Raw genomic sequence first — 115,343 nt, 5'->3', positions numbered from 1 at the left:
GCGTGCTCCGTGATGACAATAGGCAAGAAGAGGGAAAGAGGCGGTTTTTAAAATTGTTTGCATAGCTTCAACAGCTGACTGTTCTATAGTTGGAGGAGAAATGGGAATGTGATAGGCTTTTATGCCATATTCATTTGCGACCGTTTTAATACTAGAAAAGTCAGGTTGATGAAGCTCCTCGTGATCGGGGCGGTTACAGATAATTGTTTTAAAACCAGCTTGTGCCAATGTTTTGATATTTTCTATACTAATTTGGGCGCTGATAAAAATATCAGGTTCAATTTGTTGTAAATTCATTTTTATTTATTCTCAATTGCACGATCTTTACGATATCCTTTGGTCTGGTATATAAAAGAACATAATGAAGGTAAGTTTTTCAACGGCATCTTAACAAAAATATTCTTTTTGTCGAGAAGATCTATTTGCGAAAAATGAGCTGTAAGATGCAAAATATCTCACTCCACAACATGTTCGTCATTCGACCTTATGAAAGACGGTTGTTTTGTCATTATGGATAATCTATTGTGTTTACCAAACATAGATACTCCATTGTGTTGCTTGTTCACATGCTTGCTAGAGGTATTCTTATTTCTCTTAAGCATATTTGCCCTGTCGAGCGTATAAGAGTATAAAATTCATTGATCACTACCCTCTTTACGCTTATGAAGAAGGAAGTCGGCACCATTGTTATATTTGACAGCCCCCAATGTTACTATAGTTCTCGGTTCTTGAGACGGTTCATAAGAAGCATTTTTCCTTTCTTGTACAGTTTTTACCCACACGCCAGCCCCGCTTGTAGCGTACACAGAGACATGATTTTGATTGATTTAATATCAGAGGGCATGAAATGAGAGAATCTTCCTGATTTTGGCTCTCTCATTCAACGTGCAAAACAATGAATGCTTCTTATAGTTTGTTGTATATTCAGAGTGGAGTTTGTTTGTAGAGTTGCATTAAGTGGATTGCATGAAGGGAGAAGCTCAAAAGGTAGGCGCGAGATAAGAAACTGGATCATTTACAGAGCATTGTTTATAGATCGACATGGATTTAAGAATCTTCGTTGTAGGGTGTGGGAAGAAGAGCGTGTCTCTTGTTTAAATTTATTTTGTTATTCTCAAGAACATCATCTTTATAATGTTTTTGCTCATACTAAAAGAATATTGTAAAGACAAAATTGCGGGTTGTCGTTTTTATCCTAAAAAGTAAGAGAAATGGTTATTTTGCACGTATTGGATGCTTGCTTCTTTTGTTACTTTCTGTATAATCGTAAAAACGGTAATGCTTAAAGGCGTAATAAATGATCATTGGACTTTTGAATCAAAAGGGAGGCGTAGGAAAAACTACGTTGAGTGTTAATCTTGCGGCTAGTTTTGCGCGTACCGGTGCACGGGTATTGCTTATTGATGTTGATCCACAGGGGAGTGCATTGGATTGGGCTGCTGCACGTGAAGATGCACCTTTGTTCTCGGTTATTGGTTTACCGCGTGCAACGGTTCACAAAGAGATTACACAGATTGGTCATGGTTATGATCATATTATTATCGATGGTCCTCCGCGTGTGACTGATCTTGCTCGTAGTGCTCTTATGGCTTCGGATTTGGTGCTTATACCTGTTTTGCCTAGTCCCTATGATATTTGGGCAGCGGATGGAATTGTAAAGTTGATTGACGAAGCACGTGTTTATAAAGAAAATCTTAAATCTGCTTTTGTTATTAATCGTAAAATAGTCAATACAGCGATAGGGCGTGATGTGAACGAAGCTCTTGGTATATACCCTGTGCATGTTCTTTCTTCTAGCGTTGCGCAGCGCGTGATTTTTGCAGAAGCAGCAGCACAGGGGAAGGCGGTTTATGAAGTTGATAAGCAAGGACCAGCAACAGCAGAGATTGAAGCTGTTGCAGCGGAAATCAAGGAGTTAGCGCGATGAATAAAAAAATTAAAATCGGCAGGAAACCAACTAATAAATCAATTCCTTTAACAGCAGATGCATGGGTAGAAAGCCCCAAAGGGAACATGAGTGGAGGTATGAAGCGCCTCACGATTGATATACCAGAAAGTTTGCATCGATTGATTAAGGTAAGTTGTGCAAGTCGTGGGACTAAAATAGCCGATGAGGTGCGTAAATTGCTTGCACAAAAATACGGAAAAGTGTGAAAAATGATATACGATAATAGGTTTTTGTTGGTTTGAATGCTTTTTCTAGAGATGAGATCAGTTATTTTTATACGGAGTTAATAATGACAAAAGCGCCCTTCCTTTTTCATGAGGGCTGCTTCATTTAAGTTGTTTTTCATAAGGTTCTATATCATCTCATGAAAGAGCCATGAGTTTGAGAAAAATTCTTTGTTTCAAACGTTTCTCTATAAATGTGATAATCATCATGCTACTTGTGATCTTATATCGCTAGATGAATAGATAAGTTTATTCTTCCATAAAAATTTTCTTGCTAATGATTTTAAACGTCAGGTTATTGTTTTGTTTATTTTACTTAATACATGCGTAAATAATGTAATTAAGGCATTGATTATTTTTTTCTGTTATGCAGCGATTTATTTTATTAAATTATATTCATGTTTATAAAGGGGGATGAAAATAAATAAAATTTACTGATATTGATGCGCTATAAGTTATTCCTAATAAACAAAAGAAGTCATTAAACAATAAAAAGTATTTCTTACATTTATATGATTTTATATTCTTAAATGGTTAATAACAGTCGTAAGGGTATGCAAGGAAATAGGCTTTTTCTGCTTTAATTGGAGTGTATAAGATTGCTTTTTTAGCATTTCTATAGGCATTTAACAAAGTGCAGGGAGACTTAAAGTTTTCTTTCGTTTGCAGGGAGTTTACAATGAATATAGGCATGATGAGTTTTCGATAAGATTTTGTGTGACTTCTCATGATGAAGTAGTTTTTGAAAAAAATGATTAAAAGCTGTTTGAAAAATGCCAAGATATCAAAATTATTGCTGAAGTTTAAATACTTCAAATAAAAAGAGCAGCTGTGCAGATAATGTTACAAATGCAAGTCTGATAAATGAAATCAGTTTTCATGATTTAACATGTTTGCGTTGGAAGTGTGCGTATTTGCAAAGGAAAGTTAGATGCAAGGTCACAATATGGGAGGGGATGTGAACTCAAAGATATTGTTAATAAAAATAAAACAAAGAGAGGGGTTAAATCATGAACAAGGTCATTATAACAGCGCTATTGCTTTGCACGGGGCTTGTTACTGTTGGTTGTGAAAAAAACTACAGTGTTGAGGAATTTAAGAAAGATAAAAAATTGATGCAAGAATGGGGAAAGAAATGCGATAAAATGGGTCCCTCTGCTTTTGCAGACAAGAATTGTCAAAATGTCATGCAAGCCGATATGGAACTTTTTCAAGAGCATTATAGAAATCTTGCAAAGGAACTTCGTAAAAATAGCAAAAAGGGAAATGAAACTGAACAAAAGCAGGACAACAATTAAATCATAAAAATATATTGGTAGCAGTATTTTTCTTTGTACACGATTTATCATCATAGGTTGGGAGAAATCGCGTACAGAAGTGGATTTTAAAATTTTTGAAAATACACAATGAACCGAATGTACAATTTTAATGAGACCCTAAATTGTGTCCTAAACTTTTTAAATTTGAAAAAAGGGGAATTTATTCATGAATAAAGTCATTATCACAGCATTGCTGATTGGTACTGGATTTGTCGTTGCTAGTTGTGAAAAAACTTATAGCGTAGAAGAATTTAAAACAAATGAAAAATTATACGAGGAATGGGCAAAGAAATGTGAGAAAGATGATTCACCGCTCAAATCCTCTCAAAATTGTAAAAATCTTCGACAAGCATACATAGAACTTTTTTTGAGGCCCTAAATTGTGTCCAAATTTTATTAATCTAAAAAAGGGGAATTTTATTAATGAATAAAGTCATGATTACAGCATTGCTGCTTTGTGCTGGACTTGTCGTTGCTGGTTGCGAAAAAACTTATAGCGTAGAAGAATTTAAGAAAGATCCCAAATTACTCAATCAGTGGTTAGAGAAATGTTTTATTGCAGGGAGTTTTGATTCAAAAAATTGTAAAAACGCAGAACAAGCTGAATTAGAAACTCGTAAAAAATGGGGAATTTTCGGCTCTGAAAAGGACGATAAGGAAAAAACTGAAGAGAAAAAGGAAGGGAATTAAATCATGAACAAAGTCATGATCACAGTATTGCTACTTTGTACCGGACTTGGCGTTGCTGGTTGCGAAAAAACCTACAGCGCAGCGGAATTTAAGAAAGATAAAAAATTACTCGAAGAGTGGGTAAAAAAATGTGAAAAGATGGAGCCATCTTCTATAGAGAAATCTAAAAATTGTCAACATGCCAGACAAGCGTATATGGAACTTATATTTGGCATTAATTAAAAACATAAAATTCAATAAATTGATTCTATCAATAAGGAATTGGGTAATTATTGACTCTATTACGTTTTTTAGGCTCTCTCTAACTTTTAGAGAGTTTTTTGATGGCTTCAAGAATTAGCCGTTTACGATCTGTACTCTTTGGGTAAACGGATGCTACACTGTCATTTGTCCAGCCAAAAAGTGCTTTTAATTGTGATAGTATTGCATCCGAATGAGCCGCTACGTGTTACTACTAGGTTTTCAAACTATGCTGGTTGTTTAATGTTTTGGTTGCATGTATTTAAAACATGAGATTAAATCTATCTTTGGGGTATTTTTCTGTGTTTATCACAAATAAATGTTTCATCACACAATGTTTCATCATACTAAGACCGGCTTTAAGCGTTGTGGCTAATTTCGGAAAAGTTGGGAGGAAACATCTGTTTGAAATTTACTTTTCTCTGTTTTAAAAAGAGAAAAGCATTTCGAATGGAGTTATTATCGTTTTATACTTAAACTATTTTTTAAAAATTGCTTTTGATTTGAGAATATTATAACATTCGTTAGGATGTAAGGCGGTTTTGCTAGGATGGTTTTGCTGGATGTGTGAGGAGCAGAGCGCCTTCCTCACCTTTTCATTTTTCCCCTCTCTTTTCTGAGTTTGCATGGTTTTTCCTTGTTATTCTTTATCTTAATTGTGTCGTAATATTATTGTGTTGAGCGGTGGAGCTCATGTAAAACTTTACGTATGAGGTGTTTTTTTGTTCTCGAGTGTGTGATGAATGTTTTTTGAATAACACATTGATTTATAAAAATAATTAATTGTTATTATGTTGAATAAGGATCTCGAATATAGTAAGCTTCTCTTATTCCAAATCTGTTCTAGGTTGAATCAATTAAAACCATCTGCTTGCACGTTACAAGCATGGAGAGCCGTGTGGATAAAAACTGTTGAAGAAAGAAGTAAAAATGCCTTTTATGAACTGTCTCAAGTGCTAAAGGTTGTTGCAACATTTGGGGCTGGAAAAGTGTGTGATGGTGCAGGTTTATTCCCTCGTAAGTGTATGATGATGGTGTTTAATGGATTTATCATAAGCTTCATGACATATTATTCTTTAAAATTGTGATATGCACTGAAGGGGGAAGCAAGGGAAATTTACTCAATAAGGAGACAAATTACTTATAGATTGGATCTGGTAGAAAATTTAGTTCTTTAAGGCGGGAATGAAGTTGAGATTTAAGGTAGCGTGAAAAGACGGAACCTAATGATTAAAAATGCATACAAAAAGTAGAGTTAACACTCAAATAGTTGCAAGCGATGTTTGAAATTGGGGGTATGATTTATCTGTAGAGTTAAAATTTGCTTTGATCTTATGTGAAATTAAGATTCTCATTTACGCAGATTACAAAAAGCCAAGAGAGTATGCTTAATATATTTCTATTACGAGAACTAAAATAACAACGAAAGCATTGATGGTGATAATCAAGGTTGAATAAAGCATAGCGGTTTTTACGAGATCAACCATAAGAACCTCTTTCTGTTCTTTTTGAGGTGATTTTATGAATAACAATATGTTACAGTCTGTAATATATGCTGATACACCATATTCGGCAAGCTTAAAATCGTTCCTTTTTTTATAAAGGCTTGAGGAATTGAAGCACTGTGAATCCTAAAAAAGAAAGCTTTAAAGGGAATATTGATTGATTTTGTAGGTTTTGTGTTGCAGAAAACACTTTTTATCCTGTTATGCTATAAAACACTGTTATTTATAGCGGTAAAAGGCATGTAAACCGTCTTGAAACGTTTAAGTATCTTTTAGTGTGCAATGAATATTCATAGGCTTATTTATTGAGCCTTTCGTTTAAGTGAATCACATGAGTGGGAAGTCAGGAGAAGATCTCTTGACAAAAATTCGGACTGCGTACAGAGCAGATTGAGTTAAGATCTTGGTTCTTTAAGGTACGCGGAGGAAGATAAAAATGTTTTCTGATTGTTTATCTCATAGCAAGATCGGTTAATGCTTCTCTAATGAGGCATGTTTTTGCACAAAAGAAAAGAACGTTCCAAACGAAATATACTTACGTTGTATATTAGTATATTTGTATTGCATATTTATGTACTTGTTAAAAAACATCTCTCAACGCACACAACAGCTATTTTACGATGACACTCGTAAATGGTATAACAGTAAAGCTTTCGTGAAATAATATAAAATTTGAATAATATAAAAATCTATAGAGTGTTACCATCTTTATACTTATGAAGGAGCAAGTCGCTATCACCGTACGCTTGCCTCTAATGTTTACTACAGCCCTTGGTGTTTGAGAATGTCCATAAGAGGCATTTTTCTTTCAGTGTATTTTATCGACACATCAGGTCGTTGTTTGTGATGTGCAAGCAAGTGATTTTAATTTATGCAACATATAATAGACTTGAAATGTGATAATTCTACGATCTTTAAGATTTTCATTGAGCATACAAAATAATGAATTTTATGAATAAATATTTCAGTATGATTATGAAAGAGAAGAGCTACATTTAGAAGGTTATAAATGAGAGAAAGTTCGTAACAAAAATTGTACCTTGATTATAAAATGATTGTTTTTATGTTTTTGTACCAGTAGCGCATGTAAAGCCGCGATATTTAAGAGCAAACTGTGTTATGGAATGGAATAATCTATAGGAAGATGCTGTGGAAATTCTGAAAATATCAATGTGGGGGAGCGTTAAGCATTATGCATTGGATAATATTTTGATAGATAATGATAATCTAGCGTTATTCAACTTGAATTAGAGCCCTGAATACCGCAAAATTTTTTCATTCCAAATCTGTTCTAGGTTGGATCAACCAAAACCATGTCTTTTGCAGTTACAAGTGGGGAGAGCCCATACGGAGAGAAACTTTACAAGAAAGGCATGCTCTTGTGAACCATTTCAAGTGCCAAGGGTATCGCAACATTAGGGGTTAGCAAAATATGTGATGGTGCTGGCTGCTTCTTTTATTAAGCGTAAAGATAGAAAGTGCTCAATGGATTTTATACATGTCAGGGGGATTGATCATTATACCATTCATGGACGTTGGCGCGAAATAGGCTTGGGGGAAACAAGGGATGTTTCTTTAAAAAAGCGCGTGAATATGCGATTAAAGGCATATCGAACTGATTGGCTAAGAAACTCTTGAAAAGCTTCAAAAAATCTTATATAGTTGCTCATTGCAAAGAAAAGCGAATGATAATTAAAAAAGGGAGATTGATGGCTGTTTAGCTATTTTAAGATGTCTTTTTTAATAGTGCTATATGGCTGATCTGTTCAAAAGAGCATTCTTTTTGTGTTTTATGCGAGATATTGCGTGTAGGCAGAAAGGGCAAGGGGGAAAGGTTTGTCTTGGGGAAAGGTTTGTCTTTTTGAATAGGTGCAACTAATCTTATAGGGCGCCATATGGGCTGCCAGAAGGTATGCGGATTTAGGTACAGGGAAAGCCATAAGGTTATGGAGGGTAAAATGCTGCTATCGCTAAAATGCTGAATTTTTAATGGGCTTAAGTCTTTATATGCCGCAAGATATGCTGTGGGCTTTTGTCGGCGGATAGTTTTTATGGCCAAGGTTCTCGCGAGAATACTGTTGTTTGAGAATACTGTTGTTTTCTGTTGAAGATGTGCTGGCGATAAAATAGGCAAAGATAAAATCAGCAAGGCGAAATAGACAGAGCAAGCAAATGTAGAAGTTTCGGTATTGCTGCGTAAGGTTTAAGTCTATTGCGTTTTGATGAATTAGTATAGCAGCAATGATGGTTTTGGAGCAAAGCAAGAAAAATATTTGAGAGAATGCGTTGAAAGTTGAAGTGGTATACGCTTTGAAAGGTTGTCGTGCTGTTGATTTGAGAAATGTTCGCACTACGAGCTTGATTGGGTGTATCAGCATTGAAGAGAACCTAGTTTAATCTCCCTCATTTGAAGGTAAGATTAAACAATATGTTGAAGGGGAAGTAAAAATGTCTGTATTGCAATATGGTGATGATAGTTTTGCATCAAAAGCAAAAGTTCTTGATAATAATCTTATTGATCGTGACTGGGCGATGACAAAATTTGTTGCTGCTGTTAAAGGATTAGCTCAAGTTGTTGATTATGAAAGCAATATGCTAGAGAGCAGTGGTGTTCCAGATTATGAAGAAATAAATTTATGTAAAATACGTGGTTTGCGTGATCTTAATAAATCCATGAACGATGTGAAACGCTACATGAATCAAGATATTGAGCATGAGGTTGAAAGTTTGTTGTCTGATTTACAAGAAAAATTACAGCGTAATAGTGAATTACTTCAAACGCATTTAAATGCAGTTAATGATCTTTCTAGAACTATGCAACTATCTGGACGCGTAAAAGAAACAGAGGGATGATTCAAATCTGATGAATATTGGCTGTTCTAAGTGATGACAATGATTAGGTAGAGCAGTTTATTTGGATAAATATTGCGTTTAGTAAGTGGGCTTGTTTTAAGTGCATTTGGGTATTTAAATTATTATCCTGTTGTACTGTAAAACGTTGTTCTTAAAACAGTGTCTTTTTTAAAACAGTGTCTTTTAAGGTGTAGTGATATGAACCGCATGCTGTGGGAAGCTAGCTGGAAGAGGGTTAAGAGAAGGCTGGTTGTTTACAGAGCATTGTTTGCAGACTGAGTTAATAGGGAGCTTCATTTTTTAGTTTAGGGAGGAGATCAAGAGAATATCTAGCTCGTGATGCCTTAAAAACAGCTTCCTGAGGGCTGTGGTAATGTAAGGTTTTATACGTTGAGTCTTTTGAGAGTTATGGGATGAATATTGTGAGAGTTATGGGATGAATATTGCCTAGAAGCCTCGTAGGGTACTTTCCTTTGAAGTGTGTGGTATGAAGCGGTTAGTTGTAAATCTATATGTTTAAGACGAAAATTAAAGCGGTTTAATATTTTCTTCTGCCGTTTCAGTTTTTGTATGTCAGATTGGAGAAAGCATCCAGATTTGAGTGAATATATTGCGTATATCTTTGTTGGCGTAATATGTGAAATGGGGAGGCGATCTCATTGGGAGGGAATAAAGGGGTAAAAATCAGTTTCCTTCTGTATCACCGTCCTTTAATTTAACTTTATGTCTTTCAAAAGCATTTAAAGCACTATCTGTGAGATAATGAAGATTACGCATTTTTTCACGCTTTTTTATTGTGTTTTTTACTGGGGGAATGCCTTTCATGTACGACAAAAATACTCAAAATAGAATGGATTTGTTATTCCTAATTCACGCGCTTGTAGAAATATTTCTCAATGCTAGAACCCATTATCACCATAGTTGCTTCGTGAATGGGTATAGAGCAGCTTCGTGAATAAAGCCTCTATAAATGCTACAAAAAACACTACAAAAGTTGCCATTTTTATGCATATGAAGGGAGCAAATTGGTATCATCATTTACTTTGCCAGTTTTCAATATTGAGATACCTCTGGCGTTATGGTTCATAAAAGGCGTTTAAATAATTTTTATCTATACCCAACACTTCTGTTTGTGATGTGCAAGCAAATAATTTTGGTTGATTTAAGATGAACAGGTTGGAAATGAGAGAATGCTATAGTATACAGTTTTTTATTCAATATGCAAAAAACATTATAAGTCAAAATCTTCTTTGATGTGATAATAATTTTTGAGAATTTTAAAAATATAAGTTTAAAAAAAGCAGCATTTTATGCTGCCCTTTTATTTAAGTTAAAATTAGCTTCTGCTTTAGAAACGATAACGTATCCCACCAGATACATTGGTGCCTGATACACCGGCTTTTTGCAGTTTTTGCCGATAGCTAATATCAGCGTTTAGTACGATCTTTTGAGAAAGATATGCATTTACCCCCATGCCTCCCTCAACTGAAGAGCCGGTAGGATCAACATGAAAGGTATCAGCAATTTTTATTGTTTTACCATCACCAAAAGCTCTGATAACATTTACCTTACCATAGAAAGAAACAGCCTTACTTTCTTCAGCAGCCATTATGGTTTTTGTTAAACGTCCACCAATACGCACCAACCATTGACGCGGATTACCCATGTCTACTTTTAAGCCATCGGCATCTGAGAAGATATCAAACATGAGATTTTGATAAACGAATTGTGCTTGTGGTTCAAATACCAATCCTTTTGTGTTGGTTGCTAATTTCTGACCAATGGTTGCAGATATATTAAGCATATCAGTACCATCCAGTTTTGCGGCATTTCCAACAAGAGCTGTGGTAATATTTCCTTTTAACTTTCCGTAAGAAAAAAGAGTGTTTACGTACATACCATTGCTACGTTGAATGCTGCTGTAAGCAGCAAGAGACCATTTATCAAGAGTCGTCTTTTCAGAATCTTGCATCTCTTTTGGCGTAAAGGCAAGTTTTCCGTATGTTCCTAAAACACCAAAATGTGCGCTCATGTCTTTGCCTTCTAAGGTGGCTAATATGACTCCTAGTTGTAAAGCAGTATAGTTTACATCAGCACCATAACCATAATGCAGTGGGTCGCGGTTGGAAGATAAGGTGACTTTCTCACCATAGGAAGAGAAAAAGATACCATTCTTTTTATTGTCTTCTGACCCAAATACTGTTGTTCGCATATTGTCTAACAACGTGTTTTGATTGTTTACATCAGAAAATCCAGCAGAAAATAAAGTATTAGATATGGTTAAATAGTTCGCTACCTGTGGTAAAAGGGCTCGAACTTTTTTATCCTTATCAATGTAGGCATTCTGTAAGCGGAAATCCCAAAAATCACTGTTCTTGCCAAAAAGATTTTGGCTCTCATGAGATGTTCCAGGCGTATAGCCTGTGAGCACATACTTATAAGGTTGTTTTCCTATTGTCATATAGTTTCCTGCTAACGTGAAGGAATTTTCGTTTGCTTGTCCGGAAACTTGAATGATTGAAATCCCATGTGTTCCTAAAGGAAGTGATGCCATGTGTTCTCCCCAAACAGCAGAGCCATCGGTTATTTCTTTATCTGTTTCTTGGAGATTGATGTGAACAACAGTACTCCCTGATACGTCACCATTAATCATAATACGATCGGTCTGTTGTTCCGTGATAGGAGAATGTTTATCCCATTGAGTATTTACATAAATCTCTGCAATACCTTTGGCACTGTAAACCGCTGGAGCTGTTTCGTCTCCTTTCGGAAGATTCGGTCCTATAAACAGAGTTTGGTAATGTCCCTCTACTGGCTTGTCAAACATAATGACACTGTCTGTAAGGCGTAATCCAGAAAGGTTAGAGTATGATTTTTCATCAACACTAAACTGTCTATAGTCATCTGAAACATTATCATTATTTACGGCGTTTTTATTCGCCTTTAAAAGCCATTTCGTTCCCTCTTTTAGATCAAAAACAGTTCTATTATCTTTAGAAGTTCTTACCCGACCTTCTAAAGAAGAGTGGTTCGCAACCAGTGTAAGGGTGTTTGTGAAAGCATTTTCGTTTTTTATATTTTTTAATAAAATATCGGCATGAATTTTTGAATTTTTAAGGCTGACTTCACCATTTATGCCTGTTCCATAAAGGTTGATACCCCTCCCATTTTCAACGAAAAGCTTTGTATTCTCTAGAGTTACTTTATCGGCAATATTGGCAACACCTTGTTTTGGAACGGCCTCGGCATTTCTTTCAGCATTGCGTGTATATTGTTTTCTAGGGGCATGATACGGATTATTGCGGAAAATAATACCATCTGCTTCATGATCCCCCGTGACATGTACACTTGAATCTTTAAGTTTGATTGTTCCCTCTATATTTACCAAACCAGCTGTTTCTGCTGTTGCCGTAATACCTGTGGCATCAATTTCTCCTCCATCTGATACACTCAGCGCAACAAAACGCGCATCAACTGTTCCTCCTATCATGTTGACTTTTGAATTATTTCCCTCTGCATGTACAGCAAAACCATAGTCTTGAATTTTTTTGTTATGTAGCGTTATGGTCTTACCGTTTTTAGCCTCAACTCCAGAGCTTATATCCTCAATTTGTATAGACTTTTCAGGTTGTTTTATTAGTGATATTGGTTTTTCAAGCTCTGATTTTTCAAATACTTTTTGTGCAGAGATAGATTGCACGGGCGCTGGTTTTTCAGATTTTGGCGGTACTGGTAATGCTGGTTTTCCAGCTTCTGGTCTTAAAGATATTGGCTGTGTGGGTTCTGGTTCTTTAGATGTTGCTCTTTGCTCTGTTGTTAGTTTTGTAGGTTCCGCTCTTGTAGGTTCAGAGTTTGTAAGTGTTGGTCGTAAATTGGATGAAGGTTGTGTAGGTTCTAATTGTGAGGATACAGCAGAATTTTCGGGCGTTTTTTTTCTGGAAGAGTCTGTAGAAGAAGCGGAAACACCTGAACGTCTTCTAGATTTTGCTGTCATTCTTTCTGTTGGAGCTATTTCTGTCGTTGGGGATTGTGTAAGAGTGTCTTGTATGGCTGTAGGGTTAGATTGTACACTTTCTGTCACTTTAGCCTTTGATGTTTGTGTACTTCCTTGACTAAGATCAGAGTTTTGTTTTGAAGAAGAAGTTATATTTCCAACTAAGTTCCCCTCAAGTTGTGTTTTTGGAGGTAGAGTGCTCGTAGAAGTAGGTGTTGTAGATTCACTCCTTGTAGGAGGAGGATTTACGATCGTTCTTGTAGAGCTAGATGTTGAAGGTGGATAGGAAGATGATACATGTGAATATGGATTAGACGTTCTGGATGTACCTATTTGATTTTCAGCATGAGCGGGTTGTGGAGAAGGGAGAGCTATTGTAGGTCGTGCATTCGTATCATGAAGAGCATAAGACAAGCTAGTGGAAGAACAAAGCAGCACCCCGGAAACTGTGTGTAGTAAAAAACTTTTTTTCATATGGATGTATTCCTAAATATTGCCCCTCTCTCATAAAAGATAAAACTTCGACCTCATTATGTTTATTTTGTAAGAGACAAAACGAAACATAATGAGAGCGCTTTATATTTCAAGATAGGAATACAAGTATTTTTAAAAGTGATAGCGCATTCCAGCGGTAATATTTATTGCAGATATACCAGCTTTTTTGAATTTATGTTGATAGCTGAGATCACTATGAAGCTCGATATTTTGCGATAAGTGCGTCTGAATACCAAAGCCACCTTCGATTAAAGCTTCCATAGCAGCAAGTGGAAAGTTTTTACTAAAAGTTTTGATCATGTTCAGTTTGCCGTAGAAGGAAAGGGCATGGCCTTTGTTTTGCGTTAAACGTCCGCCAATACGGAACAACCATTGATGAGGTTTGCTTCTGTCTATTTTAGAGTTATCTTCATCTGAGAAAGAGCAAAGCATGAGACGTTGATAAACAAGTTGTGCTTGCGGTTCTAGGATTACACCGTCCAAACCGGTTGACAGTTTTTGACCAACAGTTGCAGCGGCTCCTAATGTTTTACTATTATTTACTTTTGAGGTATGTTTGATGAGAGCTGTGGTGTTATTTTCTTTGAAAATTCCATAAGAGAGAAACGCACTTGCATAGATGCCACTGTCATGCTGAATATTTCCATATGCGGTGAGTGACCATTTATCAAGCATATTCCTACGAGAGCTTTCTTTGTTTTTAGGACTAAAAGACAATTTCCCATATGTTCCAAAAAGGCCAAAATTGCTGCTGATATTTTGATCGTTTAGCGCTATTAATGTTGTCCCTGCTTGCAATGCAGCATAGCGAATATCTGCTTGAATGCTGGAAGAAAAGGTGCTCTTATTGCCATAAGTGGATAAGAAAATACCTCTCTCTGGATGATCTTTGGGTTCAAACATTGTTATTTGCATATTGTCTAACGAGATATTTTGATTGTTGACATCAAAAAACCCCACAGAAAACATCGCGATAGGCATAGCTAAAGAGCTTTCTTTTTGTGGCGTAAGCGTTTTGGTGTTTGTTGCCAAATCAAGAGAAGCAGAAGTTGCGGTTTCTTTATTATCTGTAAGTTTAGAGGTGCTTTCGGTATCAGCGGTAGCGGTTCTCCTAACTTTTGTGGGTAATTTTACATGAGCTTTTGCGGATGTGTTAAGAGTCGTTTTTGATGCTGAGGAAGCGGTGTTTGTTTGGAGATCAATATCAGATTGCAAATTTTCATTTATTTTAGGCTGTATAATTCCACGATCTGCTCTTGAGGATGAATTGCCCTTGTGCTGGGCGGCAACATTAGCAGGTGGTAATTTATTACTAGCGAGTCCTTGCCCTATGCTGGAAGTAAGAGGTTGTTTATTCTCTTTAGATAGAGGAGACGATGTTTCTCCTTTTCTCTCCACGTTTGTTATTTCATCGGTGTTCAAAGCATCGAGTACTGCTTTGTGTAAAGTATTGGAAAGTTCTTTGTTTTGTCCTTGTAATGCACTATCAACTTTTGCTGCTTTATGTAATATTTCTGCTTTATTTTGTAACTTATTCCATTCGCGATTGTCTTGCTTTACCCATTGTTGGCGCGCAGCGTCAATACGCCGTTGGTTATCGGCATCAAGTACTTGGTTTAAGTGCGAATTATCTCCCATAATGGCGTCAGAGGCTATCTTCTCAAGATTTTTTTTTGCTTGTGTTGGTGTGTTTATTAAATCAGTAGCATGGCGATATTGTTCAGGTAATTGTATAATTCCTTCAAGGGTATGGTGTGTTTGAGGGCTTAAGCCAGAAGCGGTACTGGTAGACGTGAAATTAAAAGAAAAAAAAACGAAGTAAAAGCGGCTGTACATAATAAAAGATTCTTATGCATAGAGATGTTCCTTAAGGTATTTTTCTTTGTTTTGCTAAAAATGAGCCACTTTTTGACACACTACAATTTCTGTAATGTAGTAAAATACAAGCAGCACTGTTTTCATCTCAGCGTTGCTTATACGTCAAAATAGAGAGCTAAGATTTCTAAAAGCGATAACGCATTCCACCGGAAAAATTAATTCCAGAGACACCAGCTTTTTGAAGTTTATGTTGGTAATTAACGTCAGCATGAAGTGCGATATTTTTAGAAAGCTGCGCGTTAATGCCAAGCCCACCTTCAAGTGAAGATCCCATAGAATCGAGATGGAAAGATTCAATAACATCGATAGTGCGCTTCTCACCAAAAGCTTTGATGACATTCAATTTACCATAAACAGAAAGAACACGATCTTTTTCAATGGGAAGCATTATTTTCGTTAAACGCCCTCCAATACGGCCCAACCATTGATGAGGGGTATTTATATTAACCTGGAAGCCATCGATATCTGAAAGAGTGCCAAATACAATATGTTGATAAATAAGTTGTGCTTGTGGTTCAAAGGACACCCCTTCAACACCAGTTGCTAGTTTTTTTCCAACGGTAGCTGATATATTTAATGTATTCGTATTATTTAACTCTGTAGCGTTGCCGATAAGAGCTGTTGTAATATGTCCGTTTAAAATGCCATAAGAGAAAAGTGCATTAATATAGAAACCATTGTCATGGTGGAGGTTCCCATATGCCGTAAAGGAACATTTATCCAGTGTGCTTTTGTCAGAACCTTCCATATCCTTTGGTGTAAAAGTGAGCTTTCCATATGTGCCTAAAAGACCAAGATTCGCGGTCATATTTTGATTTTCTAACGTTGCTAATGTCATGCCTGCTTGTATAGCAGCATAATGAACATCCGCACCATAACTATATTCCAATGGACTACGGCTGGAAGATAATGTCACCTTGTTGCCATAAGTTGATAAGAAGACCCCTTTCTTTTTATGACCTTCTAATCCCAAAACTGTTGAATGCATATTATCTAACAGTGTATTTTGATTGTTTACATCAGCCAAGCCAGAGGAGAATATTGCATTATGCATAACCAAATAGCTTGCCATTTGAGGAACAAGAGCTTTGATCTTTCCTTCATCATCGAGAGTCGCACTTTGCAAGCGGAAATCCCAGAAATTCTCATTTTCTTCCAAGGAATTTTGTCCGTTGTTTTCTTCTTCAAGGGATGATGCATTGGTATTTTGCGTATCTTTCTGTTTTGATCCTTGTGATATTCCGCTTAAATGACTTTGTGCCCTATCGGCTTTCCCACGGCTGGATGTTGGCCCATAGCCATTGAGTATGTATTTATAAGGTAAGCCCTCCATTGTGGTGTAGCCATGGGCAAGTTTGAAGGAATTTTCATTTGCTTGTCCAGAAACTTGAATGAGTGAGAGCCCACGCATATTCAAAGGAATTGAATCTTCATTATCCAATGATTCTGGATGCTTTGAAAGATTGTTGAAATAGATCATTGTGGTGCCTGAGACATCACCATGAACGAGAACACGGTCAGTTTTCTGTTGTTCTTTTGTAAGACCATTACTCCATTCGGTATTAAAGTAAATCCTTGCGTTGCCCAATGCATTGTAAGCCATTGTTGCATCGGAGCTTCCGTTTTGCTCTGCTTTTTGTGGATGTCTTCCTACATGCAAGGTCTGATAATGATTGTTTGCTAGTTTATGCGGCGCATTAAATATGATAGAGCTATTATTAAGGGTCAGGACTGAAACAATTGATTGTGCTCGTTGCTTAAGATCAAGGAGCGTGTAATCAAATAGACTAAAACTATTTTCCAATTCAAATAGACTAATTTTTAAATGCCACTTGCTGTTATTGTTTAGGGTGAAAACCGTTGTATTTTGAGGAAGCGTTTTTGCTCTTCCTTCTATAATCGAATTATCAGCGTCTAATGTAAAAGTAGTAGGTGGAATCTCGACGAAGGGTGAGACTCCATTTTTTAATAACATATCAGAACGAATTTCTGAGTTTGTAAGGTACACTGCATTAGTTTTGGAATAATGCGGTCCGAAAATACCTACACCGTCGTTTACAAGAAGTTTTGTATTATTAAGAATTGCTTTGTTTACAACTTCTTCTCCTTCTTTTATTGCAGAGCTTGGAATATAACCAAAATTGATACCATAGGCTTTGCTGTGACCTATGATGTTTAATGTTGAATCTTCAATATGGATTATGCCGTTTGTGAGTGACAAACCACGCTCTTCTGCCTTTCCCACAATTCCTTTGGCATTAATTTGACCACCTAACGTTGCAGAAAGCAAAGTAAAGCCTGAGTGCATTATTGAGTTTGTAATGGTAATATGACCTTTCTTAGCAACCACGGCATCATACTTACTACGAACAAAAACATTATGAAGGTTCTTCTCTTCTCCATCATCTACTTGGACCGTAGGAATCTCAAGAGGTTGTCTATTTGCATAAGTTGGAGCAAAATGAGAAAAAATGAAAGTTCCAGCAATTGTACATAACAAAAAATTCTTCTTATAAATATATTTCTTACACATAGATATGCCTTTAGTATTTTGTATGCTTTGATGCTTACTTCATTCCCCTGATGGCGCAAGTACCCAATCAGCTTCTATATCATTATGTTTTTATTGTAAACAACAAAACGAATATTATTGTTTTGTTATTTATTGTTTAAAAATTGGTCTTAGAAGAGCTTTTAAAATAGAAAGCGCAATGCAGCGAAGATGGATTTCATAAAACCTAGTTTGATAAGTATTTTTGTTTTAAAGTGCTAAAAATCAAAATATTTTGCAAGGATATTTATTGCTTAAGGCTGTTGTTATGAAAACTCTACAAAGTTTTTGGAGAAGATTTGTTGCGCGCTGTCAAAAAACTTTCAGTTGGTTTTCTTGCATATAGAATTATTCACTATGAATTTTTTTGAATCCATTCGATTTTTATAAATCAAAAAGGCAGCTCTTTTGAGACTTCAACAGTCATTGAGAGATAAAGAATTTTATTGCATTTGGTTTGAATGAAATTAATCCTTTCAAGAAAGCTGTATAGAAAGAACCGTTATTGATGGCTCTTTCCGAAAGATTGTAATAAAAAAGCAGTACATCCGTACTGCTTTTTTATTACAAATGAATAGACTATGAGTTGTTTTTTGCTTTTTCTTAAAACTGATAGCGTATTCCGCCTGAAAAGCTTGCTCCAGATATACCAGCTTTTTGAAGCTTATGTTGATAGTTAACATCAGCGTGAAGGGCGATATTTTGTGATAATTGTGCATTTACACCAAGTCCACCTTCAAGGGCCGCGCCCATAGAATCAAGGTGGAACGATTCACCGATCTGTATGGTTCCATTATTAGAAAAAGCTTTAACAATATTCAATTTACCATAGAAAGAAAGAATACCGCCTTTTTCAATAGAAGGCATCGTTTGCGTTAAGCGCCCACCAACACGCACTAAGTATTGATAAAGATTTCCCATATCTACATCAAAGCCATCGACATCTGAGAGTGTGCCAAGCATGAGATGCTGATAAACAACTTGTGCTTGTGGTTCAAAGACCAATCCTTTTTTACTGGTTTCGAACTTTTGTCCAATGGTCGCCGATGCACTGAATGCATCAGCGTTTTTCAATTCTGCAGTCTTTCCTATGAGAGCTGTGGTGATATCTCCCTTGAGCATTCCATAGGAAAAGAGAGCATGGATATATGTACCATTATTATGACGCAGTCCACTATATGCAGCAATTGACCATTTATTGAGTGTACTCTGGTCAGCACCTTCCATATCTTTTGGGGTGAAAGCTAATTTCCCATATGTCCCGAAAAGACCCAAATTGGTGGTCATGTTTTGATCTTCTAGAGCTGCTAATGTAATGCCTGCTTGTAAAGCAGCATAGTGAATATCGGCACCATAGCCATATTGTAATGGCGTACGGTGAGAGGATAATGTCATCTTATTGCCATAAGTCGAGAAGAAGAGCCCTTTGTTTTTATGATCTTTTGTCTTAAAGCCTGTTTCTTGTATTGCGTTCAGTAAAATATTTTGATTGTTTATATCAGCTAGCCCAGCTGAAAACAGTGCATTAGGCATGGACAAATAGCTTGCCACTTGGGGAACGAGAGCTCTGATCTTTCCTTCATCATCGAGCGTTGCACTTTGCAAGCGGAAATCCCAGAAATTCTTATTTTCTCTCAAACGGTTTTGTGTGCTCCCTATTTGCTCAGAATTTGGTGTTGATTCATCTTTTATATTATTCTCAATCTCTAAAACCATTCCGCCTAATAAAACGGGGGTCATGTCGGTTTTTGAGCCCTTTTCTTGTGATTGTTGAGTTACTTCTCCTAAATGGCTTTGAGTGCTCTCTGCTTTTCCAAGACGTGATGTCGGTCCATAGGCATTTAAGACATATTTATAAGGCAAACCACCCATTGTGACATAGCCATTTGCTAGTTTGAAGGCATTTTCATCTGTTTTTCCAGATACTTGAATGAGTGACAGTCCACGCATATTCGCGGGAATAGAAGCTTCTTCTTTTGATGGCTCACCTTTTGAAAGGCTATTGAAACTAATTGTTGTGATGCCTGATACATCCCCATGGACAAGAAGGCGGTCCGTTTTTTGTTGTTCTCTTTCTAAACCATCACTCCATTCTGTATTGAAATAAATCCTTGCATTACCTACAGCAGTATAAACGGTTTCTGTAGCGGAGTCCCTGTTTTCGTGTTGATTAGGGAGCTCAATTGTTCTTCCTACACTCAAGGTTTGATATTGACTCTTTGCTAGCGTATGTGGCGCATTAAACACAATAGAGCTATTATTAAAATTCAGTACTGAAACAGTAGATAGCGCTCGTTGCTTAATGTCATGGAGTGCATAATTAAATGAACTAAAATCACGATTTATGTCGTATTGACTTACATTTAAATACCATTTGCTATTGTTGTTTAAATTAAAAACAGTCGTATTTACTGCTAAGGTTCTTGCTCTTCCTTCCATAATCGAATTATCGGCGGTTAATACGAACGTCACAGGATGAGGATCTGAATCTGTTTTCTTTTTTACGTTATTTTGTAATAATACATCAGAACGAATTTCTGAATTTCTAAGTTGAACCTCGGCAACAGACTTTGAAGATGATGGTCCTAAGATACCAACACCATTTCTCACAAGAAGTTTTGTATTATTAAGAATTGCCTTATTGATAACTTCTTCACCATCTTTCAGAAAAAAATCTAAAATGCTATGAAAAATAATACCGGATTCCCTTTTGCTTTCTATAAATGAATCTTCAATGTTAATGATACCATTTGAAATTGATAGACCAGTATACAAGGCATTAACGTTCATTCCTTTAGCATTAATACGTCCACCTTGTGATACAGCAAAAGCAAACGAAGCTGAATGTATTGTTGAGTTCGTAATTGTGGCAATTGCTTTTTCAGAGGCGTGCACTGCGCTCAATCCATTGCGGATAAAAACGTTATTAAGAGTTTTTTCTTCTCCTTTCACCAGCTTAAACTCACTAATAATTTCAGGAGGTTGTCTATTTGCATAAGTTGGAGCAAAATGAGAAAAAATGAAAGTTCCAGCAATTGTACATAACAAAAAATTCTTCTTATAAATATATTTCTTACACATAGATATGCCTTTAGTATTTGGTATGCTTTGATGCTTACTTCATTCCCCTGATGGTGCAAGTACCCGACCAGCTTCTATATCATTATGTTTTTATTGTAAACAACAAAACGAATTATATTTGTAGTGTTCTCTATGATTTGAAGTTTTTCTTAAGAAAAGCTTTTTGCATGATCATAAAAAGTCGGAAAAAATGGATTTCATAAAACTTAGCTTGGTCAAGTTTATGCTAAAAATACTATAAAGTATGATATTTAAAATTATCTATTAAGAACAATCGTTATAAAAGCTTTATAGCGTTGAGGTGTATTATTTTATGCACTCACCAAGACGATTAGCAAATTTTTTCTATTATAAGAAGAAGAGATGAGGGAGCTATTCACAGACTTTCTTTAAAGAGACTTTTCCTTAAGGATATCAAAGGCCTTTCCTAAGTCCGCACAGCCCATTTCGCGGCGGTGGTCATGAATGCTATAACGCTAAAGCCATAGAGTTCCATCATTTTTACGCTTACGAAGGAGCAAGCCGATACCTTTACGCTTAATATAAAGAGCAAGTTCCATCTACACATTTTGCTAGCTCCCAATGTTGTGGACTGTCCTTGGCACTTGAGGCAGTTCATGAGAGGCATTTTAAAGCCTTTCTTATATAATTTTGACCTATACCTCAGCTTTGCTTGTGACGTGCAAGAAATTTTTTATTGATTCAACATGAAACAAGTTTGAAATAAGAAAATCCTACGATATTCGGGACTCTCATTCAACATGCAAAAAAATAATTATCTTTATAAATCAATATATTGTTTGGAGTAAGAGGGATAAGCATTGTCAAAATGGTTTGCCTAAAAAACGGTACATGAAAATATAAATGAATCCTTATAGGTGGTGTTAAACTAATGGATTGAAGAAACGGGGGGTAAACATAGCAAAAGTATGAAGAGAGAGCTTCTTTTATCATTATCTTTTCCAATGTTGTTTTCTTTATAGTGTCTAAAATACACTTTGCTTAGCTTTATAGACAAATTCGATAATGAATGTGCCGCGCAATCCATGTCAAGAGGAGGAAAAGCGTATTTAAGTGGAAAAGAAAATACTTCAGGAAAAAATGAATTTCATGTGCGAAAAGACAGCATACTTGGTGACATATTCTAGATCAAAATACCTTATATTTTTCTTGATAAAAATTATTCAACATATTTATTTATAATGATAATTTATCATTCTTTACATTGAAGGAGAGTCCCAAATACCGTAAGATTCTCTCATTTAAAACTTGTTTATCTTGAATCAAGTAAAATCATTCTCTTGCACACCACAAGCAGGGCTGGCGCGTGGATAAAAACTGTATAAGAAAGGACCTAAAAATGCCTCTTATGAACCGTCTTAATGCAAGGTCTGTTACCACATTGGGGGCTGGCAAATAATAATGATGGTGCTGTCCTTCATAAGCGTAAAGATGGGGTACTCAATGCCTTTACTGTCACAGCATTCATAGGCGCCTTTACGAAATGGATTTGGGTGCTTTAAGAAACGCCTCTTAAAAAAGCTCGTTGAATGTGCAACCCAATGGCGTTCTGTTTTTACATGATGGTCGTGACCCCATTAAAGAATGAGAGAAACAAAAACGTGAGGTAATGCGTAATCTCCATTACTTAAAAGACATTGCCTTAGATGCTTTTGAAAGTCGTAATCTGAATTAAGAAATAACGGTAAAGATGAAAACTGGTTTTCATCTTTAACTTTTTCTCCCTAAATTAGGCTGTCTGCTTGTTTCATAGATTACATAAACAGAAATATACAATATCCTCGCTCTCATCTGTTATACAAAAGCTTGGGGCTGCTATACAGCACTGATACGTTTCAAGCTTTGTTTCAAACATGTTGCGGCGTTGGGCGTGGATATTGATTTTACAGGCAGTAGAAAAAGCAAGGGCTCTCTTAAGAAGGGGGGAGGTGTAGTATCATTAGGATTTATATACAAAAAAGACAGTATAGTGTACGCCTTTTTGTTAATTGAATAGAATGAATAGGCTATTTTTACAGCCTTTATTTAAAACTGATAGCGTATGCCGCCTGAAAAGCTTGCACCACTTATACCCGTTTTCTGAAGCTTTTGTTGATAGCTTACATCACCATGAAGGGAGAAATTGTGAGACAGTTGCGCATTGATGCCAACGCCGCCTTCAATTGCAGGTCCCATAGGTTCAAGGTCAAAGTCTCTGCCAATATGAATGGTGCCATCATCACCAAAGGTTTTGATCAAGTTTACTTTTCCATAGAAAGACATAGAACGGCTGTTTTCAGTGGAAATGGTTTTGGTCAAACGCCCACCAACACGGATTAACCATTGAGAAGGATTTTTCATATCAACAGTAAAGTTATCAGCATCTTCAATGGTGTTAAACATCAAATGTTGATAGGCAATTTGTGCTTGTGGCTCAAATGTTAAACCTTCCATTCCGGTTGCAAATTCTTTGCCAACAGTGGTGGAGACACTCAACATTTTGGCATCATTCAACTTTGCGGTCTTTCCTCTGATGGCATTGGTGATATGCCCCTTTAGGATACCATAGGATAAGAGTGTATCAACGTAGAACCCACTGCTATGCTGTATGCTACCGTAGGCTGTAATGGCCCATTTATCCAGTGTGCTCTTGCCAGCATCTGCGATATTTTTCGGGGTGAAAGACAGTTGTCCATAGGTGCCTACAAGACCGAAATGTGTCGTGGTATTTTGCCCTTCAATTGCTGCCAATGTAACACCAGCTTGTAGAGCCGCATAACGGATATCAGCGCCGTAACCGTATTTGAGAGGACCACGCTTGGAAGATAAGGTTCCTGTGTTTCCGTAAGTGTATAGGAAGAAACCAGTTTGTTTTTCCTCTTCTTTTCCTAAGACAGATGTTCTCATAGTGGCTAAAAGTGCATTTTGTTTAGCTATATCAGTTAATCCAGTATAGAAGAGAGCATTTGGCATGACCAAATAGCTTGCTGTTTGTGGTACAGGGGCAATGGCAGGGATATTTGTTTCTGGATCAGGAGTTGAACCAGAATTCGAGCCAAGAAGTTCGGGTTGCAAACGGAAATCCCAGAAGTTTTCGTTCTTTTCATCAAACAGGTTTTGCGCAATATCAGCTTTGCCTTGGCTTGAGTCTGGTCCATAGGCACGGAGTGTATACATATCCGGTAAGCCGCCTCTTGTGGTATAGCCATTTACAAGTTTGAAAGAGCTTTCTTCTGCTTTTCCAGAAACTTGAATGAGTGAAAGACCACGGACATTGGCAGCTGCAGAGGTATTTGCTTCGATATTGTTCCCTTCTAAGCGCCCCGTAACATAAACTGATGTTGTTCCAGAGACATCCCCATTGATCAAAAGTCTATCGGTTTTTTGGTCATTTATTGCAGCACCATCACTCCATTGTGCGTTGAAGTAAATCTTCGCATCACCCGTTGCATTGTAGACTGATTTTGTGTCTGGTTTACCAGAACCTATATGCAATGTTTGGTAGTGCTGTTCTGTTGGTTTATCAAAAACAATGGAGCTGTTATTAAGACTAAGCACAGAAACATCAGAACGAGATCTTTTAGCAATATCAAGGAGATTGCTATTATCATCTTTTTCGTTTTTGCTGATTTTCAACGTCCATGTTGTGTCGTTTTTCAGATCAAAGTGTACATTTCTGTCTTTAGCAATATTCGCTCTGCCCTCTAGAATAGACTGATCAGCATTTAATGTAAAAGTGCCGTTGGAGATCGCCTTAACATCTTTACCATCCCACAAATCTTTATCTTTCCATGACGTTTTGTCCCAAAAAATACCATCTCCTAACAACACGTCAGCATGGATTTCTGATTTTTTAAGATTGACTGTGCCAATTGATGGAGCAGCAGCATCTTCGATGCTCTTTTCAGCAAAAGCTCCAACGAGAATTCCAGTACCATTTTCAGCATGAAGCTCTGCACTGGTTAGATTGATTTCATTGCCATGATATTTTTGTGAATTATGCCAGCTATTTGGATCCTTATCAGAGAAAGTTGCGAATTGTAAACCGGCAACTTCTGCTGCTGCAGAGACATCCGTTAGATCAATATGGCCGCCATTTATTACAACCATTGCAACTTTTTTTGCTTCTATTTCATTTTTCTTCCCATTCTGAAGAGCATCGGATTGGGTATCTAGACTTTTAGAATTAGCATCAATAGCGCCATTAACCATCTTAATTGTGCTACCCTCAACAGCAAAAAGACCAATACCAACATTTTGAATGGTTGTTTTGCCATTTAATTCAACTATACTATCAGCCTCCCAAGTGTTTACACCAATGGTTTCTTTTTCGGATTCACCACCGATTATTGTTAAATCTCCGCTAATGATTTTACTCCCACCATCTGCATAAAGACCTTCATCAAAATTTTGAATGGTTGTTTTGCCCGTTAACGTAATTTCACTACCAGAGTCCTCTGTCCATACACCAGAGCGGATTTTGTCGGGGTCTTGATCACTTGTTTCACCACCGACTACGGTTAAATTTTCACTGGTAATTTTACCACCACCAACTGCTCCAAGACCGTTCCAAGTATTGTTAATCGTTGTATTGCCATGCAATTCAATTCTGCTATCAGGACCAATTGCAAATGCACCGGTTCCTTTGCCATCTGTTGTTAGATCAATATTCGTGGCGTCAATCTGTCCACCTTTTTCTGCAAATAATGCAGTTTGTGTATTCCCTATTGTTGTTACTTTTCCTCCTGCCATTGTGATCTTAGATCCTGAACCCTCAGCACGGAGTGCATTACCATTAGATGATGCGACTGTAACATTGTTGTTTAAAGTAATGATGCTACCTTCTTTAGCATATACTCCATCATTTTTCCCATCGAATGATCCTCCAGAGACTGTTATTGTGGAGTGATCATTCGCAAATATACCCGTATTTGCATTCGTGACGGTTACATTGTTTAAATTCACATTGCTTTTTTCGGCATTTATTCCTTTATCCATCAAGGGATTATTTTTACCGCTCGATATCTTTACATTTTCCAGCGTGTTTTTGTTTTCATCACTTCCGCTAGCTTTGAAAAGAGCACCTATTTGAGAAGCAGCAATAGAACCACCGGTCATCCTGGCTATAGCTCCATTTTGTACATCAAGGCCGTTTGTAACTTTTTCAATGGTTGTTTTGCCTTTTAATGTAATGACGCTGTTAGCGCCATCGGCTTTTGCGCCAGTTCCTTTGCCATCTGTTGTTGTTAAAGCAACATCCGTGACATCGATCTGTCCACCTTTTTCTGCAAATAATGCATTTTGTTTTCCACTGACAGTTCCTCCCGTCTTTGTGATGTTGGCTCCTGAACCTTCTGCATGAAGTCCATCGCTATCAGATGATGCGACTGTAACATTGTTGTTTAAAGTAATGATGCTACCTTCTTTAGCATATACTCCATCATTTTTCCCATCGAATGATCCTCCAGAGACTGTTATTGTGGAGTGATCATTCGCAAATATACCCGTATTTGCATTCGTGACGGTTACATTGTTTAAATTCACATTGCTTTTTTCGGCATTTATTCCTAAGGATAGTGGATTATTATCGTTATCACTCGATATTACCACATCTTCCAGCTTGTTTTTTTTACTTTTACTGTCAGAGAAGGAAGCACCAATGCCAGATAAGGAGGCACCAATTCCAGAAGCTGTAATCGTTCCCTTAGTCATTTTAAGTGTAGCACCATCCTTCGCCTCAAGGCCTAAGAAAATGCCAGAACCAATGCCTTTAATGGTTGTGCCATCCAGTAACTCAATTGCACTGTTAGCACCTTCTGCTGTTACAGCATAGACGTTGTTTATGCTTTGGTTTATATCTTTATTCGTAACAATGGTTAAATGTTTTCCAATGATTTTTCCGCCATCTTTTGCATGAATAGTTTCATAAGTTTTATCGGATACTGATACGGTTTTTCCCTCAGAAACTTCGAGGGTTTCAGCATGTGCACTGGACTGGATGTTGAACAGGATAACAGTGGCTGCAGCCGTGCATGATAAAAGGAATGTTTTATACACTAGTATTCTCCTTATGAGAGCCCCCAAATATTCATTTCCCCGAAAACTTCATAAAAAGAAGTGAAAATGGATAGTTGTTATTAATTTTGATAATTGTCTTTGTTTGGTAAGATATTTTTGGTTTTTTGTCAAAATAAAAAATAACTGATATTAAAATTTTATGAATTTATATTTAACACACAATGTGCTTATAATTATTTATATTATATAAATTTAAATAATTATAATACTCACATAATTTATATTATTTTTATAAAGTAATGATAATGTTTTGTGTGATATTTATTCAGTTTTATATTTATCAAAGTAAGTAATAACAGTAATACTCAACACTGTTTCTAGCACTTTTTATTATTTCTACCTTTCAGCAATGATATTCTCATTGCCAAGCTTTGTGAGGCTTTATTGACTCATGAAGCCATGGAAGGAATCGCCGCGCTTCTGGCAGAGATGTCCCATGAAACGGTTGAACTGATTAATCGTCTTGATGTTGTTGACATTATGGCTGTGTTTAAGGTTTTTTTTGCTTTTTTTCCCAAACACCAATCCCTTATGCCGGACAATTTGGAGCAGAACTAGCGCTTTATTACCACTGGTCGGCTCTAGAGATCAATCAGATGGATTGGCTGGAAGTGATTGCCTATCGCGAAGAATTAGTGCGCTTGAAAGCCCAAGAATATGAAAGCCAAATGTTAGGATAAGATGCGATCATGGATGTTTCCCTTGTTGTCCGTTTTGTGAATCATCTGCAAGAGGGGATCGCCTCTGCCAAGCGAGACTTAAGAGCCTTTAGCCTCGATATTGCGCATTTCCAAAACAAGACAAGGCAGCACTTTAAAAATTGGTTTGACCCTGAGCACTTGAAAGAATCCACAGAAAAAGCGCAAAATGCTTTTATCCAAGCGCGTGGACGCATGGTGGGTGCCATTGCGCAAACAGCAACCTTAATAGCGCCGCTTTATAAAGCCATGCAATTTGATCAATCAATGAAAGGCTTGGAAAAGGTTCTCGATGCCCCCCTTGATCGTTTAAAGGAATTGCGCCGCTTTGCTTTGGAAACCTCCACCAAGATTCCGCTAGCGGCGCGTGAAGTCTTGGAATTGATGACTAGTGCCAGCCAAGCAGGGATTGGTGAACAAGATCTCGAGGCTTTTAGTGTTTATGCTGCCAAAGCAGCTGTCGCCTTTGATATGACGGGGGACCAGATTGGGGAGCGTTTTGCCAAATTGCGCAATGTCTTTAAGCTTAATCAGGCAGGGATTGAAGATTTAGGTGATGCCATCAATCATCTCTCTAACCACATGGCGGCAAAAGCCAGTGAAGTTTCTGACTTTACCAATCGCGCCACCGGTGCTGCCACCATGTTTAAACTGACAGCCCGTGAAACGGCAGCTTTTGGTACGGCGATGATTTCCGCTGGGATTGTTCCTGAGAGTGCCGCGCGTGGTTTTAATGCGATGAGTGCGCGCATACAGGCAGGGGGTAAACATATTGAAGAGGCTTTTACCAATATTGGTCTCTCTCGCCAAAAATTTATGGAAGATTTGGATAAAGATGCCACCGGCACCTTGGTGCGCTTTTTTAATGTGTTGGGTAAATCCGAACAGGGGATGCGTTCGCTGATTGCCATTGCTGGACGAGATTTTACCGGTGATTTTGCCAAATTGGTGGGTAACCCCGAACTGTTAGGGCAAGCTTTAGATTATGTTGAAGACCCACAAGTCTTTAAAGGCTCCGTGGAGCAAGAGGCAGACAAACAAGCAACCGGCGCCATGCGGCAGTTTGAACTTTTGCAAAACCGTATCGTGGCTTTGGGCATTACCATTGGTGAAGTGCTTCTGCCTCCTGTCAACAGTTTAATGGAAACTGTTGGCAATTTTACCAATGTTCTTATGGCATGGGCAAATGAACACCCTGTTTTAACCGGTGTGATCATCAAAACCATTGCCGCCCTGATGGCTTTTAACATCGCTTTGCGGGTTGTACGTTTTACTTTTGCCGGAACCCGCCTTGGGATCCTGCAATTGATTGCCTCTTTTATCAAGCTTGGGTCTCTTAGCCGCATGCTGAAGGCAAGTTGGCGAGGGCTATTGGCTTCAGGACGCTCTCTGGGCTTGCTTACCGCGGGTCTTGGGGCAAGTTCACTTCGACTCTTACGCCCCATGACCTTGTTGGTGGGCGCTTTGCGGGGGATTGCTGTCTCAGGGACGGTATTTGCTAGCACCTTTGGTTGGGTAGGAACAGTGATCGAAGTGGTTGGAGCTGCTATTGCCTCTGTTGCGGGGGCTATTTTTACCCCAATAGGAGCTGCGGTTGCTGCTGTTGTGGCGGTGATCATGGCTGCTGGTTTTGTTTTGTGGAAATATTGGGACCGCTTTTCTTCTTTTATGAAGGGCTTTGCACGGGGGATAGCACATGCTTTTGGTCGTGCTTTTGAGGCTGTCATGCGCTTTTTTGGTGCTGATACCACCACCATCACCAAATGGAAAAATATCATTGCTGCTGCTTTTGATTTCTCTCAAACTTGGCAAAAGTTTAAACAAGGGCTTGGCGCTGTTGTTCAAAGCTTTGAAGGTTTGTGGGAGGGCGTTAAGCAAAGCCTTTCCAACTTTTGGGGCTGGTTGGGAAGCTTTTTTGTCCGGGAAAAGCTCTCGGAGGGTGCCAAGGCAAGTATGGAACAAGCAGGGGAAGATTTAGCGAGTTGGATTGTCGATGGTTTTATGGGCACCATCTCACAATTGACAGATTTTTGTAAATCTTTGCCAAGCCGCATTAAGGGGTGGTTTGGGTCCATTAATTTAAGAGAGTTTTTGCCAAGTTTTTTAGGAGGCACAACAGCCATTCAACCGATTGCACAATTTGCGGGGGCGGGGCATGCAAGTTCCCCTTTCACAGAAGCAAAAGGCAAAGAGCGCTCCCCCACCACGCACAATCAAAATGTCACAGTGCATGTCAATGGCGCCCGTGATCCTGTTGCCACTGGTCAAACGGTTGCCCACGCCATTCAACGGGCACGCGCTAATGCCCTGCATGGGGGAACAGAATGAGGGGAGGGAGCCTATGAGAGATCCTTTGATGATGTTAGGTCCGCATCAATTTTATGTGGATTGGCTGAATTTCCAATCCTTTGAAGAAGAGTTTTCTGCCTCATGGGTTTGTATGGAGCGTTTTGGCAGGTCTCCCAGTTTGCAATTTACCGGCTATGGCAATGATCCCAAAACCATTCATGGCGTTTGGTTTCCAGAAGAATTTGGTGATCGGGTAGCCATTGATGCCATCACCACAACGATCAAAAGAGCAAAGCCGGTCCAGATGCTTCGTTGGATCAATGATACCACCTATAGTGTCCTTCTCCATGGACCCGTGGTGATCACCACGATCAATAAAGACCACGACTATATCAGTCGCTCTGGTCACTCACAGCGCATCCGCTATTCCATTACGCTCTTGCCCTTTTTTAATGGCGGAAAACCGCAAGGACAAACCCAAGTGGGACAATACCAAGAGGGACAAACCCAAGAGGGACAAACCCAAGAGGGGCAAATTCCATGAAGATACCAGCAAAGCGTGTTGTTGTAGAGCTAGAGGACATGAGTCTCGATCTCATCTGCTTTCACCATGCCATGGCTGTGTTAGGGGACCGGAGGCAAGCAGGTTTACTCAAAGGCTATTTAGAAGCCACCTTGGAAGCCAATCCAGAGATTGCCAAATATGGTATGCTTTTACCGCGAGGCTTAAAAGTCTTTTTACCTGAATTTGTGTTGTCTAATCCCCAAAGCACGGTGACACGGCTATGGGATTAATGCGTACACACCCTTTTATTGTGGTCAAGGTGGGAGACAAACCTGTTCACGCGGTTTTTTACCAGCGTCTTTTAACCGCAACTATCACTGACCATGCCGGGAATGAAGCCGATACATTTGAAGCAGAATTTGATGATAGTGGCAATGATTTAGAGGTTCCCTCAAGCAACAGTGCGCTCCAGGTGATCTTTGGCTATGAGAACAGCATCAGTGCTTTTATGGGGTGTTTTGTTATCGAATCGGTTGTAAGCTCAGGGGGCAGTGATGGAGAGATCTTGCGTCTTTGCGGCAAAAGTGCCTCGATGCGTAAAGAACTCAAAGAACAGGTGAGTGAACATTTTGACCATAAAACCATTGGCGAGATTGTCGAGACACTCGCCAAACGCCACGGCTATCAAGCAAAGGTCAGTCCCCAGTTCACCAAACAAACTTTGCCTTATGTGGTGCGTACAGATCAATCGGCTGTTGATTTTTTAACCCGCCTTGCTGACCGCATGCGGGCACGTTTTTTAATCAAGGACAATAAGTTTTTGTTTTTAAGCGGAGATAATTTACCCGTATTCAAACTTCATAAATACGACTGTTCCAACTGGGAATTCACCCTCGAGCCACGCACGCAATATGGCACCATTGAAGCTGCTTATTTTGATCGCTCAAAAGGGCAGCAATGCCAAGTCAAGCATCAGACAGGGTTTAGCGGTCCCGTGCGGCGTTTACGGACTTGTTACACCTGTAAGGAAGAAGCACAAGCTGCTGCTGCATCAGAATCAGACCGACTTTGCCGTGCTGTGGGCAGTGGTTCTTTGACCCTTGCGGGGCGACCAGAAATCATGGCGGATCAACCGCTTCTCTTGCAAGGGTTTCGAGGCGAAATCAATGGTCTATGGAAAGCCGCTACCGTCACCCACCGCTATGAAAAACAAAGCGGGTTACACCACAGAAATTACCTTAGAGGCACCAAACAAGGGAAAAGAGGCAGGAGAAAAGGAAACCTCTGAGTGACAGAAAATCAAAGGGTAAAGTTTACCCTTTGATCGGTCGTGATGAGGAATAGGTGCAACTTGCACCAATTGCTAAAACGAGAAATAGGATCAAGTTGATCCTATTGCATGAGTACAGCAATAGGGTAATGTTTACCCAATTCCTAAAAGGAGCAATGGTGCAAACATTGCACAATTGCAGACTGAAGAGCAATTTGGTCAAGTTGACCGAATTCCTTAAACGCTTCTCTTTTTAATAAAGTCCTGAATAATGTGCTTAGGATACAGAAAAATCATCAGTCAATTTATGCTAAAAGAAGTCATACCATTTTATGCATACTGCTTCTCAAATAATACGATTCCAACTCAATGATTGATCATCTCAAATTGTGATTTTGAGCAGAAAAGAAAAAGAGGCTTTAAATGATCTTTGAAAGGTCTTTGAAGATCCTTTGAGAACCACTTTAAAACTCTTTGAGAAAAAATAAATTGGTACAAAACCTAGTGGCAAAATATACAAAACCCGCTGGACAAGCTACAGTGGCAAAATATACAAAACCCGCCGACAAGCTACAGACAAAAAAGCAATGGTAGCGGAGGAGGGATTTGAACCCCCGACACAAGGATTATGATTCCTCTGCTCTAACCTACTGAGCTACTCCGCCAAAATAAGCAATCATAATTGTAAATAATTACATCTTTTGCGGATATAAGGGGTAGAATAGTAAGATGTCAAGCATCGTTTTTAAGCTTTTCTCTTGTCATTCTATTTTATCCTCGATATGTAAAAGTGTAATTTTATATGATAAAGTAAGGTAAGGCATGAAAATGGTGCCACGTGTAGCGGTTTTAGGATGCGGTCATTGGGGTGAAAATCATATACGGACACTCCACTCTCTCGGGGCTTTAGCAGCAGTTTCTGATATTGATAATGATCGTGCTGCTCGTTTTGCAACGATGTATGGTGTAGAGTTTTTTACACCAGATGATCTTTTTACTCATCGAGATATTGATGCGCTGGTATTAGCACTGCCGCCACAATTGCATACTCAAAATGTGCTCAGTGCTGTTAAAAATGGTAAAGATGTTTTGGTGGAAAAACCAATAGCCTTGAATGTTTCTGATGCTAAACGCCAAGTTCAGGAGGCTGAGGCCTATGAGCGAGTTTTTATGGTGGGCCATATTTTACGTTTTCATCCGGCTTTTGAAAAAATGTGTGAATTGGTGAAAAACGGAGAAGTGGGAGATGTGCGATATATTTATTCTCATAGATTAGGTTTCGGAAAATTTCACACACACAGTGATGCTTTATGGGATCTTGCACCTCATGATCTCTCAATGATTTTGGCGTTGACAGGATGTGAACCTTCCGAAATTCGCGGTGAGGGGGCTGCTGTCGTTGATCAGATTTCTGATTTTTCTCATATTCATATGGCTTTTCCAAATGGTGTGCGTAGTCATCTTTTTACTTCACGCTTGAGTTCTTATCGTGAGAGGCGTTTAACTGTTGTTGGAACAAAGGCTATGCTCGTTTTTGATGATATAGAACCGTGGAGCCGTAAATTGGCAGTGCACCATTTTGCCGTTTGGAAAGAAAATCAAGAGTGGGCTTTTAGCATGAATGAGCTGAATTACATTGATGTTTGTGAAGACTTGCCGCTTACTTGCGAATTACGGCACTTTCTTCATTGTATTGAAACGCGTCAATCACCTCGTACAAATGGTGATGATGCTATTGCGGTTTTACGGATTTTAACAGCTGCTGGTATCAATTATGATAGATAAAAGAGATAGGTAGCGCTTTTGCATTCTTGTGATGATCAATGGAGTTAATATGCAATTCATCGACCTTGGGGCGCAGCGTGCGCGTATTGAAGATAAAATTAATTCTGCAATTGCGCATGTGGTCGCTAGTGGTAAGTATATTTTGGGACCAAAAGTAACAGAATTTGAAGAGAAATTGGCAGAATATCTTGGCGTTAAACATGTGATTGCATGTGCTAATGGAACAGATGCTTTGAAGATGCCTCTTATGGCTAAAAATATTGGTCCAGGGGATGCTGTGTTTTGTCCTAGTTTTACATTTTCAGCAACGGCTGAAGTGGTTGCTTTGGTGGGGGCTGAGCCTGTTTTTGTTGATGTTTTACCTGATACATTCAATATTGATGTTGAAAAACTTTCTCATGCTATCGAAATGGTAAAAAAAGAGGGACGTTTAAAGCCAAAGGCTATTATTGCCGTTGATTTATTTGGGCTTTCTGCTGACTATGTGCAAATTGCTCAAGTGGCAGAAAAGGAAAATCTTTTTGTGATTGAAGATGCTGCTCAATCTATGGGTGGAAGAAGCGGTAATACTATGTGCGGTGCTTTTGGTGATGTGGCTGCTACAAGTTTTTATCCTGCAAAACCATTAGGATGTTATGGCGATGGAGGCGCTATGATGACCAATGATGATCATTGTGCAGAACTTTTACGCTCTATTTTGTTTCATGGTAAAGGTGAAACGCAATATGACAATGTACGTATTGGTATGAATTCGCGCCTAGATAGCATTCAGGCTGCAATTTTACTAGAAAAGTTTGCGATCTTTGAAGATGAAATGGAAAAGCGTGTAGAAATTGCTCAACGCTATTCCAATGGCTTAAAAGATATTGTTACAGTTCCAGAAATAGGAGAAAATATTCGTTCTGCTTATGCACAATATACGATTAAGGTAAAAGAACGTGATAAATTAAAAGATTTTTTACAAGAAAATTCTATCCCTACAATGATTTATTATAAAACTCCTTTACATCAACAGCCAGCTTATAAACACTTTCCTTATGTAAAAGATTCCCTTTCTGTTTCAGAGTCTTTAGGAGAGTGTGTTTTAAGTTTACCAATGCATCCTTACTTGACACAAACGGATCAGGATATGATTATCCAAAAAATAAAAGATTTTTATCACTCGTGAGAGCGTATTTTATCCTTAAATTATGGTCAAAGCTCTACTGCTGATCCATTTTAGAAGATATTTTTTGTTAGAGTATGTGTGTGACCAATGTTTTTGGTATTATTTGCCTTCTAGGACCTATGAAATGTTGTCCTTTAGGGCGGTGATATGATTAGAAAGTGAATCTGCTAGACAAGAAGATGTTTTTTAACAGAATGGTATGGGTTAAGAAACCTTGCCCTTTAGCTTAGCAAGAAAGTCACATTTAATAAAAAAGATTTGGGTTATGAAAGTTACAACGGACCTTCGTTGATTTTACTCTTCATTTAAAGTGTGTTAAAAGATAACTTATTTAACGGGCCTTTTGGAGAGAAAAGTTATTTTTTTGCGAATACGTGATGCTAGGTCATTTTTGCTTGTGGATTTTTGAATCAATGTGTTGATGGGTGATGTATTCCCCTCTTGTAGAGCTATTTGAGCTGCCAATGTTGCTGCAAGCTCCTTTGTTTCTTCACGGAGTTCTTCCAGCAATTGGTGGTCAGCAGTCGTGTCAAGTTCATAAGTTTGGATTTTTTGTAAGCGTTGCTGATAATATGCGATTTTTTCACGCATCATTTTTCTTTCCTTTGAAAGTATGTATTGTGGCGATACTTTGTTTGATTGCTATCGCTTCTTTGGTGAGAGTGTCTTGTGTGGGGAGGCATAGCCGATAAAATTGTTCTGTTACTTGGCTCAGTTGTATTTTTTGTTGGGCGTATTTTTTTTGCAAAAATTCGTACTTTTGTTGGTTGTTTGCTAATTCTACAGCATGTTGTGCACGAAGAAAATCGTGATTTGCTTCTATTTCCGCGAGTGATAATGGCATTTGCGCACAAACATCTTTATACGCAAAATGAACGGCTTTACGCCAAATAAAAGGAGACAAAAGTACCAGTAACCAAGAAGTGAAAGCGACTCCAAGAATAAAAAAAAGAAACGATTGAATAAGCATAATACTCCTTTTCAAATAAGAATACGTTTAAAACGGATTCCATGTCGGTCTAGGTGTTAATTTTAAATATCCTATATTGATACCAAGGCGTGCGCCGACTCCTGTACGTATTGGGATTAACAAGGTATTACGGTATTTGAGGACATGAAAACCAACACCTGCAATTAAATAGGCCGAACCTGAAATACCACCATAGCGTCTCCATAAATTATTTATGCTATTAAGATTGTAAACTAAGATCATTAAACGGGAGCCTTGGCCGCCAAAATCCCATCCTACTGAGGGACCTTGCCAAAAAACTTTATGTTGACCATAGCTTTTGGTAAAAACCCTTCCTTCGCCATAGGTTAATCCAGCAAAAAAGGCACCAGAAGCTTCTTCTCCTAAAATATAGGCATTGGGATAACCGTATTGTGAAAAAATATTTTGAATTGCAACTGCCAGACCACTGGCTGTTTTTCCAAAAAAAATATGACCAGAATCAATAATTTCTTGGAGTGAATAATGGGGTTCGTTTTGCTCTATTGGTTTTAGTTGAGCATGTGCAGTGTTTATGGTGATGAATAAAAGGAAGATTAAAGATATAATATTTTTGTACCAGGATTTGAGCAGAGAGAGAGTCATGGAGTTTTCTCCTTTTATTAGTGATAAACAAAAAGATAATATTAGAATTTTCATTCTATTCAAATAAAAAATAAAATATAAGGTTATTTAAATGAATTTATTTCTGATTTTTTAGTATGATTGTTAATGTTTCCTATTATGCATCAGATGTTAAGAGTTTTTCTTTAAAATAAAGTTTGTTTTTTTGAATCTAGGAGTTTTCAATCATTATGACGTTAAATATTTCTTTGAAGCCTATGGATCTTGCTGCTTTGCTTTGTAGTCGTATTTGCCATGATTTGATTTCACCTGTGGGGGCTATTCAAAATGCAATGGAGCTTTATGATGAAGGAGGAGCTGAAGAAGATGCTTTACAATTGGTGCGTTTATCCGTTGCGAGTGCTGCTGCACGTCTACAATTTGCGCGATTGGCTTTTGGTTTTGCTGGTGCAAGTGGAGGACAAATAGATACACGGTCTGCAGAGCAGGTTGCTCAACAATATATGAAAGAAGAAAAAGCAACTTTAAAATGGCAAGCTTCTTCTTTATTGTTACCAAAAGATGAAGTTAAACTTTTACTTAATTTATTATTGATTGCAAACGCAACAGTTTCTCGTGGTGGTGAAATTGTTGTTATGGTTTTGCAAGAAAAAAATAAACGTTCTTTTCGGTTTGAGGTTTTCGGTGAAATTCTCCGTATACCCCCTCATTTTCTTGCGTTATTTCGTGGAGAAGTTCAAGAAGAGCTTATTGATGCACATGTCATCCAATTTTATTATACAATGTTACTTGCTCAGATGACAGAGATGAAAATAAATATTGATGAAAGTGATCGTTGTATTATTTTAGAAAGTGTAAAAAGCTTTGAATAAGAGAGAAGCGCTTAAGCCGTGTTGGAAAAAGTGGCTTCGATTGAACTTATGAGCGATAGGCTTATACGTGTAAGTTTGGTGTGATTACTTCTTAAGTTTTAAGCGCTTTCTATATGAAATTTTTGGTGTGCGAGTTTTCTACTTTTAACAGAAAAAAGATCTCGGAGAAAAATCTCGGCCCGCTACACTCCGAGATTTTACAATGTGCGTGTTCACTGCTTAAGCGGTTTTTCGTACGTTCTCTTCAACTGGATCACGCAATACATAACCACGTCCCCAAACAGTATCAATGTAATTTACACTAGAAGAGACTGCTTCCAATTTTTTTCGCAATTTACAGATAAAAACATCGATAATCTTTAGTTCTGGTTCATCCATTCCACCATAGAGATGATTGAGAAACATTTCCTTGGTAAGGGTGGTGCCTTTGCGCAAAGAGAGAAGCTCTAGCATTTGGTACTCTTTACCGGTTAAATGAACGGGGCGCCCTGCAACTTCGACGGTTTTTGCGTCAAGGTTAACGGTGAGATCACCGGTAACAATAACCGATTGTGCATGTCCTTTAGAACGACGAACAACTGCGTGAATACGCGCAATGAGCTCATCCTTATGAAAAGGTTTCGTCATATAGTCGTCGGCTCCAAAACCAAAACCACGGACCTTATCTTCAATGGCATTCATGCCGGAAAGGATAAGGACAGGCGTTTTTATTTTTGCCAACCTTAAAGTCCGCAAAACATCGTATCCTGACATATCGGGCAAATTCAGATCAAGCAAAATGATATCATAATCATAAAGCTTTCCTAAATCGATACCTTCCTCACCCAGATCAGTGATATAAACATTAAAATTGGCTGACTTTAACATCAACTCAATGCTTTGAGTAACCGCTCTATCATCTTCAATTAATAATACGCGCATTTTAGATCCCTCACTTCGCTCCTTCACGAATCACAAAGGAGCCTTTCTATTTTATAAACAGTTGGTAAAACCACTTTTTATAAAAACAATTCATGAAAACAAACACTTATAACAAAATGTTTATGAATATTTCAGTAGTACGCGTAACAATCACTACTAAATTCCCTACTATCCATGATAGTGGTTAACAAAATATTTTTATTTTTGAAAGAGGCCACAAAATTATTTTAGAAAAATCGCATATTTTTTAACATAATAAAAAAGAAGGGCTTTTTCTATAAACTTTAACTTAAAAAATTTTGTAAAAGAGCATTATAAATTACTTTTTTACAATTTCAGTGTTTGTTTACTGAGCTTTAAACCTCTTTATTTTATAATGAGGGGAAAAGTAAAGAAATAGTTATTGCTCTTTAAAGCAAATTGTATTTTCAGATGCTTTAAGGAAAGGTAAAATTATTATAATTTTAAGTCAATAGACTGTTTTTTGTTAGATAGACATATAACTAAATTGGGTGTGAAGGCGAGTTTTGAGTTGGTGCAATCAAGGAGTAGTGAGTATGAAGCCACGGGAAAGTATGGTGCGATTGAGGATGTTTCAAGTGCGTGGAAAGCGCCGTGAAATTGCACAGCTTGAAATGATGATCGCAGAATTTGAACGAATGGTGTTAGAGTTGGAAGCACAGATTACTAATGAAGAACGTAAATCTGGAAACAATGATGTTCACCATTTTGCTTATTCTGCTTTTGCGCGTGCAGTGCGGCAAAGACGTGATAATCTGATCAATTCAATTCGTGATTTACAGTTTCAAAAAACAAACGCTGAAATTGCTCTCCATGAAGCTAATACAGAGCTGCAACATGCGCAGCTTTTGGAAGCGCGAGAAAAGAAGATTGCTGCGGATGATGAGGATATTTTGATTCAATCTAATTCAATGGCGGGCTGATAAAAGCAATTATTGAAAAATCCATTCTCTCAGATTTATTTTTTGGATATAGTATAAAACAGCCAAATTTTATCAAGCTTGGCTGTTTTATAATTTGCTTTATGTTATCGAATCGTAATCAATGGCAACTTAATGCCTGTAGTTTTGAATCTTGGTCGTTCGTAATCCCGCTAAACCGTGTTTATCGATCAAACTTTGCCATGAAAGAAACTCTTCTACAGTTAAAGTATAACGTTGGCACGCTTCGTCAAGACTTAACAATCCACCTCTGACAGCCGCAACAACTTCAGCTTTGCGACGAATCACCCAGCGTCGTGTTGTTTGTGGCGGTAGGTCGGCAATTGTAAGCGGACTTCCATCTGGTCCAATAACATATTTCATTTGTGTTTTTATCAAATTGGTCATTCGTATCCTCTACTTAGTCAAGGACTTGATTCGTTTATAGAGCATGAAATTTAAAAAAGAGCTAAACATGCTGGAAGGAAAAATTAATGAAGTGATTGAGCATGTAAAAAGAAGCTTCAAGTGAAGTGTAGAAGAGATCCTTGCAATATTTTACCAGATTTTAAAAAGAACAAAAAAGGTTTTCTCCCAAACGATTGCTGTTATGCCTTATTTCTATCATTCTTTTTTTGTTTGCAGCAGCTTTTAAGAAAGTAATGCCTATGGTTGTGAAAAAGATAAAAAAACAATATAAAGACAATCAATCGTGTAAAAGTGCTGAAGAGCATGCATCAGAATGTTAACATATGGGTAGCCATTAAACAGAGCATTAAATAGAGAATGAATACATGTTTTTAAACAGTCTTGATTTACCAGGACAACCTGAGGATTCTCGCATTGTTGTTGCAATGTCGGGGGGGGTTGATTCATCGGTTGTTGCAGGTCTTTTGAAAAAGGAAGGGTATAATGTTATTGGCATTACGTTGCAGCTTTATGATCATGGGGCAGCAACGCATCGGGTGGGGGCTTGTTGTGCAGGACAAGATATTGAGGATGCACGCCGAGTTGCAGAGACATTAGGAATACCGCATTATGTTCTTGATTATGAAAAGCGCTTTCGCGAAGCTGTTATTGATCCTTTTGCAGAAAGCTATGCTCATGGAGAGACACCAGTACCGTGTATTGCATGTAATCAAACGGTTAAGTTTGCTGATTTATTAACAACGGCACGCGAATTGGGGGCAGATGCTTTGGCTACGGGACATTATATTCGTTCGCGTTCCCATGGAGCGCATCGAGCACTTTTTCGTCCTCTCGATAATGATCGTGATCAGAGTTATTTTCTCTTTGCAACGACACAAGAACAGATTGATTATTTGCGTTTTCCACTTGGTGATCTTCCAAAAGCCCGCGTTCGTGAAATGGCAGCAGAAATGGGCTTTGCGGTTGCTAATAAGCATGATAGTCAGGATATTTGTTTTGTTCCACAAGGAAAATATTCAGATGTTATCGCAAAACTGCGTCCAGAAGCAGCTAATCCTGGCGTTATTGTTCATATTGATGGAAAGATTTTAGGTCAACATTCGGGAATTGTTAATTATACCGTTGGTCAACGTCGTGGTATTGGGGTGTCAACAGGTGAAGCACTTTATGTGGTTTATCTCGATGTGGAAAATGCACGTGTTATTGTTGGACCGCGTGAAATGTTAGAAACGCATAAGCTTTTTTTACGTGATGTGAATTGGCTTGGTGATGAGTCGTTAGATAATTTCCCTTCTCAAGGTATTGAGGTGGCTGTAAAGGTGCGTTCAACGCGTCCTCCTCACCTTGCGCGCTTACATTATAAAGAAGGTATTTTTTCCGTTGATTTATTGGAATGTGAAAATGGTGTGGCACCGGGGCAAGCTTGTGTTCTTTATGATGGAAATGGTCATGAGATGCGTATTCTTGGGGGAGGGTTTGTAACACATTCAGAACGTGCGGCCGATACTGAAATGATGTTGAAACGCGTTTTATGTAATCTCGAAACAAAAGATTCTGTTTCCTCTGAACTAAAAACAACAGCTTAATAAAACATAGTAAATTGATTTATAATGATAAATTTTAACCTTAAACTTGAATGAGAGACTTCCAGAAGATTTTCTTATTGAAAGTTTGTTTTATGATTAAATCCATCAACATTATGCCTTCTGCACGTCATAAGTGGGGTTAGGCTGTGGAAAGCATTGATAAGAAAAAATGTAAAAAATTTTTTAATCAATGCTTTCAAATGCTAGGGAACAGCAACATTATTGGGGACTGATAGATAACACATAACATCGGATATGTTTTACAACTTAAAGTGTTATCATCTTTAGTGGTCAAAGTTGGTAAAATGGGCAAGTGCAATACCTGAAGCTGTGGCAACATTAAGGCTGTCAAAACCGTCAGTCATGGGAATACGTAAGGTTTTTGATTGTTGTAGTATATGGGGTGGTAAGCCATCGCCTTCTGTTCCAAAAATAAGTGCCATTCTTTTGGTTTTGTTGGCTTGCTTGAGAGTGTGAGAGGCAGAAGGGGAGAGTGCATAAAGATGAAAGTTTTCATCGTTTAGAGCAGCTATAATGTCATGTATATCAGCGTTTTGCGTATAGGGTACTTTTAAAGCAGCGCCGACAGAAACTCGTATTGATTTGCGATAAAGTGGATCGCATGAGGTTTTGTCCACAATAATGCCATTACTGGCAAAGGCTGCTGCATTACGAAAAATTGATCCCATATTATCGTGATTTGAGATGCCACATAAAACGAGAACCAAAGCTTTTTCTGGAAGATGTTGTAAAAAATTTTGTAAGGATGGTAGTGTTTTGCGTTTACCAATACCCAGAATACCACGGTGAACATGGAAGCCGGTGATATTATCCATAACTTTTTGTGGAACACAATAAATGGGACATAGAGGCTGCGTTTTTTCTAAAAGCGGTAGAAGTCCAGGGAGACGGTTTGCTACGATGAGCAGTGAGATGGCAGAAAACTCTTTCGAGTGCAGTAATGCGGACAATGTTACTTTGCCTTCAGCAATAAATTGATGTTGTCGTCCAACAAGATCTTTTTCACGGATATTATGATAGGCTTTTAAGCGTGGATCATCTGTTTCATTAATTGTTGTGATATTCAAATGCATGCGAGATTTTTAGTGTTTTTTTCTTATAATTTCCAGATGTTAGAATTTGTTTTATTTTAAAAAAGAGATAAAAGCATTATTTTAAAACTTATAGTAGAATTTATGTTGACAGCATGCAACCATAGGTATATATTAAAGACACTGATACGGAATTATATATTTTTTCTCGTATCGGGTGCAGTGTCTTGGGTCCCCGCTATTTCCCAAGTGCTGTATGCCCTTAATTTCTAAGGGAAAAGAATCTGGGTCCCCAATGCCCAGATTCTTTTTTGAGGGTAATCATTCTTCTTTTTTTATATCTAAATTTTTTAGCAAATTGTATATTAAAATCCTGTTGACCTGTAAGGTTACAGGAGAGTGCTAAGATATTTTTTCTAAGGTGCATAGATGCTTAAAGATTGCTTATAAGGCATATCATTAGGCTGAAAAGTAATTCTTGATCATGCTACATTTGAGAAAAAAGTTTTTCGTTCATGAGACGTGAGATGGCTTTAAGTTATTTAGAAAATGATTAATAATGAAGGTGATGTGTTTGATTGCTCTTGGGAAAGCTCTTTGTTTATAATTTTCTTCTCTTCTTTCTTTATTGGTGCTGTTTGTGTAACTGAGCAGTTTTTGCGATAATAATGGTGAGTTGAGGCGTTTAGTGTATGATGAAGCTTTTGTAATATTGAGGAAATATTGGCGATATGCCAAAAGTATAATTATATGATTGAAAATATTATTCCTTATTTCGTGAAGAAAAGGATGAGGTTCATGGATGTAAAAATCAATATACAAAGCTTAACTTTATACTCTATTTTTATTGCGTGTATTGTTTTTGCTTTGAAATATTGGGCATATTACATTACAGGTTCGGTTGCACTTTATTCTGATGCATTGGAATCAATAGTTAATATTCTTGCGTCATTGGCAGCATGGTGGGCTGTTAAAGTGAGTATGAAGCCAGCAGATCAAGATCATCCCTTTGGGCATCATAAAGCGGAATATTTTTCCGCAATTCTTGAAGGGATACTCATTATTATTGCGGCAATTGTTATTTTAAGAGAAGCATGGATAGCTCTTTCTACCGTTAAATTATTGCAGAAGCCTGGAATATGGCTTGTTATTCATCTTATTGCAACTGTCATAAATTGTATGTGGGGAATGGTTCTTATTTGGCAGGGGAAACACCATCGCTCACCGGCTCTTAAAGCTGATGGAGTGCATTTTATAACGGATGTTTTTACTTCGTTAGCAATTTTAATTGGTCTGATTGCTGGTTTTATCGGGGGATGGGGAGTTTTAGATCCAATTTTAGCGATAATCGTTGCCGTTAATATTCTCTTACAGGGTTGGAAGGTGATTAAAAATGCTATTCAGGGATTAATGGACGTTGGTGTTGAATTGAATGAAAGCATGCGGATTCGAGAGCTGATTTCTGCAAATGCATCGGGTGCGCTTGAAGTTCATGATTTACGAACGCGTGTTGCTGGGAGGGTTACTTTTATAGAGTTTCACTTGGTTGTGCCTGCTGTAATGCAGGTAGGAGAAGCTCATAAAATTTGTGATAAAATCGAAGGTGTTCTTCAAAAAGAATTTGATAATGTGCGTATTTCTATTCATGTTGAGCCTGAAGATGAGGCAAAATTGCCTCCTGGTACAACGGTGATACCTTTTATATAAAAATATTTTTTCAAATTGCCTGTCATATTATAGGGATTATTTTTTATGAGGGGGCAATTCATACCTCTTGAAAAGACAAAGAAGCTCTTTCGTTGATTTAATTTTTACATCAATCAAGTATAAAAGGTTAAACAGAGTATTTAAGGCAAGATTTATTCTATTTCGTTAAAACACTGTCATTTAAGGTGTAGTGAGATAAGGCATATAAAATTTGATCTATTAAGTGTTTTTAGAGTGTGGAGTAAATATTCAAAATAGGACTTGCTGGTGTATTCTTGTGTAAGTGAATCTCATGAAATGGTTAGCAGCTTAAATTCACTTAAGAGAAAGGATTGTTTACAGATTGTCGGGGGTAGATGTTTCGTTTCTTAGGGTGAAGAGGAATAAAGCTTTCGTAATAAGTTTAACGAGATTTAATTATAAATTTTATATAAAAGCTATGAATAGAATTTTAAAGTTTGTGATCATAGATTAATCATCATTATTGTTGCTCATAAATGTGTTGTTTTATCGATATAATGTGTTCTGTTTTGAGTGTTCTTTATTGCATGAAGGATGGGGGACTCATTAAGAATGAAAAAAACAAAAAAGAATGTTCATATCTCTATTCTTTAAAGGATATTATTGTCGTTGCTTTAGAAAATCGCAAAGCTGAACTAAAGAATGATGCTAAAGATAGAAACTGGTTTTTAATTGATGCCTTCGTATTTTCATTCCAATAAAGACTTTATGAAGAAAACAATGCTATAAAGTCAAAAATTTATACGCAATAAATTAGAGGAGTAGATCGAATTTTTATAAAATACTTTATGAGACAACAACCAAACATATCTGGCGTTATTTTTATTTATTTTTACAAACGTTCGTCTATATCTTTTACGCTATATTCGTAAAGATCAAATTAGCGGTAATCTATAGATAATTCTTGGTTGAGGATATAAAAGGAAAGCGTGATATTATAATAGAGTTTTGCCTGTCCTTATCGTTCAACCAGTAAAAGTGATTACAAATCCGTGATTTCGTCACAAGTGATTTTGTCATACCTATAAACAAAGTTAGATCAAAACGACTTTTTTCTCTTAAAACTGTAAACAGGTATATTGTATTCGTATAACTTGAACGAAGTTAGATGGTTACCTGAATAACTACAGTATATATTTTAAGAGAATAGAAAAGATATTTCATATCGCTATGATGTTATTAAAGAGCTCTTAAAACAATGATTCCTGGTGTTTTTGAAACATAATCCATAAAAGGAGAATCAACGACTTTTTCGTTTGCTTTTCGTGAAGAAGCATTTCTTAACATTGGCCCTTTATCTGTCATGATAAAGAAGCCTACATGTGTTACATCCAATCCCGCAAGTTTCGTATAAATACCAATGAAATCACCAGACTGTAAATGACTTATAACCTCCTCATTAATAAAGTTACTTGGAATATACGTTATCGTGCGTTTCACAACTGGTAACCCAGGTAGATAGCTTCCACCATCAGCTTTCTTGTTGAGATATTTTTCTGTTTTTATTGCATGGGGACTTATTTCAGCAGTAATATCAGTGGCGAGTTTATATTCTCTATAAGCCCAATCCGTAAAAAAATGTTTCCGATTTAAAAAATGAACATTACCGTTAATATAACGCGTTTTTATGACATTATTTATGAATTCTGTTTGGGATGTTGATTTGCGCAATGCTTCAACATAATCCAGATAAGTGAAGCAATCTAAGCCTCTAAAATCAATAATCAGTTTTTCTGGTGTATTTTCTGAGCCATGTAACATATTTGCTTGGTAAGGTGTCCCTAAAAAAGCTTCAGAAAGAAAGTCAATTAGCGCTCCTTTTTCCTGATGATTTGTTTCTGAACGTTTTTTGAGAAGAGCATTTAATTTATTTAGAGTATAGGGATCTAAATTTACCTTGGTTATTTGTTGTGTTTTTATTTTATTTTCTAAAATACTCTCTTGTGAATCAGAATCCTGAACATCACATCCCGTTACCAATATTAAAGTGAGAATTAATAGGGGTATTTTTCGCATTTTATACACCATTTTGGAATTAACAGTTCATAACTAACTCTCGTTAAAAGCGCTATTTTTTAAATGTTATCATGATCATCGTTAGATTTAATGGTAGCATATAATCATTGAGAGCATCAATGAATATAAAGATATAATCATGGTTTTTAAGGTTACACACATTGCAAGCGATATGAATAGTTTCTAAGATTACAGAATTAAAAAATATTTTTTATAATATACTTATTCTTTAAATAAAAATGATTGTCAAATAAATATTTTTAAAATTATGATGAGTTTTTTTATGTTGTTAAGCTATTCGGGTGATGCTGCTTTAATCTTATAGCACATTCTGAGGGTGAGAAAAATTTTTAAGAGCTTATCTTTTAAAAGATTTCAATTGCTATAGGATATCTAACCTATCAAATGGAATTGAGATTCCTGAAAACGGTGGTATGAGACGCGGAAATGATGTCTGATAAAATCCATCATAATGTCTCTAAAACTATTGGAAATACTCTGTGTTTAATGAAATTTTGTTCATAAGTTGGTTGCACAAATATTTTGTTCATATAATGCAAAAAATATTTTTTATGCATTGACAATGATATACCAATTAAAATGTAATTTTATAGTTTTATCTTGACTATTACTTAAATTTTTACTTTGTTATTATTTTATATGTGAAAAGTATACGGTGTAGAATACGTTTAAAAGGAAAAGGGAGTTAAAAGATAGCGGGGGAGTAATTGTATGCGTAAGATAGTGTGTATGTTATGCAAGACCAAATGCTCAATCCAAAATTTGTTCAGCGTGGGGTCATTTTAGTGTTCATCACTTTATTGTTAGATATTCTTGGCATTGCGATCATTTATCCTGTTTTGCCTGAATATTTTTCTCAATTAACTGGAAAAGATGTCAATACATCTTTTGTAGAAAGAGGGAAATTGCTTGCAGCTTATTCAGTGATGCAGTTTTTGTTTGCTCCTGTTATTGGCAATCTTTCTGATCGTTATGGTCGTCGTCCTATTTTGCTTCTCTCTATTATCTGCTTTACTCTTGATAATCTCATATGTGCTATAGCATGGAGTTATTCTATGTTATTTATTGGGCGTCTTTTGTCAGGGATAAGTGGCGCTAGTTTTACAACTTGTACAGCTTATCTTGCGGATATATCCGATGATAAAACCCGTGTACGCAATTTTGGTCTGTTAGGCGTTGCATCAGCATTGGGATTTATTTTAGGATCGTTTATTGGTGGTTTTTTAGGTCAGTTTGGTCCGCGTATTCCGTTTTATTTTGCTGCTGGTTTTTCATTCATTAATTTTATTTTTTCTTGGGTTATGCTTCCAGAAACTCTTTCTCTATGGAATAGGCGCTTTTTTGATATTAAGCGGGCAAATCCCTTAGGTGCTTTTTGGCACCTGAAACAATATCCGATGGTTCTTTGGGTGTTATTGGTCCTTTTTCTTTATTGGTTTGCGGAATCTATATGGTTAAGCATTTGGGCTTTCATTGCAAAAGAACGTTATGATTGGAGTTCTTTTTCTATTGGGCTCTCCTATAGTGTTTTTGGGATAGGCCAATTTATTGCAGCCGCTCTCATTTTGCCTTACTTTTCTAAACGATGGAGTGATTGGCATATTGTTATAGTGGGGCTTTTGTTTGCCTCCGTTGCTATGCTGGGCTATACATTCGCAACGCAGGGGTGGATGGTTTATATGGTTTGTGCATGTACAATGCTTGAATATCTTGTTCATGCACCTATACGTGCTATTGCTTCAGCGCAGGTACCGACAAATGTACAAGGAGAATTGCAAGGAGCGATGACATCTGTTATTTCGTTAAGTTTAATATTTGGTTCTGTTTTTTATGTGTTTCTTTTTAAATGTTTTACAGATAAAAATGCACTGTTTTATTTTTCTGGTGCTCCTTTTGTTGGGGGATTTTTTCTTCTTGTCGTTGCGACAGTTATTTTTGCCTTGCGGGTACGTTAATTTGTTGAGAGGGGCTGGTACGTACTATTTTGCTAGAGAATGCACAAGATAAACAAAATGTATCATTTTATAGGCAGAAAGTTTTTTGTGATATTGTTTGTATAGTAGAGTCCGTATTTTTTCTATTGCTTGCAAATTAATATCTAGTGCTAATGCAGCAGCATATCGAAAATAAAGATTAAAATGTATCTGCGTTAGATGTATTAGTTACTGTGCGAACAATTCCAAATTTTATATGGCAAATTGGAAGTAAAATATTACGTATATTTGTTTGAATCACTTCTGGAATCGAAAGAAAACCTTATTTTGGAAGAATATAAAGTTATAAAATTGAAAAGTCGTTTCCTATTTTGCCGTCACTTTTTTTATTCGGTTTTACAGCTTTTGAAATCATCTATGGTAATATCTTTTTAAAAGTAGGGATTTGTTGCATTGTCTCACACTTTATTCTTTAATAGGAATTACGTTTCTCATGCAAAATAGAATGCTTAAAATTGTATTGTGAATCCAGTACTTATTTGAAGGAATAGCTTTCAATGCGTTCGCGCTAATTTCGTGATAGTATCAATAAAGAATATAAGGTAAAAGTCACTGTCAATGGTATAAGACCTGCTGTACACTACTCTCTTTACGTATATAAAAGATGCGGTACCATCATTCACTTTGCCAGTTTCCAATGTTCCGATAGCTCCGAGCTTTTGGTATAGTTAGGCACTTTACTCTTTTAAAAAATGGATCAGCACCCTTATCCTGCTTGGGGGAGGCCAATGATTTTGATGGATACAATCCTAAGAAGGAAGGGAATGAGAAAAATTTAAGCTATTCAGTGCTCTCATTTGAGTTGCAAAATGATAAATAATAATACTTATTCAATAAGTTGTAGGTATAAAAATAATATAGCTTTTGCGTAGAAAGATGATATAATTTAAAGGAGAGAAGCTAGAAGGTGAGGCATTTTATTTTAAGATATTTTTTTATAATTCATAATGAGATCATAGAAATGCTGAAAGAGGTGGTGGCTATCTTGTGGTCCAGGAGAAGCTTCGGGGTGATATTGAACAGAAAAAACTGGTTTCCCAATGATTCGAATACCACAGTTTGAACCATCAAAGAGAGAAATATGTGTTTCTTGAACATGTTGTGGTAAAGAGGCAGAATCTACGGCAAAACCATGATTCATCGATACAATCTCAACTTTTCCAGTGTTAAGGTCTTTAACTGGGTGGTTGGCACCATGATGTCCTTGGTGCATTTTTACGGTTTTTGCACCAACCGTAAGAGCGAGAAGTTGATGACCAAGACATATTCCAAAAATTGGTAAATTATGATCAATTAATGCTTTGATTGTTGGAACGGCATATTGAGCCGTAGCTGCGGGATCTCCCGGTCCATTAGAAAGAAAAACGCCATCAGGGTTCATTGCTAGAATTTCTTTTGCAGTTGTGTGGGCAGGCACAACAGTAATGCGTGCCTTTTGTGTTGCCATAAGGCGAAGGATATTGCGTTTAATACCATAATCAATCGCAATGATATGAAGATTGTGTACATTGTTTGTACCGTATCCTTTATTCCAACTCCATGGTTTTTCATCCCATTGCATTGATGATTGAGATGTCACGTCTTTCGTAAGATCAAGATTGACGAGTCCGTGCCATTTTTGTGCACGTTCCTTTAAAGAAGGAATATCAAAATTTCCATTAGAATTATGTGCAATGACAGCATTTTGCGCACCTTTTTCACGAATAAGAATTGTGAGCGCACGTGTATCAATACCACAAAGTGCAATAATTTTACGCGTTTTAAGCCATTGATGAAGATTTTCATGGGCACGATAATTTGAGGGATGTGTAATGTCTGCCTTGAAAATAGCGCCAACAGCACCATGACAATTGAGAGGGGTGAGAGCTTCAATATCTTCACTATTTGCCCCTACATTTCCTATATGAGGAAAAGTAAAATTAACGATTTGTTGTGTGTATGACGGGTCTGTGAGGATTTCTTCATAGCCTGTGATGGCGGTGTTAAAACACACTTCAGCTTCAGCAATACCTGTAGCACCTGCTCCTTTGCCTTCAATAACGGTTCCATCAGCTAAGACTAAGAGGGCTGTAGTTTTTTTGATACTCCAAGGGTGGCTGGGTGAAGTCATTTGTATCATAGTATGTATCCACAATTTACTCTCTGAAAAGTATAATGATCAACTTTACACAAAAATCATACCTTTAACAGATGCTGTGTATATTATTCTGGTAACGTCTCGCTTGAAATAGGCAGTATAAGTACATTCTATGAAGAGGTAAAGTCTTGTTTTAGCTTTTCGAAGATCGAGTCCTTAATTATTTTTTATCCTCCATTGCAAGAAGGATAAAGATTGGTTAAAAGGTATTTTTTTCTTGAACAAAATTGGATAAATTGATGTTGCGTAATCAGATTGATGGGGCTCTTAGGGCTGCTTTGAAAGCGCAAGATGGTGCGCGTCTTGCTACGCTTCGTTTAATGAATGCTGCAGTTAGGGATCGTGATATTCTTTATTATGATCAAGGGAAGCTAGAAGTGGATGATCAGCAGATACAGTCTGTTTTCACTAAAATGCTTCAACAGCGTGAAGAGTTGATGCGAGTCTATAAAGAGTCTGGTTGCTTGGAATTGGCAGAGAGAGGACAAGCAGAAATAGAAGTTATTCGTGAGTTTCTTCCCTATCAACTTAAGGAGATGGAAGTAGAACAGGTTCTTTGTGAAGCTTTGGCACAAACAAAGGCTGAAAAATTACGCGATATCGGTAAGGTGATGGCATGGCTTAAGGAACGGTATGCGGGGCAAATGGATTTTTCTAAAGTGTGCAATAGTCTCCGTAAAAAATTGCAATAGATCTTATTAATTCAAGGGAAATGGAAAATATTTTCTATTGTGGGGAGCCTTTGTACGTCAGTGGAATTTTGATAAATGTCATTTATCTTGTACATACATGCTATTATCAAAAAAATAATTCTTTGAAGTGAACGAATCTTTTTTGGGGCTCATAGAGCAATAAAATATCTTCTCTATATTATATCTTTCTGTTCTTCAAAGCTATTACATCATTAAAAACAGAAAGATTATAGAGTTTTTATTTTAAAAAAGATTTATTGTTTTCACTGTTAAAAATTTTAAATAGGATGATTAAGCTAATTGATACAGATTTCCGATTTTGGGGAGTGTGTTATTGTCTTTTTTGCTGTTTCAAAGCATTTTTTGATCAAGAGTGGCTATATTTTTAGAGTGGTGATTATTCCGCAAGAAATTTAAATGTAGATGATTTTATCAATATGGTGCGTATCTTCTTAATTCAAGCGCTAGTTTTAATGATAAGAAAATCAGAACTTTAAAACATTTTTTCTATGGGAGATATTTTTAAGCTGAGTTGATGAAATGAAAAGATCTTTTGAAAAGAAGTCTTTGTTTGTAATGTGTTTTGAGATGATTTTGAAATTCTTTTCTCTGATTAAATCCCTTATAAGCTATATAAAATCTGTAAATTATGCAGCATAAAATGAGTAACCTCTATTTGTGGAGGTACAGTGGTGAATCTGTTAGAAATAGTTCAGTTAGCAACAATGGCTTACCCCTTAACCGCAAACGGGAACGGCGCGCCCATAGTGCACCCTGTTGACCAATATGAATGTAGTCACGGGTTAATTTGTCACTGTTAAATAAATAGTGTCCTAGGGGTATCGTTCCTAAATGCATCAAAGCTTGATTGTGTAGGAGGGTTTCTTGTGGAATTACAGTGCGTCCAAGGAGCCAATGTTTATTATCTCCCATCAATATGATTTCGCGTAGCCAATAACGCGCACTTTTAGGAAGATGCTCTGCTTCTTCTGTTAATTTATCTCGCGTAATAAAACATTCACGTTGTGGTTGAATTTTGAGGCAGGTACAATATTTTTTTAATCGAAGCGTCATTGAGCCCGATTCCATGAGCCAATTGCGAATGTTTTCTGGTATTGGAGGGTTTTGATCAGAGAACCACTTTAGAGGTGGTAAGATGGAATCTTCAAGATCAGACATTATTTTACTCTACATTTAAAGTCTTATTCCATATGTTATGTTGGGTAAACTAAATAGATAGCTCTGTTATAATACAAGGAGTATAAAAGCAGCAAGATTTTAATAAGAAGATATCAAAGGGATAGTCGAAAGCAAAGATCTTTAAAAGAAGATATGCGGGAAATATATACTATAGGATCATTTTCATTAAAAAAGCAAAATAAGGTGTTAAGTTTTGTCCAAGGCGCTTTTACACAATGCATTCCGGAATTTTCTTTATCGCATGAGAGCAATGGAAAAAATGTTTTGTGCTTTAAAATTTGTTTGTAACGCATATAAGGAAGAGATAAAAATTACATCTATGTAAGATGATATAAAGAGGAAATTTTAAGAGGAACAAAACTTTAGAAAGTGAAGAGATATTTAAACCTTTTGAATTGAGATGTAAAGGAGATCGTATTCTTTATAATCAAGAGGTTTATAGTAATGTATATATTTTGGGAAACTTTAAAATAGCTTATATTATTTAAATTGTAACAAATTACTTCATATTATAGAATGTGTAGTCATTTTATAATGGATTGCATTAATATTGTTCGTATGTATTTATAATAAATTTATTTATATATTTTATTATTAAAAGTTAATTAAAAATAATACATCATCATTTAAATTTTATATTTATTTTAGATATTCTTTTATTTTACAGACTAAGAAAATTATTTTATCATTTTGTATTTACGTTCTCTCTTTATTTATTAAGAATGCAAAAGAGCTCTTCGAGTTTTTTGGTAAAAAGGGTATTGTTGATGGAGTGTATAGGCGTTAAGTATTATGCGGTAGAATCTTTAATCATCGTTAATGATTTTTGTAACCGTATGGATGTTATTACAGTGAGATGAGCTGGATTTGTGCACGTGATACAAAAATAAGTTCGTATTTCGTTAAAATAGCGCAACATATCTTTCCTGATATGCGTGAGCTTATCTAGGTATGGAATGGTGCGTTATAAAGACCCTTACTGCATTTCGTTTTAAAGTATAGTGACGGTGTGTGCCCAAAATCGCAGCTTAAGCATCTCACTATCATATCAAAACTGGTAACAACGAGTTACAGGAAAATATTTCAAACTCTGCTAGTTGTTTCCCAGTTTTTTATTGAATGCCAAAAGGTGTTTAAAAAATAAATGCTCTATGATCGAATTTTTTGTCCTATCCATATAAGAATACAGGCTCCTATAAAACCTGAAATAAGATAGCCAAGCCAACCAGCAAAACTTACACCTAAAAAACTAAAAAGAAAACTTGCTAACGCAGCGCCAATAATCCCTAAGATAATATTTAATAATATTCCTGTTTGGCTTTTCATAATATACTGTGCAGCCCAACCAGCAACCCCGCCGATAATAATAGCTGCAATCCAACCGATACTTGCATTTTCCATGATACCCTCCTTTGCCTGAATTTAAATTGTAACTAGAGTAAACTTTGTAAAAATCAAGGTTTATTCCTTTTTTACCCAGTGGAAAGGATATTTCTGTTAGAAATTTTACTTATTACTTTCCTGTGTATTCAAATAGTATCACATATTATATATAATAATACTTAATAAGTATAAATATATAATACATTCTAAGTTAGAAATAAATTAATTAATTGAGAATTGTGAATAAAAAATAAAATATTGGTGAAAATATTTTAATAAGTTATAAAGTATATTTATAGTTTTTTAATCTCTCTTAAGTTAAAAAACAATTGTGATTAAAGCAATAAGTAAAATAGATATTTGAAAGTTTGGAGTTTGCCAATTGATATCAATGACGTTTGAAATGAAATTAAAACTGTTTTGTTGACACATTGTAGAGCGCTGTATAGGTTGAATCTCTATCAATCTTGACATAAACGTTGCATTTTTATGAGGTTTTACATTCCTTATAGAGTATTTCTATTTTTTCTGCTACTGTGAAGTGATCCCCTTTTTACAAGGCGAGTTTAGGTTGTAACCATCATACTCTTGACCTTCTCTTTACGTGTTTAACAGTCTTTTCCTTGAGGATGATTAGGTGTTTTTACGTCTTTCTTCAAGAACTTATTCTACATGCTGGTTTGTTTGTAATATGCAAGCAAATGACTTTGAGTAATTCATCATGAATAGGTTTAAATGAAAGAAATTTATGATGAAGAGGGCTCTCTTAAATTGTTAAATAATAAAATATTTAATTAAATCAATATCTTGATAATATTCAAAGTTGAGTAATCGATATGACGTGTTTCTTATTCAAGTTATTTTAAAAGTTTAAGGTTTTTCTGTTTGTGCTTCAGCAGGGTTGCGTAGGCGGGAACTTTGAAGAAGTCCCTGTTCTTCTAAAATGGGGTAGATCATTGAGGTCAAAAGAGAGTTGATTTGTTTGAGGTCGCGGACAGTGTCGAGATGAAGACTGGATGATTCTACATTTTTGAGATCCCCTTCACGCAAACGTTTAAAATGTTTTAAACTCATCTCTTTTTCTAAGTTTCGTAGTTGATCTTTTTTTTGTACCAATAGGTGTGCAGTGTGTGTATCTCGTGAGACGAGAACGTTAAATGCTATATGCGCGTTGGCTAGTACAATGGCGTGGAAACGCAGAAGATCACTCCAACCCTCGCTGCTGAACTGTAAACCTTTTTGTTGTTTCTTTTTAACCAGCATCAGCATATTATGAATAATGATATCGCCTGCTTGGTCTAATTTTATACAGGTGCCTAGAAGTTCTTGCGTTTGAAGAGCTTCTTCGTCAGATAGTTTTTGTCCCGCTAATCGTGCAAGATAAAGTTTGATGGCGATATGTTTTTTGTCCAATATGGTGTTGAGTTGGTTGAGTTCACGAATAATATTGGGATCAGGATTTTCATAAAGTCCCATGATTTTTTCTAGCATGATGTCTACAAGATCACAAATATGAATGACTTCACGCATGACATTCGAGAGAGCGAGAGAGGGGCGTTCAAGAACACTGTCATCAAGAGCTGTTTGATCCGATAAATTGAGCGTTTTATCGGCTTGCATTTTTTTTGCACTTATATGAACAATTTGAGTGGTTAATTTTAAAACCCATTTTGAAAGCGGTATTCCAGCAAGGAGAATGAAAACATTAAAAATAATGTGGGCGTTGATCACTTGAGTAGGGGCGTTATTGCCAAGCCATGTGATGGGAGGGCGAAAGGAGAGAAATAAGATAAGTACAAGGATTGAACCGGCCCCACGCATGAGTAAGTTTCCTAAGGGAACGAGGCGGGCATTAGGAGAGGCGTTGCGTGTTAAAAGTGGTGCTATAAGAGAAGAGCCAAAGTTGACACCAAGAACCATCACAACACAGAGTTGTGTATGGATCAGATCGTAGTTGGCAAAATTGACCAGCAAAATGATTCCTGCAATGGATGAATGTAAGAGGTAGGTTAAGCCAGCAGCCAACAAAAAAGTGGAAACAGGATCGGTTGAAAGATAACGAATGATGCTAGGCAAAATTTCGCTTTCACGTAAAGGTTCTGTTGCTGTACTTATCATCTCTAAAGATAAAATCAAAAGACCAATACCGATGAAAATACGCCCTATTTGACGCCACTCACGTTTTTCTGTTGTCATGAAGATACAAGTACCAATTAAAAGACAAAGGGGTACAACAAGTGTGAGATCATAGGTGAGAATTTTAACGATGATTGCTGATCCTAATTCTCCTCCGCGTACAGCCATAAGTCCTGCTACTCCAGAGACAAAACCAGATTCCACGAAAGAACCAACGAGGAGTGTTATTGCTGTAGAGCTTTGTAAAATCATTGCTGTAAAAAGTCCAAAACTTACCGCAAACAATGGTTTTGAAATGACGTGGCACATTTTATATTTAAGTCTGTCACCATAGGCGCGTTCAATTCCTGTGCGCACCATGCGTGTGGCCCAGAGAAGTAAAGAAATAGCGCCGGCAAGATGAAGGAGTACCAATGAACCATTCATGATACTTTATTCTTTCTCTGTTGTTATGAATATGTTTGCCTCAAAATTGATAAATTAAAGTTTATCGTTTTTATTTCACTTTTGCTTTTAATACTTGATTAAAATCATAACCGCTTGGATTTTGAAAAACCTTTAGACCAAAACAGGGAAGAATGGAATAAAGGTGATCAAAAATATCACCTTGAATTTGTTCGTAGTCTATCCAAACGGTGGTGTTCGTAAAGCAATAAATTTCCAAGGGTAAACCATTTTCTGTAGGAGGTAATTGCCGTGCCATAAAGGTCATATTAGGGTTGATGTTTATATGCTGTTGTAGATAAGCGAAAACATAAGCACGAAAAGTTCCAATGTTGGTTAAACGGCGCGTATTGGCTAAGACATCATGATTTTTATCTAATTGAGCGTTCCATTGATCAATTTCTGCTACTTTTTGCGTGAAATAATTTTCTAATAAATTAAATCGGGAAAGATATTTTTGTTCTTCTTCTGTGAGAAAATGGATACTTGATTGATCAATAAAAAGGGAGCGTTTGATGCGTCTTCCACCCGATTCTTGCATTCCGCGCCAATTTTTAAAAGGGTCAGTCACAAGTTTACGGATAGGAACAGAGGTGATGGTGTTGTCGAAATTTTGAACTTTAACAGTATGTAGGGCAATTTCAATAACATCACCATCGGCACCGAGATTGGGGATTTCAATCCAATCACCAACGCGAACCATATCAGTGGATGAAATTTGAATACCGGCAACGAGAGAAAGAAGCGTATCTTGAAAAATTAACATGAGAACCGCGGCCATTGCACCAAGACCGGAGAAGAGAATAAGAGGGGAGCGGTCAATCAATGTAGCGACCATTAAAACTGTCGCAACAGCAAAAAGTGCAATTTTAGCAATTTGAATATAACCTTTTATTGGTTTTAACCGTGCTGTTGGTCGTTGTTCGTAGAGGAAGTTAATGACATTGAGACAGGAAGAAATTGTCAGAACAACAAAAAAGATAATGAAGGCGTTAGCAACATTACCGATGACAGTACTGAATGCATTGGGCAATGTTGGTATAAAATTAACACCAACTGAAATAATAAAGGCTGAAATGATATCCGCTATGTATTGAATAGCATTATTAATATCGATCGTTGTATTTTGGGGGAGAAAAGAAGAGAGTTTTTTTGCGCCGTGAATAAGTAATTTTCGTCCTAGAAAGTTGACTAAAAGGGCAACTATAGTAAGAATAATAAGCCAAGAAATAGCCTCTAACCACGGATATTGAACAATAAATTCGATCACTTTTCCACTCTCCATTTCTAAAATTATATGCAGTTGAGAGTTTTAAATTTTACAACTGCTTAAGAGGAAGTATTGGAATTATGCTCTAAAGTCGTTAAATATGCAAAAAAGAATTTTCAAACTCTGTGAGAGATAATGCGTTTCCCGCCCGACTTCCTTAATGAACTGCGTACTAGACTCCCAATTTCAACAGTGATTGGTCAACGGGTGGATTTTGATCCTCGAAAAAGTAAGCCTTCACGGGGAGACTTTTGGTGTTGTTGTCCATTTCATGGTGAAAAAACGCCAAGTTTTCATTGTGATGATCATAAAGGGCGCTACTATTGTTTTGGTTGTGGTGTAAGTGGAGATATTTTTACCTTTTTGTGTGAGCTTGATGGATTGCACTTTTCAGAAAGTGTAGAGCGCTTGGCTGATTTTGCGGGAATGAAACTCCCTATTTTGGATTCACAAAGTCATAAACGTCAACTGGAAAAAGCTGAGCTTTATGATGTGATGAAAATTGCTACAGATTTTTTTCAATATAATTTACGCGATAGAGGAGGTGCGCAAGCACGTCGTTATCTGGATGCACGTGGTGTGACATCCGATCTCGTAGAGCGTTTCCGCATTGGTTTTGCACCGGTAAGGCGCACAGCTTTGAAAGAAGCTTTGAGTGCACTGGGCATTTCAATACAGCAAATGGAAGAATGTGGACTTCTCACAGTGCATGAGGGGAGTGCGGATTCTTATGACCGATTTAGAAATCGCATTATGTTTCCTATCGAAGATTTGCGCGGACGTGTGGTGGCTTTTGGAGGGCGTGCATTAGAGAAAGAGACACGAGCAAAATATCTCAACAGTCCTGAAACAGTGCTGTTTCATAAAGGAAATATACTTTATAACGCGGCAGCGGCTCGCAAAAATAGTCGCTTTGTTGGCGATGAAAAAATTCATTCACTCCTTGTTGTTGAGGGGTATATGGATGTCATTGCATTGACTAAAGCTGGTTTTGAAGGAGTTGTAGCACCCTTAGGGACTGCATTAACGGAAGCGCAAATTGAGCTTTTATGGCAGATGGGGAAGGAGCCCATTTTGTGTTTTGATGGTGATGATGCTGGTTTAAAAGCTGCTTTTCGTGTTGCTGATCGTGTGTTGCCTCTTTTAAAGGCTGGGGTTTGTGTACGCTTTGTTTTGTTGCCACAAGGAAAAGATCCTGATGAAATTATTTGTGCTGGTGGAGCACAACTTTTTTCTTCTTTTTTGCAAAAAGCAATTCCTTTGAGTGAACTTTTATGGTGGCGAGCTACCTATGGAAAGCATTTTGAAACTCCAGAGATACGAGCAGCGCTAGAAAAACAACTAAAACAACAAATTTTTACAATTAAGGATGAAGATGTCCGTCGTTATTATTTGCAAGATGTAAAAAAACGCCTTTTTGATTTTTTTCGTCCCTCTTTTTCGAAAAAAAAGGGGGAAGGGCGATATGATCAATCTTCACCAAATAGGATCTTTAAAGATCAATCCTTTTCTCTGTTAGCAAATTCTGAAATAGTACGAAATTCTTCGCAATCTATTCCTTTGCGCGAAGCAGTAATTTTACTCACTTTAGCTTACTATCCTGAGTTGTGGTATGAAAATTTTGAATTTCTTTCTGAATTAGAATTAAAAAATACTCAATTGATGTGCTTTCATCAAGCTATGTTGGAAATTCTTGGGAATCAACAGCTTCATGATAAGGAGACGATGGTTGCGTTCTTAGAAAAAAGAGGGCAAAAAGCTCTGTTAGAGCGTATGAAACATCTTGTGCAAAATATTGGTATGCGTATTATCTTTGGTGGAGCCCCTATAGAGGATGCACGTGCGATATTAAAACAAGCTGTCTACTTGCATCTTCAAGAATACCACCTACATAAGAGATTACAGGATATTAAAGAGCAACTTGTAGAAAATCCTAAGAGTGAGGTTTTTGATCTGCTTCGTGAGGTAAAAAATGAGCTGGAGCAGATGCAGGCAACAGAAGCGTTAATTGAAGGGTTTGGAAGTTGGCTGGATGAAAAAATAGACGGGAATACACAAGATACGATAAAATGATTCGCTTTTTTAATGCGAATCAGTCACTTAAATTTTAGATGAGGAAGTTTATGGGAGTGACATTTTCATAAAGGTGATAATTAAATTTTAGAAAAAGCGGGAAATTGGTTCTTACGATAGGGTACAGAGATTATCTCAGAAGGGCTGAGAGGTGTCGGGGAAACTTCTGGAGTTTTCCCGCGTTTTTGTCTGGATGTCAAGTTTGTTTGGATGTCAAGGCATATACGAAATGTATTCTTTCCAATAGTAATCTCTTAAAAGGAAGTATATATGAGAAACTATCGGTAGATTTTAGTGAGAACAAAAAACTGGTCACATGGAAACTGTGAAGTGATCGAGTGGAGTTATGGTATGGCAACAAAGGTTAAACAGAAAGATAATGCAGAAGTAACAAGCCAAGCGAGTTTGGATGGTCCTCTTCTTGATTTTTCTGATGATGCCATCAAGAAAATGATTAAACTTGCCAAAAAAAATGGTTACGTAACAATGGATGAACTCAATGCAGTTCTTCCTTCTGACGAGGTTACATCCGAACAAATTGAAGATATCTTGGCGATGTTCTCTGAGATGGGGGTTAATGTTGTGGATGATGAGGATGAAGTTGAGTCTGAAAATTATGAAGAAGAGGTTACGGTAGAGGGTGGTGATTTAGTAGAAGCCTCTAGCCACGCAATTGCAACGACAACGAATAAACGCGAAGTAACAGATCGTACGGATGATCCGGTGCGTATGTATTTGCGTGAGATGGGAGCTGTTGAGCTTCTTTCGCGGGAAGGCGAAATTGCCATTGCTAAGCGTATTGAAGCAGGACGTGAGACAATGATTGCGGGACTTTGTGAGAGTCCTTTGACTTTTCAGGCTCTTATTATCTGGCGTGACGAGTTAAAAGAACAGCGTATTCTTCTTCGTGAAATTATTGATCTTGAAACGACTTATGCTGGTCCAGAAGCAAAGCAGGCTCCTGTTATTGAGCGAAGTGAAGTTAATAAGACAGAAGAAGAAAAAATGTCTTCTGGTATACGTAATATGGGGGAGAGCGCGGGAGAGAGAAACATTGAAGACGATGATGAAGAAGACGAAGACGATGTTAACTTATCGCTTGCTGCAATGGAAAATGAACTTTGTCCTCAAGTTATGGAAACATTGGATTTTATTGCTCAAACCTATGTGAAATTACGAAAATTACAAGATCAGCATGTTGAGAGCAGTTTGGCAGAGCGTAAAGAGGGGGCCCTGACATCTTCTCAGAAGAAGAAATATATTCAATTAAAGGGTGAGTTGATTCAAGCAGTAAAATCTCTTTCTTTAAACCAAAATCGTATCGAAGCTTTGGTTGAACAGCTTTATGACATCAATAAGAGATTGATTCATAATGAAGGTAAGTTGAAACGGATTGCCAATAGCTATGGTATTAGCCATGAGGATTTTTTAAAAGAATACCAAGGGCGTGAATTGGATGCAGATTGGATGAACTATATTGCTGCTTTGCCTACACCTGGTTGGAAAGAATTTTCGATACGTGAAGCAAAAGAAATCCAAAAACTGCGAAGTGAGATACAAAATCTTGCGCAAGAAACGGCTATTTCGATTGGTGAATTTCGTCGGATTGTTATGCAGGTGCAGAAAGGTGAACGCGAATCAACAATTGCGAAAAAAGAGATGGTAGAATCTAATTTGCGTCTTGTCATTTCAATTGCAAAAAAATACACCAATCGTGGTTTGCAGTTTCTTGATCTTATTCAAGAGGGCAATATCGGTTTGATGAAGGCTGTGGATAAATTTGAATATCGGCGCGGCTACAAGTTTTCAACTTATGCCACATGGTGGATTCGTCAGGCTATTACACGTTCAATTGCTGATCAGGCTCGTACTATTCGTATCCCTGTTCATATGATTGAAACAATTAATAAAATCGTTCGTACCTCGCGTCAGATTCTCCATGAAATTGGACGGGAGCCAACACCAGAAGAATTATCTAGCAAGCTTTCTATGCCGTTAGAAAAGGTACGAAAAGTTCTTAAAATTGCAAAAGAACCTATTTCACTCGAAACGCCTGTTGGTGATGAAGATGATTCCCACTTAGGTGATTTTATTGAGGATAGAAATGCGTTATTACCCATTGATGCTGCTATCCAAGCTAATCTGCGTGATACGACAACACGCGTTCTTGCTTCATTAACACCACGAGAAGAACGTGTTTTGCGGATGCGTTTTGGAATAGGAATGAATACAGATCATACCTTAGAAGAAGTAGGACAACAGTTCTCAGTTACAAGAGAGCGTATTCGTCAGATTGAAGCAAAGGCACTCCGTAAATTGAAGCATCCTAGCCGCTCACGAAAATTACGCAGTTTTCTTGATTCTTAAATAAAGGAATTGGTGCATTTTAATTATTCCTTCTTTCTTCTTAATGAAGGGGGAAGTTTGTTACGTTGTATTTGGATGTTTTTTTGAAAAAATATGGGAAGACTTTTAATAACCTAGAAAGTTTACGGTATTTAATGTTTTTCGTAGCTTTGGAATTTTGTACTTCTCTTTCTGAAAATAACAGATATGGAGCAAAAAGTGGTTATGGAGCAGTGAGTAGAGAGTTTTTCTTTCAAGAAATGAACGATAAAATATTATCTTGCCTGGAGTGGTTTATTTCTTAAGAGATGGGATATCTCAAGAAATCAATTTATATTACAACATACGGACTTTTTGATGAGAAAGGTGTATTCTTTACAGAATTATTCTGTCATTTTAGGCTGCACATTTATTTTATTCTTTGTCAGTTTATAAAGGGATATTTCAATAGATTATGTGCATTTATATGCTCTATTTTTGAATATTCTCTTTTTGTTCAGATAGATTTTAAGAAAACGGTTTAAAGTATACATTGAGTTAAATCTTTTTAAGAAACAGAAATAGATAAAATTATAGAAATTAAACTTTTAATTTTTTCTGTTTTTATCATTCGTTTTAATTTAAAAAGGTGTGCCTGAGTTTATGAGTGGAGAACTTCCCTTTTGGAAAGTAAAAAAATTAGAAGAGCTTTCCTTCTCTGAGTGGGAGAGTTTGTGTGATGGCTGTGGTCGTTGTTGTCTCCACAAAGTTGAGGATGATGATACGGGCGATCTGTATGCAACCAGTATTGCTTGTCGTCTTTTAGATGGGGAAACCTGCAGGTGTCGAGACTATGCTCATCGTAAATCAATTGTATCAGATTGTCTATCGCTAGATATTACGACAGTTAAAACAGCGCGTTGGCTTCCAGAAAGTTGTGCTTATAGATTAATTTATGAAGGAAAAGATCTTCATTGGTGGCATCCATTGGTATCAGGAGATTGTCAGACGGTACATACAGCGCGTATTTCTGCACGCGGACAGATAGAGGTTTACGAAGACGAATTACTATCTGAGGAAGATTACCTTTACCACATCACTGGTTTTTTATATGAAAGCCAGTGATGTGATTTTTTATACAACAGTTGGTGACTTAATCGATCGCAAAAACTACAGTGATGCTTACATTATAATTTAATTCACCGCCTGCAAAATTTGTATCTGCATAGCTTGCATCTGCTGCTCTACTCATGAGACGTGGTGTCGGGTGGTAGTAATCATCCTTTTCATTGATTTCAATAATTTTTCCTAATTTTAAATCGGCTGCTTGCGCTATCGTTTGCGCTTTTTCAATGGCTTCAGTAATGGCTTTTTTACGTGCTTCTTGATAAAATGGCTTTGTATCTGCATTGGTAAAAGTAATGCCGTTAACTGAATTAACACCTAGTGTCATCGCTTGATCAAAGATTTTACCAGCATTGGTAAGATCACGAATGCGCACGGTTAAAGAATTTGAAACATGATAGAGTTTTTCATTATTCTTTTTTTCGTGGTGTTTATCAGGGGTCGACTGATAAATGGATAAACCTGATGTTTGCAAATCATTTGCTTGTATACCATTGTCTTTAAAAGCTTTTATAATATCATTGATGGATTGATTATTGGAAGCTAATGCCTTTTGGGCAGTTTTATCATAGGTAACAACGGCTAGATTAATAATTGCCATATCCGGTGCAGCTTGACTTTCTCCGATTGCAGTTACTGTAATCGTTGCATTTTTCATTTTATTTTCTTCAGCATAAGCACGTACAGTCAATGATGTGGCTGAGAGTGTAAATGCTAATATAACTGTTTTAACCAGAGAACTCTTCAGTGGTTGAATTTTCTTTTCTATCATATCTATACCTTTATATTTGTCAGTTAACTATTCTCTCATTTTTAAGAGTTCTTGTAAAGAAATTAGGGCACTGAAAAAAAAACCAATAGAAAAGAGAAAAAGATGGGTTATAATCTTTGTCAGCTCTTGTATCATAGGGCATTTTAGTTTAGAGAGAAACAACCTATATGGGGCCTGTAGCTCAATTGGTTAGAGCCAGCGGCTCATAACCGCTTGGTTGGGGGTTCGAGTCCCTCCGGGCCCACCAATAGGGAAATGGCCAATAAAAAAATGGGTAGCTTATATAAAAGTTTTGAGATTCTACTTTTTTCGTTTCTTTGATTTATTTTCCTGTTTGTTCTAAAGTCCTTTGTCATTGTTTGTTGCAGTTTTCTTCCATCAGTCACTTTAATATACTTTAATATAAAGTGATGGTGTTCTTTTTTAGTCTCATCAAAGAAGTGCTCTCATTTGCAACATTGTAGCATTTGGATTAACCGATATGTGTCGCTATTTACTTTCTTAATTCATATACTGTTTTTTACTTTTTCTGTATGATGTTCTTCATAAAATAGAATGCTAAAAGCTTTATTAGAAATTTATTTATGCTTGTTCTGTAAATAAACAGATTCCAATAAAACCAATTTTAAAGATTGTACTGTTCAGAACAAATGGCTCAAAAAATATTTAGTGTAAATTCGCTTTTTTCTAAGTGATGTTAATGTATTTTGGACGTTCGAACAGCATTATCGTGATGAATGGCTTGTATATAAGAGAATGTGATCCATAGGCGTCCATTGTATCATGGGGTCAACGATGATAGCATTTGTCGATATTTTCTTTTTCCCAAGAGAGGAGTTCTATTTGATTTTTGAGAAATATTATTCATAGTGAGGGTGGGGTGTTTTCTGAAAAGAATTTCATCATTTGTTCTTTGAAAAGTCAATTGAGTGATTGTTTCTATCGCTTTGCATCATTCAGATTTTATTGTAATAAGCATTTTATTATTCTGTAAGAAATGTTTTCTGTGATATTGGACAATTCATTAAAATGCCATTTTCTGTCCTTGTGTATTTTTTGCTTAATGCTCAAATTATAGAGCTTTTATGTAATCCGAATTATTATTGAAGAGCAGAGGTCTTTTTGGACTTTACTCTCATAAGGGATTGGCAATATTTCGGTAAACCTAGCACTTTTTTGTATTGCTAATATTTTTCTCGTATTGATTGTGTAGACAGTTTTATCTTTTTTATGAGTTTTCTCTCTTATGAAAAATTATCGGCAGAGAGGGTGATTTTTTTGGAAAAAGTACACTTCCTCTTCGAAACCATACTTTGAAAATATAATTCTTCATTTATGTAAGGGGATTTCTCTCTTTTTGTAAATCTGCATACAATTTACATGCAAAGATTATGTGTGGTGATTCGTTTTATTTTTTAATAGTATCATTTTTACTTATGATAGAGACCTATGTTAGTATTTACAAGGTGCGTTTAGAGGGGAGGTTACCTGTAAACGTGTTCAGAGCTTTGGGTAGTATGACTCTGTTTATAAGAATTTATTCCTATAACATTGTTATATTCTTGCTTTGCAATATTGTTTAAAAAACATAGATGGTGCTATGTAGAATAAAATTGTGATATATTTTTTTCAAAAAAGTTTTTTCGTGTTCTCTTACTATAGAGTTCAGGAGTGTCTTCAGGGATATTTTCACATTAGTTTGTTATTGGTCCGAATCACAAGATTTGCGTAACATTATTCGCGTTTTTGATAGATTCAATTTTCATAAGAAGATCTAGATCGTGTGGTGCTTTCTGTTTCACTATGGTACATGACTAATAGAACCTCATCTGATTTTGTGAAATAAGTTTGTACACAATTGCTTCCATACTGCCTATTGCAAATATTTTTTTCTAAGGTATGAGATATATTTAAACGCTTTAGCGTTATATAGTTTGACTACATGGAGTATGATTATGAAGAATGATAAAAAATTTGAAACAACTTTATCTGATATTATTGTGAAGTGGGAGTCTTTATCGACGTCTCAAAAGCAAGCTATATTGGATAGAGTAGAAAATTCTACAGATTCTGCTCATTCAACAGAACATTTAAGGCTTCAATCTTCTTTTTATCTCCAGACGAAATCAAAGTTATGAGTTTTAAGTCTTCATCAGAGATGTTGAAACCAGTTATTACATATATGGCACTAGCATTTCCCAGTGTGTTCAATATAGCCATGAGTTTATCTACTGAAGGTCTCTTTCCTCCATTTATCATTTGTTGGACGTAATTTTGTCCACAGCCTGCAGCTCTGCTTATTTCAATCATGGTTCGTCCGTCACTTTTTATCAATTCAACTAAGCGTTGGAACCAATCTTTTTCAGTCTTTGTCATTTTTAGACCTTTACATATTTACGCTATAGCGTTAATATTGCATTGCGAATCCAGAATATATGATACAAGGAGCGTGAAAATATCCATGTGTAGCTCTTCGCTAATGAGGCATATAGAGTTGTTTTTAACTAATAACAAAATGTCCCCATACACTTTCAGATTCGAATCAATAAAAAATGGTTGCTTAGTTCCACGGTTGTGAAAAAATAAATGTGTATACCAGAAACGGCGATACACACTCGTATGTTTATGAGATTTCACTGTGATAGTATACGTAGCAGCATTATAAATCAAGATATACCCCAATATCAGAGTTTGTAAAAAAATTCTGCGTTGAGGTGGTGTGTGAGTATAACGAAGCTTTAAAGCCTTAAGAGATAGGATAATGGCTGTAGAAAAAATGTAAATCCATAGGCAAAGAATACTGATTTTTCCTTTATTGTAATAAATTAGGTCACTATCAGATGGTATATCGTGTTATGCGTTAGAAAATTTGGGAAATATCAAAAAAGTGATCTTGGATATTTTATTGAACAGGAAGGTAACCTGAGTCACCAAGGTGGTTGTTTGGGAGGGTGTGTACATTCGATCAATGCCCTTATGGGGATGAATGTGTTTTTATGATGCTGCGGTTTATGATGAAGTTTGTGTTTACGATGATATTGTTATTGATAACAATGCATTAACATGTGGTTGTGTAGGCGTTTGTAAGAGTTCGCATGTTTATGAAAGATAAGAACTTTATAGTTATTTAAATATGAGTGGAGATGCATATGTTTACGCTAATGCGGTCTTTTTTGATCAAGTTTTGAATACTCAATGTATTAAACTTTATGGTGATACTCGTGATTGTAGAAAGGCTCGAGTTTATAATGATGCTTTAGTTTATGGTGATGTAAAGATTTTTAGGAAGGCAAAATTTTACAGGAATGCTGTGTTTTATGACACTGAAGATTTTTGTAATAATGAAAAACTTGCATATATAGCCGCATTCCACATGGCGTAAAAAGGAAGATAGGAACGATTTGGGCAAGGCTTGAATGATTGCATTGCGTCATTAGTTTTATTTTACGTTCCTTATTTTTGTATTTTGTGTCAATAAATGTGTCGCAAATAATTGGTGTAAGCGTGTAGATTTAGCCTCTTTCAGAGATTTGTTTGCGTCATTTATCAATGGCTTTAATGGAGAAAATAAGAATGCCGAGAGTGATTGTTCACACTTGGAACATGCGGTTTATTGTCTTCTTTTTTGATTGAGGATGAAACAAATTGGTTAAGATGATTACTTGAGCGACAATTAAGGGAGATCTAAATGAGTGTAAACGAAATTTTATTGGGCGCAATGGCTGTTGTTTTGTTGTTCAGCGGGGTTATATTTCGGTTTTCTTTATATTATCGCAATCAAGTGAAAGTTTTAAAAGAGGAATCTAGAAGAATAAAGCATGAGTTTTTAAGAGATTCTATGAAGATGACTGAAGAACGAGATAGAGCTATTAGAGAGCAAGGTATGGTGATTAAAAGACGTGATCAAGCAATTGAAAAACTGAAAAAACAAATTAAGCAATATGAAAAAAATGAAAAAGAATATCAAAAAATGCTTAAATCTGAAGATGATAAAGAGTGATTATATTCATATTTTGCATTAAAGGGTGTGGAAATGTGTTAGGAAGATTGGAATGATGAGAGAGATAAACTTTAATGAAGCCAATTATGGTGCTTGATGGAGAGATTGTATTGGAAGAGAATACTCAAGTTTGCTCTGGTTTTATGGAAATATTTAAGTTTATAAGATAGAGCGTTGTTGGTCATAAAATAAGAGTTTATGATGATAAACCAGTTTATAGGTATGCTGGTTATTAAAAAGTGCGTCTACACAATCCAGCAATTTATATTATTGTTGGAAATAATTTTGCGCATTCCTTTTAGATGTAAGGTATAAATGCTATGATAGTTTCAACTCATAGCTATAAAAATTGCATGATAATAGAAAGAGATATTTGCTTTTTATGAAGATGAAATGGGTAAATCAGTTATGATTATCAGATACAGAAGAGGGACATGAGGGTAAAAGGTATTAATATCTGATAAAGTAGTTATATTTCTCATTGATGATTTATTTTCTCTTCATGTGTGTTTATTTTTTATGAAAAATACAAAACTCAAGAGATTTTCTTTTTGATAAATGCTATAGAGACCTGAGTATGATTGAAAACAAAATAATAATGCGCGAAAGTTTGACTGTTATCTGTGAATGTCAGAAATAACACAAAAACTCCCTCCCATTGAGGGAAAAACAATCACTTTTTAATTTGTCACAAAAGTAACTCAACATACCATTACACAAAATAAACGCCTTTTTTAATGGTAAAGAACGTTAGAACTGCAGTTCTCTAATAAGAGCCTTATGTGTAATTTCTTTGAATTGTTCAATATTAATTAGGATATCTTGCTTTGTTGGATAACCTTTACTAGAAAAGGCAATTTTTTGTGCATCTCCTGAGATTAAACGCCAGTACCATTGATTGTGAACTCCTTGAAACACCTCAAAATACATGCTTCCCACCTCATAAAATAGCTGATAATTTTCAGGATAAATATTTAACTAATCCGTTTGTGAACACTAATGTATGTCTCTCTAGGAAGTCGTCAATATATTCCCCTTAAATTTTCTGACCTTAAAATAATTTCTATGAGAGCTATTATTCTTTTAACAAGAAAAAATTTCTTGTCAATAAGATATAAATGAGAATTTTATACTACAAAATTATTTTTTAATTTTAAAGACACTATACTTTCATTTACAATGCGAATATTTTTATTGTTGCTACAGAAACAAGTTTTATAAGTTACACAAAATTCCACCAGCATGAATAAAGTAAAAAACATCTTTCTCCATACTGGTAGAGCTTAATCATTTCTTTTTTTCTTTTGAAATAGACGTTTATTGATTAGCTATAACCTCTTTTTGGGATACGCTTCGAATGAGTAAATCAATGAATAAGCTAAGGGTATAAGAATTGGCCATTTTAGCTTTCATATCGATCAGAGAAGTTGTAGTTTTAGGGTTAAGGCCATTTAATAAACCTTGTCTTGACAAATATTGCTGCAATTTTTCATAAGAACTGTCGATTTTTTCTTGATTTAGTTTTTCGTTAAGATTACTATTAGCAAGTGTTTCTTCCAGTCCTTCGATTTTTTTAATAAAATAATTCCAGTCAAAATCACCCTTTGTATATTCGGTGTCAAACATTTTTCCTTGTCCAGTTAAAAGCCAATTAATATTGACACCATATAACGTGCGGTATGTTTGCAAGACACTAAGATTGGGCTCTCTCTCCCCGCGCTCATAAAAAGCAATGGAATTTTTTGTCATGCTAAAACTTTTAGCTAAGGCTTCACGTGATGGATCGCCTAAAGCAAGACGTACATAACGTAAGCGTTTTCCAAATATGGTTTTTGATTCAGTTTCAGGACGTGCCACGAATTATCTCCCTCGGTAAATCATCATGGTATAAATCATTAAATAATAAAAGCACACTATGTATTAATATTTGCTTTTTTTTTCACGTCAATATTTATAGCTTTAATTTTTCTTTATTTTTTTATTTTCGTGGATAGAAAGCAATCTCTCAACTATATTGTATTGACAATTGATCTTCATTTCAAAAAAAATCTCTGCTTGTTATATTTGTCTCTTGCTTTTTTTGAGAAAATTTTCATGTAACTTTACCATATATATTCTATACACCTCTGCATTAATAGATGCAACTTTAAAGAGATGCAAATTTTGGATTTATACTGGGTGTGCTGTAGATGAATTAGAAAATAAATTTTGAGGAATAATCATGGCCCTATTACGCTATTTTGGGTTTGCTTTTTTTTTCACGATTATTGCTGTCTTTTTAGGAGGGGTTATTGGTTGGTTTGAAACGGAAAGTATTGCTGGTTTTCTTAAATATGTTTTTATTTGCTGTGTTTTAGGAATTTTGGAAATTTCTTTATCTTTTGATAATTCCATTATCAATGCGCGTGTTCTTAATAGAATGGATCCGTTGTGGCGTCGTCGTTTTCTTATATGGGGCATTTTGATAGCTGTATTTGGGATGCGAATTGTTTTTCCATTATTGGTGGTTGTCGTTGCTGTTGGGATTAGTCCAATTGCGGCAGTTAAATTAGCGATATGGGAACCACATCGATATGCTGAAGTTTTAACCGATGCGCATATGGGGATTGCTGCTTTTGGAGGAACTTTCCTTATGATGGTTGGCTTAAAATATTTTTTTGATTCTGAAAAAGAGGTGCATTGGCTTAATGTTATAGAGAGACCTGCTCAAAAGTTTGGGGCGCTTGCTGGGATTGATATTGCAATTGTTTTGATTTTGGTCGTATTTGTTTCAGGTCAGATTGACGCAGAAGATAAAATAACTTTTTTATTGGCGGCCCTTTATGGACTTTTGGCCTTTATCGGTGTTGAAGTTGTGGGTCATCTCTTGGATGCCCCTCAAAAGAATTTAACAACAGTAGCTCACAGGGGAGTTGGGGCGTTTCTTTATTTAGAAGTTCTTGATGCGAGTTTTTCTTTCGATGGCGTGGTTGGTGCTTTTGCCTTTTCACACAACCTTTTTATTATTGCGATAGGTCTTGGTATCGGTGCATTTTACGTTCGTTCTATGACAATTATGTTGGTTGAATCAGGAACATTATTACATTATCGTTATTTGGAGCATGGTGCTTTTTATGCAATTTTAGTTCTTGCAGTGATTATGTATCTGCAAACGATTATATCAGTTCCTGAAGTCTTAACAGGATTTGTGGGAGTCTGTATTATTGGAATGGCATTATATTCTTCTATTCGTTTTAAGTATCGTCAATTGGATAAAAATATTGCGTCCAAGTAATGGAGATTTCTTATTTCCTAACGCTTTTGTTTATTGTATGTCTTTGGATAGAATATGCAAAATAAAATACTATTTTATTGCTTATTTGCATTTTTGTTTTAAAGTTGTCCATTGTGTGATACTATCCCATAAAGGGAATAATGTATAATCTCTAGGGTACTTTTTGATCTAAATATAAGACAGAAAGCTGATGCTATACTTTTTACCAGCTTTCAATATTATAACAAGCTCTTACATTTAATGGGGCATAAGAAGCATTTTACTGTTTTTTTGAATGATTTTTATTCATACATTGATTCTCTTTGTAACGTGTAAGAGAATGATTTTGAAACAGGTTTGAAATGAGAAAACTTTATGATATTCTGGGTTTTCATTTAAATATGTAAAAAATAATTTATCCTTTATAAATCAGTATATTATAATGGTAGATTAGAGAAGAATATTTTAAGAGACCATTAAAAGTTCTACACCAGCTTCGTTCATAGTTTTAAGCATAGTGTTTAGTGATCCGTTTACATCAATACCAGCACAGGCATTTAATGAAACACTGACTTTAAAACCGCATTGTATAGCGTGAAGAGCGGAAAATCCGACACAAAAATCAGTTGCTAAGCCACACATAATGAGCTTGGTAAAACCATGCTCTTTGAGATAGACTTGTAAACCTGTTGGTGTTTTTTGATCATTTTCAAGAAAAGCAGAATAGCTATCCATTTTTTGATTATAGCCTTTTCTAAGGATAAGTTGTGCCTTTTCCACTCTAAGAGATGTATGAAATTCTGCTCCTTGTGTTCCTTGTATGCAATGATCAGGCCAAAGTATTTGAGGACCATAGTCAAGAATGATGGTATCATAGGGTTTTTTTTCAGGGTAACAGGAAGCAAAGCTGCAATGGTCTTTGGGGTGCCAGTCTTGGGTTAAGATAACGTGGTCAAAATGATTTATGAGATTATTGACGGCGGGTAAAATAGAATCACCTTGTGGTACGGCAAGTGCTCCACCTAGTAAGAAGTCATTTTGAACATCAATGACGATTAAGGCTTTTTTTTCCATAAATATATTCCTATACGAGATGAGCTTTTACCGTATTTTTAAAAAGCTATATTTCGTCTTGAAGTTTTGAAATGATTTGCTGGATATTGATATTATTTTTATAATTATCAAGCCAAAAGAGGGGAATGGATAAGTTTTTACAATTGGTTTTATAGTTTTTTACGAATTGTAACCACGTACCAATGGGAAGTGCACTGTAGTCATTTGTTGCTACGTGTTGATGTAAAGCTTTCATGATCATTGGGCTTGGAACATCAGATCCCATAAGGCGGCGATCGTTTTGTAAACGTAGTTTAAGCCATATCAAGGCAAGGGGGGAAGACCATTGTTTCCCGTAGCAAAAAATCGATGAAAAAAGGGAAGGATTTTTTACTGCGTAATATAAAGCCCATAAAGCGAAAAAAGAAGGTGCATAGAGAATTGCTTTTCTTTTTGGTACCATATTACATTGATAAGTCGGTTTAATACGATAAAAATACAATGTTATATCTGGTATGGAAAAGAGAGGCAATGTTTGATAACAGGTTTCAGGTACAGCTAAAAAGATTTGTTTTTTGCTTTGTGGAGGGATGTTTTTTTGCATTCAGGACCATACTGGGGCTTGTGAGATTAGAAAAAATGTACCAATATAAAGCAGAAAAGCTTTTGATACGATGTAAGTGCTATTTACTGTACAGTTTCAAAAAGCAAAAGTAGTTTTTTCAAAATCCTAATCTTTAATATCGCACAATATAAAGAGAAATTTATGGCACGTCAATTTATCTATCATATGGCTGGGCTTAACAAGTCTTACGGCAATAAAAAAATTCTAGAAAATATTCATTTGTCTTTTTATCCAGATGCTAAAATCGGTATTTTAGGGCCGAATGGTGCAGGGAAGTCAACTATTTTACGTATTATGGCTGGGCTAGATAAGGAATATACTGGAGAAGCATGGATTTCTGAAGGAGCACGCTGTGGCTACCTACCACAAGAACCTTTGCTTGATGCGAGCAAAGATGTGCGTGGCAATGTGATGGAAGGTGTTGCAGATAAACAGGAAATTCTTGAGCGTTATAACGAATTGATGATGAATTATAGCGAGGAAACAGCTGATGAAAGTGCACAACTTCAGGACATTATTGATAGTCAGAATCTTTGGGATTTAGAAAGTCAAGTGGAAATGGCTATGGCTGCTCTTGGTTGTCCGCCAGCCAATGGGGATGTAACAAAACTTTCGGGTGGTGAGAAGCGGCGTGTTGCACTTTGTAAATTACTTTTGTCAAAACCTGATTTATTACTTTTGGATGAACCGACAAACCATTTAGATGCTGAAACGACGGCTTGGCTTGAAAGGCATCTACGTGAATATCCTGGGTCCGTGCTTTTGATAACCCATGATCGTTATTTTCTCGACAATGTAACGGGTTGGATTTTAGAGTTAGATCGCGGTAGAGGTATTCCTTATGAGGGGAACTATTCTGCTTATTTGGGGGCTAAAGCCAAACGTTTGGCTCAAGAAGGCCGTGAAGAGGCAGCGCGTCAACGTGCTTTATCACGTGAGCAAGAATGGATCGCTTCTAGTCCAAAAGGGCGACAAGCAAAGTCAAAAGCTCGGATTAAGGCTTATGATGAGTTGGTTCAAGCAGCACGTGAACGCCGTCCTGGAGAGGCGCAAATCATTATTCCTATTGGAGAAAGATTAGGACAGGTTGTTATTGAAGTTGATAATCTCTCTAAAGCTTATGGTGAACGTGTCTTGATTGATTCTCTTTCTTTTAAACTTCCTGCTGGTGGCATTGTCGGCGTTATTGGGGCCAATGGTATGGGAAAGTCGACCTTGTTTAAAATGTTGACGGGACAGGAACAGCCCGATTCAGGTCAAATACGTATCGGTGAAACAGTTCACATGAGTTATGTGGATCAGAGTCGCGATTCCTTGGTGGGGAATAAAACTGTTTGGGAGGAAATTTCTGGTGGAAATGACATTATTAAATTAGGCAAATATGAGATGAATAGCCGCGCTTATTGCGGGGCTTTTAATTTCAAGGGGGCAGATCAGCAGCAGAAGGTGGCAAATTTATCAGGAGGGCAGCGCAATCGCGTACATTTGGCGAAGCTTCTAAAAGAGGGGGGGAATGTGCTTCTTCTTGATGAACCGACAAATGATCTCGATACTGAAACATTGGGTGCATTGGAAGATGCATTGGAAAATTTCGCTGGTTGTGCAGTTATCATATCGCATGATCGTATGTTTCTTGATCGATTGGCAACACATATTTTAGCCTTTGAAGGTGATGGTCATGTAGAGTGGTTTGAAGGTAATTTTGCTGAATATGAGGCTGATAAAGTTCGTCGTCTTGGGGGGGAATCTCTTAATCCTAAGCATGCAAATTATAAACCTCTTACACGTTAGAATTTTTTATCTTATCTTAACTTTTTTGAAAAAATAGTGTTGAAAAAATAGTGTATTTTATCGTGTTTGTTATTTTATAAATAAAGTGTGCGTGTATGCTGTGGAAGTTTTTATTTATTGAAAATAGTAAGAGATACTTTATGAAATTATGACCTACATAGGGTTATTCTACTCATGGTATATAATGGGTTATTGCTTGTAAAATTGTAATGAAAAGGAGGGGATGAAGAGTATAGTACTATTTCTACAAATGCTCTGGTCATTGAGCGTTATTCTTTACTTAATAAAAATGCAAGCTGACACCATCATGTTATTTATTTTCTCTCAATGGTGTCAGCTCTTGTTTTGATATGACCATAAAAGGTATTTTTATCTATATGCTTCCTCCGCTTATGAGCTATAGGAGAATGATTTGGATTAATTTGTCATGAATAGGTTTGAAATGAGAGGAATTTACGGTATTCCGGTTTTTTATTCAAGTTGAAAATGATAAACTATTATTATAAATCAATGTGTTATAACTATAACGAGAAGCAGGGAGATAAGATCTGTTCGTTTTTACAGTAGCCTATTTTTTTCATAGTTAATAAAATAGAGAGAACAAAATAGATGAGAATATGCGTTTTATGCTTGACTTTTTTTCTTATAAACAAATGTTTATAAGAATGTTTAGGGGATAATTATGAAAAAAAGTGCAAGTTTAGATGCAATGATTGTGCTGCTGAAAGCGGTCGCAGAAGTAAGCCATTTACGTGTCCTTACGCTCTTGCACCATGAAGATTTAACAATTCCTGATTTTATTTTTATTCTTGATCAGTCGCAAGCATGTATATCACGATATTTACGTTTATTGTACGGAGCACGATTGATTGAGCGTTATCAGAAGGGAGATAGCCTTTATTTTAAGCTTTGTCATGATTTTTGGGGTAAAGACATTGTGATGGGTATTCTTTCGGCTTTGCCAAAGCATGATGTGTTGTTAGCGCACGACTTAGAACGTTTGAAGGGTGTTAAAAAGCAGCGTCAAAAAACGAGGAAGAAGCATTTCCTACAAAATACGTTGCAATGGGATGTATTACGGTCATCCTATATGGCAGATCATGGTGTGGAAAACGCTTTAATTGAAATCATTGGCGATAAACCATTTCAGACGATGCTAAATATTGGAAGAGGTGGAGACTCTGTCTTAAAATTGTTTTCTAATCTTTATACGCATGCGTTGGAAGTTGTGCTTGATAGCAATGTTTTTCACTTGTCTGTTGGAGATACAACTTGTGATTTAGTTATTCTTCATTGGATTTTACATTTTCTTGAAAATCCTGAAATATTTCTTCATGAGATATCAAGAGTTTTGCGTCCTCATGGTCGTTTATTGATTGTGGATTTTGGTTATCATGAAATTGAGTCTTCATATTCTGATCAAGCGCATATGCGTCTTGGATTTTCAGTTTTACAAATAGAACAATGGCTTAAAAATGTTGGACTTGTTCTAGAACAAACGGTTTGTCTTACGCCTATACAAAATGAAAACAGTGAGGAGGGTATGGTTACGCTTTGGCTTGCTCGTGATCCGCGTTTATTGGTGGATGATATCAAAGACAAACAAGTAGATTTTGCATAAATCGCGTTTGTTAACGTGCTTTATTTTCTGATTTTTCTCAAGGAAGAGCGTAGAGATAAAAATTTATTCAATCATTGATAATCTATTGTTTTTTACATTTGTATTATGTTTTTATATGAGAGTCTTGGTGTTTCATAAGGGCGTGGGGGCTGTGTAATGAAAGCACCTTCTATAGAATTAAGCCTATGAGGATCACTATTTAAGGTATTTTGATATCATATTTGTTTTATTAGCCAATATATTAATTTTAAAAGATCATTGATTTTTTAGACTTCAATGAGTGGCTTGAATATAAGAATATTTTTTCATTTACAAGAGAAGATATTTGTCTAAATAATACCGTTTAGAAAAGGAAATGCATCTTTCATACATTTTCTAAATGTGAGAGAAGCTGCAATGATATAACACCGCACAATATAATATAGTGATGTCAAAAATGGTGGTGCCCAATAGATCTTAAGATCTCTCTTTAAAACAGGTGCCTAGATAAGAAGTACCTTAGAGTTTTTCGTGAGGGGTATAAGCAGATGCTCTAAAAAAACGAAAAAATAAAAGAGTAGGACAAGGTGTGATTTTCATGATTTAAAACATAGCGTTATGAGCGTTTTGAAAGTCGTAAAGGCAAATGAAAGGGATGGTAAAGATAAGATGGCAATAGGTTTTTATGTTTCTTTCAAAATGAATGATGGCTTTTTTGAGACTTCTCAAACAGGCGTAAATATTTTCACTCTAATTGAGCATATAAAAGCTGGGACTGTTCACATGGTTCTCATTTGCTCTAATCTTTATCTCAAACATATTGCTATGTTAGGAGCAGGTGTTGATTTACAAGTAATAGAAAAAGTAAAAGCTTGGTAGATGATGCTATAAAATTACTCATAAAGTGGTAATTGATTGGAGTGATATTCTGAATTTTAAAAACATTTTGTACAACAACGGTTATAATAACGCATCTAGCTTTACGTTTATTTCTTCCTACAAGCATTCATATAGGGCGTTCGTCTATGTGTTTTGCATTATTCATAAAAATCAGATTGACGATGATCTATGGATAGTCCGTGGCTTGAAAGTAGGAAAGAAAAGCGTGATGTTACACTAAAGCTTCGTATCTCTTTATCATGAGAAGTATGAAGGTTATTAAAAAGGTTATTAAATAAATCCATTTTTATTGCCAAAAGTGATTTTCTTTCTTTTTGCTTGTCGCTCATCTTATGACGCAGTCCGTGGGTATAGCGTAAAATTGATAGGGCACCATCGTCTTTAGTTTAAGTAAAAGTTGTAAGCCAGCATCATCGTTTTATGTTTCAGTTTCTTATGTTACTGCAGATCTTGCTTTAAAATGGTTCATAGAAGGTATTTTGACTCTTTTTATGCTTTTTATCCATATGCTTCTTCTTGTTTGTGATGTGCGATAGTATGACTATTTATTGATTCAATAGACGAAGATTTAAAATAAGGGAACCTTACATTCTTGAGATCTCTCATGTAAATTGTAAAATGATGCGTTATGATTGTAAATCAATGAATTGTTTAAGTTAGAAGAACAGACTATAATAATTTTTGAGCATAGAAACTACTGTGTGTATTATTTTACGGGATCATTTAAATGATAGAGATTAAGAGAAAATGTTTGCATTGATCTCGGTTTGTTATGTTAAAATGCATTAGAGACTGTTGGTTTTTGTAAATAGTTTATCCTTATTTGGAATGATTATAGGGCGTGATTCGAAACAAATACCTTCAGAGTTCTCATTTTTTCATAAGATTAAGCTGTTTAAATTCTTCATGGATTGTTACATGAGGGATGTGACGATATTTTAATGATCATTTACAGATTTTTTTATAAAGATAGAAGATTTTATTTCTCTAATTTATTGTTTTTATTTAGCTAATTCATAGCTTTTTTGTAAGAAGATGTTTTTCACTTTTTACGGTTATTTGTGTAAGATTTTTAAGATCTACGTTTTTCTTTTTGTAGTGATTGCTGTTGGAAAAGTGATTCTACTTTTACATAGCTTAATTTTTATAGGGTAGATACGTAGAAATTACGTTTTTTTTTATTATGATCATCGGAGTTATGAAAGAAATTATTTAAAAATTATAATAGTCGTAGATTTTAATCGATGATTCTTGAAATAAAATTGCTTCAAATTGGGTCATTTTGAACTTTTTTTGCCTAAATTTAAACATTTTTAAACAATTTATAACCCTTTTATATTTTTTTGCGTAGAGGATGATAAGAATTTCTTGTTGTTTAAAGAAATTTATTCCATAGCAAGAATATTGCATCGGCTATCTTAGTGGTTGATGTGAGAGGACGATCGGGGAACCTCCTCCCCCCCCCCCGCGTGGATCCCCTAGATTGTCTGGCCTGACTGAGGATTTTCTCAGTCAGGCTTTTTGTAATTTTTTAGGGGGTGTTGTAAGGTGTTATTAGGGGGAGGTTTGAGGTTTATTGTTAGTTTCGCCTACCTAAATACACAGAGGGGCAGGTCCTGTTGGGCGGATAGTGTTGACGTATTAATTTTCAATAATTTTATTTTTCTTTATTGAGGCATTGTTGAATGCTATAATGAGAATCATAAAAGGAGTCTATGTTTGTATTCTGTGGTCTTTAGGTAAGAGATAATGGAATCTTTTTCGCGTCGTATTATTTTTATTTTATTTGTATTTTTTATTTTTTTCGCTGTCTTTTTTGCTTCTCGAAGCGGTGTTGTTCATCAGTTTTTTTCCGGTCGCTCTTCTTTTTCTTCTCAGCAGTTTGATGTAACAGAGGAGTTGTTGTTAGAGAGGTTTTTCGTGCTTTTTCCAGATATTATCATGCATCTTTCTAAGATGAATTCTCAACAGCAAAAGTTGTTTATTGAGCAGCTGCGTCGCGATGTAATTGCGCTTGCTTTTAAAAGTGGTCAGAGTCGTGAGCAGGCTCACAAATCCGGTGAAATTATTGCTATGGCTCTTTCAAAAGCGATTTCTCGTCCTGCCTTTGCTAATGCTTATTTTTAGATATTTTTTAGTCGCGCTTTTGAGTTTTATTTTAAGGAGCAAGAGCTTTTCGTGAAGTTTTGAAAAGTGCGAGGAGATAATCAATTTGTAAGATCAAAAATTATCTTATTCAAAAGGTAAGCAATCGGAGTATAAGAATAATGTTGCAGTTATTACAGGAGTGATAGCAAGCCTATCAAGGGTATTGGTCAAGTTAATTGCATTATCAATAACTACAATGACAAAAGCAGTATTGACTATAATAAAACACGTTAGCCGCATTTTACATGCCAATTATTTTTTATTTAATATAGAAAATAAAAAATTTTTAAAGGATTTAAGCTTCCTTTGTTCTACAGATTTTAGGATATTTATTCATTTGTAGGATTTCTGAAAATGAGGAGCAAGGCTGATAAGGTGATAGTCTGTGACAAAGAAAAAATATTTGAATGAAGATGAGAGGTCTATTTTTATTTAAAAAGGCTTTGGGGGTATTGAGTTTTCTAACATTTTTCAAAAAACAGATAAAAGTAATTACTAGGCTTTATTGTAGGGACAAAGACGGATATAGATTTTTTAGAATATTGTTTTATAATGATAATTTATCATTTTCATATTGAGTGAGAATCTTAAGAATTGTAAAATTCCCCCGTTTTAAATTTATTCATGGTGAAAAAATCAAAATCAGTTTCTTGCACACTACAAGTGGGGGGCTTGTGTGGATAAAAGCTCTTTTAAAAAGGAATTAAAAAGCTTCTTTGAGGCATCTTGAGAGCTAAAGGTCTGTTGCAATATTTTGCGTTGGTAAAGAGTATGATGGTTTTAGTATATTTATGAATTTTTATGCGCAATGATGGGGGTAGGGATTTGCTTTGTGATTTGTTGAGGTTTTATCGGACATAAAGAGTGCTGTGGGTGTTTATTAACTAGAGAGAAGCGTTGATAACGGTTTATATTTTTTATGAAACTTTTTTGATATTGAGGATCTTCGGTAAAAAGATGTTCTTGTCTCTTTTGCTTTGTGGGATTGATCTCGATAAAAAAATTAATAATCTTATGTAAAAAATGTTACATCTGTTTAAAATGCTATTTTTTTAATATAAAAATTGAGTGATACAATAGCGATAGCAGCAATTTATAGATTATATCATTTTATTTAATACGCTATAAGATTAATTATAGTCTCTTTATTTTTTTATTTTATGATATAGAGAAATCTATAATTTGTGTATAAAGAGATTTTCTTTTGTTGCAGAGTTTTATCTTGAAATTGTCTTACTCTTTCCTTTTCCAAGCCATTCTTTTGCTTTCTTTTTTTGTACAATACATTTGCAAATTATTTGCGGCTAGAATTTGAGAATGTTTGAGTGAAGAGAAAGAAAATGCAATTTTTGAAAATCTTGTTAAATACAGCGTGTGCTGTATTTTTTGTATTTGATATAAGTTGGACTCATAGTGTTTTAAATGTTGCAGAACCAGGAGAAGCTTCAGTGGCTGTTGCTTCTAAGATTCCTGGTCGCCCTTATGAGTTTCTTATTCAGAAACTTGCGAATAAATATAATGTTCCCGTTAATTTAGCACATGCTGTTGTAAAAGTTGAAAGTAATTATAAGGCAGGTATAAAGGGGGCTGCTGGCGAAATAGGTTTGATGCAAATTAAACCCTCTACGGCACGAGGGTTGGGCTTTAGTGGTTCTGTACAAGATTTGTACGATCCTGCGACCAATCTTGAATATGGTATGCGTTATTTGGCACGGGCGTATAAACTCAGTGGTGGAAGTACGTGTGGTACAATCCTTAAATATAACGCAGGTCATGCTGCAAAAAAAATGAATTCTATTTCGGCAAAATATTGCGCAAAAGTGAAAACTTATCTGGCTTCATTAAAATAAAAACATCTTTTTAGACAGATTTTCTATAAAATATTTTAAAATGCTATTTTCACGGAGCAGAAAATGTTTTATAAATCAATACGTCAGTCGGCTGGGCAGCCGCGCTTGTCTAATGCTGAAATGCGGCAGGTGAGGAAAGTCCGGGCTCCATGGAAAGACGGTGCCGGGTAACACCCGGCGGGGGTGACCCTAGGGAAAGTGCCACAGAAAGTAAACCGCCTATTTTTATAGGTAAGGGTGAAAGGGTGGAGTAAGAGCCCACCGCGCATTCAGTAATGAATGTGGCAAGGTAAACCCCACCGGGAGCAAGACCAAATAGAAATGACGTGCAAGATTTAATTTGCAGCCGATTTCCGGGCGAGTCATTCGGGTAGGTTGCACGAGGCGGATGGTAACATCCGTCCCAGATGAATGGTTGCCATGTAAAGCGTAAGCTTTACTCTACAGAACCCGGCTTATAGGCCGACTGATATTTCATGATGATACGCGATATTTTATAAGATCGATTACATATGGTCTTTTATCGAGCCTGTGTATTTGAAATGGACACTTGAGCAAAGAGTGTTTTAAAAAATTATAACATTTCTTTAAGTATAATGCATTAGGATCTGTTTTGGGATAACTTTAGTTTTTTCGTTCATTGTGGTTAATATGAAAGTTGAAGGCTAGGTTATTCTGAGATCAGTTGCTATGAGAGAGCTGTTGATTTGAGACAGCATAACTTCAAGACGGATTATTTTGATAAAGCAGGATCAAAGAGCTGAACGCCATATTCCAGTGTTGTTGCAGCCAGTTTTGGCTGGGCTTATGCCATTGGTTGGAGCAAAAGTGATTGATGGCACCTTTGGTGCTGGTGGTTACACGCGCGCTTTGCTAAAGGCAGGGGCGGAGGTGATTGCTCTTGATCGTGATCCTCATGCTATTGGTGCGGGACAATCGCTTGTTGAAGAATTTTTTCCACGACTTCGTTTGGTTCATATGGCGTTTTCACAGCTTGATCGCGTCGTTGAAGAAAAGGTTGATGCGGTTATTTTGGATATTGGTGTTTCTTCAATGCAGCTTGATGAAGCAGAAAGAGGTTTTTCTTTTCAAAAAGATGGACCATTGGATATGCGAATGGCTCAGACCGGTTTTACAGCTAGCGATGTTGTAAATCATTTAAAAGCAAGGGATTTAGCGCGAATCTTTAAAATATTGGGAGAAGAGCGTTATGCGGGGCGAATTGCACGGATGATTGAAAAGCGTCGTGTTGTTCAGCCTTTTTTGCGTACAGGTGATTTGGCGTATGCTATCGAAGTGTTGATAGGACGTAAGCCGGGAGATCGTATTCATCCTGCAACACGTGTATTTCAGGCTCTTCGTATATATGTTAATGATGAAATTGGTGAACTTGCACGTGGCTTATTTGCTGCTGAATGCATTTTGAAACCGGGTGGTCGTTTGGGCGTTGTCAGTTTTCATTCTCTTGAAGATCGTATGGTCAAAAGATTTTTTTCTTCTCGTTCAGGAGAATGTATGAGATCGCGCTATCTTCCTGAAATAAAAGCTGCTCCAGCAACATTTTTTTCTTTGTTTAAAGGGGGGATTACGGCAACTAAAGAGGAGTTACAGAAAAATCCACGCTCACGTTCTGCAAGGTTGCGTATTGGTGTACGAACTGAAGCAGAGGCTCTTGCAGCAGATATGAAATTATTTGGTTTAGCAGAGATTGCCAGTTTTGAAGGCAGTAAGAAATGACAGTTTTTCGTACATTTGATATGATTTTAGTGATGATTATGATTTGTATGGCAGGTTTTACTTATAAGGTAAAATATGATGTTCAAAAACGAATGAACGAAGTTCGTCATCTTGAGCATGAAATTGCTGCAGCAAAAAATACGGTAAGTTTGCTTCGTGCTGAGTGGGCTGTAATGATAAGGCCTTCACGCATGCAAAAACTTGCAAAACGTTATCAAAAAGAACTTGGGTTAGAGGTTATACAGCCGCGTCAAATTGTGGAGTTTAAAGACATTCCGGTATGGATACATGATCAAATTGAAGAAGTGATTAAACAAAATATCTTGGAAGATAATCAGGATATTTTGACAAATAATCGGGCTTCTCAGATAAATGGTGTTGTCCAAAAAGGCGCACAATAATGAAATCAACGTTTTTATTCTCACAGAAGAAAAAGCGCTTAAAGAATTCGTTGAATAATCATAGTGTTTCTATTCGTCGTCCTTATTCTAGTCGTCCACGTTTACTTTTTTCGTTGTTCTGCTTTTTAATTTTATATGGAATCATGGGGGCTTGTCTTATTTCTTATGGGTTGGAAGGTGGACAGATTGAAGAAGCAAAGGGGCCAGCCGTTCTGCAATTGATGGCACGACCTGATATTGTTGATCGTAATGGTCGTTTATTGGCAACAGATATTAAAACTTATTCACTTTTTGCTGAGCCACGACGCATTATTGATGTGGATGAAACAATTGAATTGCTCTCAACAGTCTTGCCTGATCTTAATTGGCAGGAAACCTATAAGCGCTTAAAAGGAAAATCTGGTTTTTCTTGGATCCAGCGTGGGTTAACCCCCATGCAGAAGACGCAAATTATGGCTCTTGGTATTCCAGGAATTGGTTTTCGAACTGAAGTTCGTCGTTTTTATCCTGATGGACCTGTAACTTCCCATATTCTCGGTATGGTGAATGTTGATAATCAGGGCATTGCAGGTATGGAAAAATATATTGATGATGCGGGGTTGAGTGCTTTGCGTGCTGCTGGTCTTGCCATGGAAGAATCATTAAAACAAGTTCAGCTTTCGATTGATGTGCGTGTTCAGGCAATTGTTCATGATGAACTTATTCAGGCTATGAAGCGTTATAGGGCAATTGCTGCAGGAGCTGTTATTTTAAATATACATACGGGGGAAGTTTTGGCCTTGGCATCACTACCAGATTTTGATCCTGGAAATCCTATTGAAGCTTTAAAAAGTGATCGTCTCAATCGGATGACGGCAGGAGCTTTTGAAATGGGATCGATCATTAAAAGTTTTACGACCGCCATGGCTCTTGATTCCGATATTTTTCATTTAAACAGTATTATTGATGCTTCAAAGCCAATAAAAGCAAGTAGTGGGTATGTTATTCATGATTTTCATGGAAAAAATCGTCCCTTAACGTTATGGGAGGTTTTTATTTATTCTTCCAATATTGGTTCTGCTAAAGAGGCATTGGCGATAGGGATTGATAAACATCGTAGTTTTTTGCAAAAACTTGGGTTACTGGATCGTCTCATAACAGAGTTGCCTGAAGTTGCCCATCCTATTGTGCCACATCATTGGAAGGATATCCATTCTATGACGATTTCTTTTGGGCATGGTATGGCAACAACACCCTTGCAAACAGCTGTCGGGGCTGCTGCTTTAATGAATGGTGGTTGGTTAATTGCTCCGACATTTTTAAAACGTACAAAAGAACAAACTTTGCACCATGCAAAACGGGTTTTGCATGCTAAAACAAGTCAAAATATGCGTTACCTTTATAAATTAAATAGTGATATTGGTTCTGGACGTAATGCAAAGGTGGAAGGTTATCGTGTAGGTGGTAAGACAGGAACAGCTGAAAAAGTTGAAAATGGAAAATATTCTAAAACAAAAAATTTCAATAGTTTTCTTGCTGCTTTTCCTATTGATGATCCTGTTTATGTTGTTTTAACAATTATTGATGAACCAAAGCCTGCAGAGGGACAGCGTTCAGCAACAGCGGGGATGAATGCTGGACCAATGCTTGCTAATATTGTTCGTCGCACAGCTAGTTTTCTTGGTGTAAAACCCGATTTTAAAAAAGAATATGAGCCGCTTTAAAGTAAAAAGAGCAATTCAAGTTTTGTTAAACAACGGTAAAATGAATATAAAGGTGCATCGTTATGTTGTTTGGAACAGTTTTTACAGAATGTTTTGAAGATCAGAATCTTTCTTCAATGAAAATAACAGGAATCAGTGCAGATTCTCGACAAATCTTGCCAGGCTATGTTTTTGTCGCTGTTCAAGGAAAAAAAAGTGATGGAAGACACTATATAGATGATGCGATAAAGCGTGGTGCACGAGCAATTGTTACAGATTGTCATGCTGTTCTTGAGGATTTATCTGTTCCCGTTTTGCGTGTTTCTAATGTTCGTCATAGCTTAGCGTTGGCAGCTGCACGTTTTTACGGTTCTCAGCCTGAAACGGTCGTTGCTGTGACTGGTACAAGTGGTAAAACATCTGTTGTCTCTTTTATTCGGCAAATTTGGACTCATGTTGGATTTTGTGCTGCGAGTATAGGGACGATAGGTGTTGTTTCTCCTAAACGGAATGTTTATGGTTCTCTCACAACACCCGATCCGGTCGTCTTGCACCGTCTTCTTTGTGAAATTTCTCATGAAGGTGTGACTCATGCAGCTCTTGAAGCTTCTTCGCATGGGCTTGACCAAGGACGACTTGATGGAGTCCATTTAACAGCTGGCGCTTTTACCAATTTAGGGCGAGATCACATGGATTATCACACGGGGGTAGAGGATTATTTGCGGGCTAAAATGAGGTTGTTTGATACACTTTTGCCTGTATCTGCTCCTGCTTTGATTTTTGCTGATGATGTCTATTCACAAAAGGTTATTGATGTTGTTACACAAGCGCGCCGTCGTGTCTTGACAATTGGTCGTAAGGGGCAATTTATCACGATTAATCGTGTCGAACATCAACGCTCAAAACAGTGTATTGAGTGTCGTGTGCAAAACAATATTTATACATTTGATTTGCCTTTAGCTGGAGATTTTCAGGTAGCCAATGCGCTTATGGCAGCGGGGTTAGCAATTGCAACGGGTGTTTCACCTCGTAAAGTTTTTTCTGCGCTTGAAACTTTGCAAGGGGCACCTGGGCGGTTAGAATTTGTCGGAAAGACAGAAAATAATGCGCCTGTTTATATTGATTATGCCCATAAACCAGAAGCTTTGGAACAGGTTTTGCTTTCTGTTCGTCCCTTTACGCAAGGGCGTTTGATTGTTGTTTTTGGTTGTGGAGGAGATCGTGATCAAGGAAAAAGACCTTTGATGGGAAAAATTGCGGCGGATAAAGCGGATATTGTTATTGTAACGGATGATAATCCTCGCACAGAAATACCAGAAAAAATACGCAAGGATATTTTACAGGCAGTGCCAACAGCAATAGAGATAGCAGATCGTGGTGAGGCTATTTCTTACGCGGTGGAGCTTTTGAAAGCTGGTGATACATTAATCATTGCTGGAAAAGGTCATGAGGAAGGCCAAATTATAGGGCAGACAACTTATCCTTTTTCAGATCGTCTGAAAGCGATAGAAGCTCTAGAGGACCGAAAGAAATGACAGCTTTATGGGATAAGAAAGCACTTGTTGCAGCTATTGATGGTGTCGTAGTGGGAAGTATGCCAGAAACTTTTTCTGGGGTTTCCATTGATAGCCGTACTCTTGCGGAAGGTGATATTTTTTTCTGCATAAAGGGGCATCATCTTGATGGTCATGATTTTGCTGCGCAAGCTTATGCACGAGGTGCAGGTGTTCTTATTGTTGCGGAACATCGTTTGAGGGATATGAAAAAGATATCGGCTCCACTTGTTGTTGTTCCTGATGTTTTGCAAGCCCTAGAAAAACTTGGGAAAGCTGCACGCAAACGTTCAAGAGCTAAAATTATCGCGATAACAGGATCGGTGGGAAAAACAACAACAAAAGAAGCTTTGAAACAAGTACTTGCAACGGCTGGGAATGTTCATGCGAATCTTGCTTCTTTAAACAATTGCTGGGGGGTTCCGCTTAGTTTAGCGCGGATGCCGATGGAGAGTGATTATGGTATCTTTGAAATTGGCATGAATCATAAAGATGAAATTCGCCCTCTGGTCAAGCTGGTTTGTCCGCATGTTGCTCTCATTACGCATATTTGTGCAGGGCATATGGGTTTTTTCAAAAATCTTGAAGAAATAGCAGAGGCAAAAGCTGAAATTTTTGAAGGATTAGATGAGAAAGGAATTGCTATTTTAAATGCGGATAGTGATTTTTTTTCTTATCTCGTTCAAAAAGCAAAGCAATGCGGTGTAAGAAAGATCTTAAGCTTTGGTGAGACTAAAAATGCTGATTATCAAGCGCGAGATATACGTCTTCTAACTGATCGTTCTTCTATGATTGTACGTATTAGGGGGCGGGATACGGAGATTCAAATTGGCGCTCCCGGACGCCATATTGTGCAAAATAGTTTAGGGGTTACTGCTGCTTGTGATGCTATGGGGGTCGAGTTAGAGCCTGTTTTTCTTTCTTTTCGCTATTTTTCTTCTCAAAAGGGGCGAGGTATTCGTTATCGACTGTCTTTATCAAATGGGGGTGAATTTTATCTCATTGATGAAAGCTATAATGCAAATCCTGCTTCTATGCGTGCTGCACTTGAGCTTCTTGCTACAGGACCGATAGGGAAAGAGGGGCGGCGAATCGCTGTTTTAGGGGATATGCTAGAGTTAGGGGAGTATAGTGAAAAGCTTCATCGTGATTTAATAAAGCCAATACGTCTTTCCGGTGCTAATCCAGTTTTTCTATTTGGTGAGGCGATGAAATCTTTAGTCAGTGATTTGTCTGCTGGTGTTAAGGTTCATTATGCTGAAAATATTGAGAAAATTTTGTCGCTTCTTTTAGCAGAAATTTCTTCTGGAGATCTGCTTATGGTTAAATCATCCAATAGCCTTTGTTCATCAAATATTGTGTCTGCATTGCTTGAACGCTATAAAGCGGTTTCTTCATAGTTTTAAGAGGTTTTTTGTACCATGATGCTGTTTTTTTCTTCTTTTAGTGATTGGCTTCCAGGTGTGAATGTATTTCGTTATATTACTTTTCGCACGATAGCGGCTATGCTTACTTCGGGGCTTATCGTCTTTTTGTTTGGACCTAGCATCATTGCTTCTCTTAAATTGCGGCAGGGTAAGGGGCAACCGATTCGTGCCGATGGTCCTCAAACACATTTTAAAAAGGCTGGAACACCTACAATGGGTGGATTGATGATTTTAACCGGCATTGTAGTATCAGCATTTTTGTGGTGTAATTTATCGAATATTTATTTTTGGGTATCGCTATTGGTTATGCTTTTTTTTGGGGCAATTGGATTTTATGACGATTATCTTAAGGTCACAAAACAAACAGACAAAGGATTTTCTGGGAAAGCACGGCTAAGCTTGGAGTTTTCTGTTGCGGCAATTGCTGCTTTTGTCATACTGAAAATTGGCTCATCTGGATTCGCTTTGCCTTTTTTGAAAGATTATCTTATCAATTTGGGCTGGTTTTTTATTCCTTTTTCTGCTTTTGTCATTGTCGCGACGGGTAATGCAGTTAATTTGACGGATGGACTTGATGGGCTTGCTATTGTTCCTGTGATGGTTGCAGCCTTATCTTTTGCTCTGATTGCTTATCTTTCTGGTAATATGAATTTTGCTGATTATCTCCAAATCCATTATGTATCGGGAACAGGTGAGTTGGCTGTTTTATTGGGAGCTGTTGTTGGAGCCGGGCTTGGTTTTTTATGGTTTAATGCACCACCTGCAGCTATTTTTATGGGAGATACTGGTTCGTTGGCTCTTGGAGGATTATTGGGGACTGTTGCGGTCGCTACGAAGCACGAAATTGTTTTGGCTCTTATTGGTGGGCTTTTTGTTGTGGAAGCTTTTTCAGTCGTTATTCAGGTTGGTTATTTCAAATTAACAAGAAAACGCGTGTTTCTTATGGCACCGATACATCATCATTTTGAGAAAAAAGGCTGGACTGAGAGCCAAGTTGTGATACGCTTTTGGATTATTTCAATTGTTCTTGCTCTTATTGGTCTTTCAACACTTAAATTGCGGTGAGATTTTGATTTCTGTTGCGTGTTATAAAGGACAAAAAGTTGCTCTATTTGGATTAGGGAAGTCTGGACTAGCAACGGCACAAGCATTGATGCGTGGCGGCGCAGAAGTGGTGGCGTGGGATGATAGTCCTTCAAGCGTGCAAATGGCTTTTCGGCACAATATTCTAACGCGAGATCTGCGTTATGAAGATTGGTCAGAATTTGTTGCATTGATTTTAGCTCCTGGAGTTCCTTTAAATTATCCTCGACCGCATTGGGTTGTTGAAAAAGCACGAAAAAAAAATATAGAAATTATCGGTGATATTGAATTATTTTCTCGGGCGCGCCATCATTTTTTACAGCATTATGGTTTTTGTGATCAAGATGTTCCTTTCATTGCGATTACGGGGACGAATGGGAAGTCAACCACAACGGCTTTACTTGCGCATTTGTTGGAAAAAATGGGTTATGACGTGCAGATGGGGGGAAATATCGGAAAGGCAATATTGACGCTTAAACCATTTGTTAAAAAACGTATCTATGTGATTGAGTGTTCATCGTTTCAAATTGATCTTACTCCCTCTCTTCAGCCGACCATTGGACTTTTATTGAATTTGACACCTGATCATATTGATCGACATGAGAGTTTTGCCTGTTATGTGCAAACCAAAAGGTATCTGATTGCTCAGGCTTCTCAGGCTTTTATTTCAGTTGATGATGAAGCTTGTCAGGTTTTATATCAACAGTTACTTCATGAAGGGAAGAAAATTTGGGCAGTTTCCAAGGATCATTTTGTTGAAAATGGTTTTTATGCAGATGGGACAAAGCTCTTTTCTGTTTGTCAAGGACAGTGTCATATGCTTGCAGATCTAGCGTCTATGACTGCTTTGCGCGGACGTCATAATGCGCAAAATGCCCTTATGGCATTAGCAACGTTGCAAGCTTTAAAAATAACCGATCCCTCTATGAATGAGCATTTAGCAAGTTACAAAGGGCTTGATCATCGTATGCAGCAGGTGCGTAAAATGGGGGCGATTTTGTTTATCAATGACAGCAAGGCGACTAATGCAGATGCAACAGCTCCTGCGCTTTCCACCTTTAATGATATTTTTTGGATTGTTGGGGGACAGGCAAAAAAGGGAGGAATAGAGTCTCTTAGAGAATTTTTTCCTAAAATTCGTAAAGCCTATTTGATTGGGAGCGCGGCGGAAGAATTTGCTCGCACTATTGGATCTGCTTTTCCCTTTTCTATGAGTTTAACTTTGAAAAATGCGGTGCGTGAAGCAGCTGTTGACGCAATGGGTTGTAAGGCAAAAGAGGTGACGATTCTTTTGTCACCTGCTTGTGCAAGTTATGATCAATTTAAAAATTATGAAATGCGAGGCGAAGCATTTGTCTCTTTTGTGATGCAGTTACCATAAAAAAAGCATCAGTTATAAAAAATATTTTTGCGTTAAGAATCCAGAATCTTTTTTTGTGTAATTTAGTTTTTAAAGTGTTTGTTAAACAGGCTGGGGAACCATATCACTTTGAGACAATTTATAAAATGGATAAGGTGGATATCATGGTTACGCGTGCAGATAGGGATCCGATTGCTAATTGGTGGTGGACGATTGATCGCTCTATCTTTGCTGCTTGTTTAATTTTAATGGGAATTGGTATTATGCTGTCTTTTGCTGCCAGTCCCACTATTGCAAAAAAAATCGGAATTGCTGATAGTTTTTATTTTGTTCGGTGGCATATCATTTTCAGCATTTCAGCATTTTTTATGATGGTTACCATTTCTTTTTTTTCGCTTTCTAATATTCGTCGTTTATGTGCTCTTTTGCTCATTGTAACACTTGCTCTTATGGTTGCAACCTTATTTTGGGGACCAGAATTAAAGGGAGCACGGCGGTGGATTCTGCTCTTTGGGTTTTCTGTACAGGCTTCAGAGTTTATGAAGCCAGCTTTTGTAGTTATGTCCGCTTGGCTTTTTTCGGAACAGATACGCAAAAGGGGAATTTGGGGTTATACGTTAGCGATTGTACTTTATGGCATTTGTTGTGTGCTTCTGGTTTTGCAGCCTGATATTGGACAAACAGTTTTAATAAGTGCAACATGGGGGGGGCTGTTTTTTATTGCTGGTGTACCTCTTACCATTATTTTTCTCTTTCTTATTTTAGGCGTTGTAGGAATTATTTTAGCTTATCTTTTTCTGCATCATGTGCGCGAGCGTATCAATGGTTTTTTGACAGGTGAAGGAGATACTTTTCAAGTGGACGTAGGGCGTGAGGCTATTTTGAATGGTGGTTGGTTTGGGCAAGGTCCCGGAGAGGGAACAGTAAAACGTATCATTCCTGATAGCCATACAGATTTTGTGTTTTCCGTTGCTGCTGAAGAATATGGTATTATTCTTTGTTTATTAATTATGATGCTTTTTGGATTTATCGTTATGCGTTCATTGTATATAGCCATGAATACACGTGATTCCTTTATACGTCTTGGTATTGCTGGCATAGCAATGATGATAGGCTTTCAGTCAGCTATTAATATGGCCGTTAACCTTCACTTAATTCCTCCAAAAGGCATGACATTGCCTTTTATTTCTTATGGCGGTTCTTCGATGGTGGCGATTGCGTTTTCAATGGGTATTTTGCTCAGTTTAACACGTCGTTGGCCAGAAGCACGCCTTTCAGCTTTTTCTTCCTCTTCTGTCTTGGATACCCCTTATGAATGATAAAAAAGTTATTGTTTTAGTGGCTGGTGGTACAGGTGGACATCTTTTTCCTGCTGAAGCTCTTTCTGTTGAATTAAGGCAGCGTGGATATGATGTTCATTTAATAACAGATGAAAGAGCACGATCTTTTGTTCGGTGCTTTGATGAAGAGCATACTCATATCGTTTCATCGGCAACATTTATACGTCGCCATCCTTTTGCTTTGATAAAGACGTTTTGGTCTTTGTTAAGGGGTATGGGTCAATCGTTGGTGTTGTTTTATAAATTACGTCCTGTTCTTGTTGGAGGGTTTGGGGGGTATCCGAGCTTTCCTCCTCTTTTTATTGCGGCCTTAACGAGGCGTGTAACATTTATTCATGAACAAAATGCTGTTATGGGACGTGCCAATCGGATGTTGGCAATTTTTGTGCGTGCAATCGCTGGCGGTTTGTTATCGCCAAATGGCGCTTATGCTCATAAAATACTTTTGACGGGGAATCCTGTCCGTGAGGCTGTGTTGAAGGCGGCCAAAATTCCTTATCATTCTTCAGAGGGGGAAAAGCCATTTAATTTTTTGATTTTTGGAGGTAGCCAAGGGGCTTCTGCTTTTTCACATATTGTTCCAGAAGCTATTGCTTTACTTGATGATAAGAACCGTAAACGTTTACGAATTGTGCAGCAAGTCCGAGGTGAAGCAGGAGGGTTGATCAAAATTTATCGTGATATGGGTGTACAAGCAGAGGTTGCTCCTTTCTTTGATGATATGGCTGAACGTATGGCACATGCCCATTTTATTTTATCGCGCGCTGGGGCTTCGTCCGTTTGTGAGATAGCGGTGATTGGTAGACCTGCTTTACTTATTCCCTATCCCCATGCTTTAGATCATGATCAGGCTGCCAATGCAGCTCTGCTTGCTCGTGTAGGTGGTGCGCAAATTGTATCAGAAAAAGATTTAAATGCACAAAAGCTTTCTTCTCTTTTAATGCATGCTTATTGTGCGCCCCATTTATTGGAAAAACAAGCGCTTGCTGCAAAAAAAGTTGGTCAACCTCATGCAACCCGTTACCTTGCTGATATGGCTGAATCCTTGATTGCAGGGCGATTGTTGTCAGATATAAAAGAGGAGCTTTTTAATGAAAATGCCACTTGATATAGGCGTTATCCATTTTATCGGAATCGGGGGAATCGGTATGAGTGGAATTGCGGAGGTTTTTTATAATCTTGGCTATAAAGTTCAAGGGTCAGATCAAGTTGATAGTGCAAATGTTGAACGTTTGCGGAGAAAAGGAATTAACGTTTATATAGGTCATTGTTCTGAAAATTTAGGGAATGCAGAGGTTGTTGTTTTTTCTACTGCCGTTAAAAAAACAAATCCTGAGTATATTGCTGCAAAGGAAAGACATTTGCCGCTTGTCAGACGTGCAGAAATGCTGGCGGAGCTGATGCGGTTTCGGCGCGCAATTGCGGTAGGTGGTACGCATGGTAAAACAACGACTACATCAATGGTTGCAGCCCTTCTTGATGCTGGTCATTTTGATCCAGTGGTGGTTAATGGCGGTATTATTAATGCTTATGGTACGAATTCTCGTACAGGAGATGGTGATTGGATGATTGTTGAGGCTGATGAAAGTGATGGTACATTTTTAAAGTTGCCTGCTGATATTGCTGTTATTACCAATATTGATGCTGAGCATTTGGATCATTATGGAAGCTTTGATGCTGTGCGTGAGGCGTTTCGGCAATTCGTAGAAAATGTTCCTTTTTATGGTTTTGCTGTTTTGTGCCTTGATCATCCAGAAGTTCAGGCATTGGCGGGTCGTATTGATGATCGTTGGGTGATCACTTATGGTGCAAATCCACAAGCGGATGTTCGTTTTCTTAATCTTTTGATGGATGGTCAAAAAACGCATTTTGATGTTCTTGTTCGCTCACGCAAAACAGGAAGAAAGATTGAGTTGAAAAATTTGCTTTTGCCTATGGCAGGACAGCATAATGTTGCGAATGCAACGGCGGCGATTGCTATTGCGCATGAACTTGGCATTTCAAATGAAGCTATAAAAAGGGGGTTAGCAGAATTTGGCGGAGTAAAGCGGCGTTTTACGCGAACAGGAAGTTGGCGGGGTATTGAAATATTTGATGATTATGGACATCATCCTGTTGAAATAAAGGCTGTTTTGCGTGCAGCACGTGAGAGTGCAAAAGGGCGTGTTATTGCGATTGCACAACCCCATCGTTATTCACGTTTATATCATTTATTTGATGATTTTGCTGCTTGTTTTAATGATGCAGATACAGTGTTGATTACGCCCGTTTATGCGGCTGGTGAAGAGCCTATTATAGGATTTGGTTCTCAAGAATTGGTAGAGCATATTAAAATGTCGGGTCATCGTGATGTGCGCTTGATACATGGTCTGGAAGATGTCGTGTCTCTTGTCTCAAAATTTGCTCAGGCAGAGGATTATGTTGTTTTTCTTGGTGCTGGCAATATCACACAATGGGCTTGTTCATTGCCGCATCAGTTAGCGTTACTGGATGGTCATGATAAATTTTCAGAACATTGATGGTAAGGCGCTATTGGCGCAATTGCAACCGCTGTTAGGTGGCGTAAAAGGTAAACTTACACCTAATGTTGAGATGCGTAAGGTAACGTGGTTTCGTACAGGTGGGTTGGCAGAACTTTTTTATCAGCCTGTTGATGAAGAAGATTTGGCTCTCTTTCTTCAAAATTTGCCTGAATTTGTTCCTGTAACAATTGTAGGTATCGGTTCTAATCTTCTGGTGCGTGATGGGGGCGTTCCTGGTGTTGTGATTCGTCTTTCACCAAAAAATTTTGGGCAAGTACAGCAAGTTTCTCCAAAAGGATTTTTAGTTGGTGCTGGTACGGCGGCTAAACATTTAGCTGCTGCCGCTTTAAAGGCAGAAATTGCAGGTTTTCATTTTTATCATGGTATTCCCGGTGGTCTGGGAGGAGCTCTCAAAATGAACGCGGGTGCGAATGGTGTTGAAACCGCAGCGCGTGTTGTTGAGGTCTATGCGCTGGATCGTAAAGGACAACGTCATATTTTGAGTTTGAAAGATATGCGTTATTCCTATCGCCATTGTGATATTCATAAAGATTTTATTTTTACGGCAGCTTTATTGGAAGGTGAACTCGGTAATAAAGATGATATTCGTGCTTCTATGGATGAAGTTGCCCTCCACAGAGAAACAGTGCAACCTATTCGTGAAAAGACAGGGGGATCGACTTTCAAAAATCCTGAGAATGGATCTGCGTGGCGCGTGATTGATGAAGCAGGGTGTCGTGGTTTACGAATTGGTGGTGCTCAAATGAGTGAGATGCACTGTAATTTTATGATTAATACAGGGCAAGCAACAGGATATGATCTTGAAGCATTGGGAGAAACAGTGCGTGCGCGTGTTTTTGCAAATTCAGCCCACCTTTTACAATGGGAAATAGAACGTATAGGCCAATTTGAGCGTGGTCGAAGTGTTTCTTCTTTTGATCCATTTGATTGATTTATTGTTCACTAAAAAGTGCAAATAAAAAATTGAGTCATTTCAAAGAGATAATGAAAAATTTCTATTAAGAATCAATAAATTAACAAAGAATCTCTTGCATCAGGCTTTTGAGTCTGATTCATTATACAAAATGCTAGGTTATTGATTCGCAAAGATAAACTTTGTTTTTCCTGTATGTGGTGCTTATATGTTCTATATAGACTACATATAGTATGCGAAAGAGGGTGATTTATTATGAAAGATAAACATATAGCTGTATTAATGGGAGGTTTTTCTTCTGAACGGTCTGTAAGTTTATCTTCAGGGGCGGCTTGTGCGGATGTTTTAGAGGTGCAGGGGTATCGTGTGAGCCGCGTGGATGTTGATGCTCATATTGCTTCTGTTCTTGAACAGTTGCAGCCCGATATTGCCTTCAATGCATTGCATGGTCCATTTGGTGAAGATGGTCGGATTCAGGGGATTCTTGAATATTTAAAAATTCCTTATACCCATTCTGGCGTGATGGCATCCGCTTTGGCAATGGATAAGGGGCGTGCAAAAATTATTGTTGCAAATGTTGGGGTTTGTGTTGCTCCTTCTCGTATTATGAGCCGCTTTGCTTTGGGTCGAACGCATCCCATGGAGCCTCCTTATGTAATTAAACCTGTGTGTGAAGGCTCAAGTTTTGGTGTTGTCATTGTTCAGGAAAATGAAGCTGCACCGCCGCATAATATTGGGGGAGATGAGTGGGGATATGCCGATGAGGTGATGATTGAAAAATATATTCCTGGTCGTGAATTGACCTGTGCTGTTTTGGGGAATGAAGTGCTGGATGTGTGTGAAATTCTTCCCGATAAAGACTTTCCATTCTACGATTATGACTCAAAATATAAAACGGGTGGTTCTCTTCACATTTGTCCTGCACAACTTTCACTAAATATTTACCAAAGTGTGCAAAGAATGTCTTTAGCAGCCCATCAGGCGATAGGGTGTCGAGGTGTTAGCCGTTCTGATTTTCGTTTTGATGAGAAAACGGGAGAATTGGTTTGGCTTGAAATTAATACGCAACCCGGTATGACATCGACGTCCCTTCTTCCTGATATTGCAAAAGTGAGCGGTCGTACTTACAGCGATATTGTTCAATGGATGGTGGAGGACGCATCATGTATGCGTTGAATGTGAATAAAACAAATGTTCCGATGGAGGTGCTTTTAGTGCCGGCTTTGCCACGTCTTTATCGTCGTTTTCTTCGGTTTATGTTTGAGTTTGTTTTTGTCAATATTCATATTCCACGTCATTTCGGTTCTTTTGCTGTTATATGGTTTTTCTTTGTTACAGCTTTTTATGGACTTTCATCAAGTGGTCAGATGGCTGTGATCGTAAACACGATTATATCGGGTAGTAGTTTTGTGGTCACTCATGTTGATATAAGCGGTAATAAGCGCTTGGCAAAGCGGGATATTTTTAAAATTTTAAAACTTGATGTTGCGCCTTCTATATTCACATTTGATGTTGAAAAAGCACGTTCTCTTTTGGAAAAACAGGCTTGGGTTCAATCAGCAAATGTTCAAAAGATTTATCCCAATAGAATGCGCATTTCCATCGTTGAGCGTGAACCTTATGCCATTTGGCAACATGATAGCATAATGGATATTGTCGATAATACGGGGCGCGTCATTGTACCTTTTAAAGGAGAAATTGTTCGGGATCTGCCTCTTGTGGTTGGGCAGGGTGCGCAAAATGCTGCTAAAGGATTTATTCAAGCGCTGTCAGTCTATCCGGAAGTATATGATCGTATTCGTGCTTTTGTGCGGATAGGTAATCGACGTTGGGATCTTGTTTTGGATAATGGAATGCGCGTTATGTTGCCTGAAAATGGTGCAATTGAAAGGCTTTCCCCTCTTGTTTCATCCGGTGCAATGCAAGATCTTTTATCGCGCGATATTCTCAGTGTTGATTTACGTCTTGCTGATCGAATTACTGTTTCTTTATCAGATGAAACGTTGGAGCGTTATCATGCTACTATAGCAGAAGAAGAACGTATTTTAAAGGCACGAAAGGCAGGAAACCCATGATGTTGCTTAGATCACATCATCGGGGGGGGCGTAAAACACGTTTTTTAACGGTTCTTGATGTCGGTTCAAGTAAGATTGTTTGTCTTATTGCCTGTTTGCGTCCTTTGAAGCATGCGCACTATTTACATGGTCGTACACATTCTATGGAGATTCTAGGCTTTGGAGTGCAGCGTTCACGTGGTATTAAATCCGGTGTTGTCATGGATATGTTTGCAGCAGAACAGTCAATACGCTTGGCTGTTGATGCGGCAGAAAAAATGGCTGGTTTGGTGGTAGATTCAGTGATTGTGAATTTTTCCTCAAGTCGGTTACAAAGTGCTTTGATTAATGGAAAGGTCCATTTGAATGGTCGTGAAGTTACCAAGCGTGATATGCGTATGGTCTTTTCAGATGTTTCGCGTAAAGCTTTTGATGCTGAACGTCATGTTATGCACTCAGTTCCAGTTTCTTATGTATTGGATGGAGATAAAGGAATTTCTGATCCTATCGGAATGGCAGGGGAAACATTTGGTGTTGATGTGCATGTGGTAACAGCAGAAACAGCCTCTTTGCGTAATTTAGAAACTTGTATTAATCGTGCACATTTGAGTGTTGAGGCAATGGTTGCTACTCCCTTTGCAAGTGGTCTTGCTGTCTTGATGAATGATGAGGCGCATTTAGGGGCTGCATGTATTGATTTTGGTGGTGGAACAACAACATTTTCAGTGTTTTTTGAGGGAAAATTTGTCCATGCGGATGCTCTTGCTGTTGGGGGGCATCATGTCACTCTTGATGTTGCGCGCGGATTTTCTATGTCTCTAACAGAGGCGGAACGTTTAAAAGTTGTTTATGGTTCAGCTTTTTTAACAAGTGCTGATGAGCGGCAAATGATTAATGTAGCCGAAATTGGGAATGAACAGCGTGAAAGTCAATATCCTCGCGCGGTTCTTGGGCGTATCATTCGTGCGCGTGTTGAAGAAATTTTAGAAATGGTCCGTGATTGTTTAAATCGTTCTGGTTTTGGTCACATCATTGGTAAACGTGTTATTTTGACTGGGGGAGCAAGCCAGTTAACAGGATTGCCAGAAATGGCGCGTACTATATTAGGAAGAAATGTTCGTATCGGGCGGCCTTTAGGTATTTCGAGGCTTCCTTCTCTTGCAAAAGGGGCGGCGTTTACATCTGCTGTTGGGTTGTTAATTTATCCGCAATTGGTGGGTTTTGAAGAAAAAACAATGCAGGTGGCAGGAAATCATTTATCGATGGGCACGCGTGGGTATTTTCAGCGTGTTGGTCAGTGGTTGCGTGAGAGTTTTTAGTTAAGTCTAGTTGGATAAATTTCATCGCTTTGGCTTGCGGTGTCTTATGAGAAGGAAAAGAAAATGACGATTAATCTGCATCGGCCAGATATCGCGGAATTGAAGCCACGCATTACCGTTTTTGGTGTTGGAGGTGGTGGCGGGAATGCCGTGAATAATATGATAAATGCTGGTCTTCAGGGAGTTGACTTTGTTGTTGCAAATACGGATGCACAGGCTTTGGCTATGTCAAAGGCTGAACGTGTTATCCAACTTGGAGCAGCTGTGACAGAAGGTTTGGGTGCTGGTGCTTTACCGGAAGTTGGACAAGCGGCGGCAGAGGAATGTATTGATGAAATTATTGATCATCTTGCAGATTCTCATATGGTTTTCATTACGGCTGGTATGGGGGGAGGAACTGGAACAGGGGCTGCGCCCGTTGTTGCTCGCGCAGCGCGTGAAAAAGGTATTTTGACTGTTGGTGTTGTGACAAAGCCGTTTCAGTTTGAAGGCGCACGTCGTATGAAAACGGCAGAGGCAGGTATTGAAGAATTACAAAAGTCTGTCGATACATTGATTGTTATTCCCAATCAAAATCTTTTCCGTATTGCAAATGATAAGACAACGTTTGCTGATGCTTTTGCTATGGCTGACCAAGTGCTTTATTCTGGTGTTGCTTCCATTACGGATTTGATGATTAAAGAGGGTTTGATTAACCTTGATTTTGCTGATGTTCGTTCTGTTATGCACGAAATGGGTCGAGCCATGATGGGAACGGGTGAGGCATCTGGTGAAGGGCGTGCTTTGGCTGCAGCTGAAGCCGCTATTGCAAACCCATTGTTGGATGACACCTCTATGCGTGGGGCGCGTGGTTTACTGATTTCTATTACGGGCGGTCGTGATATGACTCTCTTTGAGGTTGATGAAGCTGCTAATCGTATTCGTGAAGAAGTGGATGCTGATGCGAATGTAATTTTTGGCGCTATTGATGATGAGTCATTGGAAGGTGTTATTCGTGTTTCTGTGGTTGCCACCGGTATTGATCGTGAAGTTAGTGATGTGGTTCAGTCTTCTCATTCTCAGCTTCAAAGGCCTGCTTCTTCAATGCGCAAGAGTGATCCTGGAACGTCACACAGTTCTTTTCATGTTCAGTCATCGCCACTGCGTTCTGAGTCAATGGTAGAAGTGATCGAATCACTTGAAATAGAGAAGGGTAAATCAACCGGAGAACAGTTTCGTCCCAAAAGTCAAATTTTTGCGCATCCTGCAGAAGCAATGACGACACGAAATGCGACGAATGCTGTTGCGTATGGTTCAAATACTGTTCAGGAACAGAGATCAAATATGCCCCGTATGCAAGTAAGCCGTGGTTTTCAACAGACTATGACGGCTCCCGTGAGTATGGAGGCAACAGCGCATGTTCTTGATGAGACGACAGGGGTTGTGAAGCAAAAAGAAAAGCCAGTGCAACCAAAACAAATGCAACAAATGCAAGCGCGCGCTCCAATGCGTATGCCTGAGTTAAAGGATTTTCCTCCTGTTGCTCATGGACAAAGTCAAAGAGCATCGGTGACTGATCAAGGTCCTCGTAATCTTTGGCAGCGTTTGAAACAGAGCTTAACACATCGTGAAGAAGCAGAGCCAGAAGCGAGGCTGGAGCCTGCTGTGAGATCATCTCAGCAGCAAGAGTCTCATGTTTACAATAAAAATTCTCAGGCACTTTCTCAAGATGCTTCTGTTTATGTTCCACGTCGTTCTGGTGAGTTGCACCCTCAGGTACCACAAGATCAGCGTACTTTTATAAGTGAAGAAGATCAGTTGGAAATACCAGCATTTTTACGTCGTCAGGTAAATTAATTGATGAAAAATGAGACAAAGTAAGAAATTTTATTACCTTTTTGATGATCGGTCAAAAATTATACAGTAAAATATATTGCTGTTTTTTGGATAAAATACTTTATTTCTTAAGCCCGCTTATAATTAAGCGGGTTTTTTTATTATTTACTATGAATATTGTTTTTATGGTTTTATAAATTTTGTTAAAAGATGTAAAAGTAATTCAATAAAATAATATGATGAATTTAGTACCCAAATATCAGTCTACTCTTAAAAAAGCAGTGACATTTAAGGGGATTGGCGTTCACAGTGGCTGTTTATCAGTGGTAAAGGTTTGCCCAGCAGATGTTGGATGTGGTATTATTTTTAAGCGTTGTGGATTAGATGGAACAGAGAAAATATTTCAAGCCCATGCATCGCAAACAGGAGAAACTGAATTATCAACTGTGCTTGGAGATGGAGATGTAAGGGTTGAAACAATTGAACATTTGATGGCAGCAATTGCTGCTTATAATTTGGACAATCTTGTTATTGAAGTGTCACATAATGAAATTCCTATTTTGGATGGTTCAGCGTGGCTATATTGCCAAGCTTTTGAAGATGTTGGCATTGTACAGCAGGATGCATACCGTCCCTATTTCATTATAAAAAGGCCGTTGCGGGTTGAAGGAGCTCATGGTGTTGCAGAGTTTTTGCCATTCGATGGACGTCGTTTTGATATAACGATCTCTTTTCCTTCTTCTGCTATTGGTAAGCAACATTTCAGTTTTGATCTTACCACACGAGGGTTTAGAGATGATTTGTCACGTGCACGCACTTTTGGTTTTATCAAAGACGTGGAAAAATTAAGGCTTTCTAAAAAAGCGAGAGGCGCTTCTTTGGAAAATTCTCTTGTTATCGGCCTTAATGATAAAATTTTAAATCCCGATGGTCCTTATTGGGAGAATGAATGTGTTCGGCACAAGATGCTTGATGCGATTGGTGATACTGCTTTGCTTGGGGCGCCTTTTATTGGATTATTTCGTTCTTATTGTAGTGGACATAGAATTAATGCGCAATTGGTGAAGGCTGTTTTGGCAAACGAATCATATTACGAAAAAAGCTTTTTAGAGAAAAAGTAAAAAAATTGACAAGATTTTTTATTGTTTATTTGATTTTTAAGGGGATGATTGACCTAAACTGCTAAATTGGTTATGTGGATTTTAAAGTGATATGGTATAAAACCTTTGATAAATTGTTTTTGCTACAAGGTGATATTCTGTGGAGGACGGAAAAACTATGAAAGAATCCCATGTGTGCGTTGGAAATATGACGTATAGAAAATTTAACATTGTACGCAAGATATTGGGGGGGGTGCTTTTGGGAAGCACCTGTATGTTGGCGGGATGCTTCTTTAAAGAGAAAAATACCCTTGATCCATCTGCTTATGTTTTGAAAATAGAGCCACCAGATGTTTTATATAATCAGGCGCTTGCTAGCCTTGAGAGTGGGAAGCTTGGGGATGCAGCGAAGAAGTTTTTGAAGATTGAAAAACAGTATGCTTATACAGACTGGGGGCGTAAATCTTTAGTCATGGGTGCTTTTACTAATTATCGACTCGGAAAGTATGATGATTCAATTAGTATGGCTCAACGCTATATTACTCTTTATCCAGGGGCGACTGACTCAGCTTATGCGTACTATATTATTGGTCTTTCTTCTTTCCGTCGGATTCCTGATGTTACGCGTGATCAACGTGATACGAAACGTGCTATTGCTGCTATGCAGCTCCTTATAGAGCGTTATCCTAATTCTGAATATGTCAAGGATGCTAAGGATAAAATACGTTTTGGGCGCGAACAGCTGGCTGGTAAAGAAATGCAGATTGGCCGTTATTATGAAGAGGGGCGGCGCTACCTTGCGGCAAGTAGACGGTTTCGTACCGTGGTTGAAGAGTATTCCGATACAAATCAAATTGAAGAAGCACTTTTTCGCTTGACTGAGGTTAATCTTGCTCTCGGATTAATGTCGGAAGCACAGACGGCGGCAGCTATTTTAGGACGTAATTATCCCAAAAGTGAGTGGTATAAATTTTCTTATAATCTCTTGCAGAAGAATAAAATATCGCCACGCGAGCATAAATCTTCTTGGATCTCAAATGCTTTAGGTGGTGATAAGAAGAGGGTACGTTGATTCTCTATGCTAGTACAGCTTTCGATTCATAATATTGTTTTGATCGAAACGCTCGATATTCATTTTACGGCGGGGTTGACGGTTTTAACTGGAGAAACAGGTGCGGGGAAGTCTATTCTCCTTGATGCTTTATCACTTGCTCTAGGGGGGCGGGGTGATGCTTCGCTTGTGCGTCATGGTGCTGACCGCGGGCAGGTCACAGCTGTTTTTGATGTGTCTGTTTCACATCCTGCACGTCAACTTATTCGTGAGAATGGTCTTGATGATGAGGGTGATATTATTTTACGACGTGTACAATCAAGTGATGGACGTAGCCGTGTTTTTATCAATGATCAAGTATCTAGTGTTGCATTAATGCGGAGTGTTGGCCGTTTGCTGGTTGAAATCCATGGACAACATGATGATCGTGCGCTTGTTGATGTTGCTACACATCGCCAATTATTAGATGCCTTTGGTGGGCTTGAGGATGAAGTGGAAAATTTGCGTCAGTGTTATCACACATGGCGTGAATTTGAGGAGCGTTTGCAACGGCAGCGTCTTAAAGTAGAGAACGCTGTACGTGAGGTTGATTATCTTCGTGCGTGTGTAGAAGAGCTTGAAAAGCTTGATTTTAAAGTTGGTGAAGAGGATGCTCTTTCTCTTCGTCGTGCCGATATGCTTAAATTAGAAAAAATAGCGACGGATATTAAAGAAGCGGATGATCTTTTAACGGGGCAAAAATCACCAATCCCAGTGCTTTCTAATTTGGTGAGGCGTTTGGAGCGAAAAATTCCTGAGGCACAAGAGCTTATTGCACCAGTGGTTAAATCTATTGATGAGGCATTGCATGCACTTGCAACAGCACAAGAAGGTATTGAGACGGCAATACGAGCATTAGATTTTGAACCTGATGAATTGGAACGGATAGAAGAGCGTCTTTTTTCTCTTCGGGGTTTTGCTCGTAAATATCAAGTTTCTGCGGATGAATTGGTTCAGTTACGCGATAAAATGGATGCTGAACTAGCTGACTTTGAAGAGGCTCAGACTATATTGACAGGTTTTGAAGATGAGGCAAGACAAGCACAAAAAAATTATGATATGTTAGCACAAGCGTTGTCAATAAAACGTCAAGAGGTTGCAAAGCACTTGTCTGAAAGCGTGATGACTGAGTTACCGGCATTGAAATTAGAGAGGGCTGAGTTTATTGTTGAAATGCAAAGTGATATGGAAAAGCGGAGTGCAGAGGGATGTGATCGTATTGAATATTGGGTGCGAACAAATCCTGGAACACGTGCTGGACCGATGCTTAGTGTGGCTTCTGGCGGTGAATTGTCTCGTTTTTTGTTGGCATTAAAAGTTGTTTTGTCTGATCGAGGATCAGCACCGACGCTGATCTTTGATGAAATTGATACAGGCGTTGGGGGTGCTGTTGCAGCTGCTATTGGGCAACGGTTGCAACGTTTATCAGAACATGTCCAGGTTTTCGCTATTACGCATGCTCCACAGGTTGCATCGAAAGCGCATGGTCATTTTCTTATTTCAAAAATTGAGAGTCATGATAAAGGGTGCTTTGTTACTGCGATTCATAAAATGGAAGAGCATGAGCGTGCAGAAGAAATTGCTCGTATGTTGGCAGGAGAACAGATTACTGAAGAAGCGCGTGCAGCGGCTCAAAAGCTTTTAGCATAAAGGTAATTAGTCAGCGATAAAAATACTGGAAAGCTTGTATTTATTGAGATTCACTTTATGAGGAGGCATGGAGATCCTTGTGGCAGTGCTTGTAATTTGGAATAGATTTTATGAACAAAGATGCAGATAAAAATCTCACAGCTGTTGAAGCAGAAAATGAATTAGAGTGGTTGGCAAAAGAGATTGCACGTCATGATGTGCTTTATAATCGTGATGATCAGCCTGAAATTTCTGATGCAGAATATGATGCTTTGCGCCGCCGTAATGCAGAAATTGAAGCTCTTTTTCCAGAGCTTATTCGTGTTGATTCTCCTTCACATAAAATTGGGGCACCAATTTCTGAAAAATTTGAAAAATCTGTTCATGCACAGCCAATGCTTTCACTTGATAATGCGTTTAGCTCTGAAGATGTTACTGAATTTGTGGAGCGTATTCGACGTTTTTTACGGCTTCCAGAAACACAAGTGTTGGAAATAACAGCGGAGCCAAAAATTGATGGTTTATCTTTGTCTTTGCGCTACGAAAATGGGCGGCTTGTGGGGGCGGCAACGCGTGGGGATGGAACTGTTGGTGAAAATGTGACGGCAAATGCCCGAACAATTGCTGATATTCCACAAGTTTTGCAAGGTGATTTTCCTGATATAATTGAGGTGCGTGGTGAAGTTTATATGGGGCGGGAGGATTTCCAAGCACTTAATATCAGCCAACAAGAGAAGGGCAAGTTAACCTTTGCCAATCCTCGAAATGCGGCAGCTGGTTCACTCCGTCAGCTTGATTCACGGATAACTGCTAGCAGAAAACTTCAATTTTTTGCTTATGCTTGTGGTGAGGTGAGTGAAATATTGGCAGAAAGTCAAATGGAGATGATGAAAAAGCTAAAAGAATATGGCTTTGTTATCAATCCATTAACAAAAGTCTTTAAGACAGTAAAAGAAATTATTTCTTATTATCACGATATCGAAGAATGCCGTCATTCTTTAAGCTATGATATTGATGGCATTGTTTATAAGGTTAATGATTTGATGCTCCAAAAGCGCTTGGGGTTTATTTCTCGTTCGCCGCGTTGGGCGATAGCGCATAAATTTCCAGCAGAAAAAGCGATAGCGCTTTTGGAAGATATTGACATTCAAGTTGGTCGTACGGGAGCTTTGACACCTGTTGCACGTCTTACGCCTATTACTGTTGGTGGAGTGGTGGTGACCAATGCTAGTTTACATAATGAGGATTATATTAAGGGAATTGGTCATAAAGGAGAACCTATCCGTGAAGGACGTGACATCCGTGTAGGCGATAGCGTGATTGTACAACGTGCTGGTGATGTGATCCCTCAAGTTATTGATGTTATCATTGAAAAACGCCCGAAAGATGCTGCTGTTTTTATTTTTCCTCATTTGTGTCCAGCTTGTGGGAGTCATGCTGTTCGTGAAGTGGGAGAAGCTGTGCGTCGCTGTACAGGGGGGCTTATTTGTCCTGCACAGGCGATTGAGCGTATTCGTCATTTTGTTGCGCGCAATGCTTTTGATATTGAGGGCTTGGGTAAAAAACAGGTAGAGTTTTTTTTCTACGCTCAAGATGAAGCGCTTTGTATTCATACACCGGCCGATATTTTTACTTTAGAACGTCGCCAAGAAAAATCTTTGATACGTTTAGAAAATATAGAAGGTTTTGGTACTGTTTCAGTGCGCAAATTGTATGATGCCATTAATGCACGCCGCGAAATTCCTTTAAGCCGTTTTTTGTTTGCATTGGGGATTCGTCATGTTGGAGAGGTGAATGCACGCCGTCTTGCGCGTGCTTATAAAAATTATACAGCTTTTGAAACTGCGGCTATGGGAGCACTTATGCCATGTGATAAGGAAAATGAAAAAGGCAATGAAGCTTGGATGGAGCTTACAAATATCGAAGGAATTGGACCACAGGTAGGGAGCGCAATTGTTGATTTTTATCAAGAAGCGCATAATCGTGAGGTTTTGTCTATTTTACTTGAAGAAGTAACCCCTCTTGATGAGGAGCCTACCATGACGGCTTCTTCCTCGATAGCAGAGAAGACAATTGTTTTTACAGGAACTTTGGCGCATATGTCACGCGATGAAGCAAAAGCATTGGCAGAGCGATTAGGAGCCAAAACATCTGGTTCACTTTCTAAAAAGACAGATCTTCTTGTTGCTGGAGCTGGAGCGGGTTCCAAATTGGCTAAAGCTGAAGAATTAGGTGTTGAGGTTATTGATGAAGAGGCGTGGCTACAGTTGATTGAGGAACATAATGTTTAGAGGGCATTTTCTAGAAGATGCGTATGCTGTTTGTGTGATTACCTCTCTTATATTTTGGGGGGATGGAATCAAAAAGTGGATAATAGGGGCTATTTTTTTGCAAAAATAGAGCACCATAGACTTTGATATTTATTAAGTTATTGAAAAAAAACGTTGAACTTAAATATTAAACTTAAACTATTATGATGAAGAATATACAAGGTTATTATTAGTAAAAGATATAGGTTATCACTGTGAAACAAGATAAAAATTTTCAATAAATATGTAGAATTTTTAAATCTAAACGGCGTAATAAGCTAGTTATAATAGGCGTTTTAGAAATGCGATGCGGAGGATTACAAAATATAATGAAAATTTCTATATAGCAGAATAAGGTTATAATTGTATGGAGATGGTGGAGGATAGTTGATAAGCCTTATCTTTTACAAGTATATCCCGTTCTGTTTCAGTTTGGGAAGAGCTTTTTTCGTATCGGCAAAAAAACTTGAAGTATTTTATAAAGGCGTTTTTTGTATTTGCTGATGGTGAATACGCATTTTTTCTTAAAAAGAGAAGCGTGTGGTGTTTTTGTAAGAAGCGTTGGAAGATATTTGTGTTGCTTCATTTAAAGGGGCATTGTTGCCTCTTTTGCCCATTTTTTATCTTCTTCATTTAAGTAAGGTGCATTCATCTGATAAACGCGTGCGTGGTAATCATTGAGCCATTGTCTTTCTTCTTGCGTCAAAAGTTCTGGGAGAATGAGTCTTCGATCAATGGGACAGTGTGTGAGCGTCTCAAACGAAAGCATTTCTATATCTCCACCATCAATTTTTTGCGCGGGCTTTACTATTATCAAATTTTCAAGACGGATACCAAAAGCACCTTCGCGATAATATCCTGGTTCGTTTGAAAGAATCATACCGGAGATGAGTTCTTGGCACCCTTTGCGGGAAATATTTTGTGGTCCTTCATGAACAGAAAGATAAGACCCAACACCATGACCGGTGCCATGAGCATAATCAAAACCAGCTTTCCACAATGCAATGCGCGCTAGAATATCAATGTCTTGTCCGCGGGTTCCTTTTGGAAAGCGAGCAGTTGAAAGAGCAATCATACCTTTGAGGACAAGCGTGAAACAGCGTTTTTCTTCTTCTCCAATATTCCCAATTGCTATTGTGCGTGTGACATCTGTCGTTCCATCACGATATTGTCCACCTGAATCAACAAGGTAAAGTTCACCATCATTGAGTTGTTTATTTGTTTGTGTTGTTACACGATAATGAATAATGGCACCATTTGCACCTGCTGCTGAGATTGTATCAAAAGACAGATCTTCGAGTTTTTCTCCCATTTCTTTTGCTGTTGTTATACGAAATTCTTCTAATTTTTGAGCTGCAGAAATTTCACTTATTGTGTCTGGTGTTTGTTTATCTAACCAAGAAAAAAAGCGAGTAAGTGCTACACCATCGCGCAGGTGTGCTTTGCGTGCGCCATTGAGTTCTGTGTCATTTTTAATGGCGCGTGGTAGAGCAGCGGGATCAGTAAGTTTGATGAAAGAGCTATTGTTTTCTTCAATAACAGTTCGTAATTTTTCGCACGTTAGTTGTGGATCTAAGGCAAATATTGTCCCTTTTTGGACATACTTTTTGATCTTTGGAATAAGCTGTTCTGGTTCATATAATTTTGCATAACGTTCCAAATATTGTTTCTGTTCTACATCAAGTTTTTTGCTGTTAATGAATAAGGCTGGTGTTTCGTTAAGTGGAACGAGAGCAAAACAAAGGGAAAAAGGCGTGTTGGAAACATCATTGCCACGTATATTGAATGTCCATGCAATGGAAGAGGGATCTGTAAAAATAAAAGCATTTGCATGAGTTTGCTGTATATCTTTGTAAATCAAAGCGAGTTTTTTATCTGTATCGCACCCAGCATATTTGAGAGGGTGAATTGATAAGGCAGATTGTGGAAATGGCGGCTGATCATGCCAGAGTAGATCAATGGGATTATGTTGAACTGCTACAAGTTTTCCACCGGCTTTCATTTCTAATGCGTTTCTCAATGCATCGGTGGCAGCAATGGTGTGAAGCCATGGATCAAAGCCAATAGAAAGTTTTTGCCCATTTTTTTCAAGCCATCGTGAGGGAGGGCAAGTTATGAGATCTTCATAATCAAAAATATCAGAATCAGTTTGTTGGCGAACTTGAAGTCTATAGCGCCCGTCTGTGAATATAATGGCTTTGTTTTTTAAAATCAGTGCAATCCCAGCTGATCCAGTAAAGCCGGTTAGCCAGCTAAGGCGTTGAGCATGAGGAGGGACATATTCTCCTTGATGTTCATCGCTACGCGGAACAAGAAAACCATCGAGTTCAAGGCAGTCTAGTTCTTTACGAAGAGAGGCAATGCGTTCTAGAGCATGAGCTGGATTTGTTGTTGTTTCAAAAGATTGATACATAACAACGTCCTTTCCTTTTATTTTAGATGTATTGTAACCCATCCTTGACGGTGGTATGTTTCAATGTGTTTCAGCCCTTGTTTTACATAAGCCTTTAGAACATCGGCATGTTGTTCTTCGAGGATTCCAGAGAGTATCAGTGATCCGCCTTTTTGGAGTGCCTTTACCATTTCTTGTGCAAGTTCGATAAGAGGATTGGCAAGGATATTGGCAACAATGAGATCAAAGGGCGCTCGTGAAGCAATTTCATTATGGGAAAAACCTGTTGCTGTAACAGCTGTGATATATTCCTTGACACCATTGAATTCGATATTGTGTTGTGCAACTTGAATAGCAATTGGGTCAATATCAGATGCAAGTATAGCAATAGGTTTGAGTATTGCGATGCCGATGGCGAGTACCCCACTGCCGGTACCTAGATCAAGTGCATTTTGGGGATTTTCATGTTTCATGACTTTGGCAATCATTTCTAAACAACCAGTTGTTGTTCCATGATGGCCGGTGCCAAAAGCTTGATTTGCTTCAATTTCAATAGGTAAAACATTTTCTGGAATGTCGCCTCTATTATGGCTTCCATGAAGAAAAAAAGGACCAGCATGTACAGGTTTTAGTCCTTCAAGGCTTTGTTTAACCCAATCAATATTAGGTAAAATTTCACTGTTAATTTTATCAAGATCTATAGAAAGAATGTGTGCAAAACGTTTCGAAATATGCTCGTAGTTTTCTTGGTCTACATAGAGTGAAAGTTCATATACAGCATTTTGTTCATCTATCTCTGTAAGAGCAAGAGGATAACCTTCTTCGTCAAAGGCTGTTTCTATAAGGGTGTAGGACCGTTCTGCTTCATTTTTAGAAGCAGTATAATAGAGGCGAATTTGTTGCGACATGCAGTTCTTTCTTTTGATCGGCTTTTTTTAGTTTAAGATGAGTTTTTTTAACCGTTCAATGGCGATTTCATCTTTTAATTCGCTGTCACTTTCTTTCGTGTCATAACGGATAACGCTAGCTAATTTTCCACCTTTTTTGAGTAAAAAAATTGCTGCTGTATGGTTATATGTATAGTTTCCATCTGTTCCAAGGACTTTTTCAGCAACGATGTTAAAGGAATTGACCATTTTATGAACTTTATTAGGATCTCCACTGATACCAATGATTTCATTGTTAAAATTACTGAGATATTCATGGAGTACTTCTGGTGTATCACGTTCGGGGTCAACAGTAACAAACCATATACCTAATTTATCTGTATTGGATCCAAGGGCTGTAAGCCACCGATCAAGATTCATCAATGTCGTAGGGCAGATTTCAGGACACATAGTGAAACCGAAAAAAATTATTGAAGGCTTGCTTCGAATATCAGCTTCAGTAATAGTTTTTCCATTAGAATCAGTGAGTGTAAAATTATCACCTAAAGGCTTATTGGTCAGCGCATCATAAATAAAAATACCTGCAAGAAATATGATTGTCAGCCCCGAGATGCGTATTACATTTTTCATAGTTTGACTCTCTTAGATAAATCAAGGAATTGTAACATCGGCAGGTTTGTTTTGCAATCTCTGTTTCATGGTTGATTTTATTGGCTTGATTGGTATGTCTTTCCATATTTATTGATGAAATATTGGTGAAAGATGCATGAATATTGAGAACGATTTTCGATTTCATAAAAGTGAGCCTCGTATCCATACGACAGCACGGTTGCACGGTTGTAAATTAGGGCGTTACGTGGAAATTAATGAGCGGGTGATTTTACGGGATGTAACCGTTGGAGATTTTTCTTATTTTGAGCGTAACAGTGAGGCTATTTACAGCGATATTGGGCGTTTTTGTTCTATTGCATCTCATGTTTGTGTGAATGCGCTAGAGCATCCCATGGAGCGCGTTTCAACGCATAAAATAACCTATCGCCCTAATGAATACTTTCGTTATATGGCACTTGATTGTTCTTTTCGTGAAAGGCGCTGTGCAAAACGTGTTATCATTGGGCATGATGTGTGGATTGGACATGGTGCGGTTATTATGCCTGGGGTAACAGTTGGACATGGCGCTATCATTGGTGCGAACGCTGTTATAACGAAAGATGTTATGCCTTATGCGGTTGTCGCTGGTGTTCCTGCAAAGCACTTGCGGATGCGTTTTTCCGATTATGTGATTGAGTGCCTTTTGGAGATGGCTTGGTGGAATTGGCCGCTTGATAAAATTTATAACGCATTACCTGATATGCAAAACTTACCCCTCAAAGTCTTTGTTCGAAAATGGAAATGATAATCAGAATAAAAAAATGTCTTTTAAAAAACTGATTGTGGTTTGCTTTTAGTTAAGCTTTGTTTACAAAATTATCCAGGACACGCTTTTCTCCGGCTTTTTCAAACATTATTGTCAATTTATGATCGTCTATTGCTGTAATATGACCATAACCAAATTTTATGTGAAAAATCCGATCATTGATAGAAAAATCTGATGATGCATGAGAGATTGATTGAGCGATAATTTTCCCTTCAATAGTTTTGTTTTTTTGTGTATGCTTCTGTCTTGCTGTCACATAGTCAGTATAATAGGAATCGTGATTTTGAAAGGAAGATTTTCCATAACCACCATAAGATGTTTCCATTGCTATGGCTTCTATATGTTCTGCTGGTAATTCATCTAGAAAGCGGGAGGGAAGAGCAGATTGCCAAAGTCCATGAATTCTACGGTGAGATACAAACCATATATGCAGGTGTTTTTTTGCTCTTGTGAGTCCAACATAAGCGAGACGCCGTTCTTCTTCTAAACCTGAACGTCCACCTTCATCTAATGAGCGCTGGTGGGGAAAGAGTCCTTCTTCCCAACCTGGAAGAAAAACTGTTTCAAATTCAAGCCCTTTGGCTGAATGAAGTGTCATGATGTTGACTGCATCGGTATTTTCATTGTTTTCAGCATCCATAACGAGTGCAACATGTTCTAAAAAACTTTGAAGATTTTCAAATTGTTCCATGGAACGGATCATTTCTTTAAGATTTTCTAGCCGTGTAGGAGCCTCTGGTGAGCGATCTTCTAACCACATGGTTGTATAACCAGAATCATCAAGGATGATCTCGGCAAGTTCTCTATGAGGAGTGTCTTGAAGCATATTTTTCCAGCGGCGGAAGTTTTCAATAAGGTTTCGTAACGCACTGCGTGCCTTAGGCTTTAGCTCGTCTGTTTCAATGATGTTAGCGGCAGCAGAAAAGAGAGGAACAGAACGCGCACGTGCACTCTCATAAAGAATACGCAGGGTTGCATCTCCTATACCGCGTTTCGGTGTATTAATAACACGTTCAAAAGCTAAATCATCAGCGGGTTGGACAACAACGCGTAAATAAGCCATGGCATCACGTATTTCCATTCGCTCATAAAAACGAGGACCACCAATGACGCGGTAGTTAAGTCCAAGCGTTACAAAGCGATCTTCAAATTCACGCATTTGAAATGATGCGCGTACTAATATAGCCATATGATTTAATGCATGACCGGTTTGTTGTGCGCGTTCGATTTCTTCTCCGATTGCTCGTGCTTCTTCTGCCGAATCCCATGCTGAATGAATTTTTACTTTTTCTTCTTCACTCTTTATTTGAGCAGAAAAAAGAACTTTTCCCAGTCTTTCTTCATTATGAGCAATGAGATGGGAGGCCGTTTTAAGAATATGGGATGTTGAGCGATAATTGCGTTCTAGACGAATAATTTTAGCAGAAGGAAAATCTTTTTCAAAACGTAATATGTTCTCGACTTTTGCACCACGCCATCCATAAATGGACTGATCATCATCGCCAACACAACAAAGATTAACATGTTGACCTTGAGGTTGTTGTGCCAAAAGGCGAAGCCAAAGATATTGTGCCGTATTTGTATCTTGATATTCATCAACAAGAATATAGCGAAATTGAGAATGATATTCGCGGAGAATATCTGGATTATGCTGGAAGATAGAGATAGAATGAAGCAGAAGATCGCCAAAATCGCAAGCATTAAGATCTTTTAATCGATTTTGGTAACTGTGATAAAGTTCGCGTCCCATGCCGTTGCCAAAGGAATGAGCATCACTTTTTGAGATATGTTCTGGTGAAAGTCCTTGATTTTTCCAAGAATCAATCATCATGGCAAGGTTTCGTGCGGGCCAACGCTTATCGTCTAATCCTTCAGCTTGAATAAGCTGTTTTAAAAGTCGAAGAACATCATCTCTATCGAGAATTGTAAAGTTTCTTTTTAAGCCAACAAGCTCTGCGTGACGGCGTAAAATTTTAGCACCAGTGGAATGAAAGGTTCCAAGCCAAGGCATACCTTCAACAACTCTTCCAATAAGTTCACCAATACGCATTTTCATTTCACGCGCTGCTTTGTTGGTGAAAGTGACAGCAAGTATTTGCTGAGGAGAGGCAAGTTCAGAGCGTAAAATGTGAGAAATACGGGTTGTTAAAACGCGCGTTTTTCCTGTACCAGCACCTGCAAGAACTAAAAGAGGACCCTCAGTATTCATAACAGCTTGTTGTTGTTCTGGATTGAGTTGTTCTAAATAGTCTGTGTTATATGATTTTTGTTTTTTTAGAGTATGGGAGAAAAAAACAGAGCTCTTTTTATCGTGGTCTGGAAGGGAATCTTCTTCAAAGAAAGGTATGTTGTGATCAGAAAAATTACTCATTATATCTCTTTTGTAGTCTTTTTTTCATTGTCGTTCTAGATTAAAAAACTTCTCTTAAAAAAGTCACAACAATTTCAGTTGAATAAACAGAAAGAGAACATAAAAAAATAAGCACAAACATTAAATGCGTTGGGTGAGAACGCTTTGAAGGGCATAAACGCGTAACGAAGCCGAAAGATTTACTTGTTGTGGTCTTTTGCTATCAATATCAGTGATAACAAAGGCTAAAGATTGTCCTTTTTTGCGGGCTATATCTTTTAGAATATCTAAAAATGGTGGTTCTAAAGAGACGCTTGTTGCGTGTCCATCAACGCGAACAGATATCTTTCGTGGAATGACTTTTGACCAATCGATAGAATTATTTTCGTGCATTTTTTCACCTTTATTCGTCGTTTCGCAAACGATTTTGATCAAGAAATTTTTGCGTTTTTAAAGATTCTTGTTGCTCGAAAAGTTTTTCAGTTTTTGTTCGTCCAAAACGATAACGATTTTGCTCAGCACGAAGAGATTTTTCTGTACGTTTTTTTTGTTTTCGAAATTGGCGAAGATTAATCAATTCAGTCATGAGAAAATTTATTTTTTCCGAAAAGAATCTAAAGAGACAACATCAGCACTTTGTTTTGTATCGTTATTTGAAGATTCTTTATTTGTACTGAAATTTTGTTCTTTTGTAAGCGTGTTTTCTTTTTTTTGTTTGTTTGATAGGGTAATGGGCGTAGTTGAGGTATTTTCTGAATTTTCACTTTCTCCAGAGGTAAGATTTGAGGGCAGATCAAATGCTGCTTCAAATGCTGCTACAGGATCATAAAAGACCTGAATGGAAGTAAAAGGAATCACGAGTTTTTCGGTTATTTCCCTGAAGGAGAGGGTTACTTCGAAAGCTGTTTCTGAAACACTGAGATCTCTAAACTGATGTTGTAAGACGATTGTCATTTGCTCGGGATAGCGATTTTTTAGCCGAGGGGAAATTTTAACGCCTGGGGCATTCGTCAAAAAAGTTATAAAAAAATGATGATTTCCCGGAAGACCTGCTTTGGCAACTTCCGATAAAACTTTACGGATAACTCCACGAAGCGCATCCTGAACGAGAATATCGTAACGGATTTGATCTTTAACCATCGAAGTTTATTCCTTTTATTTCACGTAGCAGAACGAGGCGTATTGATATTGTGTGATAGAATATATTTTAAAATTAGCAGTATTTTGTCTACGATGCACCTCAATAAATCAAATAAATACGAAACTCTATGGTGAATAATGTCTGATAATGTCTGAAAGATCAATCAACAACGTTTAAAAAAGTGAAGGCTTCTGTTGCCAGGTGCCTTCGAACCCCGCTTAAACCTGCGACGGTTTAAGACTTAGTTTGAAACATTCACACTACATCAAGCAGCGAGACGTGCTTCCGCATAGTTGTCATTTGCAACTACTCATTTAGTCCGATAACGGTGGTACTATGCCGAGTAAAAGAGCAATCTTTACGCCCTTGTCGATCCTATTTCGCCCCCACCAAAGTATAATTTTCGCTTATTATATTTTGGTGGAGGCGCCGGGTACCGCCCCCGGGTCCAATGAGTTTATTTCATTGTCCATTTATTACCATAGCTGGCAAGCCAGCCATTTAAGTATAGATGAAGAACGGTCTTTAGAAAAGGGGGGTTGTTAATATTTTAAATCCTCTAATTATTTATGAAGCTATATAACGCGGTTGTAAAATACAGCCGCTAATTCTTGGAGAGGAGATGGAGCAAAATGACTAATGATCTAGCAGATATTAAATTATATGATAAAAATCCCGATGAGGCTGCAATAGAAAGGCTTCGTCATCGCTTAGCTTTAGTGATGAAAAAACAGGATGCATCACTTGTTGCTACATCGGATCCAAAAGAGCTAGAACGCGTTGAAAAATGGGTTCAAGATGTATTAGGCTCTGATGAGAAGAGTGCTAAAATGGCTGTTTCAAAAGTTGCAGAAATGATGTCTGGAGATCGCAGAAAAAGTCGTATGACTTTCTACTATTTGGTAGCCAAACAATTAAACGCACTTGATAAAATTTAAACAATTTTAAAATTCAATTTTTGCTCAATAAAAAAGCCCAAAGAGTTTTGGGCTTTTTTGTTTAATATCGAAGGTTTAATCGATTTTGTCTTCTTGAAGATATCCTCCTTTGCTCATATCCGGTATAAAGAGGGTGGCAATGAATGCAATGATCATTACGCCGACTACGTAAAAATAAAAGAGTGATTCATGTCCCATATTTTTTAATCCAAGTGCTACGTATTCGGCAGAACCACCAAATAATGCATTGCCAATAGCATGAGAGAGACCAACTCCCAGTGCTCTTACTGAAGAGGGAAACATTGCTGATTTTACGACACCAGAGATGGATGTATACATGCTCATAATACAGAGTATTCCAATAATGGCTGATAGCGCAATC

The 115,343-nt window shown here is 37.5% G+C and carries 84 protein-coding genes, 2 tRNA genes, 2 other RNA genes and 6 pseudogenes (2 of these 94 cut by a window edge); 58 read left to right on the top strand and 36 right to left on the bottom strand.

Annotated elements, in window-relative coordinates:
* Both QHG57_RS08350 and QHG57_RS08345 read right to left on the bottom strand, forming a co-directional pair.
* On the bottom strand, nt 1-297 hold the 5' portion of the coding sequence (locus QHG57_RS08350; RefSeq protein WP_330167912.1) for a protein tyrosine phosphatase family protein. The gene continues 33 nt to the left of window position 1, outside the view; 297 of the gene's 330 nt are visible here — the first part of the coding sequence; it begins with the start codon at nt 295-297; its stop codon lies off the left edge, out of view.
* A gap of 341 nt (nt 298-638) precedes the next feature.
* Nucleotides 639-751: pseudogene (locus QHG57_RS08345) on the bottom strand (integrase); the annotation flags it as partial.
* Between the two features lie 546 nt (nt 752-1,297).
* On the opposite strand from QHG57_RS08345, the gene parA reads away from it, so the two are divergent.
* The 6 genes from parA to QHG57_RS08315 all read left to right on the top strand — a co-directional run bounded on the left by parA (nt 1,298) and on the right by QHG57_RS08315 (nt 4,403).
* On the top strand, nt 1,298-1,927 hold the full coding sequence (gene parA / locus QHG57_RS08340; RefSeq protein ID WP_015856698.1) for a ParA family partition ATPase: 630 nt from the start codon (nt 1,298-1,300) through the stop codon (nt 1,925-1,927).
* The gene (locus tag QHG57_RS08335; RefSeq protein ID WP_330169087.1) at nt 1,924-2,154 is read left to right on the top strand and encodes a plasmid partition protein ParG; all 231 of its coding nucleotides are present in this window, start codon (nt 1,924-1,926) and stop codon (nt 2,152-2,154) included. Before parA ends, QHG57_RS08335 begins: the two co-directional genes overlap by 4 nt.
* 1,028 nt (nt 2,155-3,182) lie before the next feature.
* Nucleotides 3,183-3,470, top strand: coding sequence for an EexN family lipoprotein (locus QHG57_RS08330; protein ID WP_330169086.1), 288 nt, complete (start codon nt 3,183-3,185; stop codon nt 3,468-3,470).
* Between the two features lie 187 nt (nt 3,471-3,657).
* A complete protein-coding gene (locus QHG57_RS08325) occupies nt 3,658-3,870 on the top strand; it encodes an EexN family lipoprotein (RefSeq protein ID WP_330169085.1) in 213 nt (70 codons plus the stop codon).
* 44 nt (nt 3,871-3,914) lie between these two features.
* A complete protein-coding gene (locus QHG57_RS08320; protein ID WP_330167908.1) occupies nt 3,915-4,181 on the top strand; it encodes an EexN family lipoprotein in 267 nt (88 codons plus the stop codon).
* A gap of 3 nt (nt 4,182-4,184) precedes the next feature.
* Nucleotides 4,185-4,403, top strand: coding sequence for an EexN family lipoprotein (locus QHG57_RS08315; RefSeq protein ID WP_330169084.1), 219 nt, complete (start codon nt 4,185-4,187; stop codon nt 4,401-4,403).
* A 79-nt stretch (nt 4,404-4,482) separates the two neighbouring features.
* On the opposite strand, the pseudogene QHG57_RS09795 reads toward QHG57_RS08315, so the two are convergent.
* Nucleotides 4,483-4,850: pseudogene (locus tag QHG57_RS09795) on the bottom strand (tyrosine-type recombinase/integrase); the annotation flags it as partial.
* Between the two features lie 467 nt (nt 4,851-5,317).
* Here QHG57_RS09795 and QHG57_RS08310 point away from each other — a divergent pair.
* Both QHG57_RS08310 and QHG57_RS08305 read left to right on the top strand, forming a co-directional pair.
* Nucleotides 5,318-5,509 (top strand): hypothetical protein, encoded by a 192-nt coding sequence (locus tag QHG57_RS08310; protein WP_330167906.1) that lies wholly within the window; start codon nt 5,318-5,320, stop codon nt 5,507-5,509.
* 2,865 nt (nt 5,510-8,374) lie between these two features.
* On the top strand, nt 8,375-8,779 hold the full coding sequence (locus QHG57_RS08305) for a flagellar protein FlgN (RefSeq protein WP_330167905.1): 405 nt from the start codon (nt 8,375-8,377) through the stop codon (nt 8,777-8,779).
* Between the two features lie 1,348 nt (nt 8,780-10,127).
* On the opposite strand, the gene QHG57_RS08300 is transcribed toward QHG57_RS08305, so the two are convergent.
* The 5 genes from QHG57_RS08300 to QHG57_RS08280 form a co-directional block, all read right to left on the bottom strand.
* On the bottom strand, nt 10,128-13,247 hold the full coding sequence (locus tag QHG57_RS08300) for an autotransporter outer membrane beta-barrel domain-containing protein (protein ID WP_330169083.1): 3,120 nt from the start codon (nt 13,245-13,247) through the stop codon (nt 10,128-10,130).
* Nucleotides 13,248-13,379: 132 nt separating this feature from the next.
* On the bottom strand, nt 13,380-15,104 hold the full coding sequence (locus QHG57_RS08295; protein WP_330169082.1) for an autotransporter outer membrane beta-barrel domain-containing protein: 1,725 nt from the start codon (nt 15,102-15,104) through the stop codon (nt 13,380-13,382).
* Nucleotides 15,105-15,270: 166 nt separating this feature from the next.
* Nucleotides 15,271-17,679, bottom strand: a complete 2,409-nt coding sequence (locus tag QHG57_RS08290) for an autotransporter outer membrane beta-barrel domain-containing protein (protein WP_330167900.1) — start codon at nt 17,677-17,679, stop codon at nt 15,271-15,273.
* A 621-nt stretch (nt 17,680-18,300) separates the two neighbouring features.
* Nucleotides 18,301-20,778 carry an autotransporter outer membrane beta-barrel domain-containing protein gene (locus tag QHG57_RS08285; protein WP_330169081.1) on the bottom strand — a complete coding sequence of 826 codons (2,478 nt, stop codon included), beginning with the start codon at nt 20,776-20,778 and terminating at the stop codon, nt 18,301-18,303.
* A gap of 427 nt (nt 20,779-21,205) precedes the next feature.
* The gene (locus QHG57_RS08280) at nt 21,206-21,346 is read right to left on the bottom strand and encodes a hypothetical protein (protein ID WP_330169080.1); all 141 of its coding nucleotides are present in this window, start codon (nt 21,344-21,346) and stop codon (nt 21,206-21,208) included.
* Nucleotides 21,347-22,138: 792 nt separating this feature from the next.
* Between QHG57_RS08280 and QHG57_RS09790 the strand changes: the two are divergent.
* Nucleotides 22,139-22,715 (top strand): annotated as a pseudogene (locus QHG57_RS09790) (integrase); the annotation flags it as partial.
* Between the two features lie 109 nt (nt 22,716-22,824).
* Here QHG57_RS09790 and QHG57_RS08270 read toward each other — a convergent pair.
* A complete protein-coding gene (locus QHG57_RS08270) occupies nt 22,825-26,835 on the bottom strand; it encodes an autotransporter outer membrane beta-barrel domain-containing protein (RefSeq protein ID WP_330168895.1) in 4,011 nt (1,336 codons plus the stop codon).
* A gap of 366 nt (nt 26,836-27,201) precedes the next feature.
* Between QHG57_RS08270 and QHG57_RS08265 the strand changes: the two are divergent.
* The 5 genes and pseudogenes from QHG57_RS08265 to QHG57_RS08245 form a co-directional block, all read left to right on the top strand.
* Nucleotides 27,202-27,414, top strand: a pseudogene (locus tag QHG57_RS08265) (hypothetical protein); the annotation flags it as partial.
* Nucleotides 27,415-27,545: 131 nt separating this feature from the next.
* A complete protein-coding gene (locus QHG57_RS08260) occupies nt 27,546-29,882 on the top strand; it encodes a phage tail tape measure protein (protein ID WP_330169078.1) in 2,337 nt (778 codons plus the stop codon).
* A 13-nt stretch (nt 29,883-29,895) separates the two neighbouring features.
* The gene (locus QHG57_RS08255) at nt 29,896-30,387 is read left to right on the top strand and encodes a phage tail protein (protein WP_330167516.1); all 492 of its coding nucleotides are present in this window, start codon (nt 29,896-29,898) and stop codon (nt 30,385-30,387) included.
* Complete coding sequence (locus QHG57_RS08250) at nt 30,384-30,638, top strand: tail protein X (RefSeq protein WP_330168947.1); 255 nt, start codon at nt 30,384-30,386, stop codon at nt 30,636-30,638. Before QHG57_RS08255 ends, QHG57_RS08250 begins: the two co-directional genes overlap by 4 nt.
* A pseudogene (locus tag QHG57_RS08245) lies at nt 30,638-31,640 on the top strand (phage late control D family protein). The gene QHG57_RS08250 and the pseudogene QHG57_RS08245 overlap by 1 nt, the downstream one beginning before the upstream one ends.
* 566 nt (nt 31,641-32,206) lie before the next feature.
* Here the strand turns inward: QHG57_RS08245 and QHG57_RS08240 are convergent.
* A tRNA-Met gene (locus tag QHG57_RS08240) sits at nt 32,207-32,283 on the bottom strand.
* Nucleotides 32,284-32,446: 163 nt separating this feature from the next.
* Between QHG57_RS08240 and QHG57_RS08235 the strand changes: the two genes are divergently transcribed.
* Nucleotides 32,447-33,403, top strand: a complete 957-nt coding sequence (locus QHG57_RS08235) for a Gfo/Idh/MocA family protein (protein ID WP_330169077.1) — start codon at nt 32,447-32,449, stop codon at nt 33,401-33,403.
* Nucleotides 33,404-33,452: 49 nt separating this feature from the next.
* Nucleotides 33,453-34,571 carry a DegT/DnrJ/EryC1/StrS family aminotransferase gene (locus tag QHG57_RS08230; protein ID WP_330169076.1) on the top strand — a complete coding sequence of 373 codons (1,119 nt, stop codon included), beginning with the start codon at nt 33,453-33,455 and terminating at the stop codon, nt 34,569-34,571.
* Nucleotides 34,572-34,898: 327 nt separating this feature from the next.
* Here the strand turns inward: QHG57_RS08230 and QHG57_RS08225 are convergent.
* Together QHG57_RS08225 and QHG57_RS08220 are read right to left on the bottom strand one after the other, a co-directional pair.
* A pseudogene (locus QHG57_RS08225) lies at nt 34,899-35,541 on the bottom strand (hypothetical protein).
* A gap of 27 nt (nt 35,542-35,568) precedes the next feature.
* Entirely contained in the window at nt 35,569-36,165 is a 597-nt protein-coding gene (locus QHG57_RS08220; protein ID WP_330167893.1) for a DUF1134 domain-containing protein, read from the bottom strand.
* 209 nt (nt 36,166-36,374) lie between these two features.
* On the opposite strand from QHG57_RS08220, the gene chpT reads away from it, so the two are divergent.
* On the top strand, nt 36,375-37,016 hold the full coding sequence (gene chpT, locus QHG57_RS08215) for a histidine phosphotransferase ChpT (RefSeq protein ID WP_330167892.1): 642 nt from the start codon (nt 36,375-36,377) through the stop codon (nt 37,014-37,016).
* Between the two features lie 219 nt (nt 37,017-37,235).
* Here chpT and ctrA read toward each other — a convergent pair whose 3' ends face one another.
* On the bottom strand, nt 37,236-37,937 hold the full coding sequence (gene ctrA / locus QHG57_RS08210) for a response regulator transcription factor CtrA (protein ID WP_015856677.1): 702 nt from the start codon (nt 37,935-37,937) through the stop codon (nt 37,236-37,238).
* Between the two features lie 557 nt (nt 37,938-38,494).
* On the opposite strand from ctrA, the gene QHG57_RS08205 reads away from it, so the two are divergent.
* Complete coding sequence (locus QHG57_RS08205) at nt 38,495-38,881, top strand: flagellar export protein FliJ (RefSeq protein WP_330167891.1); 387 nt, start codon at nt 38,495-38,497, stop codon at nt 38,879-38,881.
* Between the two features lie 129 nt (nt 38,882-39,010).
* Here the strand turns inward: QHG57_RS08205 and sciP are convergent, their stop codons facing one another.
* A complete protein-coding gene (sciP, locus tag QHG57_RS08200) occupies nt 39,011-39,286 on the bottom strand; it encodes a CtrA inhibitor SciP (protein ID WP_330167890.1) in 276 nt (91 codons plus the stop codon).
* A 386-nt stretch (nt 39,287-39,672) separates the two neighbouring features.
* Here sciP and mnmA point away from each other — a divergent pair, with 386 nt between their 5' ends.
* Entirely contained in the window at nt 39,673-40,893 is a 1,221-nt protein-coding gene (gene mnmA, locus QHG57_RS08195; RefSeq protein WP_330167889.1) for a tRNA 2-thiouridine(34) synthase MnmA, read from the top strand.
* A 284-nt stretch (nt 40,894-41,177) separates the two neighbouring features.
* Here the strand turns inward: mnmA and QHG57_RS08190 are convergent, their stop codons facing one another.
* A complete protein-coding gene (locus QHG57_RS08190) occupies nt 41,178-41,987 on the bottom strand; it encodes a TrmH family RNA methyltransferase (RefSeq protein WP_330169075.1) in 810 nt (269 codons plus the stop codon).
* A 756-nt stretch (nt 41,988-42,743) separates the two neighbouring features.
* Here QHG57_RS08190 and QHG57_RS08185 point away from each other — a divergent pair.
* Both QHG57_RS08185 and QHG57_RS08180 read left to right on the top strand, forming a co-directional pair.
* A complete protein-coding gene (locus tag QHG57_RS08185) occupies nt 42,744-43,652 on the top strand; it encodes a cation diffusion facilitator family transporter (RefSeq protein WP_330167887.1) in 909 nt (302 codons plus the stop codon).
* 530 nt (nt 43,653-44,182) lie between these two features.
* Nucleotides 44,183-44,374 (top strand): hypothetical protein, encoded by a 192-nt coding sequence (locus QHG57_RS08180; protein WP_330167886.1) that lies wholly within the window; start codon nt 44,183-44,185, stop codon nt 44,372-44,374.
* A gap of 478 nt (nt 44,375-44,852) precedes the next feature.
* Here the strand turns inward: QHG57_RS08180 and QHG57_RS08175 are convergent, their stop codons facing one another.
* Nucleotides 44,853-45,689: a DUF1460 domain-containing protein gene (locus tag QHG57_RS08175; RefSeq protein WP_330169074.1), complete on the bottom strand. Its 837-nt coding sequence runs from the start codon at nt 45,687-45,689 to the stop codon at nt 44,853-44,855.
* Nucleotides 45,690-46,444: 755 nt separating this feature from the next.
* Here QHG57_RS08175 and QHG57_RS08170 point away from each other — a divergent pair.
* A complete protein-coding gene (locus QHG57_RS08170) occupies nt 46,445-47,665 on the top strand; it encodes an MFS transporter (protein ID WP_330167884.1) in 1,221 nt (406 codons plus the stop codon).
* 961 nt (nt 47,666-48,626) lie between these two features.
* Here the strand turns inward: QHG57_RS08170 and carA are convergent.
* Nucleotides 48,627-49,823 (bottom strand): glutamine-hydrolyzing carbamoyl-phosphate synthase small subunit, encoded by a 1,197-nt coding sequence (gene carA / locus QHG57_RS08165; protein WP_330167883.1) that lies wholly within the window; start codon nt 49,821-49,823, stop codon nt 48,627-48,629.
* Between the two features lie 257 nt (nt 49,824-50,080).
* Between carA and QHG57_RS08160 the strand changes: the two genes are divergently transcribed.
* Nucleotides 50,081-50,533 (top strand): GatB/YqeY domain-containing protein, encoded by a 453-nt coding sequence (locus QHG57_RS08160; protein WP_330167882.1) that lies wholly within the window; start codon nt 50,081-50,083, stop codon nt 50,531-50,533.
* A 672-nt stretch (nt 50,534-51,205) separates the two neighbouring features.
* Here QHG57_RS08160 and ubiC read toward each other — a convergent pair.
* The 4 genes from ubiC to QHG57_RS08140 form a co-directional block, all read right to left on the bottom strand.
* Complete coding sequence (gene ubiC, locus QHG57_RS08155; protein ID WP_419196690.1) at nt 51,206-51,712, bottom strand: chorismate lyase; 507 nt, start codon at nt 51,710-51,712, stop codon at nt 51,206-51,208.
* A 1,170-nt stretch (nt 51,713-52,882) separates the two neighbouring features.
* The gene (locus QHG57_RS08150) at nt 52,883-53,134 is read right to left on the bottom strand and encodes a GlsB/YeaQ/YmgE family stress response membrane protein (RefSeq protein ID WP_330167881.1); all 252 of its coding nucleotides are present in this window, start codon (nt 53,132-53,134) and stop codon (nt 52,883-52,885) included.
* Between the two features lie 852 nt (nt 53,135-53,986).
* A complete protein-coding gene (locus QHG57_RS08145; protein WP_330169073.1) occupies nt 53,987-55,678 on the bottom strand; it encodes a Na/Pi cotransporter family protein in 1,692 nt (563 codons plus the stop codon).
* Nucleotides 55,679-55,748: 70 nt separating this feature from the next.
* On the bottom strand, nt 55,749-56,966 hold the full coding sequence (locus QHG57_RS08140) for a mechanosensitive ion channel family protein (RefSeq protein WP_330167879.1): 1,218 nt from the start codon (nt 56,964-56,966) through the stop codon (nt 55,749-55,751).
* Between the two features lie 135 nt (nt 56,967-57,101).
* Here QHG57_RS08140 and dnaG point away from each other — a divergent pair, with 135 nt between their 5' ends.
* The 3 genes from dnaG (at nt 57,102) to QHG57_RS08125 (ending at nt 62,489) form a co-directional block, all read left to right on the top strand.
* Entirely contained in the window at nt 57,102-59,039 is a 1,938-nt protein-coding gene (gene dnaG, locus QHG57_RS08135; RefSeq protein ID WP_330169072.1) for a DNA primase, read from the top strand.
* 351 nt (nt 59,040-59,390) lie between these two features.
* The gene (gene rpoD / locus QHG57_RS08130) at nt 59,391-61,406 is read left to right on the top strand and encodes an RNA polymerase sigma factor RpoD (protein ID WP_330167877.1); all 2,016 of its coding nucleotides are present in this window, start codon (nt 59,391-59,393) and stop codon (nt 61,404-61,406) included.
* A gap of 621 nt (nt 61,407-62,027) precedes the next feature.
* Nucleotides 62,028-62,489, top strand: coding sequence for a YcgN family cysteine cluster protein (locus QHG57_RS08125; protein ID WP_330167876.1), 462 nt, complete (start codon nt 62,028-62,030; stop codon nt 62,487-62,489).
* Nucleotides 62,490-62,517: 28 nt separating this feature from the next.
* Here the strand turns inward: QHG57_RS08125 and QHG57_RS08120 are convergent, their stop codons facing one another.
* Complete coding sequence (locus QHG57_RS08120) at nt 62,518-63,261, bottom strand: SIMPL domain-containing protein (RefSeq protein WP_330167875.1); 744 nt, start codon at nt 63,259-63,261, stop codon at nt 62,518-62,520.
* A gap of 170 nt (nt 63,262-63,431) precedes the next feature.
* Between QHG57_RS08120 and QHG57_RS08115 the strand changes: the two genes are divergently transcribed.
* Nucleotides 63,432-63,508 (top strand) — tRNA-Ile (locus QHG57_RS08115).
* 1,708 nt (nt 63,509-65,216) lie between these two features.
* Nucleotides 65,217-65,399 carry a hypothetical protein gene (locus QHG57_RS08110; protein WP_015856659.1) on the top strand — a complete coding sequence of 61 codons (183 nt, stop codon included), beginning with the start codon at nt 65,217-65,219 and terminating at the stop codon, nt 65,397-65,399.
* Here QHG57_RS08110 and QHG57_RS08105 read toward each other — a convergent pair.
* Nucleotides 65,323-65,637 (bottom strand): helix-turn-helix domain-containing protein, encoded by a 315-nt coding sequence (locus QHG57_RS08105; protein WP_007347852.1) that lies wholly within the window; start codon nt 65,635-65,637, stop codon nt 65,323-65,325. The two genes, QHG57_RS08110 and QHG57_RS08105, sit on opposite strands and share 77 nt — an antisense overlap.
* Nucleotides 65,638-66,247: 610 nt before the next feature.
* Here QHG57_RS08105 and QHG57_RS08100 point away from each other — a divergent pair.
* Both QHG57_RS08100 and QHG57_RS08095 read left to right on the top strand, forming a co-directional pair.
* A complete protein-coding gene (locus tag QHG57_RS08100; protein ID WP_330167874.1) occupies nt 66,248-66,373 on the top strand; it encodes a hypothetical protein in 126 nt (41 codons plus the stop codon).
* Between the two features lie 576 nt (nt 66,374-66,949).
* Nucleotides 66,950-67,261 carry a hypothetical protein gene (locus QHG57_RS08095; RefSeq protein WP_330167872.1) on the top strand — a complete coding sequence of 104 codons (312 nt, stop codon included), beginning with the start codon at nt 66,950-66,952 and terminating at the stop codon, nt 67,259-67,261.
* 750 nt (nt 67,262-68,011) lie between these two features.
* Here the strand turns inward: QHG57_RS08095 and QHG57_RS08090 are convergent.
* Nucleotides 68,012-68,191 carry a YegP family protein gene (locus QHG57_RS08090; protein WP_330167871.1) on the bottom strand — a complete coding sequence of 60 codons (180 nt, stop codon included), beginning with the start codon at nt 68,189-68,191 and terminating at the stop codon, nt 68,012-68,014.
* A 387-nt stretch (nt 68,192-68,578) separates the two neighbouring features.
* Nucleotides 68,579-69,118 (bottom strand): helix-turn-helix domain-containing protein, encoded by a 540-nt coding sequence (locus QHG57_RS08085; protein WP_330167870.1) that lies wholly within the window; start codon nt 69,116-69,118, stop codon nt 68,579-68,581.
* A gap of 364 nt (nt 69,119-69,482) precedes the next feature.
* Between QHG57_RS08085 and QHG57_RS08080 the strand changes: the two genes are divergently transcribed.
* Nucleotides 69,483-70,535, top strand: coding sequence for a DUF475 domain-containing protein (locus tag QHG57_RS08080; protein ID WP_330167869.1), 1,053 nt, complete (start codon nt 69,483-69,485; stop codon nt 70,533-70,535).
* A 444-nt stretch (nt 70,536-70,979) separates the two neighbouring features.
* Here QHG57_RS08080 and pncA read toward each other — a convergent pair whose 3' ends face one another.
* Nucleotides 70,980-71,588 carry a bifunctional nicotinamidase/pyrazinamidase gene (gene pncA, locus QHG57_RS08075; RefSeq protein WP_330167868.1) on the bottom strand — a complete coding sequence of 203 codons (609 nt, stop codon included), beginning with the start codon at nt 71,586-71,588 and terminating at the stop codon, nt 70,980-70,982.
* A 46-nt stretch (nt 71,589-71,634) separates the two neighbouring features.
* Entirely contained in the window at nt 71,635-72,171 is a 537-nt protein-coding gene (locus tag QHG57_RS08070; protein ID WP_330169071.1) for a hypothetical protein, read from the bottom strand.
* Nucleotides 72,172-72,333: 162 nt separating this feature from the next.
* Between QHG57_RS08070 and ettA the strand changes: the two genes are divergently transcribed.
* The 25 genes from ettA (at nt 72,334) to ligA (ending at nt 105,818) form a co-directional block, all read left to right on the top strand.
* Nucleotides 72,334-73,983 (top strand): energy-dependent translational throttle protein EttA, encoded by a 1,650-nt coding sequence (gene ettA, locus QHG57_RS08065; protein WP_330167866.1) that lies wholly within the window; start codon nt 72,334-72,336, stop codon nt 73,981-73,983.
* A 682-nt stretch (nt 73,984-74,665) separates the two neighbouring features.
* Nucleotides 74,666-75,604 carry an ArsR/SmtB family transcription factor gene (locus tag QHG57_RS08060; RefSeq protein WP_330167865.1) on the top strand — a complete coding sequence of 313 codons (939 nt, stop codon included), beginning with the start codon at nt 74,666-74,668 and terminating at the stop codon, nt 75,602-75,604.
* A 597-nt stretch (nt 75,605-76,201) separates the two neighbouring features.
* Nucleotides 76,202-76,462 carry a hypothetical protein gene (locus QHG57_RS08055; RefSeq protein ID WP_330169070.1) on the top strand — a complete coding sequence of 87 codons (261 nt, stop codon included), beginning with the start codon at nt 76,202-76,204 and terminating at the stop codon, nt 76,460-76,462.
* A 1,770-nt stretch (nt 76,463-78,232) separates the two neighbouring features.
* Nucleotides 78,233-78,610 (top strand): hypothetical protein, encoded by a 378-nt coding sequence (locus QHG57_RS08050; RefSeq protein ID WP_330167863.1) that lies wholly within the window; start codon nt 78,233-78,235, stop codon nt 78,608-78,610.
* A 1,361-nt stretch (nt 78,611-79,971) separates the two neighbouring features.
* Nucleotides 79,972-80,481: a lytic transglycosylase domain-containing protein gene (locus QHG57_RS08045; RefSeq protein WP_330169069.1), complete on the top strand. Its 510-nt coding sequence runs from the start codon at nt 79,972-79,974 to the stop codon at nt 80,479-80,481.
* A gap of 83 nt (nt 80,482-80,564) precedes the next feature.
* Nucleotides 80,565-80,955: RNase P RNA component class A (gene rnpB, locus QHG57_RS08040), an RNA gene on the top strand.
* Between the two features lie 264 nt (nt 80,956-81,219).
* A complete protein-coding gene (gene rsmH / locus QHG57_RS08035; protein WP_330167861.1) occupies nt 81,220-82,218 on the top strand; it encodes a 16S rRNA (cytosine(1402)-N(4))-methyltransferase RsmH in 999 nt (332 codons plus the stop codon).
* Nucleotides 82,215-82,619, top strand: coding sequence for a cell division protein FtsL (ftsL, locus tag QHG57_RS08030; protein ID WP_330169068.1), 405 nt, complete (start codon nt 82,215-82,217; stop codon nt 82,617-82,619). The genes rsmH and ftsL overlap by 4 nt, the downstream gene beginning before the upstream one ends.
* The gene (locus QHG57_RS08025) at nt 82,619-84,322 is read left to right on the top strand and encodes a peptidoglycan D,D-transpeptidase FtsI family protein (RefSeq protein ID WP_330169067.1); all 1,704 of its coding nucleotides are present in this window, start codon (nt 82,619-82,621) and stop codon (nt 84,320-84,322) included. Before ftsL ends, QHG57_RS08025 begins: the two co-directional genes overlap by 1 nt.
* Nucleotides 84,323-84,384: 62 nt before the next feature.
* Entirely contained in the window at nt 84,385-85,836 is a 1,452-nt protein-coding gene (locus QHG57_RS08020; protein WP_330169066.1) for a UDP-N-acetylmuramoyl-L-alanyl-D-glutamate--2,6-diaminopimelate ligase, read from the top strand.
* Complete coding sequence (locus QHG57_RS08015; protein WP_330169065.1) at nt 85,833-87,254, top strand: UDP-N-acetylmuramoyl-tripeptide--D-alanyl-D-alanine ligase; 1,422 nt, start codon at nt 85,833-85,835, stop codon at nt 87,252-87,254. Before QHG57_RS08020 ends, QHG57_RS08015 begins: the two co-directional genes overlap by 4 nt.
* A gap of 21 nt (nt 87,255-87,275) precedes the next feature.
* Entirely contained in the window at nt 87,276-88,346 is a 1,071-nt protein-coding gene (gene mraY, locus QHG57_RS08010; RefSeq protein WP_330167856.1) for a phospho-N-acetylmuramoyl-pentapeptide-transferase, read from the top strand.
* Between the two features lie 4 nt (nt 88,347-88,350).
* The gene (gene murD / locus QHG57_RS08005; protein ID WP_330169064.1) at nt 88,351-89,745 is read left to right on the top strand and encodes a UDP-N-acetylmuramoyl-L-alanine--D-glutamate ligase; all 1,395 of its coding nucleotides are present in this window, start codon (nt 88,351-88,353) and stop codon (nt 89,743-89,745) included.
* A gap of 143 nt (nt 89,746-89,888) precedes the next feature.
* Nucleotides 89,889-91,043: an FtsW/RodA/SpoVE family cell cycle protein gene (locus QHG57_RS08000; RefSeq protein ID WP_330167854.1), complete on the top strand. Its 1,155-nt coding sequence runs from the start codon at nt 89,889-89,891 to the stop codon at nt 91,041-91,043.
* Nucleotides 91,036-92,172, top strand: a complete 1,137-nt coding sequence (locus QHG57_RS07995) for a UDP-N-acetylglucosamine--N-acetylmuramyl-(pentapeptide) pyrophosphoryl-undecaprenol N-acetylglucosamine transferase (protein ID WP_330167853.1) — start codon at nt 91,036-91,038, stop codon at nt 92,170-92,172. The genes QHG57_RS08000 and QHG57_RS07995 overlap by 8 nt, the downstream gene beginning before the upstream one ends.
* Entirely contained in the window at nt 92,156-93,583 is a 1,428-nt protein-coding gene (gene murC, locus QHG57_RS07990) for a UDP-N-acetylmuramate--L-alanine ligase (protein WP_330167852.1), read from the top strand. The genes QHG57_RS07995 and murC overlap by 17 nt, the downstream gene beginning before the upstream one ends.
* Complete coding sequence (murB, locus tag QHG57_RS07985; protein ID WP_330169063.1) at nt 93,561-94,538, top strand: UDP-N-acetylmuramate dehydrogenase; 978 nt, start codon at nt 93,561-93,563, stop codon at nt 94,536-94,538. The genes murC and murB overlap by 23 nt, the downstream gene beginning before the upstream one ends.
* Nucleotides 94,539-94,775: 237 nt before the next feature.
* On the top strand, nt 94,776-95,696 hold the full coding sequence (locus QHG57_RS07980) for a D-alanine--D-alanine ligase (protein ID WP_330169062.1): 921 nt from the start codon (nt 94,776-94,778) through the stop codon (nt 95,694-95,696).
* Nucleotides 95,684-96,595, top strand: coding sequence for a cell division protein FtsQ/DivIB (locus QHG57_RS07975; RefSeq protein ID WP_330167849.1), 912 nt, complete (start codon nt 95,684-95,686; stop codon nt 96,593-96,595). Before QHG57_RS07980 ends, QHG57_RS07975 begins: the two co-directional genes overlap by 13 nt.
* The gene (ftsA, locus tag QHG57_RS07970; protein WP_330169061.1) at nt 96,592-97,893 is read left to right on the top strand and encodes a cell division protein FtsA; all 1,302 of its coding nucleotides are present in this window, start codon (nt 96,592-96,594) and stop codon (nt 97,891-97,893) included. The genes QHG57_RS07975 and ftsA overlap by 4 nt, the downstream gene beginning before the upstream one ends.
* Before the next feature lie 63 nt (nt 97,894-97,956).
* Nucleotides 97,957-99,729, top strand: a complete 1,773-nt coding sequence (gene ftsZ, locus QHG57_RS07965) for a cell division protein FtsZ (RefSeq protein WP_330169060.1) — start codon at nt 97,957-97,959, stop codon at nt 99,727-99,729.
* Nucleotides 99,730-99,944: 215 nt separating this feature from the next.
* Nucleotides 99,945-100,829: a UDP-3-O-acyl-N-acetylglucosamine deacetylase gene (gene lpxC / locus QHG57_RS07960; protein ID WP_330167846.1), complete on the top strand. Its 885-nt coding sequence runs from the start codon at nt 99,945-99,947 to the stop codon at nt 100,827-100,829.
* Nucleotides 100,830-100,986: 157 nt separating this feature from the next.
* Nucleotides 100,987-101,880 (top strand): outer membrane protein assembly factor BamD, encoded by an 894-nt coding sequence (locus QHG57_RS07955; RefSeq protein ID WP_330167845.1) that lies wholly within the window; start codon nt 100,987-100,989, stop codon nt 101,878-101,880.
* A gap of 6 nt (nt 101,881-101,886) precedes the next feature.
* The gene (gene recN / locus QHG57_RS07950; protein ID WP_330169059.1) at nt 101,887-103,548 is read left to right on the top strand and encodes a DNA repair protein RecN; all 1,662 of its coding nucleotides are present in this window, start codon (nt 101,887-101,889) and stop codon (nt 103,546-103,548) included.
* Nucleotides 103,549-103,658: 110 nt separating this feature from the next.
* Complete coding sequence (ligA, locus tag QHG57_RS07945) at nt 103,659-105,818, top strand: NAD-dependent DNA ligase LigA (protein WP_330169058.1); 2,160 nt, start codon at nt 103,659-103,661, stop codon at nt 105,816-105,818.
* Between the two features lie 604 nt (nt 105,819-106,422).
* Here ligA and QHG57_RS07940 read toward each other — a convergent pair.
* From QHG57_RS07940 to QHG57_RS07930, 3 genes are read right to left on the bottom strand one after another with little or no spacing between them, the layout of a single operon-like run.
* A complete protein-coding gene (locus QHG57_RS07940) occupies nt 106,423-108,249 on the bottom strand; it encodes an aminopeptidase P family protein (protein ID WP_330167842.1) in 1,827 nt (608 codons plus the stop codon).
* 17 nt (nt 108,250-108,266) lie between these two features.
* Nucleotides 108,267-109,136: a 50S ribosomal protein L11 methyltransferase gene (locus QHG57_RS07935; protein WP_330169057.1), complete on the bottom strand. Its 870-nt coding sequence runs from the start codon at nt 109,134-109,136 to the stop codon at nt 108,267-108,269.
* Nucleotides 109,137-109,163: 27 nt separating this feature from the next.
* Nucleotides 109,164-109,745, bottom strand: coding sequence for an SCO family protein (locus QHG57_RS07930; RefSeq protein ID WP_330167840.1), 582 nt, complete (start codon nt 109,743-109,745; stop codon nt 109,164-109,166).
* 136 nt (nt 109,746-109,881) lie between these two features.
* Between QHG57_RS07930 and QHG57_RS07925 the strand changes: the two genes are divergently transcribed.
* Nucleotides 109,882-110,511 carry a DapH/DapD/GlmU-related protein gene (locus tag QHG57_RS07925; RefSeq protein ID WP_330169056.1) on the top strand — a complete coding sequence of 210 codons (630 nt, stop codon included), beginning with the start codon at nt 109,882-109,884 and terminating at the stop codon, nt 110,509-110,511.
* Nucleotides 110,512-110,563: 52 nt separating this feature from the next.
* On the opposite strand, the gene QHG57_RS07920 is transcribed toward QHG57_RS07925, so the two are convergent.
* The 5 genes from QHG57_RS07920 to ssrA all read right to left on the bottom strand — a co-directional run bounded on the left by QHG57_RS07920 (nt 110,564) and on the right by ssrA (nt 114,560).
* The gene (locus QHG57_RS07920; protein ID WP_330169055.1) at nt 110,564-112,903 is read right to left on the bottom strand and encodes an ATP-dependent helicase; all 2,340 of its coding nucleotides are present in this window, start codon (nt 112,901-112,903) and stop codon (nt 110,564-110,566) included.
* Nucleotides 112,904-113,023: 120 nt separating this feature from the next.
* Complete coding sequence (locus QHG57_RS07915) at nt 113,024-113,275, bottom strand: ribbon-helix-helix domain-containing protein (RefSeq protein ID WP_330167837.1); 252 nt, start codon at nt 113,273-113,275, stop codon at nt 113,024-113,026.
* 10 nt (nt 113,276-113,285) lie between these two features.
* On the bottom strand, nt 113,286-113,468 hold the full coding sequence (locus QHG57_RS07910) for a DUF4169 family protein (RefSeq protein WP_330167836.1): 183 nt from the start codon (nt 113,466-113,468) through the stop codon (nt 113,286-113,288).
* Between the two features lie 8 nt (nt 113,469-113,476).
* Nucleotides 113,477-114,022: an SspB family protein gene (locus tag QHG57_RS07905; RefSeq protein ID WP_330167835.1), complete on the bottom strand. Its 546-nt coding sequence runs from the start codon at nt 114,020-114,022 to the stop codon at nt 113,477-113,479.
* Between the two features lie 181 nt (nt 114,023-114,203).
* Nucleotides 114,204-114,560, bottom strand: a transfer-messenger RNA (tmRNA) gene (ssrA, locus tag QHG57_RS07900).
* 95 nt (nt 114,561-114,655) lie between these two features.
* Here ssrA and QHG57_RS07895 point away from each other — a divergent pair.
* On the top strand, nt 114,656-114,961 hold the full coding sequence (locus QHG57_RS07895; protein WP_330167834.1) for a DUF2853 family protein: 306 nt from the start codon (nt 114,656-114,658) through the stop codon (nt 114,959-114,961).
* Nucleotides 114,962-115,036: 75 nt separating this feature from the next.
* Here the strand turns inward: QHG57_RS07895 and QHG57_RS07890 are convergent, their stop codons facing one another.
* A protein-coding gene (locus tag QHG57_RS07890) for an MFS transporter (RefSeq protein WP_330167833.1) crosses the window boundary here: on the bottom strand, nt 115,037-115,343 show its 3' portion. It continues 1,001 nt past the right edge of the window; only the last 307 of its 1,308 coding nucleotides appear in the window; its start codon lies beyond the right edge, outside the window; the stop codon is at nt 115,037-115,039.

The organism is Bartonella grahamii subsp. shimonis (assembly GCF_036327415.1).
Classification (GTDB): Bacteria; Pseudomonadota; Alphaproteobacteria; order Rhizobiales; family Rhizobiaceae; genus Bartonella; species Bartonella shimonis.
This window is presented reverse-complemented; position numbering and strand designations above follow the sequence as displayed.

What these genes read in the sequence shown, in the direction of transcription:
- QHG57_RS08335 (WP_330169087.1), top strand. Translation starts at nt 1,924, where the DNA reads ATGAATAAAAAAATTAAAATCGGCAGGAAACCAACTAATAAATCAATT.
- parA (WP_015856698.1), top strand. Translation starts at nt 1,298, where the DNA reads ATGATCATTGGACTTTTGAATCAAAAGGGAGGCGTAGGAAAAACTACG.
- QHG57_RS08105 (WP_007347852.1), bottom strand. Translation starts at nt 65,637, where the DNA reads ATGACAAAGACTGAAAAAGATTGGTTCCAACGCTTAGTTGAATTGATA.
- QHG57_RS07975 (WP_330167849.1), top strand. Translation starts at nt 95,684, where the DNA reads ATGTATGCGTTGAATGTGAATAAAACAAATGTTCCGATGGAGGTGCTT.
- QHG57_RS08290 (WP_330167900.1), bottom strand. Translation starts at nt 17,679, where the DNA reads ATGTGTAAGAAATATATTTATAAGAAGAATTTTTTGTTATGTACAATT.
- QHG57_RS08100 (WP_330167874.1), top strand. Translation starts at nt 66,248, where the DNA reads ATGTGTTTTTATGATGCTGCGGTTTATGATGAAGTTTGTGTTTACGAT.
- rpoD (WP_330167877.1), top strand. Translation starts at nt 59,391, where the DNA reads ATGGCAACAAAGGTTAAACAGAAAGATAATGCAGAAGTAACAAGCCAA.
- QHG57_RS08315 (WP_330169084.1), top strand. Translation starts at nt 4,185, where the DNA reads ATGAACAAAGTCATGATCACAGTATTGCTACTTTGTACCGGACTTGGC.
- QHG57_RS07955 (WP_330167845.1), top strand. Translation starts at nt 100,987, where the DNA reads ATGAAAGAATCCCATGTGTGCGTTGGAAATATGACGTATAGAAAATTT.
- QHG57_RS08055 (WP_330169070.1), top strand. Translation starts at nt 76,202, where the DNA reads ATGAGCGTTTTGAAAGTCGTAAAGGCAAATGAAAGGGATGGTAAAGAT.
- QHG57_RS08080 (WP_330167869.1), top strand. Translation starts at nt 69,483, where the DNA reads ATGGCCCTATTACGCTATTTTGGGTTTGCTTTTTTTTTCACGATTATT.
- ubiC (WP_419196690.1), bottom strand. Translation starts at nt 51,712, where the DNA reads ATGTCTGATCTTGAAGATTCCATCTTACCACCTCTAAAGTGGTTCTCT.
- QHG57_RS08190 (WP_330169075.1), bottom strand. Translation starts at nt 41,987, where the DNA reads ATGCATTTGAATATCACAACAATTAATGAAACAGATGATCCACGCTTA.
- ftsZ (WP_330169060.1), top strand. Translation starts at nt 97,957, where the DNA reads ATGACGATTAATCTGCATCGGCCAGATATCGCGGAATTGAAGCCACGC.
- QHG57_RS08250 (WP_330168947.1), top strand. Translation starts at nt 30,384, where the DNA reads ATGAAGATACCAGCAAAGCGTGTTGTTGTAGAGCTAGAGGACATGAGT.
- QHG57_RS08015 (WP_330169065.1), top strand. Translation starts at nt 85,833, where the DNA reads ATGACAGCTTTATGGGATAAGAAAGCACTTGTTGCAGCTATTGATGGT.
- QHG57_RS08020 (WP_330169066.1), top strand. Translation starts at nt 84,385, where the DNA reads ATGTTGTTTGGAACAGTTTTTACAGAATGTTTTGAAGATCAGAATCTT.
- ctrA (WP_015856677.1), bottom strand. Translation starts at nt 37,937, where the DNA reads ATGCGCGTATTATTAATTGAAGATGATAGAGCGGTTACTCAAAGCATT.
- mraY (WP_330167856.1), top strand. Translation starts at nt 87,276, where the DNA reads ATGATGCTGTTTTTTTCTTCTTTTAGTGATTGGCTTCCAGGTGTGAAT.
- murB (WP_330169063.1), top strand. Translation starts at nt 93,561, where the DNA reads ATGATAAATTTTCAGAACATTGATGGTAAGGCGCTATTGGCGCAATTG.
- QHG57_RS08170 (WP_330167884.1), top strand. Translation starts at nt 46,445, where the DNA reads ATGCAAGACCAAATGCTCAATCCAAAATTTGTTCAGCGTGGGGTCATT.
- QHG57_RS08145 (WP_330169073.1), bottom strand. Translation starts at nt 55,678, where the DNA reads ATGAATGGTTCATTGGTACTCCTTCATCTTGCCGGCGCTATTTCTTTA.
- mnmA (WP_330167889.1), top strand. Translation starts at nt 39,673, where the DNA reads ATGTTTTTAAACAGTCTTGATTTACCAGGACAACCTGAGGATTCTCGC.
- QHG57_RS07905 (WP_330167835.1), bottom strand. Translation starts at nt 114,022, where the DNA reads ATGGTTAAAGATCAAATCCGTTACGATATTCTCGTTCAGGATGCGCTT.
- carA (WP_330167883.1), bottom strand. Translation starts at nt 49,823, where the DNA reads ATGATACAAATGACTTCACCCAGCCACCCTTGGAGTATCAAAAAAACT.
- QHG57_RS08045 (WP_330169069.1), top strand. Translation starts at nt 79,972, where the DNA reads ATGCAATTTTTGAAAATCTTGTTAAATACAGCGTGTGCTGTATTTTTT.
- QHG57_RS08205 (WP_330167891.1), top strand. Translation starts at nt 38,495, where the DNA reads ATGAAGCCACGGGAAAGTATGGTGCGATTGAGGATGTTTCAAGTGCGT.
- QHG57_RS08175 (WP_330169074.1), bottom strand. Translation starts at nt 45,689, where the DNA reads ATGCGAAAAATACCCCTATTAATTCTCACTTTAATATTGGTAACGGGA.
- QHG57_RS08185 (WP_330167887.1), top strand. Translation starts at nt 42,744, where the DNA reads ATGGATGTAAAAATCAATATACAAAGCTTAACTTTATACTCTATTTTT.
- QHG57_RS08000 (WP_330167854.1), top strand. Translation starts at nt 89,889, where the DNA reads ATGGTTACGCGTGCAGATAGGGATCCGATTGCTAATTGGTGGTGGACG.
- QHG57_RS08285 (WP_330169081.1), bottom strand. Translation starts at nt 20,778, where the DNA reads ATGTGTAAGAAATATATTTATAAGAAGAATTTTTTGTTATGTACAATT.
- ftsL (WP_330169068.1), top strand. Translation starts at nt 82,215, where the DNA reads ATGACAGTTTTTCGTACATTTGATATGATTTTAGTGATGATTATGATT.
- QHG57_RS08110 (WP_015856659.1), top strand. Translation starts at nt 65,217, where the DNA reads ATGAAGAATGATAAAAAATTTGAAACAACTTTATCTGATATTATTGTG.
- QHG57_RS08090 (WP_330167871.1), bottom strand. Translation starts at nt 68,191, where the DNA reads ATGTATTTTGAGGTGTTTCAAGGAGTTCACAATCAATGGTACTGGCGT.
- QHG57_RS07995 (WP_330167853.1), top strand. Translation starts at nt 91,036, where the DNA reads ATGAATGATAAAAAAGTTATTGTTTTAGTGGCTGGTGGTACAGGTGGA.
- QHG57_RS07925 (WP_330169056.1), top strand. Translation starts at nt 109,882, where the DNA reads ATGAATATTGAGAACGATTTTCGATTTCATAAAAGTGAGCCTCGTATC.
- QHG57_RS08095 (WP_330167872.1), top strand. Translation starts at nt 66,950, where the DNA reads ATGAGTGTAAACGAAATTTTATTGGGCGCAATGGCTGTTGTTTTGTTG.
- QHG57_RS08235 (WP_330169077.1), top strand. Translation starts at nt 32,447, where the DNA reads ATGGTGCCACGTGTAGCGGTTTTAGGATGCGGTCATTGGGGTGAAAAT.
- QHG57_RS08125 (WP_330167876.1), top strand. Translation starts at nt 62,028, where the DNA reads ATGAGTGGAGAACTTCCCTTTTGGAAAGTAAAAAAATTAGAAGAGCTT.
- QHG57_RS08120 (WP_330167875.1), bottom strand. Translation starts at nt 63,261, where the DNA reads ATGATAGAAAAGAAAATTCAACCACTGAAGAGTTCTCTGGTTAAAACA.
- sciP (WP_330167890.1), bottom strand. Translation starts at nt 39,286, where the DNA reads ATGACCAATTTGATAAAAACACAAATGAAATATGTTATTGGACCAGAT.
- QHG57_RS07935 (WP_330169057.1), bottom strand. Translation starts at nt 109,136, where the DNA reads ATGTCGCAACAAATTCGCCTCTATTATACTGCTTCTAAAAATGAAGCA.
- ettA (WP_330167866.1), top strand. Translation starts at nt 72,334, where the DNA reads ATGGCACGTCAATTTATCTATCATATGGCTGGGCTTAACAAGTCTTAC.
- QHG57_RS07920 (WP_330169055.1), bottom strand. Translation starts at nt 112,903, where the DNA reads ATGAGTAATTTTTCTGATCACAACATACCTTTCTTTGAAGAAGATTCC.
- QHG57_RS08220 (WP_330167893.1), bottom strand. Translation starts at nt 36,165, where the DNA reads ATGACTCTCTCTCTGCTCAAATCCTGGTACAAAAATATTATATCTTTA.
- pncA (WP_330167868.1), bottom strand. Translation starts at nt 71,588, where the DNA reads ATGGAAAAAAAAGCCTTAATCGTCATTGATGTTCAAAATGACTTCTTA.
- QHG57_RS08150 (WP_330167881.1), bottom strand. Translation starts at nt 53,134, where the DNA reads ATGGAAAATGCAAGTATCGGTTGGATTGCAGCTATTATTATCGGCGGG.
- QHG57_RS08320 (WP_330167908.1), top strand. Translation starts at nt 3,915, where the DNA reads ATGAATAAAGTCATGATTACAGCATTGCTGCTTTGTGCTGGACTTGTC.
- dnaG (WP_330169072.1), top strand. Translation starts at nt 57,102, where the DNA reads ATGCGTTTCCCGCCCGACTTCCTTAATGAACTGCGTACTAGACTCCCA.
- chpT (WP_330167892.1), top strand. Translation starts at nt 36,375, where the DNA reads ATGACGTTAAATATTTCTTTGAAGCCTATGGATCTTGCTGCTTTGCTT.
- lpxC (WP_330167846.1), top strand. Translation starts at nt 99,945, where the DNA reads ATGATGAATTTAGTACCCAAATATCAGTCTACTCTTAAAAAAGCAGTG.
- QHG57_RS07940 (WP_330167842.1), bottom strand. Translation starts at nt 108,249, where the DNA reads ATGTATCAATCTTTTGAAACAACAACAAATCCAGCTCATGCTCTAGAA.
- ligA (WP_330169058.1), top strand. Translation starts at nt 103,659, where the DNA reads ATGAACAAAGATGCAGATAAAAATCTCACAGCTGTTGAAGCAGAAAAT.
- QHG57_RS08325 (WP_330169085.1), top strand. Translation starts at nt 3,658, where the DNA reads ATGAATAAAGTCATTATCACAGCATTGCTGATTGGTACTGGATTTGTC.
- QHG57_RS08070 (WP_330169071.1), bottom strand. Translation starts at nt 72,171, where the DNA reads ATGCAAAAAAACATCCCTCCACAAAGCAAAAAACAAATCTTTTTAGCT.
- QHG57_RS08160 (WP_330167882.1), top strand. Translation starts at nt 50,081, where the DNA reads ATGTTGCGTAATCAGATTGATGGGGCTCTTAGGGCTGCTTTGAAAGCG.
- QHG57_RS08025 (WP_330169067.1), top strand. Translation starts at nt 82,619, where the DNA reads ATGAAATCAACGTTTTTATTCTCACAGAAGAAAAAGCGCTTAAAGAAT.
- recN (WP_330169059.1), top strand. Translation starts at nt 101,887, where the DNA reads ATGCTAGTACAGCTTTCGATTCATAATATTGTTTTGATCGAAACGCTC.
- ftsA (WP_330169061.1), top strand. Translation starts at nt 96,592, where the DNA reads ATGATGTTGCTTAGATCACATCATCGGGGGGGGCGTAAAACACGTTTT.
- murC (WP_330167852.1), top strand. Translation starts at nt 92,156, where the DNA reads ATGAAAATGCCACTTGATATAGGCGTTATCCATTTTATCGGAATCGGG.
- QHG57_RS08230 (WP_330169076.1), top strand. Translation starts at nt 33,453, where the DNA reads ATGCAATTCATCGACCTTGGGGCGCAGCGTGCGCGTATTGAAGATAAA.
- QHG57_RS08260 (WP_330169078.1), top strand. Translation starts at nt 27,546, where the DNA reads ATGGATGTTTCCCTTGTTGTCCGTTTTGTGAATCATCTGCAAGAGGGG.
- QHG57_RS08300 (WP_330169083.1), bottom strand. Translation starts at nt 13,247, where the DNA reads ATGAAAAAAAGTTTTTTACTACACACAGTTTCCGGGGTGCTGCTTTGT.
- QHG57_RS07980 (WP_330169062.1), top strand. Translation starts at nt 94,776, where the DNA reads ATGAAAGATAAACATATAGCTGTATTAATGGGAGGTTTTTCTTCTGAA.
- QHG57_RS08255 (WP_330167516.1), top strand. Translation starts at nt 29,896, where the DNA reads ATGAGAGATCCTTTGATGATGTTAGGTCCGCATCAATTTTATGTGGAT.
- QHG57_RS08305 (WP_330167905.1), top strand. Translation starts at nt 8,375, where the DNA reads ATGTCTGTATTGCAATATGGTGATGATAGTTTTGCATCAAAAGCAAAA.
- QHG57_RS08060 (WP_330167865.1), top strand. Translation starts at nt 74,666, where the DNA reads ATGAAAAAAAGTGCAAGTTTAGATGCAATGATTGTGCTGCTGAAAGCG.
- QHG57_RS08330 (WP_330169086.1), top strand. Translation starts at nt 3,183, where the DNA reads ATGAACAAGGTCATTATAACAGCGCTATTGCTTTGCACGGGGCTTGTT.
- QHG57_RS07915 (WP_330167837.1), bottom strand. Translation starts at nt 113,275, where the DNA reads ATGCACGAAAATAATTCTATCGATTGGTCAAAAGTCATTCCACGAAAG.
- QHG57_RS07910 (WP_330167836.1), bottom strand. Translation starts at nt 113,468, where the DNA reads ATGACTGAATTGATTAATCTTCGCCAATTTCGAAAACAAAAAAAACGT.
- QHG57_RS07930 (WP_330167840.1), bottom strand. Translation starts at nt 109,745, where the DNA reads ATGAAAAATGTAATACGCATCTCGGGGCTGACAATCATATTTCTTGCA.
- QHG57_RS07895 (WP_330167834.1), top strand. Translation starts at nt 114,656, where the DNA reads ATGACTAATGATCTAGCAGATATTAAATTATATGATAAAAATCCCGAT.
- QHG57_RS08280 (WP_330169080.1), bottom strand. Translation starts at nt 21,346, where the DNA reads ATGTGTAGATGGAACTTGCTCTTTATATTAAGCGTAAAGGTATCGGCT.
- QHG57_RS08050 (WP_330167863.1), top strand. Translation starts at nt 78,233, where the DNA reads ATGGAATCTTTTTCGCGTCGTATTATTTTTATTTTATTTGTATTTTTT.
- QHG57_RS08295 (WP_330169082.1), bottom strand. Translation starts at nt 15,104, where the DNA reads ATGTACAGCCGCTTTTACTTCGTTTTTTTTTCTTTTAATTTCACGTCT.